The organism is Lawsonibacter asaccharolyticus (assembly GCF_022453915.1).
GTDB classification, from domain to species: domain Bacteria; phylum Bacillota; class Clostridia; order Oscillospirales; family Oscillospiraceae; genus Lawsonibacter; species Lawsonibacter asaccharolyticus.
In genome coordinates this window covers 3,009,497-3,123,060 of sequence record NZ_CP091870.1, presented here as the reverse complement: position 1 = coordinate 3,123,060, position 113,564 = coordinate 3,009,497, and the positions used below count along the sequence as shown (strand labels likewise).

Annotated in this window: 103 protein-coding genes, 1 pseudogene and 1 riboswitch (1 of these 105 cut by a window edge); of the genes and pseudogenes, 59 read left to right on the top strand and 45 right to left on the bottom strand. The window is 62.2% G+C overall.

All coding sequences use genetic code 11. The annotated features are described in order from the left end of the window. Window positions 1-32: 32 nt before the first annotated feature. The 6 genes and pseudogenes from gyrB to rnhA all read left to right on the top strand — a co-directional run bounded on the left by gyrB (window position 33) and on the right by rnhA (window position 6,782). On the top strand, window positions 33-1,976 hold the full coding sequence (gene gyrB / locus L9O85_RS15085) for a DNA topoisomerase (ATP-hydrolyzing) subunit B (RefSeq protein WP_050623047.1): 1,944 nt from the start codon (window positions 33-35) through the stop codon (window positions 1,974-1,976). Window positions 1,977-2,075: 99 nt separating this feature from the next. Beyond that, entirely contained in the window at window positions 2,076-4,640 is a 2,565-nt protein-coding gene (gene gyrA / locus L9O85_RS15080; RefSeq protein WP_301579111.1) for a DNA gyrase subunit A, read from the top strand. Between the two features lie 38 nt (window positions 4,641-4,678). Next, window positions 4,679-5,143 (top strand): SHOCT domain-containing protein, encoded by a 465-nt coding sequence (locus L9O85_RS15075; protein ID WP_301579110.1) that lies wholly within the window; start codon window positions 4,679-4,681, stop codon window positions 5,141-5,143. 21 nt (window positions 5,144-5,164) lie between these two features. After that, on the top strand, window positions 5,165-5,626 hold the full coding sequence (locus tag L9O85_RS15070; RefSeq protein ID WP_050623050.1) for a DIP1984 family protein: 462 nt from the start codon (window positions 5,165-5,167) through the stop codon (window positions 5,624-5,626). After that, window positions 5,520-6,203, top strand: a pseudogene (locus L9O85_RS15140) (endonuclease domain-containing protein); the annotation flags it as partial. The gene L9O85_RS15070 and the pseudogene L9O85_RS15140, both read left to right, overlap by 107 nt. Before the next feature lie 141 nt (window positions 6,204-6,344). Next, complete coding sequence (rnhA, locus tag L9O85_RS15060) at window positions 6,345-6,782, top strand: ribonuclease HI (RefSeq protein WP_242850381.1); 438 nt, start codon at window positions 6,345-6,347, stop codon at window positions 6,780-6,782. A 75-nt stretch (window positions 6,783-6,857) separates the two neighbouring features. On the opposite strand, the gene L9O85_RS15055 is transcribed toward rnhA, so the two are convergent. Beyond that, on the bottom strand, window positions 6,858-7,142 hold the full coding sequence (locus L9O85_RS15055; protein WP_256183191.1) for a hypothetical protein: 285 nt from the start codon (window positions 7,140-7,142) through the stop codon (window positions 6,858-6,860). Between the two features lie 90 nt (window positions 7,143-7,232). Between L9O85_RS15055 and L9O85_RS15050 the strand changes: the two genes are divergently transcribed. Continuing rightward, on the top strand, window positions 7,233-7,448 hold the full coding sequence (locus L9O85_RS15050) for a helix-turn-helix domain-containing protein (RefSeq protein WP_077138687.1): 216 nt from the start codon (window positions 7,233-7,235) through the stop codon (window positions 7,446-7,448). Window positions 7,449-9,477: 2,029 nt separating this feature from the next. Here L9O85_RS15050 and L9O85_RS15045 read toward each other — a convergent pair. Then, window positions 9,478-10,620 (bottom strand): Gfo/Idh/MocA family protein, encoded by a 1,143-nt coding sequence (locus tag L9O85_RS15045; protein WP_050623053.1) that lies wholly within the window; start codon window positions 10,618-10,620, stop codon window positions 9,478-9,480. A gap of 192 nt (window positions 10,621-10,812) precedes the next feature. After that, window positions 10,813-10,927: riboswitch (TPP riboswitch) on the top strand. A 68-nt stretch (window positions 10,928-10,995) separates the two neighbouring features. Here L9O85_RS15045 and L9O85_RS15040 point away from each other — a divergent pair. The 4 genes from L9O85_RS15040 (at window position 10,996) to L9O85_RS15025 (ending at window position 13,638) form a co-directional block, all read left to right on the top strand. After that, the gene (locus tag L9O85_RS15040) at window positions 10,996-11,556 is read left to right on the top strand and encodes an energy-coupled thiamine transporter ThiT (protein WP_050623054.1); all 561 of its coding nucleotides are present in this window, start codon (window positions 10,996-10,998) and stop codon (window positions 11,554-11,556) included. Window positions 11,557-11,566: 10 nt separating this feature from the next. Beyond that, entirely contained in the window at window positions 11,567-12,373 is an 807-nt protein-coding gene (locus tag L9O85_RS15035) for an HAD-IIB family hydrolase (RefSeq protein ID WP_276757478.1), read from the top strand. 102 nt (window positions 12,374-12,475) lie between these two features. Beyond that, window positions 12,476-12,937 (top strand): RNA polymerase sigma factor, encoded by a 462-nt coding sequence (locus L9O85_RS15030; RefSeq protein ID WP_276854188.1) that lies wholly within the window; start codon window positions 12,476-12,478, stop codon window positions 12,935-12,937. Further along, window positions 12,934-13,638 (top strand): anti-sigma factor family protein, encoded by a 705-nt coding sequence (locus L9O85_RS15025; protein ID WP_108980235.1) that lies wholly within the window; start codon window positions 12,934-12,936, stop codon window positions 13,636-13,638. The genes L9O85_RS15030 and L9O85_RS15025 overlap by 4 nt, the downstream gene beginning before the upstream one ends. 16 nt (window positions 13,639-13,654) lie before the next feature. On the opposite strand, the gene L9O85_RS15020 is transcribed toward L9O85_RS15025, so the two are convergent. The 10 genes from L9O85_RS15020 to L9O85_RS14975 all read right to left on the bottom strand — a co-directional run bounded on the left by L9O85_RS15020 (window position 13,655) and on the right by L9O85_RS14975 (window position 24,440). Beyond that, a complete protein-coding gene (locus L9O85_RS15020; protein WP_256183341.1) occupies window positions 13,655-15,370 on the bottom strand; it encodes an S-layer homology domain-containing protein in 1,716 nt (571 codons plus the stop codon). Between the two features lie 224 nt (window positions 15,371-15,594). Beyond that, the gene (locus L9O85_RS15015) at window positions 15,595-16,476 is read right to left on the bottom strand and encodes an isocitrate lyase/PEP mutase family protein (RefSeq protein ID WP_050623059.1); all 882 of its coding nucleotides are present in this window, start codon (window positions 16,474-16,476) and stop codon (window positions 15,595-15,597) included. Window positions 16,477-16,544: 68 nt separating this feature from the next. After that, window positions 16,545-17,543, bottom strand: a complete 999-nt coding sequence (gene iolC / locus L9O85_RS15010; protein ID WP_050623060.1) for a 5-dehydro-2-deoxygluconokinase — start codon at window positions 17,541-17,543, stop codon at window positions 16,545-16,547. After that, window positions 17,534-18,367, bottom strand: coding sequence for a class I fructose-bisphosphate aldolase (locus L9O85_RS15005; RefSeq protein ID WP_301579109.1), 834 nt, complete (start codon window positions 18,365-18,367; stop codon window positions 17,534-17,536). The genes iolC and L9O85_RS15005 overlap by 10 nt, the downstream gene beginning before the upstream one ends. A gap of 44 nt (window positions 18,368-18,411) precedes the next feature. Continuing rightward, entirely contained in the window at window positions 18,412-19,725 is a 1,314-nt protein-coding gene (locus L9O85_RS15000; protein ID WP_301579108.1) for a TRAP transporter large permease, read from the bottom strand. Between the two features lie 18 nt (window positions 19,726-19,743). Beyond that, entirely contained in the window at window positions 19,744-20,298 is a 555-nt protein-coding gene (locus tag L9O85_RS14995; RefSeq protein ID WP_301579107.1) for a TRAP transporter small permease, read from the bottom strand. A 111-nt stretch (window positions 20,299-20,409) separates the two neighbouring features. Beyond that, window positions 20,410-21,480 (bottom strand): TRAP transporter substrate-binding protein, encoded by a 1,071-nt coding sequence (locus L9O85_RS14990; protein ID WP_050623064.1) that lies wholly within the window; start codon window positions 21,478-21,480, stop codon window positions 20,410-20,412. Between the two features lie 75 nt (window positions 21,481-21,555). Continuing rightward, window positions 21,556-22,155: a class II aldolase/adducin family protein gene (locus L9O85_RS14985; protein WP_301579106.1), complete on the bottom strand. Its 600-nt coding sequence runs from the start codon at window positions 22,153-22,155 to the stop codon at window positions 21,556-21,558. Further along, window positions 22,152-23,387, bottom strand: a complete 1,236-nt coding sequence (locus L9O85_RS14980; RefSeq protein ID WP_301579105.1) for a four-carbon acid sugar kinase family protein — start codon at window positions 23,385-23,387, stop codon at window positions 22,152-22,154. The genes L9O85_RS14985 and L9O85_RS14980 overlap by 4 nt, the downstream gene beginning before the upstream one ends. A gap of 261 nt (window positions 23,388-23,648) precedes the next feature. Then, a complete protein-coding gene (locus L9O85_RS14975; protein WP_050623067.1) occupies window positions 23,649-24,440 on the bottom strand; it encodes a DeoR/GlpR family DNA-binding transcription regulator in 792 nt (263 codons plus the stop codon). A gap of 324 nt (window positions 24,441-24,764) precedes the next feature. Here L9O85_RS14975 and L9O85_RS14970 point away from each other — a divergent pair, with 324 nt between their 5' ends. Next, window positions 24,765-25,355, top strand: coding sequence for a hydrolase (locus L9O85_RS14970; protein WP_301580173.1), 591 nt, complete (start codon window positions 24,765-24,767; stop codon window positions 25,353-25,355). A 104-nt stretch (window positions 25,356-25,459) separates the two neighbouring features. Next, window positions 25,460-25,888 carry a CBS domain-containing protein gene (locus tag L9O85_RS14965; RefSeq protein ID WP_256183345.1) on the top strand — a complete coding sequence of 143 codons (429 nt, stop codon included), beginning with the start codon at window positions 25,460-25,462 and terminating at the stop codon, window positions 25,886-25,888. Between the two features lie 294 nt (window positions 25,889-26,182). Here L9O85_RS14965 and aspS read toward each other — a convergent pair whose 3' ends face one another. From aspS to L9O85_RS14935, 6 genes are all read right to left on the bottom strand, one after another. After that, window positions 26,183-27,982 carry an aspartate--tRNA ligase gene (gene aspS, locus L9O85_RS14960; protein ID WP_276757501.1) on the bottom strand — a complete coding sequence of 600 codons (1,800 nt, stop codon included), beginning with the start codon at window positions 27,980-27,982 and terminating at the stop codon, window positions 26,183-26,185. Between the two features lie 67 nt (window positions 27,983-28,049). Further along, entirely contained in the window at window positions 28,050-28,550 is a 501-nt protein-coding gene (locus L9O85_RS14955) for a hypothetical protein (RefSeq protein WP_108980244.1), read from the bottom strand. A 51-nt stretch (window positions 28,551-28,601) separates the two neighbouring features. Beyond that, complete coding sequence (locus tag L9O85_RS14950; protein WP_276757507.1) at window positions 28,602-29,081, bottom strand: hypothetical protein; 480 nt, start codon at window positions 29,079-29,081, stop codon at window positions 28,602-28,604. A gap of 191 nt (window positions 29,082-29,272) precedes the next feature. Beyond that, entirely contained in the window at window positions 29,273-29,548 is a 276-nt protein-coding gene (locus L9O85_RS14945) for a hypothetical protein (RefSeq protein WP_277102960.1), read from the bottom strand. A gap of 334 nt (window positions 29,549-29,882) precedes the next feature. Continuing rightward, window positions 29,883-31,241, bottom strand: coding sequence for a histidine--tRNA ligase (gene hisS / locus L9O85_RS14940; RefSeq protein WP_256183057.1), 1,359 nt, complete (start codon window positions 31,239-31,241; stop codon window positions 29,883-29,885). 57 nt (window positions 31,242-31,298) lie between these two features. Then, entirely contained in the window at window positions 31,299-31,520 is a 222-nt protein-coding gene (locus L9O85_RS14935) for a helix-turn-helix domain-containing protein (protein WP_108980247.1), read from the bottom strand. Between the two features lie 87 nt (window positions 31,521-31,607). Between L9O85_RS14935 and L9O85_RS14930 the strand changes: the two genes are divergently transcribed. Beyond that, on the top strand, window positions 31,608-31,961 hold the full coding sequence (locus L9O85_RS14930; protein ID WP_301579104.1) for a hypothetical protein: 354 nt from the start codon (window positions 31,608-31,610) through the stop codon (window positions 31,959-31,961). A gap of 204 nt (window positions 31,962-32,165) precedes the next feature. Here L9O85_RS14930 and L9O85_RS14925 read toward each other — a convergent pair whose 3' ends face one another. The 10 genes from L9O85_RS14925 to L9O85_RS14880 all read right to left on the bottom strand — a co-directional run bounded on the left by L9O85_RS14925 (window position 32,166) and on the right by L9O85_RS14880 (window position 40,199). After that, window positions 32,166-32,582, bottom strand: coding sequence for a methylglyoxal synthase (locus L9O85_RS14925; RefSeq protein ID WP_050623078.1), 417 nt, complete (start codon window positions 32,580-32,582; stop codon window positions 32,166-32,168). Between the two features lie 40 nt (window positions 32,583-32,622). Continuing rightward, window positions 32,623-33,357, bottom strand: a complete 735-nt coding sequence (gene minD / locus L9O85_RS14920) for a septum site-determining protein MinD (RefSeq protein WP_301579103.1) — start codon at window positions 33,355-33,357, stop codon at window positions 32,623-32,625. A gap of 169 nt (window positions 33,358-33,526) precedes the next feature. Further along, window positions 33,527-34,240, bottom strand: coding sequence for a 16S rRNA (guanine(527)-N(7))-methyltransferase RsmG (gene rsmG, locus L9O85_RS14915; protein ID WP_276853932.1), 714 nt, complete (start codon window positions 34,238-34,240; stop codon window positions 33,527-33,529). 18 nt (window positions 34,241-34,258) lie between these two features. Next, window positions 34,259-34,633 carry a hypothetical protein gene (locus L9O85_RS14910; protein WP_108980250.1) on the bottom strand — a complete coding sequence of 125 codons (375 nt, stop codon included), beginning with the start codon at window positions 34,631-34,633 and terminating at the stop codon, window positions 34,259-34,261. Continuing rightward, window positions 34,633-35,025, bottom strand: a complete 393-nt coding sequence (gene mscL, locus L9O85_RS14905; RefSeq protein ID WP_256183055.1) for a large conductance mechanosensitive channel protein MscL — start codon at window positions 35,023-35,025, stop codon at window positions 34,633-34,635. The genes L9O85_RS14910 and mscL overlap by 1 nt, the downstream gene beginning before the upstream one ends. Window positions 35,026-35,342: 317 nt before the next feature. After that, complete coding sequence (gene serS / locus L9O85_RS14900; RefSeq protein ID WP_108980252.1) at window positions 35,343-36,644, bottom strand: serine--tRNA ligase; 1,302 nt, start codon at window positions 36,642-36,644, stop codon at window positions 35,343-35,345. A 127-nt stretch (window positions 36,645-36,771) separates the two neighbouring features. Next, window positions 36,772-37,362: a hypothetical protein gene (locus tag L9O85_RS14895; protein ID WP_050623084.1), complete on the bottom strand. Its 591-nt coding sequence runs from the start codon at window positions 37,360-37,362 to the stop codon at window positions 36,772-36,774. Continuing rightward, window positions 37,355-38,248 (bottom strand): ParB/RepB/Spo0J family partition protein, encoded by an 894-nt coding sequence (locus tag L9O85_RS14890; RefSeq protein ID WP_050623085.1) that lies wholly within the window; start codon window positions 38,246-38,248, stop codon window positions 37,355-37,357. The genes L9O85_RS14895 and L9O85_RS14890 overlap by 8 nt, the downstream gene beginning before the upstream one ends. Window positions 38,249-38,339: 91 nt before the next feature. Continuing rightward, window positions 38,340-39,113, bottom strand: a complete 774-nt coding sequence (locus L9O85_RS14885) for a ParA family protein (protein ID WP_050623086.1) — start codon at window positions 39,111-39,113, stop codon at window positions 38,340-38,342. Between the two features lie 279 nt (window positions 39,114-39,392). Further along, window positions 39,393-40,199 (bottom strand): ParB/RepB/Spo0J family partition protein, encoded by an 807-nt coding sequence (locus L9O85_RS14880; RefSeq protein WP_050623087.1) that lies wholly within the window; start codon window positions 40,197-40,199, stop codon window positions 39,393-39,395. 297 nt (window positions 40,200-40,496) lie between these two features. On the opposite strand from L9O85_RS14880, the gene L9O85_RS14875 reads away from it, so the two are divergent. The 5 genes from L9O85_RS14875 (at window position 40,497) to L9O85_RS14855 (ending at window position 52,312) form a co-directional block, all read left to right on the top strand. After that, on the top strand, window positions 40,497-41,741 hold the full coding sequence (locus tag L9O85_RS14875) for a dicarboxylate/amino acid:cation symporter (RefSeq protein ID WP_050623088.1): 1,245 nt from the start codon (window positions 40,497-40,499) through the stop codon (window positions 41,739-41,741). A 184-nt stretch (window positions 41,742-41,925) separates the two neighbouring features. After that, window positions 41,926-42,825: an alpha/beta fold hydrolase gene (locus L9O85_RS14870; protein ID WP_202973706.1), complete on the top strand. Its 900-nt coding sequence runs from the start codon at window positions 41,926-41,928 to the stop codon at window positions 42,823-42,825. Between the two features lie 309 nt (window positions 42,826-43,134). Beyond that, window positions 43,135-49,959 carry an S-layer homology domain-containing protein gene (locus tag L9O85_RS14865; RefSeq protein WP_301579097.1) on the top strand — a complete coding sequence of 2,275 codons (6,825 nt, stop codon included), beginning with the start codon at window positions 43,135-43,137 and terminating at the stop codon, window positions 49,957-49,959. A 233-nt stretch (window positions 49,960-50,192) separates the two neighbouring features. Beyond that, on the top strand, window positions 50,193-50,576 hold the full coding sequence (locus L9O85_RS14860) for a BlaI/MecI/CopY family transcriptional regulator (RefSeq protein ID WP_108980254.1): 384 nt from the start codon (window positions 50,193-50,195) through the stop codon (window positions 50,574-50,576). Further along, entirely contained in the window at window positions 50,573-52,312 is a 1,740-nt protein-coding gene (locus L9O85_RS14855) for a M23/M56 family metallopeptidase (protein ID WP_301579095.1), read from the top strand. Before L9O85_RS14860 ends, L9O85_RS14855 begins: the two co-directional genes overlap by 4 nt. Before the next feature lie 73 nt (window positions 52,313-52,385). Here L9O85_RS14855 and L9O85_RS14850 read toward each other — a convergent pair whose 3' ends face one another. Then, the gene (locus L9O85_RS14850) at window positions 52,386-53,834 is read right to left on the bottom strand and encodes a nicotinate phosphoribosyltransferase (protein WP_301579093.1); all 1,449 of its coding nucleotides are present in this window, start codon (window positions 53,832-53,834) and stop codon (window positions 52,386-52,388) included. A gap of 281 nt (window positions 53,835-54,115) precedes the next feature. On the opposite strand from L9O85_RS14850, the gene L9O85_RS14845 reads away from it, so the two are divergent. The 10 genes from L9O85_RS14845 to L9O85_RS14800 all read left to right on the top strand — a co-directional run bounded on the left by L9O85_RS14845 (window position 54,116) and on the right by L9O85_RS14800 (window position 65,185). Continuing rightward, window positions 54,116-54,718 (top strand): rubrerythrin family protein, encoded by a 603-nt coding sequence (locus L9O85_RS14845; RefSeq protein WP_050623094.1) that lies wholly within the window; start codon window positions 54,116-54,118, stop codon window positions 54,716-54,718. Window positions 54,719-54,908: 190 nt separating this feature from the next. Continuing rightward, window positions 54,909-56,078 (top strand): UDP-galactopyranose mutase, encoded by a 1,170-nt coding sequence (gene glf / locus L9O85_RS14840; protein WP_301579090.1) that lies wholly within the window; start codon window positions 54,909-54,911, stop codon window positions 56,076-56,078. A gap of 49 nt (window positions 56,079-56,127) precedes the next feature. Then, entirely contained in the window at window positions 56,128-57,156 is a 1,029-nt protein-coding gene (locus tag L9O85_RS14835; protein WP_050623096.1) for a glycosyltransferase family 2 protein, read from the top strand. A 156-nt stretch (window positions 57,157-57,312) separates the two neighbouring features. Continuing rightward, window positions 57,313-58,425, top strand: coding sequence for a DUF3048 domain-containing protein (locus L9O85_RS14830; RefSeq protein ID WP_276757538.1), 1,113 nt, complete (start codon window positions 57,313-57,315; stop codon window positions 58,423-58,425). A gap of 433 nt (window positions 58,426-58,858) precedes the next feature. Then, the gene (gene mgtE, locus L9O85_RS14825; protein ID WP_301579087.1) at window positions 58,859-60,229 is read left to right on the top strand and encodes a magnesium transporter; all 1,371 of its coding nucleotides are present in this window, start codon (window positions 58,859-58,861) and stop codon (window positions 60,227-60,229) included. A gap of 137 nt (window positions 60,230-60,366) precedes the next feature. Next, window positions 60,367-61,359 carry a helix-turn-helix transcriptional regulator gene (locus L9O85_RS14820; RefSeq protein ID WP_050623099.1) on the top strand — a complete coding sequence of 331 codons (993 nt, stop codon included), beginning with the start codon at window positions 60,367-60,369 and terminating at the stop codon, window positions 61,357-61,359. A gap of 188 nt (window positions 61,360-61,547) precedes the next feature. After that, window positions 61,548-62,024, top strand: coding sequence for an RNA polymerase sigma factor (locus L9O85_RS14815; protein WP_301579084.1), 477 nt, complete (start codon window positions 61,548-61,550; stop codon window positions 62,022-62,024). Next, window positions 62,021-62,929 carry a hypothetical protein gene (locus L9O85_RS14810; protein ID WP_301579082.1) on the top strand — a complete coding sequence of 303 codons (909 nt, stop codon included), beginning with the start codon at window positions 62,021-62,023 and terminating at the stop codon, window positions 62,927-62,929. The genes L9O85_RS14815 and L9O85_RS14810 overlap by 4 nt, the downstream gene beginning before the upstream one ends. A 17-nt stretch (window positions 62,930-62,946) precedes the next feature. Further along, window positions 62,947-63,996, top strand: a complete 1,050-nt coding sequence (locus L9O85_RS14805) for a hypothetical protein (protein ID WP_301579080.1) — start codon at window positions 62,947-62,949, stop codon at window positions 63,994-63,996. A 202-nt stretch (window positions 63,997-64,198) separates the two neighbouring features. Beyond that, the gene (locus L9O85_RS14800; RefSeq protein WP_301579079.1) at window positions 64,199-65,185 is read left to right on the top strand and encodes an LCP family protein; all 987 of its coding nucleotides are present in this window, start codon (window positions 64,199-64,201) and stop codon (window positions 65,183-65,185) included. 66 nt (window positions 65,186-65,251) lie between these two features. Here L9O85_RS14800 and L9O85_RS14795 read toward each other — a convergent pair whose 3' ends face one another. The 3 genes from L9O85_RS14795 to lspA all read right to left on the bottom strand — a co-directional run bounded on the left by L9O85_RS14795 (window position 65,252) and on the right by lspA (window position 67,147). Next, complete coding sequence (locus L9O85_RS14795) at window positions 65,252-65,686, bottom strand: hypothetical protein (RefSeq protein WP_108980266.1); 435 nt, start codon at window positions 65,684-65,686, stop codon at window positions 65,252-65,254. A gap of 83 nt (window positions 65,687-65,769) precedes the next feature. Then, window positions 65,770-66,684, bottom strand: coding sequence for an RluA family pseudouridine synthase (locus L9O85_RS14790; RefSeq protein ID WP_050623105.1), 915 nt, complete (start codon window positions 66,682-66,684; stop codon window positions 65,770-65,772). Then, window positions 66,659-67,147, bottom strand: coding sequence for a signal peptidase II (gene lspA / locus L9O85_RS14785; RefSeq protein ID WP_050623106.1), 489 nt, complete (start codon window positions 67,145-67,147; stop codon window positions 66,659-66,661). Before lspA ends, L9O85_RS14790 begins: the two co-directional genes overlap by 26 nt. Before the next feature lie 320 nt (window positions 67,148-67,467). On the opposite strand from lspA, the gene L9O85_RS14780 reads away from it, so the two are divergent. From L9O85_RS14780 to L9O85_RS14755, 6 genes are all read left to right on the top strand, one after another. Beyond that, window positions 67,468-68,649, top strand: coding sequence for a DEAD/DEAH box helicase (locus tag L9O85_RS14780; RefSeq protein ID WP_050623108.1), 1,182 nt, complete (start codon window positions 67,468-67,470; stop codon window positions 68,647-68,649). After that, window positions 68,646-69,233 (top strand): hypothetical protein, encoded by a 588-nt coding sequence (locus L9O85_RS14775; protein WP_108980267.1) that lies wholly within the window; start codon window positions 68,646-68,648, stop codon window positions 69,231-69,233. Before L9O85_RS14780 ends, L9O85_RS14775 begins: the two co-directional genes overlap by 4 nt. Window positions 69,234-69,336: 103 nt before the next feature. Then, complete coding sequence (locus L9O85_RS14770; protein ID WP_050623109.1) at window positions 69,337-69,549, top strand: PspC domain-containing protein; 213 nt, start codon at window positions 69,337-69,339, stop codon at window positions 69,547-69,549. 74 nt (window positions 69,550-69,623) lie between these two features. Beyond that, window positions 69,624-70,493 carry a GNAT family N-acetyltransferase gene (locus L9O85_RS14765; protein ID WP_276757561.1) on the top strand — a complete coding sequence of 290 codons (870 nt, stop codon included), beginning with the start codon at window positions 69,624-69,626 and terminating at the stop codon, window positions 70,491-70,493. Window positions 70,494-70,764: 271 nt separating this feature from the next. Further along, window positions 70,765-72,123 carry an NADP-specific glutamate dehydrogenase gene (gdhA, locus tag L9O85_RS14760; protein ID WP_050623111.1) on the top strand — a complete coding sequence of 453 codons (1,359 nt, stop codon included), beginning with the start codon at window positions 70,765-70,767 and terminating at the stop codon, window positions 72,121-72,123. A 499-nt stretch (window positions 72,124-72,622) separates the two neighbouring features. Then, window positions 72,623-72,793 carry a ribbon-helix-helix domain-containing protein gene (locus L9O85_RS14755; protein ID WP_077138689.1) on the top strand — a complete coding sequence of 57 codons (171 nt, stop codon included), beginning with the start codon at window positions 72,623-72,625 and terminating at the stop codon, window positions 72,791-72,793. Between the two features lie 63 nt (window positions 72,794-72,856). Here L9O85_RS14755 and asnS read toward each other — a convergent pair whose 3' ends face one another. Further along, a complete protein-coding gene (gene asnS, locus L9O85_RS14750) occupies window positions 72,857-74,251 on the bottom strand; it encodes an asparagine--tRNA ligase (RefSeq protein ID WP_256183270.1) in 1,395 nt (464 codons plus the stop codon). A 204-nt stretch (window positions 74,252-74,455) separates the two neighbouring features. Here asnS and L9O85_RS14745 point away from each other — a divergent pair, with 204 nt between their 5' ends. The 5 genes from L9O85_RS14745 to L9O85_RS14725 are packed head-to-tail and all read left to right on the top strand — an operon-like array spanning window position 74,456 to window position 76,974. Beyond that, entirely contained in the window at window positions 74,456-74,956 is a 501-nt protein-coding gene (locus tag L9O85_RS14745; protein ID WP_276757568.1) for an RNA polymerase sigma factor, read from the top strand. Window positions 74,957-75,001: 45 nt separating this feature from the next. Further along, complete coding sequence (locus L9O85_RS14740; protein WP_301579073.1) at window positions 75,002-75,910, top strand: DUF4367 domain-containing protein; 909 nt, start codon at window positions 75,002-75,004, stop codon at window positions 75,908-75,910. A gap of 28 nt (window positions 75,911-75,938) precedes the next feature. Then, complete coding sequence (locus L9O85_RS14735; protein ID WP_301579071.1) at window positions 75,939-76,376, top strand: hypothetical protein; 438 nt, start codon at window positions 75,939-75,941, stop codon at window positions 76,374-76,376. Window positions 76,377-76,391: 15 nt separating this feature from the next. After that, window positions 76,392-76,766 carry a helix-turn-helix domain-containing protein gene (locus tag L9O85_RS14730; RefSeq protein ID WP_301579070.1) on the top strand — a complete coding sequence of 125 codons (375 nt, stop codon included), beginning with the start codon at window positions 76,392-76,394 and terminating at the stop codon, window positions 76,764-76,766. A 7-nt stretch (window positions 76,767-76,773) separates the two neighbouring features. After that, entirely contained in the window at window positions 76,774-76,974 is a 201-nt protein-coding gene (locus tag L9O85_RS14725) for a DUF6514 family protein (RefSeq protein ID WP_050623117.1), read from the top strand. 161 nt (window positions 76,975-77,135) lie between these two features. Here L9O85_RS14725 and argB read toward each other — a convergent pair whose 3' ends face one another. The 4 genes from argB to L9O85_RS14705 all read right to left on the bottom strand — a co-directional run bounded on the left by argB (window position 77,136) and on the right by L9O85_RS14705 (window position 82,697). Beyond that, entirely contained in the window at window positions 77,136-79,502 is a 2,367-nt protein-coding gene (gene argB / locus L9O85_RS14720; RefSeq protein WP_256183265.1) for an acetylglutamate kinase, read from the bottom strand. 113 nt (window positions 79,503-79,615) lie between these two features. After that, a complete protein-coding gene (locus tag L9O85_RS14715; RefSeq protein ID WP_050623118.1) occupies window positions 79,616-80,362 on the bottom strand; it encodes an aspartate/glutamate racemase family protein in 747 nt (248 codons plus the stop codon). 18 nt (window positions 80,363-80,380) lie between these two features. Next, complete coding sequence (locus L9O85_RS14710; RefSeq protein ID WP_050623119.1) at window positions 80,381-81,598, bottom strand: ATP-grasp enzyme; 1,218 nt, start codon at window positions 81,596-81,598, stop codon at window positions 80,381-80,383. 34 nt (window positions 81,599-81,632) lie between these two features. Then, the gene (locus L9O85_RS14705; protein WP_108980275.1) at window positions 81,633-82,697 is read right to left on the bottom strand and encodes an alanine racemase; all 1,065 of its coding nucleotides are present in this window, start codon (window positions 82,695-82,697) and stop codon (window positions 81,633-81,635) included. 303 nt (window positions 82,698-83,000) lie between these two features. Between L9O85_RS14705 and miaB the strand changes: the two genes are divergently transcribed. Then, window positions 83,001-84,416 carry a tRNA (N6-isopentenyl adenosine(37)-C2)-methylthiotransferase MiaB gene (gene miaB / locus L9O85_RS14700; RefSeq protein WP_256183264.1) on the top strand — a complete coding sequence of 472 codons (1,416 nt, stop codon included), beginning with the start codon at window positions 83,001-83,003 and terminating at the stop codon, window positions 84,414-84,416. Window positions 84,417-84,464: 48 nt separating this feature from the next. On the opposite strand, the gene L9O85_RS14695 is transcribed toward miaB, so the two are convergent. After that, window positions 84,465-84,740, bottom strand: a complete 276-nt coding sequence (locus tag L9O85_RS14695; protein ID WP_133248283.1) for a hypothetical protein — start codon at window positions 84,738-84,740, stop codon at window positions 84,465-84,467. 81 nt (window positions 84,741-84,821) lie between these two features. On the opposite strand from L9O85_RS14695, the gene L9O85_RS14690 reads away from it, so the two are divergent. The 8 genes from L9O85_RS14690 (at window position 84,822) to L9O85_RS14655 (ending at window position 94,427) form a co-directional block, all read left to right on the top strand. Then, window positions 84,822-85,046 carry a helix-turn-helix domain-containing protein gene (locus L9O85_RS14690; RefSeq protein ID WP_050623122.1) on the top strand — a complete coding sequence of 75 codons (225 nt, stop codon included), beginning with the start codon at window positions 84,822-84,824 and terminating at the stop codon, window positions 85,044-85,046. A 116-nt stretch (window positions 85,047-85,162) separates the two neighbouring features. Further along, window positions 85,163-87,778: a DNA mismatch repair protein MutS gene (mutS, locus tag L9O85_RS14685; protein WP_276852845.1), complete on the top strand. Its 2,616-nt coding sequence runs from the start codon at window positions 85,163-85,165 to the stop codon at window positions 87,776-87,778. A 20-nt stretch (window positions 87,779-87,798) separates the two neighbouring features. After that, window positions 87,799-88,317, top strand: a complete 519-nt coding sequence (locus tag L9O85_RS14680; RefSeq protein ID WP_108980279.1) for a DUF3592 domain-containing protein — start codon at window positions 87,799-87,801, stop codon at window positions 88,315-88,317. A gap of 100 nt (window positions 88,318-88,417) precedes the next feature. Next, window positions 88,418-90,463: a DNA mismatch repair endonuclease MutL gene (mutL, locus tag L9O85_RS14675; RefSeq protein WP_108980280.1), complete on the top strand. Its 2,046-nt coding sequence runs from the start codon at window positions 88,418-88,420 to the stop codon at window positions 90,461-90,463. Between the two features lie 31 nt (window positions 90,464-90,494). Continuing rightward, on the top strand, window positions 90,495-91,196 hold the full coding sequence (locus L9O85_RS14670) for a hypothetical protein (protein WP_301579062.1): 702 nt from the start codon (window positions 90,495-90,497) through the stop codon (window positions 91,194-91,196). 172 nt (window positions 91,197-91,368) lie between these two features. Then, window positions 91,369-92,457, top strand: a complete 1,089-nt coding sequence (locus tag L9O85_RS14665; protein WP_301579060.1) for a PTS transporter subunit IIC — start codon at window positions 91,369-91,371, stop codon at window positions 92,455-92,457. A 239-nt stretch (window positions 92,458-92,696) separates the two neighbouring features. Then, entirely contained in the window at window positions 92,697-93,131 is a 435-nt protein-coding gene (locus L9O85_RS14660) for an RrF2 family transcriptional regulator (protein ID WP_256183203.1), read from the top strand. Window positions 93,132-93,167: 36 nt separating this feature from the next. Then, window positions 93,168-94,427, top strand: coding sequence for a cytochrome c biogenesis protein CcdA (locus tag L9O85_RS14655; protein WP_301579058.1), 1,260 nt, complete (start codon window positions 93,168-93,170; stop codon window positions 94,425-94,427). A gap of 64 nt (window positions 94,428-94,491) precedes the next feature. On the opposite strand, the gene L9O85_RS14650 is transcribed toward L9O85_RS14655, so the two are convergent. Genes L9O85_RS14650 through L9O85_RS14640 form a run of 3 tightly spaced genes read right to left on the bottom strand, consistent with a single transcriptional unit; the run spans window position 94,492 to window position 97,635 of the window. Continuing rightward, window positions 94,492-96,393, bottom strand: a complete 1,902-nt coding sequence (locus L9O85_RS14650) for a hypothetical protein (protein WP_301579056.1) — start codon at window positions 96,391-96,393, stop codon at window positions 94,492-94,494. After that, window positions 96,368-97,270, bottom strand: a complete 903-nt coding sequence (locus tag L9O85_RS14645) for an ABC transporter ATP-binding protein (protein WP_050623131.1) — start codon at window positions 97,268-97,270, stop codon at window positions 96,368-96,370. The genes L9O85_RS14650 and L9O85_RS14645 overlap by 26 nt, the downstream gene beginning before the upstream one ends. Then, window positions 97,267-97,635 (bottom strand): GntR family transcriptional regulator, encoded by a 369-nt coding sequence (locus L9O85_RS14640; RefSeq protein ID WP_050623132.1) that lies wholly within the window; start codon window positions 97,633-97,635, stop codon window positions 97,267-97,269. Before L9O85_RS14640 ends, L9O85_RS14645 begins: the two co-directional genes overlap by 4 nt. A gap of 248 nt (window positions 97,636-97,883) precedes the next feature. Here L9O85_RS14640 and proC point away from each other — a divergent pair, with 248 nt between their 5' ends. The 6 genes from proC (at window position 97,884) to pth (ending at window position 103,531) form a co-directional block, all read left to right on the top strand. Further along, a complete protein-coding gene (gene proC, locus L9O85_RS14635; protein WP_050623133.1) occupies window positions 97,884-98,690 on the top strand; it encodes a pyrroline-5-carboxylate reductase in 807 nt (268 codons plus the stop codon). A gap of 77 nt (window positions 98,691-98,767) precedes the next feature. Further along, window positions 98,768-99,538, top strand: coding sequence for a glutamate 5-kinase (gene proB / locus L9O85_RS14630; protein ID WP_050623134.1), 771 nt, complete (start codon window positions 98,768-98,770; stop codon window positions 99,536-99,538). Between the two features lie 39 nt (window positions 99,539-99,577). Continuing rightward, window positions 99,578-100,834, top strand: a complete 1,257-nt coding sequence (locus L9O85_RS14625) for a glutamate-5-semialdehyde dehydrogenase (RefSeq protein WP_050623135.1) — start codon at window positions 99,578-99,580, stop codon at window positions 100,832-100,834. A gap of 195 nt (window positions 100,835-101,029) precedes the next feature. Continuing rightward, window positions 101,030-101,539 carry an HD domain-containing protein gene (locus tag L9O85_RS14620; protein ID WP_050623136.1) on the top strand — a complete coding sequence of 170 codons (510 nt, stop codon included), beginning with the start codon at window positions 101,030-101,032 and terminating at the stop codon, window positions 101,537-101,539. A gap of 330 nt (window positions 101,540-101,869) precedes the next feature. Beyond that, on the top strand, window positions 101,870-102,853 hold the full coding sequence (locus L9O85_RS14615; RefSeq protein ID WP_276757606.1) for a ribose-phosphate diphosphokinase: 984 nt from the start codon (window positions 101,870-101,872) through the stop codon (window positions 102,851-102,853). An 84-nt stretch (window positions 102,854-102,937) separates the two neighbouring features. Further along, window positions 102,938-103,531, top strand: coding sequence for an aminoacyl-tRNA hydrolase (gene pth / locus L9O85_RS14610; RefSeq protein WP_276757608.1), 594 nt, complete (start codon window positions 102,938-102,940; stop codon window positions 103,529-103,531). Here the strand turns inward: pth and L9O85_RS14605 are convergent. Then, window positions 103,521-103,775 carry a hypothetical protein gene (locus L9O85_RS14605; protein ID WP_050623139.1) on the bottom strand — a complete coding sequence of 85 codons (255 nt, stop codon included), beginning with the start codon at window positions 103,773-103,775 and terminating at the stop codon, window positions 103,521-103,523. The genes pth and L9O85_RS14605 overlap by 11 nt on opposite strands. A gap of 96 nt (window positions 103,776-103,871) precedes the next feature. Here L9O85_RS14605 and L9O85_RS14600 point away from each other — a divergent pair, with 96 nt between their 5' ends. The 3 genes from L9O85_RS14600 to L9O85_RS14590 all read left to right on the top strand — a co-directional run bounded on the left by L9O85_RS14600 (window position 103,872) and on the right by L9O85_RS14590 (window position 110,066). Beyond that, window positions 103,872-104,063 carry a helix-turn-helix domain-containing protein gene (locus L9O85_RS14600; RefSeq protein WP_301579050.1) on the top strand — a complete coding sequence of 64 codons (192 nt, stop codon included), beginning with the start codon at window positions 103,872-103,874 and terminating at the stop codon, window positions 104,061-104,063. 1,078 nt (window positions 104,064-105,141) lie between these two features. Continuing rightward, a complete protein-coding gene (gene mfd, locus L9O85_RS14595; protein ID WP_108981544.1) occupies window positions 105,142-108,639 on the top strand; it encodes a transcription-repair coupling factor in 3,498 nt (1,165 codons plus the stop codon). Between the two features lie 140 nt (window positions 108,640-108,779). After that, the gene (locus L9O85_RS14590) at window positions 108,780-110,066 is read left to right on the top strand and encodes a peptidylprolyl isomerase (RefSeq protein WP_276854355.1); all 1,287 of its coding nucleotides are present in this window, start codon (window positions 108,780-108,782) and stop codon (window positions 110,064-110,066) included. A gap of 61 nt (window positions 110,067-110,127) precedes the next feature. On the opposite strand, the gene L9O85_RS14585 is transcribed toward L9O85_RS14590, so the two are convergent. The 3 genes from L9O85_RS14585 to L9O85_RS14575 are packed head-to-tail and all read right to left on the bottom strand — an operon-like array spanning window position 110,128 to window position 113,191. Further along, the gene (locus tag L9O85_RS14585) at window positions 110,128-110,739 is read right to left on the bottom strand and encodes a hypothetical protein (RefSeq protein ID WP_301579047.1); all 612 of its coding nucleotides are present in this window, start codon (window positions 110,737-110,739) and stop codon (window positions 110,128-110,130) included. Then, complete coding sequence (locus tag L9O85_RS14580; RefSeq protein WP_301579045.1) at window positions 110,736-112,826, bottom strand: M56 family metallopeptidase; 2,091 nt, start codon at window positions 112,824-112,826, stop codon at window positions 110,736-110,738. Before L9O85_RS14580 ends, L9O85_RS14585 begins: the two co-directional genes overlap by 4 nt. Before the next feature lie 2 nt (window positions 112,827-112,828). Then, window positions 112,829-113,191 (bottom strand): BlaI/MecI/CopY family transcriptional regulator, encoded by a 363-nt coding sequence (locus L9O85_RS14575; protein ID WP_050623143.1) that lies wholly within the window; start codon window positions 113,189-113,191, stop codon window positions 112,829-112,831. Window positions 113,192-113,356: 165 nt separating this feature from the next. On the opposite strand from L9O85_RS14575, the gene L9O85_RS14570 reads away from it, so the two are divergent. Then, window positions 113,357-113,564: the start of a cation-translocating P-type ATPase gene (locus L9O85_RS14570; RefSeq protein WP_301579043.1), read on the top strand. It continues 2,453 nt past the right edge of the window; 208 of the gene's 2,661 nt are visible here — the first part of the coding sequence; its start codon is at window positions 113,357-113,359; its stop codon lies beyond the right edge, outside the window.

The window sequence follows — 113,564 nt, the reverse complement described above, 5'->3', positions numbered from 1 at the left end:
TCTGCCTTCTGCATTTCGATATGGAGGTTATTATGGCAGAAGAATTAGAACTGAACTCCACCCAGGTGGAGCACGAGTACGGCGCCTCGGAGATCCAGGTGCTGGAGGGACTGGAAGCGGTGCGCAAGCGGCCGGGCATGTATATCGGCTCCACCTCGGAGTCAGGTCTGCACCACCTGGTCTATGAAATCGTGGACAACTCCATTGACGAGGCCCTGGCGGGCTACTGCACCGACATCACGGTGACCATCAATCCCGGGAACACCATCACTGTCACTGACAACGGCCGCGGCATCCCTGTGGATATCCAGCCCCAAACCGGGCGTCCCGCGCTGGAGGTGGTGTTCTCTGTCCTCCATGCCGGCGGCAAGTTCGGCGGTGGGGGCTACAAGGTGTCCGGCGGCCTCCATGGCGTGGGCGCCAGCGTGGTCAACGCCCTGTCTGAGTGGCTGGAGGTCCAGGTACACAAGAACGGCCAGATCTATGAGATGAAGTTTTCCCGGGGAAAGATCACCCAGGAGATGAAGGTGGTGGGAAAGACCGACCATACGGGCACGACCGTCACCTTCAAGCCAGACCCGGAGATGTTCGAGACTCTGGAGTACAACTATGACACTCTCCACACCCGGATGAGGGAGGAGGCCTTCCTCAATGCTGGCCTGCGCATCCAGACCGTGGACCTGCGCCCCGGCCGGGAGCAGGAGGACGATATGTGCTACGAGGGGGGCATCCGGGAATTCGTCACCTTCATCAACCGAAGCAAGGACCCGCTGCACCCTGACGTGATCTATATGTCCGGCAACCGGGAGGACTCCATGGCTGAGGTGGCCCTCCAGTACAATGACAGCTATAACGAGGTCATCGTCTCCTTCGCCAACAACGTCCATACTCCGGAGGGCGGCATGCATGAGGAGGGCTTCAAACGTGCCCTCACCAACGTGCTCAACGCCTACGGCAAGAAGATCGGCGTGCTGAAAAACGATGACAAAGTCTCCGGCGACGACTGCCGGGAGGGTCTCACCTGCGTCATTTCTGTCAAGCTCACCGACGCCCAGTTCGAGGGACAGACCAAGGCCAAACTGGGCAACAGCGAGATCCGCACCCTGGTGAACGCCATTGTCAGTGAGAAGCTGGAGATCTATCTGGAGGAGAACCCGGCGGTGGGCCGGGCCATCTTGGACAAGGCCCTCACCGCCAACCGGGCCCGGGAGGCCGCCCGGAAGGCCCGGGAGTCCATCCGCCGCAAGACCGCTCTGGGCGGGGCCGCTATGCCGGACAAGCTGCGGGACTGCAACGAGGCCAACCCCGAGCTCACCGAGCTCTACATCGTAGAGGGCGACTCCGCAGGAGGCTCCGCCACCCAGGGCCGGGACTCCCGGTTCCAGGCCATCCTCCCCCTGTGGGGCAAGATGCTCAACGTGGAGAAGGCCCGGGCGGACAAGGTGTACGGCAACGACAAGCTCACCCCCGTCATCACCGCCCTGGGGGCGGGCATCGGAGACGAGTTCGACCTGAATAAGCTGCGCTATCACAAGGTCATCATCATGGCCGATGCGGATGTGGACGGTGCTCATATCCGCACCCTGCTGCTCACTTTCTTCTTCCGGTTCATGCGCCCCCTCATCGAGAATGGATATGTCTACTCCGCAGTGCCCCCTCTGTTCAAGCTGACCCGGGGCAAGCAGATCCGCCTGGCCTTCAGTGAAGAAGAGCGGGATAAGATCTCCGCCGAGCTGAGAGGGGACAATCCCAACGCCAAGGTGGATATCAGCCGCTTCAAGGGTCTGGGTGAGATGAACCCCCATGAGCTGTGGGAGACCACTATGGACCCGGAGAAGCGCACCCTGCGCCGCATCGAGCTGGACGACGCCGTCCGGGCAGATGAGGTGTTCACCGTCCTGATGGGCGAAAAGGTGGAGCCCCGGAAGGAGTTCATCGAGCGCAACGCCAAGTACGCAGTAAACCTGGATTACTGAGAAGAGCGGACGCCGGGCGGCCTGTCTCCACACTTTGACCGCGGCGGCTCCGCACTGATCGTACAGGTTGAATCCATGAAGGTGGAGGAAAGTTAAGATATGAGCAAAAAACCCCAATATGATCCTGAGGAGATCCGTTTCCCGGACCAGAAGATCGAGATATCCCCTCTGGTGCCCGAGATGGAGAGTTCCTATATTGAATATGCCATGTCCGTCATCGTGGGCCGGGCCCTGCCCGACGTGCGGGACGGACTGAAGCCGGTCCACCGCCGCATCCTCTACGCCATGTATGAGGACGGCCTCACCGCGGACAAGCCCTTCAAGAAGTCGGCCACCTGCGTGGGCGACGTGCTGGGACGCTACCATCCCCACGGGGATCAGAGCGTCTACGACGCCTTGGTCCGCCTGGCCCAGGACTTCTCCATGCGCTACATGCTGGTGGACGGCCACGGCAACTTCGGTTCCATCGACGGCGATCCCCCCGCGGCCTACCGTTACACCGAGGCCCGCATGTCCAAGCTGGCCGACGAGATGCTGCGGGACATTGAGAAGGACACCGTGGATTGGGACCCCAACTTTGACGAGACCCGGAAGGAGCCCAAGGTGCTTCCCTCCCGGTTCCCAAACCTGCTGGTCAACGGCTCCAGCGGCATCGCCGTGGGCATGGCCACCAACATCCCGCCCCACAATCTGCGGGAGGTCATCAATGCCGTCATCTGCGTGCTGGATGATCCGGAGGCTCAGCTCTCCGACCTGATGGAGCACATTAAGGGCCCCGATTTTCCCACCCGGGGCATCATCATGGGCCGCAGCGGCATCCGCTCTGCCTACGCCACCGGCCGGGGCCGGCTGATGGTCCGGGCCCGCCACGAATTCGAGGAGTTCGGCAAGGACCGGGTGCGCATCGTCATCACTGAGATCCCATACCAGGTGAACAAGCGGATGCTCATCAAGAACATGGCCGACCAGGTGGAGGACAAGCGCCTGGAGGGCATCTCCGACATCCGGGACGAGTCCGACCGCAACGGCATGCGCATCGTCATCGAGCTCAAGCGGGACGCCAATCCCCAGGTGGTGCTCAACCGGCTGTTCGCCCAGACCCAGCTCCAGACCACCTTTGCCATCAACATGCTGGCTCTGGTGGAGGTCAACGGGAAGCTTCAGCCCCGCATCCTCTCCCTGCGCCACATTCTGGACGAGTACATCGCCTATCAGGAGCAGGTCCTCATCCGCCGCACCCGCTTTGACCTGAAGAAGGCCCAGGAGCGGGCTCACCTGCTGGAAGGGCTGCTCATCGCGGAGGACAACATCGACGCGGTCATCAAGACCATCCGGGAGAGCTACGACGACGCCAGGGAGAACCTGATGGCCCGCTTCGGCTTGGACGAGGTGCAGGCCCAGGCCATCCTGGACATGCAGCTCAAGCGGCTCCAGGGCCTGGAGAAAGAGAAGCTGGAGGCGGAGTACGCTGAACTGGAGAAGCGCATTGCCTACTATAACCAGCTTCTGGCTGACGAGTCCATGCTCCGGGGCGTGCTGAAGGACGAGCTCTCCGCCATCCGGGACAAGTATGGGGACGAGCGCTTCACCGAGATCCAGGATGTGGAGGACGAAATCGACATCGAGGATCTGATCGAGGAGGAGCAGTGCGTCTTCACCCTGACCCAGGCGGGCTACATCAAGCGCACCCCGGTCAGTGAGTATGCCGCCCAGTCCAAGGGGGGAATGGGCAAGAAGGGGATCACCACCCGGGAGGAGGACTACGTGGTGGACGTGTTCACCGCCTCCACCCACGACTATATCCTCTTCTTTACCGACACGGGCAAGGTCTACCGGAAGAAGGGCTATCAGATCCCGGAATCTGGCAAGACGGCCAAGGGCACCAATATCATCAATATCCTCCAGGTGGAGTCGGGAGAGCGGGTCCAGACCATGATCCACACCCGGTCCATCGAGGACGACGGCCGCTTCCTCTTCATGGTCACCCGAAGCGGCACCGTGAAGCGCCTGCCCGCCAACACCCTGAAAAACCTGCGGAACAACGGAATCCGCGCCCTGCGCATGGATGAGGGGGACCAGCTGATCGCCGTGCGGGAGACCGATGGACAGCAGCGCATCCTCATCGCCACCCACGACGGCATGGCGGTGTGCTTTGACGAGAACGACGTGCGGCCTATGGGCCGGGAGGCCGTGGGCGTCCGGGGCATCCGCCTGCGGGAGGGCGACTACGTGGTGGGCGCCGCCCGGGCCAAGGCGGACCATGAGGTGCTGTCCATCACCGAGAAGGGCTATGGGAAGCGCACCCCCGTGGAGGAGTACCGGGTCACCAACCGTGGCGGCATCGGCATCAAGAACTATATGGTCACTGAGAAGACAGGGAGCGTGGTGGGCATCAAGGTGGTGGACGGCAGCGAGGACCTGCTGCTGGTCACCCAGAGCGGCATCCTGATCCGCACCCCTGTGGACAACATCCGCACCGCCGGCCGGGCTACCCAGGGCGTCATCGTCATGCGCTTCAAGGAGGAGGGGGACCAGGTCATCTCCCTTGCCCTCACCGACCGGGAGGAGACCGCCGGCACCCAGGAGACGGAGGAGGGAGACCCCGCCGGGGAGAGGGCGGAGGAGGCCCCCATTTTGGAAGAAAACCAGTCCGAAGAGGAATAACCAGAATATAAAATACAATTAGGATAGGAGGAGAGGGCATGAGCCGGAGAAGACGGGGACGGATCACCATCCAGAGCCAGCCTACCGGGGCCACCCGGGCAGTCCGCCGCATGGCAGGAGTGGTACAGGTCATTTTTGGCCTTGTCTTTGTGGTAGTGGCGGTCACCCAGATCATGCCGCTGTCGCCCCTCTTTTCCCTGCCTTTCCTGGCCATGGGCGCTCTGGCTGTGGTGATGGGGGTCCTGAGCGCCGTTGGGAAAAACGGACTGCCCCACCGGGTGGGCTATGACGTGGAGACCGGGATCGAAGAGGAGACCATCGCCGGTCTGATGGAGGATGTGGACAAAACGGACCGCCCCTCCGCCGGGACCCACGACCACATCCCTTCCACCGCCCTGGATGCGGGAGAGCGGCTGAAGCAGCTGGAGGATCTGAAAAAGGCCGGGCTCATCACCCAGGAGGAGTATCAGGAAAAGCGGCATGAGATTTTGAGCCGCCTGTGACGGAAAAAGGAGGACAATGCCATGAAACTGGCCAACGCGCTGTCCCTGCGCTCGGAGCTCCAGACCCGCATCCGGCAGCTGGAGAGCCGGCTGGACAACAACGCCCTGGTCCAGGAGGGGGAGTCTCCCGCAGAGGACCCCATGGAGCTGCTGAGAGAGCTGGAGGAGGACTATGCCCAGCTGGAGGAGCTCATTGCCCGGATCAACCGGACCAACAGCACCACAGAGGCGGGGGAGGGGAGGACCCTCTCTGACCTGCTGGCCCGCCGGGAGTGCATGACAGGCCGGCTGCGCATCCTGCGGGACTTCCTGAACAGCGCCAGCGCCGTGGTCAACCGCCGGACGGTGGGTGAGATCCGCATCAGGAGCGCGGTCAATGTGCGAGAGCTGCAGAAGCAGGTGGACCGGGACGCCAAGGCACTCCGGGAGCTGGACGAGACCATTCAGGAGAAAAACTGGACCACCGAGCTGGTGGAGCTGTAAAAAAGAGCTGCCGGGAGGGGGAAGAGCGCCCTCTCCCGGCACTTTGGCAGCGCGGAAGGCGGGCGTCAAGCTCTCAGTGCCGGAGCCATTGGGCACACAGATTTGGCAACGAGCGGGGCCATTCGTTGGGTTCGACTCCCAATTTATGATAATGCCCGGTACAGTTACAGGGGTATTATTACGATTTGTATTGATGACCGGACGCCGATTCCACGCGGGTGGGTTAGGGGATCAAAAAACCTTCTCCCCACAGGGGGGAAGATGGCACGGAAAAGCCGTGATGGATGAGAGGGAGAAGCGTAAGATGCACCCAGAGATCAAAGCCTTTTCCCAAAAACTCCGCAGAGAAGCCACGCCGGAGGAACGGCGGCTGTGGTATGAATTTTTAAAGCAGCATCCAGTCCAATTTCGCAGACAGGTCCCATTTGGACCATATATTTTGGACTTTTACTGTGCTCAGGCAAGGCTGGGGATCGAATTAGATGGAGCACAGCATTACGAAAAGGATGCACTTGAGTATGACCAGATGCGGTCCCATTTTTTGCAGACAAATTTTCAAATCGAAGTGCTGCGTTTTACGAATTTGGATGTAAAACAGAATTTTGAGGGGGTCTGCCTCACGATCCGCCGGGCGGTGGAACGGAGGTCCCCCTCATCCGCCCCCTCCGGGGGCACCTTCCCCCCTGTGGGGGGAAGGCTACACGGACAGGAGGCGAACATGAAAACAGTCACCATCTACACCGACGGGGCCTGCTCCGGCAATCCGGGCCCCGGCGGCTGGGGGGCCATCCTGATGTATGGCCCCCACAAAAAAGAGATGTCCGGGGGAGAGCCCCAGACCACCAACAACCGTATGGAGCTCACCGGCGTCATCACCGCGCTGGAGGCCCTCAATGAGCCCTGTGTGGTGGAGCTGTACTCCGACTCCAAGTACGTCATCGATGCCCTGGAAAAGGGCTGGGCCAAGGGATGGCGGGCCCGGGGCTGGGTGAAGGGGGACAAAAAGCCCGCCCTGAATCCGGACCTGTGGGCCCGCCTGCTGGACCTGTGCGACCGGCACCAGGTGAAGCTCCACTGGGTAAAGGGCCACGCCAGCAACCCATACAACAACCGCTGTGACGAGCTGGCGGTGGCGGAGAGCCGGAAATACAAATAAGACGGCCCCGTGCCGCCCCTTAGAACAGTTCAAAAACAGCCCTCTGGGATAAATTTTTATCCCAGAGGGCTGTTTTTATGGTTCCGGAATGGAGGGGTCTGCTTCATCCCACTCTTTTGATGCCTCCTTCTGCCCGGAGGCCCGGCATATCACGTTTTCCAGACCAGCCTGCGCCCGGAGCTGAAAAATTTCATCAGACAGGGCATGCATCTTCTGGATCATGGCGTTCTGGATCTGGACGATCTCCCCGAAGCGGATCAGACAGGTCTGCATGGAGGCGGTGATCTCTGTCTCCAGCTCATCCGCAAGGACGTCTATTTTTTTGATTTTTTCAAAATAATCTTCGTCTGTGATTGGCATAAAGCGACCTCCAAATTTCTTTTATACCAATTTAGTATAAATTTCAAAATACGCTTTTTGCATAATCTATGATAATGGCGAGGTGAGACCATGCCATTACGGATTCGGGATTTGCGGGAGGACAGCGACCTTTCACAGAAAGAGATTGCGAAGTTTTTACATGTCAGTCAAGCGACCTATTCCCGCTATGAAAATGGTGAACTTGAAATCTCCATTCCTACGTTGACCGCATTGGCGGATTTCTATCATACAAGTGTGGATTATTTACTGGGGCGGACGAATTGCAGAGATCCACACCCCAGATGAAAGGGCTCTGGTTTATTGTACAATATTGTGGTGTGTAAAATATTAGAATATACTGTTTCGGAATATAGTGTGTAAAAATCAACGTCTGCCCTCTTTTAGGCAGGCGTTATGATTTTATTTTTTCATCGTGATGGGCTCTACAAAATATGCGGTGGGCCAACATAAAGCCTTCCCCCCACAGGGGGGAAGGTGTCGCGGCGTATGCCGCGACGGATGAGGGGTCTTCTTACCCCTGTCTCCGTCTCAGTCATAGGATTTGTCGGGGGGATTCCGCCCTGCGGGGCGGCCTACTTTGCCCCCGGCGGCAAAGCAGGCAAAGCGCCGCCGGGTGACGCTCCCGGCGGGACCACGGCTCCACATGCGTTCCGCCTGAGTCCCGCAGTCCGCTTTCCCCCGGACCCCCGATACGGGAGACGCGGGCCTTTGGCATGGCGCCCGTGTCCGGCGCGGGTGGAGGACGACACCTATCCCCCCGTTTGTGCTGCCGCCGCGGGTGTGTTGAATTGGCGGGCATACCCCACGAGGGTATCGCGCCTGCCCTGGCAGAATAGGGGCGGCCGGTGGGAGACCAGCGGGCGCGCAAAGCGCGCCCGTCGTTTTCCACGAGCGGCCCTGGTCTTTACGTAGGGGCGGGTCTTGCCCCCGCCCGTTTTCATCCGAAGGATGCCCAAAAGGGGTTCCGCCCCGCAGGACAGAACCCCTCTGGGACAGGGACGGGGGTAGAAAGACCCCTCATCTGTCACGGCATATGCCGTGACACCTTCCCCCCTGTGGGGGGAAGGCTTTTCGGGCGGCTGGAAGCCGCCCCCTACGGGGTCCCCTTCGGTCTTTGCGTAGGGGTGCGCATTGTGCGCCCGCCGTTTTCCACGAGCGGCCCTGGTCTTTACGTAGGGACGGGTCTTGCCCCCGCCCGTTTTCATCCGAAGGATGCCCGAAAGGGGTTCCGCCCCGCAGGACAGAACCTCTCTGGGACAGGGACAGGGGTAGAAAGACCCCTCATCCGTCACGGCATATGCCGTGACACCTTCCCCCCTGTGGGGGGAAGGCTTTTCGGGCGGCTGGAAGCCGCCCCCTACGGGGTCCCCTTCGGTCTTTGCGTAGGGGTGCGCATTGTGCGCCCGCCGTTTTCCACGAGCGGCCCTGGTCTTTACGTAGGGGCGGGTCTTGCCCCCGCCTGTTTTCATCCGAAGGATGCCCGAAAGGGGTTCCGCCCCGCAGGACAGAACCCCTCTGGGACAGGGACGGGGGTAGAAAGACCCCTCATCCGTCACGGCATATGCCGTGACACCTTCCCCCCTGTGGGGGGAAGGCTTTTCGGGCGGCTGGAAGCCGCCCCTACGGGGACCCCTTCAGTCTTTGCGTAGGGGTGCGCATTGTGTGCCCGCCGTTTTCCACGAGCGGCCCTGGTCTTTACGTAGGGGCGGGGCAAGCCCCGCCCGTTTTCATCCGAAGGATGCCCGAAAGGGGTTCCGCCCCGCAGGACAGAACCCCTCTGGGACAGGGACGGGGGTAGAAAGACCCCTCATCTGTCACGGCATATGCCGTGACACCTTCCCCCCTGTGGGGGGAAGGCTTTTCGGGCGGCTGGAAGCCGCCCCTACGGGGTCCCCTTCAGTCTTTGCGTAGGGGCGCGCATTGTGCGCCCGCCGTTTTCCACGAGCGGCCCTGGTCTTTACGTAGGGACGGGTCTTGCCCCTGCCCGTTTTCATCCGAAGGATGCCCGAAAGGGGTTCCGCCCCGCAGGACAGAACCCCTCTGGGACAGGGACGGGGGTAGAAAGACCCCTCATCCGTCACGGCATATGCCGTGACACCTTCCCCCCTGTGGGGGGAAGGCTTTTCGGGCGGCTGGAAGCCGCCCCTACGGGGTCCCCTTCGGTCTTTGCGTAGGGGCGCGCAAAGCGCGCCCGCCGTTTCACATCGACCATTCCACAGGGCCCACCGGCCTCCTGTGGAAAATTTTCTAGGGTCAGAAGAGAGCCCGGAAAAACCCTGTGGTTTTCCCGGGCCCTGTTTTTGATATCCTTTGCTCACACCTGGGTCCAGACGTTCCCGTCCTCCTGGCTCTTCAGGCAGGCCTCGATAAATTTCAGCCCCTGGATGCCGTCATCGATATCGGAGTAGGGGAAGGGCCGCTCATCTTTGCCCTCCTTCCGGGACAGCAGATGGGAACAGTAACCCCGGTAGAAGTTGGCGAACAGGGAGTGGAAGGCCTCCGGCATCCCCTTGGGGAGGCGGCAGGACTTCCGGGCCTGGGGATCACAGTAGTCATAATTGGCCGACCAGATCTGGGTGGGCTGTCCGGCGATGTCCACCCGGAGCTCCATGAAATCGTGGGCGTTCCACTCCATGCCCCCTTTGTCGCCGTAGATGCGCACCTTCATGCAGCAGCTCTTGCCCACCATGGCGAAGGAGGTCCAAAAGATGCCCGCTGCCCCGTTGTCGTAGTCGATGAGCACCTGGGCATCGCTCTCCACCGGCACATAATCCGGGATGGAGCGCAGGCGGGCCAGCACCCGCACGGGCTTGAGGCCGGTGACCTTGCTGATGAGATACTCCACATGGGTGCCGATGTCCGCGATCACTCCAGAGGGGCCGCAGATGGCCGGATCGACCCGCCAGGTCAGGCCGTCCTTTCCCCGGAGGGCAGTGTTCAGCCCCACCCATTCCTGGGGATACTCGGCGGCGATGGTGTGGATCTTTCCCAGCACCCCGTCAGCGATCATCTTTTTGGCCTGCTCCAGAATGGCGTAGTGGGCATAACTGTAAGACACGCCGAACAGAAGATCTTTTTCCTGGGCCAGGGCCTTCAGCTCCTCCGACTCCCGGCTGGTGAAGGTGACGGGTTTGTCGCAGACAATGTGGAAGCCGTGGGCAATGATGTCCTTGACGATCTCGTAGTGGGTGTTGTTGGGGGTGGCCACCACCACAAAGTCCAGCCGGTCCTCCCCGGTGCGCTTGGCTTCCTCCTCCAGCATGGTGTGGTAGTCGGGATAGATGCGGCCGGGCTCCACCCCCCATTTCTCTCCGGCCTCCAGATTTTTATCCCAGTGGCGGGAGAAACAGCCCGCCTTCAGTTCGGCCAGGTCGTCGAACTGGGCCCCGATGCGGTGGATATCTCCGATCAGGGCGCCGTTCCCGCCCCCGACCATTGCGAATTGCAGCTTTTTCATAGAGAGACCTCCTGACGGATTGTGTAAAGTGTACAAGAAATCGTCTTCAGGATACCACGCAGGGCGGCAGGTGTCTAATAGTATCCAGTCATGGACCCATTCAAAGGGCACATACAAGAGGGGAGTGGATAGAGAAAAGAGCACGCTTGACAAGGCCCGTCCCTTTGGGATACAATAACTTTGACCGCAGACAATCGAACACAGGGGCGCTGGGAGCTATTCCCGGCTGAGATGGAAGCGAATCGCAGCTCCAGTCCCTTGACCTGATCCGGGTAATGCCGGCGTAGGGAGTGAACGATCCATATGTCGTCCTCTTCATACCGCACGCACCCGTTCGGATGTGCTGCGGTATCTTGATTTCAGGAGGAAACGACGATGAACCGACATTCCCGCTCTACCCGCGCCCTTGTGGAGGCCGCGCTGATGATCGCGCTGGCCACCATCCTGGGCTACTTCCGGCTGTACCGCTTTCCCCAGGGGGGGTCTGTGGACTTTGCCATGGTGCCCATCCTGATCTACTGCCTGCGCTGGGGCCCGGCCTGGAGCCTGAGCTGCTGCTTTGTCAACGGTGTGCTCCAGTTCTTCCTGGGCGGAGGAATCGCTCTATCCTGGCAGTCCATGCTGCTGGACTATGTGGTGGCTTATACGCTGGTGTTCCTCTGCGGCTTTGCCGCGGGGAAGAAGCTGGGCTGGCTGTGGGGCACCATCCTGGCCGGGCTGGGACGGTGGGTATCTCTCACCCTGTCCGGCGGCCTGCTGTGGTATATGTATATGCCGGAGGAATTTTTGGGACTGCCCATGGTGGACCCCTGGGTCTACTCCATGATCTTTAACGGCGTGCTGATCGTTCTCGTGACTGTGGTCAACCTGATCGTTCTGGGGATCTTTCAGTCCGTCCCCGCTCTGCGGCAGAAGCTGCTGACGAAACAGAATTGAGGTTTTTTCTTTGGGAAAATTCGACGGTGTCCTGCTGGTCAGTGATTTTGACGACACGCTGTATGACAGCCACTGTCAGGTGCCCCGGCGGAATTTGGAGGCCCTGGACCGCTTCCTCGCCCAGGGGGGGCGTTTTACCGTGGCCACCGGCCGCGCCCACCGGACCTTCGCTCCCTATGTCCATCTGGCCCCCGTCAATGCCCCGGTGGTCCTCTCCAACGGGTCGGCCATCTATGACTTCCAAAAAGACGAATTTCTGGTGCAGACCTATCTGTCTCCCAGTGCGCCTCAGGACTTGGATGGGGTGATGGAGGCATTTCCACAGCTGGGGATGGAGGCCTACCACGGGGAGGATATCTATGTGTTCCGACCCAACTGGATCACAGACCTGCACATGAAAAAGGTGGGCACCGACTACACCGTCTGTCCCATTCGGGAGATGCCTACGCCCTGGACCAAAGCCATCCTCCAGCAGGACCACGGGGTGCTGAAGGAGGTGCAGAGCTGGCTTCTGGACCACTTCCCCCGCCGGTATGAGGCTATTTTTTCCAACCACGTGTACCTGGAGATCACCGACCATGGGTGCAACAAGGGGGGAATGGTGGCCCGGCTGGCCCAGATGCTGGGGATCGCCCGAGAAAATATCTACTGCGTGGGAGACAACCAGAACGACATCCCCATGATGGCACTGTCCGCCGTCCCCTTTGCCCCTGCCAACTGTGCCCAGGAGGTGAAGGACTGGGGAGCCCATATCCTGTGTCACTGCGACGACGGCGTGATCGGGGATATCGTGGAGATCCTGGAGCAGCGATATTAAAAATATTGGAAAGAGAAAGATCCACCGCCAAAAAATGGCGGTGGATCTTTTGTAACGAAATGGGGGAGATGCCGTCTTATCTGTGGAAAGGGAGGTGAGGGCGTGATCGATTTTGAAGAAGTTTACCGGGACTATCTGGAGGACGTCTACCGATTTTCTCTGGCCCTGTGCCGGGACCCGGTACTGGCGGAGGAGCTGACCCAGGAGACCTTTTTCCGGGCGCTGGAGCATATCGGCCAGTTCCGGGGGGAGTGTACCCTGCGGGTCTGGCTGTGCCAGATCGCCAAGCACGCCTGGCTGACCCACTGCCGCAGGCAGAGAAGGCGGGAGCCGGAGCCGGAGCTCCGGGAGGAGGGGCCGGAGGAGCGGCTGGCGGAGAAGGAGACTGCCATGGAAGTCCACCAGGTACTCCACAGCCTGCCCGAGCCCTATCGGGAGGTCTTTGCCCTGCGGGTGCTGGGGGAGCTGTCCTTCCGGGAGATAGGAGCACTGTTCCATAAGACGGAGAGCTGGGCCCGGGTCACTTTTCACCGGGCCAGACTAAAAATCAAGGAGGCATTATGATGAATCAGCCCTGTCCCATGATCCAGGATCTGCTGCCCCTGTACGTGGACCAAATCTGCAGCCAGGAGAGCCGCCGGGCGGTGGAGGAGCATGTGGAGAACTGTCCCCTCTGCCGTGCCCGGCTGGAGGAGCTGCGCCGGGAAGACCCGCTGCCCCCGCCAGAGCAGGACCGGGAGCAGTCGAAGGCCCGGGTGCTGGCCGGGGTAAAAAGGCAGCTGAGAAGGAAAAAGCTGTGTTTCTCCGCTCGGGTGCTGGCCGGTGCGGCAGCCCTGGGCGTGGCGGTCTGGCTGTTGGTCTTTCGCTTCCAGACACCCATCCCCTATTCACAGGATATCCGCATCCAAGAGGTGGAGCCGGCTTTCCACATGAAATATCTGGGCCGGGATTACGCCGGCCTGGAGGTCCTGTTCCGGGTGACGGAGGAGGGCGGGGAGACCATCCGAAGGGTCTATCTCTGCTATACCGGCAGCCTGTGGACCCGGTATCTCTCTCCCGGCTCCCCATACCACGAAAGTGTGGGGATCAACAACGGCATCGTTCTGGACACCAGACACGGGACGGTGATCCCCCTCCCCTTCGACGGCGGGGCGGATCAGGTCTGGTATCTGGCCGGGGACCTGGAGGAACTGGAGGATCTGGACGAGGCCTCCTTCCAGGCGCAGGCCGGAGACGCGGTGCTGCTCTGGGAGAGGCAGGGGTGACACAAGAGGGCCGGGGTCAGGGGAGAAGAGAGAGAAGGGCCTCCCCCTCCGCCCGGGTCAGGGTATCCTGGGGATGAAAGGCGCCGTTTTGAGTGTCCAGGCCGCCGGCGGATACCGCCCATTGGGCGGCGTCCAGCGCCCAGGAGGCGATGGAGCCGGCGTCCGTCAGCTCGGCGGTGCCGGAGGGGGCCATCCCCAGGAGCCGGGCGGTCTGCCAGACCATGGCAGCTCCCTCCTGGCGGGTGACCGGACGGGAGGCTTGGAACATGGCCTCCCCGGTGCCGGAGGCCACCCCCGAGGAGAGAGCCCAGCAGACGCCCGGGGCATACCAGGCACAGGGGAGCAGATCAGACAGACTCTGCATGGGGGCCTGAGTGTCCAGGCCGGCCTGTTCCGCAGCCTGCCGGAGCAGCTCGGTCAGCCGGCCCCGGCTGAGCGGGGCATCGGGCCGCTCCTGGGGCTGGAAGGGCTCTGTGCGGGCGCACAGGGCGTCCACCAAGGTATCCTGGCCCGCCAGGTAGTCTTCCAGAGTCTGATAGACGGTCACGTCGGGCTGGATGGGCTCCACTCCCAGCCCGGCGGCGCACTCCAGAAGGGTGCCTGTGTCAATAAATTTGGTGGACATGGACACCCGGACCCCCGTGTTGGGGAGGGTGAAGGAGCCGGTGGAGCCGAAGTGGTCCACGCTGCCGCTGGTGGGCTCACCGGCCAGCCCGCCGCCCATCTCCCGGATCTCCAGGGCGTTGATGCTGGCGGAGGAGAAGGTGGCCTCCCCCACCAGCCCCCACAGCTCCAGCTCCCCGCTGCGGACCAGGGGGGCCAGCTCCATCAGCAGGGGGATGATGACCCCGTCGGAGCCGCCGCCGTTGTTCCGCAGATCCAAAAGAAGGACGGAATAGCTCCCCTGCTCCAGGTCGGCCATGACCTGAGCAGTGAAGGTCTCCATGGGCAGCTCCGGGTCCTCCATGCACTGGTTGTATTGGATATAGTAGGTGCGGCTGTCCAGGGGCAGAGAGAAATAGTAGGTCCCCTTCTGGTAATCAGTGGGGGCGCTGCCCTGGCGCTGCTGGGACAGGCCATTGATCTCCGGCCAGCCGGACTGGTCCTGCATGGAGAGAGGGGAGAGGGTGATAGACGTGCCGTTTTCCAAGGTGAGGGTCAGATCCTCCTCGGGCTTGAGCAGTCCGCAGTAGACCATGATTTCCTGATGGCCGAACACCTGGGAGAGCTGCCGGCGCAGCTTGATCTCGTTGTCCGCGGAGATCAGAGGGGCCATCTTCTCCTGTACCTGATCCATGGAGAAGCCGTTGACGGAGGTCACCTGCTGGCCAAGAGCACCCTGGTGGGAGGCGTCCACCTGGTAGAGCACCCAGTCCCCGTCCATCCACTTCACAGACACGGGAAACATATGTCCGCTGCTGAGAATAGAGTTAAGATTTGTGGTGGTGTGGGAATCCCCAATGAGGGCTGCCAGGGACTGGAGATCCAGCCCAAAACTCATGCTGTCCTCTGTGTCTATCCGGGCCTCGATCTGAGCGATGCGGGCAAGGAACTCCTGCTCCGGCGTATTGGTGAAGGGGCCGGGGTGGCGATCCCGGATGGTCTGATAGAGCAGCTCCAGGTCTTCCTGCCTGCCAGCCTGCTCCTCCGCCGCAGGGGCGGCAAAAGTGGGAATGGCCAGGGCCAGAGAACAGGCCAGAGCGAGAGCGGTAACGGTCTTGGCAAAGCGCATGGTGATTCCTCCCAATTCTTGATGGTACTATCCTATCAGGGGCATTTTAAAGGAAATAAAAAATTTCCTTAAGATTATATGAAATTTGGGACAGCTTCAATCCGGGAATCCCTCTGTCATGGCCCAGGCGGCTGGAACTATCATATCTGGTTCGAATGGCAGGAACAAGAAAAAAACACCAGGTCAGCGCCAAATACGGCGCTGGCCTGGTGTCTGAGGAGAAATCAAAACATACCGGACGGGTTCCAGTCCCGAATCCCCAGCAGCTGATTGCACTGGTCAATAGGCATGAGCTGATCAAAAAAGGTTTTGCAGTCCCCTGTCTCCTTAAACTGCTGAATCAGGTCGGAGGCGGCTTTGCACCAGCGCATCAGAAGACCATTTGGCCATATGACGGCCCGAACCCCTGCCTGACGCAGCTCTTCCAGAGTAAAACAGACCTCAGGGCAAAATTCCATCAGGCAGTACAGAATGGGAACCTTTATTTGATCGCAGGCCCGTTTGACAGAATCCAGAGTCTCAAAGACCCCCTTTGAGGAGAAAAGAAAACCCATGTCTGCTCCGGCCTCTGCTGCCAGATTGAGACGCCGGATAGCCTCATCCTCTCCTTCCACCTCGGCGGCATCGGAGCGGGCAATAACTAAAAAGTTGGGGTCTCTCCGAAAGGTCAGAGCGGTCTCTATTTTTCGAATAAAGACTTGGGCAGTTTCAATTTGGACGCCCTTCATGCCGCCGCATCGCTTTGGCGTGACCTGGTCCTCGAAATGCGCGCCGCAGATTCCGGCGGCCTCCAGGTCCCGCATAGTGCGGCGGACATTCAGCTCATTCCCATAGCCTGTGTCCGCGTCGATAAGAAAGGGCAGATCCACACAGGAGGCAAGGTCCTGGGCGTGCTTTGTCTGTTCACATCCGCAGACAAGACCCAGATCTGGCACACCCAGCAGGCTGGCTGCTGCTGCCTGACCGCCCATGTAACAGCCGTCAAAAAAGTCAGCCGCCTGGGCGGCCCGGGCTGTAATGCCGTCGAAGGCTCCGCAGAGCACCTTCATCCGGGAGGAATCCATCATCTGGGACTTAAAATTGGCTCGTTTCTCCTGAACTGTCATAATATCAGGCTCCTTTTTTCTGAAAAGCCGTCCGGCAGGGCACTGTGGCTCTGGTTTATAGCCGGACTTTAAGGTGTATCCGGCAGGACATATTCGTGGTGGGCAATATAGTCCTCTACCTGTTCCAAAGTAGGCATGGAGTCAGAACAGCTGTGGCCTGAGATGGTGATGGAGGAAGCGGCGGCGGCGTAGCGCAGAGAATCCTTCAACTCCATATTGTGAAGCAGACCAAATAAGAAGGCGGAGGAATAGGAGTCACCGGCGCCAAAGGTTTTCAACACCTGTGCTGGATAGATGCCACCCACGGTTTTTCCTTCCTTCGTAAAAACATGGGAACCTTTTTTTCCTTTTTTAATGGAGACCACAGACACGCCTTTTTCCAGAAGCCAAGCAGCGCTTTTGGCGTCGTCCTGATTTCCGGTGTGGAGAAGATGCTCCATTACATCAAATTCATCCCGGGTTCCCAGGACCAGATCGGCTTTTTCTGCGGCAAGGGAGAGATAGAGGCTGGCTTCCTCAACGGTGTCCCAGGTATCCTCCCGGTAATCCAGATCAAAGGCTACTGCCACATGATTGCGCCGTGCCAAAGAGATGGCGTGAAACACTGCCTCCCGTGCCGGGGAATGGGAGAGAGATGTGCCAGAGATCAGAAGCAGCTTGTGGCTGGCGAGATAGGACTCGTCCAGTTGGGCGCAGTCGATGTGCAGATCCGCGCAGTTTGTTCGGTACATCAGGTAGCTGCACCGGTCAGGCAGAATTTCACCCATGGTCACCCCGGAACGAATGCCGGGGCCAGCCAGCGCGATATGGGAGACATCCACCCCCTGTTTTGCCAGATAGCGGGTAATAAATCGTCCAAACTGGTCGTCAGAAACTTTACCGATGTATCCGACAGAAAGGCCGAGCCTGGACATGGCCACAGCGGTATTGGCCGGAGAGCCGCCCACATATTTATGGAAAGTGACCGCGTCCTCCATGGGCCCAATCTCATTGGCGTAGAGGTCGATGGTGGCACGCCCAAATGCGACCACATCCCGCAACTTTCCGGAATCAATGTTCAGGTACATGGTTCCCCACCCTTCTGATGTTCCCGCTCCAAATATTCCAGCAGCTCCAGCCCCTCTTGAACAGAGATGCCGTTATGAATTACCTGGCTCAAGGTCTTGACCAACGCGGTTATGTCCCGGTAGCGGAAGACAAACCGGCCATATGTAACCCCTGCAGCCCCTGCGTCCATAACATTTCGGGTCATCTGCAAATATTCCTTTACGGTTTCACACTTCAATCCGCCTGCAATGGCGACGCGGGCCGGAACCGCCTGGACCACTTTGGCAAAACTGTCCAAGTCACCGGTATAGTTGGTCTTGATCAGATCTACTCCGAGTTCCGCGGCAGCCCGGGCCGCATAGGTGACATTTTCCACACTGTACTGGTCAGCCCCAGTGATATGATTTCCTCTGGGATAGATATGACAGATCAGAGGCATTTCCGCTCTCAGGGCCTCTTTGCTGATGCGGCCGAGCATTCTGAGCTGCTGGTCCTGATTGCCACCGCCCACAATGCAGCCGGCAGAGACCGCATCGGCCCCCATAAGAAGTCCCTCCTCCACATCGGCTACCTGGACATCTTCGTCAAAGTGATACACGCCGAAGGTGGTGAGCTTCAGCACGAGGGCGACCTTGCCCGCATAGGGCGCAAAGCATTTTTCTGCAATGCCCTTATGCATAGTGATGGCATTGGGACCTCCGGCGACCATCTTGCTCAGGGTGTCATCTATCGTATCAAGGCCAGGCATGACACCGCGGGCAATGGCGTGGTCCACAGTTAAACCAAAATATTTTCCATCCGTGCCTGGAATCAGGCGCTTCAGGCGTATTTCCTTTCCAATCATAAAGAATTTCCTCTTTTCTTTTGACTACAGAGCTTAACGAACAGTTATGAAAATAGGTTGACAAAGAAATTTATATATTCAGGACAGAAGGTGGTAATAACAATGGCAATTAAGCCGACACCGATGAAAGGAACTGCCTCCCGCACAGTATCTCCAAATGTAGAATGAGCAATTTTAGTGCTGACAAAGATTCCAACAGCAAAGGGAGGAGTCAGAAAGCCGACGCACATATTCACCAGCATGATGGCACCAAAGTGGATGGGGTCAATTCCATAGGTCTGTGCCACTGGCAGCAGAAGAGGGGTCATAATCAGGATGGTGGCATTGATATCCATAAAGGTTCCCATGAACAGGAAGATGACATTGATCATCAAAAGAAAACCAACGCGGCTGCTGATATTTTCGGTAATCAGGTTGGAGAGAAAGTTGGAAATGCCCGCCAAAGTCATTACTTTGCCTGCGACAGCAGAGAATGCGTTCAGCAGACCGATCACGGCAGTGGAGGCGCCGGCAATGGCACAGCAGCGCCAGAAGGTAATTTGGATTTTCTTTTTATCGATAATCTTCAGAATAAAGAAATATAAGATTCCATAGACGCAGCTGACAGCACCAGCTTCGGTAACCGTGCACAGCCCGCCGTAAATACAGCCGTAGATGATAATGGGCATCAGCAGAGCGGGGATGGCGTAAATAGTGGACTTTCCAATCTCCAGCAGTTTGGCTGTGGGATGAAATTCAACTTTTTCCGGCCTGGCTTGGTGGCGGCCGATTCGGAAATAGTTGATGATAAAATAGCCAATGGCAAAAATAAAAGCAGGGCCGATGGTGGACATCCATACGGGGGTGATCTTGGCTCCGGAGGCCAGCGCATACATGATTCCGGGGACACTGGGGGGAATCAGGATCCCAAGAAAACAGGTAGCGGCCAGCAGAGCAGAGGAATAGCCGTGGGGATACCCCTCTTTCTCCAGTTCAGGCACCATCATTTTTCCAATGGCGCTGATGGTGGCCATAGCTGAGCCAGTAAGAACGCCAAAGGCCATGCAGGCACAGGTCGTAATAATGCCAGTGGCACCCCGGACCCGGCCTACAAAGGACTTTACCCAGTCGATCAGCATTTTGGAGATGCCACTGTATTCCATGATAACACCGGCAAAAATGTAGAAGGGAATCGCCAGAAGCGCGAAGCTGTCGAGACCGGAGAAAGCAAACTGGGGGACCGTGACCAGCTGGAAGCCGGCATAGGCCAGAACCAGCAGGGAAGAGGTGCCCAGAGCAAAGGATACCGGCATTCGGAACAACACCGCGACCAATGCGAAAGAAATCAGAAAGACGAGAAGTGCGGTAAGGGCAGACATAATTTCACCTCTTTCAAGTCATTGTGCGGTGGCCTGGGGCTCACCGCCCTTACGGCCCCGGACCATCCACTCCATAAACAGATAGACCTCATGAAGAGCACAAAGCACTACGCCGATAAATACAGGCAGATAGACCAGGCCCATGGGGATCCTCATGGTGGGGGAGGTCTGGGTCGTGGCCCAAATGGTCATCATGTAATCAAAAAACAGCTTGCCAAACACCAAAAGGAAAAGAAAGGTGGACAAAATGGCAAACAACTCCAGCAGCCTGAGCCCCTGCCTTCGAGCGGGTTCTTTGAAATTTGCAACTACCTGCTTGAGGACATCAATTTCTGTATGGCTGCCCTCATAGACCGCATAGGCAGAGCCAATATAGGTGAGCCAGATAAACAGATACCGGGTGAGTTCCTCAGCCCAAGCAGCGGAGATAAACAGAAAGTAACGGCAGATTACCTCAATAAAAATTGCCGCCACCAATGCGATGGTGATGAGGGCCATAAAAAAGGTCTCAATCCCCAGCAGAACATTGTTGAGCCGCTTGGCTCCCTGAAACAGGGTGCTTTGTGATTTCATGGGGAAACTCCCTCCTTTGCAGTTGAAAAGTTATTGGAAGAGGGAGCCTGAAGCTCTCCCGCAGAAAACCTCAGGCTCCGTTTTAGTGTATCAATCCAGGATTATAGAAAATCAACTTTCAGACAGTGTTCTATACTCGCCGCTGATGATGACATCCATGATTTCATCACCATATTTCTCCCGGCTCTCCTCCCAGATTTCCTCGGAAATCTCCTGCATGGCAGCCTTCATATCGTCAGAAGGCTGATCCACGGTCCATTGACCGCTTTCCAGGCCCTCCTGAGTCATGGACTCCGTCTTTTCCCGGAAGAAGGTGGTAAACTCATCAGAAGCGAGTTGAGCACATTCCGCAAAAATGGCCTTGTCCTCATCGCTGAGCTTGTCCCAGAAGGGGGAACCGGCGATAAAGCAGCCGCCGGAATAGCAGTAATTCAGCTCAGTGATGTGGGTGATCACATCAGTGATGCCTTGGTTGGTGTAGTTAAACACGGCGTTATCCAGCCCGTCCACTGTACCGGTCTGCAGGGCATTCAGCACCTCAGAGCCGGAGATCATCACAGGCAGGGCACCGCACTTCTCGTAAAATTCCACCACAGATTCTACGGAGGGGGTGCGGATTTTCAGTCCCGCCAGATCGGACATTTCAGTGACCGGGCGGACAATGTTGCCTACCTGGCGGAAGCCGTTGCAGAAGGAGGAGATTCGAATCAGGCCGTTCTCCGCCATAATCTCCGCTACCTTGTCCGCAATCCAGCCATTATTATAGTAGGCGTCAGCTTCCTCATAATCCGCCACCAGTCCGGGGAGCCAAGCAAAGCCCAGCGCACCGTCCAGCACACCGTCCATGGTCATGTCGTCGCTCATCAGCACATCCAGCGTGCCCATCTGAAGCATCTGGGCCATATCAGAGCCAGTGCCCAGAGAACCAGCTGCAATAATGGAAGCAGTGTAACGGCCTTCCGTTTTTTCTTCAACCAGCTGAGCAAAGCGCTCCACATAGGGAGCCCGGTCCCCGGTGACATCTGCCGTAACAGTAAAGGTTACAGCGTCTGCAGAAGGGGAGGAGGAGTCAGGCGAAGATGTGCCTGCGGAAGATGTGGCGCCTCCACCGCCGCAGGCGGCGGTACCCATCAGAAGGGCGGCGGCAAGCAGAGGAGCGGCAAGTTTTTTGAATTGTTTCATTTCTGGTTCTCCTTTCAGTGTGTTCATTTTACTCTTCTTATCTGACCCGCTCTGCCTGTGAGCGGTGAACAGCGCTTAGGGGTGGAGTAGTTTCTGAAAGACGGCAATTTTGGCGCTGTCCTCCAGCAGTTCAGCCTGATAAAAGCAGTTCTCCATAGTTTCTCCAAGGATCAGAACGCCATGAGCTTCCATCAGAAAAGCTGTGGTATCTTCCGAGGTGTGAGAGACCGCTGTGAGCACCTTCTCCGCCAGATCAGCAGACCCCGGTTGTCCATCTGGGATTAGGGGGACATGGACAAGTTTTAATTTGGCGGATTCTGTGTAGAGGGGAAGCTCCTGATTTTGCATGGACCAAATCGTGGAAAACACAGGGTGAGCATGCAGAACATATTGTGCAGAGGGGCGGATTCGGTAGATGCCAAGATGAAAAGCAGACTCCTTGGAGGGACGCAGATGAGGGGGGGCATCCAGAACAGTGCCGTTTTCATCACAGAGCACCAGCCCCTCCGGCGTAACAGCACGCAGAGGGATATTGCTTCCCGTGATCAGCACATGTCGGCCGCACCGGGCGCTGATGTTTCCGCCGGCAGCGCTGACCAGTCCGCGCTGATAGATCAGTTTGGAGTAGGAGATCAGATTTTCTATTTGATCGGAGTAAGATTCCTTCCAGTTCATTGGACGTCCTCCCAGCGGCACATCATTTTTTCAAGAACCGGAACACTGCCCATGCTGCCGCCCTTCAGGGCAAATTCTCTGCCAGTGAGAGCGCCGTCCAGAATCCTGCCTTGAGCAACGCCGGGCTCCAAGGCCCGACCTAGTTCCAGATGATTTACATGCAGGTGGCGAAAGATGGCCTGGGAGGTCTCACCGCCTACAATGATGAGCCGGTCAAATACAGCCGATTCGCAGACAAGGGGGGCGAGAGTTCCGAAACACTCCATGATCCTGACACTGGTACCAGGCTGATAGGAGTACCGCTCAACCGCAGGGGCAAGGATCACGTTGCCGTGCGCCAAAGCATCCAGAGCCGCTGCCGCCGCCCGATGGGGGACAGTTTGATCTCCCTCTATATAGGCGTCTATTTCCACAGGAACCACTGTAAGCCCCCGGGACTGAGAATACGCAAGCTGTTTTTTCGCAATTTCATATGCGGAGGCACAGAAGCCGAGGCAGCGCACTTGGCGGACTGCGGCCGGAGGGAGGGGCTGTTCCGGCCCATAGAGATATTCGGCCAGACCATCCGCAAGCCCGAGAGAACCGGTCCAAAAGACCTTTGGATAGAGAGGCTGTAGCGTACGAATAATATGCAGCGTGTCCCGTTTGGTAATGGCGTCAAAGACCAAGATCCGGCAGCCCCTACTTATCTGCTGCTGAACAGCGCCCGCAAGATCGCCGCCTTTCACAGTATCAATGTCCACAAGCCCAATGTGGAGCTTTGTCCCGTGGGAAAGAATATCTGGAATATAGGATTCCTTGGGAGGGAAAATGGGATCCTTAGCATACAGGGATTTGGGGAGGATCTCTCCCTCGCAGTACTGATGCCCATAGAGGGTAAAGGTACCCAGATCCGGCGCGTTGTCAATGAGAAAGACGAGGTAGTCGGGCCAGGCCTGCAGAAGTCCTTCCAGCTCATAGGAATCGTTGCCTCGAAAACCAGTGCCGATTTTTTTCATATAAATATGGCCAGTCTCTTTTGAAAGTCTTTTCAACAGCGCACTGTGGACTCTGCGGGCCACTTCGCCTTCCACGTTTCGAGAACACAGATTGACAGATAGAAGTTCATTATCTGATCTGTTTAAACTGCTTTCTCCTGAGGTACAGATTTTCAGCTGCTGCCCCCGGGCAGTGAAGTAGCTGCCGGAGTCGGCCGCACCTGTCAGATCATCTGTGATTTCTGTAAAGCGCATGGTGTTCCTTCTCCCTTTAAAACGTTTATTTGAACATAAATAAGAAGAAATAATCTTTGTTTTTGTTTGATAATACTACCTAAAATGTGCGAAGTCAATATATTAAACACTTTTTTGGCGTATTATCTAGTTCAATTTAGCTATTTTTGTTCATTTAGCAAAATAATTTCACAAAATATATGTTTGATCAAACAAAAAATCTCCGAGCAAAATACCAACTCATGTGGTACTTTGCCGGAGATCTTCTTTCACAATATGTAACTACACCAATTTTAAGTTTATTTGGGCGTTGTTTAAGAAATCCCGCCAATCCAGAGAGAGTTTATTATCTGTAATCAGCATATCCATATCATGAAGTTCAGCAAAATGATTGGCTTTTACCAAATCAAATTTACTGGAATCTGCCAGCATGATATTTTGTGCGGAAGAATCGATCAATGCTCTTTTACTATCCACAATATGAGCATTGATACAGGTAATGCCCAGACTGCGATGGATCCCTGAGACAGAAATAAAGGATTTGTTGGCACGGTGCCGGCGAATAAAATCCACAGCTTCCGGAGAGGTAAAATTGTAATCCTCCGGATGGTAATAGCCGCCGGGAAAAATGATTTTGATATTTGGACGCTTAAGCAGTTCCGCGAGGATCGTAAAATTATAACATAAGACTGTAAATTCAAAATCTGTGGGGAGATATGAGGTAATGCGCCCCACAGTGGTGCCATTATCCAAAAAAATCCAGTCTCCTGGCTCAATCAGCGTGGCGGCGTATTTGGCAATACGGTCTTTTTCGCTGAGGTTTTGAATTCGGGCCAGACGAAGGTCATAAACTTCTCCATCATAGGCATAGCCATCGCCGCCTTTGGCGAGAGTCGCATAGCCATAGCTCCGTTCCAATACATGGTTTTTCCGCAGGAGATCCAGATCCCGTCGGATGGTCATCTCAGAGACTTCGAGTGTAGCGGCCAAATCTTTTACAGAGACCCGTTGATATTGCTTTAGAAGTTCCAGTTCTTGAGCGATACGGCGCTCTTTTGCATTTCCATTCTCCATAATGTCCTTCTTTTCCTATGCCCCGCTAAGAACCCTCATACAGGTGCCCGGGGGAACTGGTTGAGTTCCTATGGGCCTATTATGTGCGATCAATCCGTTCAATGCAACATATTTTCAAAAATTCCTCAGAATTCACAAATAGACGGCAGATTTTTTGTGGATTTTTTGGATTTAATTACATTTATTGGATGATAAAAATTTTTGTAAGTAGAGATAGAGATCTATCTACTATGGCTTTTTTTTCACCTCTATGCTACAATGTGCTTTACTGTTAAAAATGTGCTGGGCTGCCGGGCAGTTCAGTTAGGCAGATGGAGGGATATGATGTCAGGCAAAGAGGAATTTATCGAGATCTTTCGAGAGAAGATCACTCGCCCAGGGGCAGACGCCCTGCTGGACTATCTGGAGAACAAGAGCGACTTTTTTACCGCCCCCGCCTCCGCCCGATACCACGGGGCCTATGCGGGCGGGCTGTGTGACCACAGCCTGAATGTCTACCACTGTCTGGTGGACTATCTGGCCCGGGAACGGGTCCAGGAGCTGTATGGCCTGGAGTACAGTGAGGAGAGTGTGGCAGTGGTGGCCCTGCTCCATGATCTGTGCAAGGTGGGCTGCTATAAAAAGAGCTTTCGGAACGTGAAGAACGATGCCACTGGACAGTGGGAGCGGGTACCCACCTTTACTTTTGATGACCCTCTGCCCTATGGACACGGGGAAAAGAGCGTGTACATCGTCAACGGCTTCATCCGGCTGACCCGGGAGGAGGCCATGGCGATCCGCTGGCACATGGGCTTCTCCGGCCCGGAGGACGCCCGCACTGTGGGGCAGGCGTTTCAAAAATATCCGCTCGCCTTCGCCTTGGCCACAGCGGACATGGAGGCGTCTTATTTCCTGGAAAATGAAGAAAACCCGTAAAAAAGCCCCGGAGTGCGCTCTGCGCTCCGGGCTTTCGAATAAAACCGCCTGTTTTGGGGAAAACTGGAGCATACAAGAGCTTTGACAGAAAGGCGGTTTTTGGTGTGCAAGTGCGTGAATTGATGAACCCGGCTGTGGTGACAGTGGAGCCCAGCTCCTCGGCGGCCCTGGCAGCCCGGCTGATCAGCCGGCACAATGTGGGAGCTCTTCCTGTGTGCGGCGGGGACGGACGTCTGCGGGGGATCGTGACGGACCGGGATATCGTGCTGCGGTGTGTAGCGGCGGAGGAGGACCCGGCCCAGGTGCCGGTGCGGGATATCATGACCCGCAACTGCGCCACGGTCTCCCCGGGGGATGACTGCAGAGAAGCCACCCGTCTGATGGCGGCCCAGCAGGTCCGGCGTCTGCCAGTCACAGAGGGCGGGAAGATTGTGGGGATCGTGTCCCTGGGCGACCTGGCGAAGTGTCAGGCTTTTGACATGGAGGCGGCCAAGGCTCTGAGTGAGATCTCAGAGAATATCATCCGTCCGTGATCGGCAACGCAGAGAGGCACCCGCTTCAGCGGGTGCCTCTCTGTTTGTCAAAAAAGCCTCGCAGAGTTCGCGCCCGCAGGCGCGAATCCAGTTCTGATCCGTTTTCCCCGGCGGCATGCGCGTCGGGGAAAACACTTCTCAGGCTGTAAGTGTGGGTTTTGTCCGCCGCAGGCGGACAAAACCCGCGCGCGGCAGACTGCAGCTTTCTCGAAAAAGTGGAAAAGCCACTTTTTCGACCGTCTCAGGCACCCGCTTCAGCGGGTGCCTCTGTATTTCTGTCTCAACGGCGTGGGATCAGGCGTTCTCTTCGGGCGCTTCTTTTCTGGTGACATTGATGGAGAGCTCGTCCAACTGTTTATCGTCCACGAAGTCCGGGCACTGGGTCATGGGCTCGCTGGCGTTCTGAACCTTGGGGAAAGCGATGACGTCCCGGATGGAGTCGGCCCCGGCCATGAGCATGACCAGCCGGTCCAGGCCGTAGGCCAAGCCGCCGTGAGGGGGAGCGCCGAACTTGAAAGCGTTGATGAGGTGGCCGAAGCGCTCCATGGCATCCTCGTCGGAGAAGCCCAGGGCCCGGAACATGGCCTCCTGGGTCTCAGGGACGGAGATGCGGATGGAGCCGCCGCCCAGCTCAGTGCCGTTGAGCACGATGTCGTAGGCCTTGGCCCGACAGTTTTTCTTGTCGGTCTCCAGCTTGTCGAAGTCCTCGTCCATAGGCGCGGTGAAGGGGTGGTGCATGGCCACATAGCGACCCTCCTCCTCGCTGTACTCGAACATGGGGAACTCCGTCACCCACAGGAACTTGAAGTCCATGGGGTCCAGGATGCCCAGCTGCTTGGCGCACTCACACCGCAGGGCGCCCAGGGCGGCAAAGACCACCTCGTCCTTGGCATCACCCACGATGAGGACCAGGTCGCCGTCCTTTGCCCCGGCCCGCTCCAGGATGGCCCGGTTCTCCTCCTCGGTGAGGAACTTCTGATAGGAACTGGTGACCTCCCCGCCGTGCAGGCGGGTCCAGGCCAGCCCCTTGGCCTTGTAGGTCTTGACGAACTCGGCCAGCTTATCGATTTTCTTCCGGGGGAAGTGCTCGCCGCCGCCCTCCACGTTGATGAGGCGCACGGAGCCCCCCGCCGCCACAGGAGCGGAGAAGACCTGGAAGGAGCAGTCCTTCACAATGTCGCTGATATCCTTCAGTTCAAAGCCGAAGCGCATGTCCGGCTTGTCGGAGCCGAAGCGGTCCATAGCCTCCCGCCAGGGCAGGCGGAGGAAGGGGGTCTGGACGTCCACATCCAGCACCTCTTTGAACACCCGCTTCAGGAAGCCCTCCTGTATGTCCATCACGTCGTCCTCGTTGACAAAGGACATCTCCAGGTCGATCTGGGTGAACTCGGGCTGGCGGTCTGCCCGCAGGTCCTCATCCCGGAAGCAGCGGGCGATCTGCATATAGCGGTCAAAGCCGGAGAGCATCAGCAGCTGCTTATACTGCTGAGGGGACTGGGGCAGGGCGTAGAACTTGCCGGGGTGGACCCGGGAGGGGACCAGATAGTCCCGGGCGCCCTCGGGGGTGGACTTGGTGAGCATGGGGGTCTCGATCTCGTAGAAGCCCTGCTCGTCGAAGTAGTCCCGGGCGATTTTCGTGACCTTGTGGCGGGTGGCGATCATCTTCTGCATGTCGGGGCGGCGCAGGTCCAGATAGCGGTACTTCAGGCGCAGCATATCGTTGGCCTTGGAGTGCTCCACGATCTCGAAGGGGGGGGTCTCCGCCTTGGCCAGCAGGCGCAGCTCGGTGACATATACCTCGATGGCGCCGGTGGCGATCTTGTCCGTCTTGGACTCCCGCTCCCGCACGGTGCCGGTGGCAGCAATGACGTATTCCGAGCGGAGAGAGGACGCCTTTTCAAAGACGGCCTGGTCGGTGCCGTCGTCGAAGGAGAGCTGGACGAGGCCGGTACGGTCCCGCAAGTCCACGAAGATCAGACCGCCCAGGTCACGCTGGCGCTGGACCCAGCCGCACAGAGAGACCGTCTTGCCCGTGTCGCCCAGACGCAGGTCACCGCAGTAGTTGGTGCGGCGGAAATTTTTCAGATTGTCCATAAAATCAACTCCATTTTGTACTATTTTATCTAATTATAGTGATTAGTATTAAAAACTTGGGCTGTTGTCATTCCCGAAAGGTCCCATACTCCTTCAAATATTCCGCCAGCGCCTGATAGGTCGATCCATCAGCGGCGGTAAACAGAAGGGAGTGGGGGGAGCTGGGGAGGGAGAGACGGAGCTGCCCTGTGTCCACAGCGGTGAAAAAGACCCCCTCGTTCCCCTCCAGTCCCAGGACGCCCTGAAGGCTGCTGGAGAAGCCGCTGAAAGAACCGGCATCCAGCCCCAACAGGTTTTTCAGACTGGCCCGCCAGCGGCTTTTCTCCAGGAGGGGAAGGAGGGCATCAAAGGCGGGGGTGCCGGGGGAAAGGTCCTGAAGCTCCCAGATATCCTGTCCTGCTTGGCCGTCATCCACCCAGGACTCTAACAGAAGCAGGGCGGCGGAGCAGACGGCGTTCTCTGAGGTCCCAGTGATCGCCAAAAAGCTCCGGGGCCGGGTGTACCACAGGTATAGAGCGGCCAGAAGGGCTAAAATCAAGACCAGGGAGAGCAGGGCTCTTTTTTTCATGGGGCGCACCTCCTTGCTTTTTACCGGCAGGGCGGGTCAAAGGACCTGCGCCTAAGAGGAAGGGTAGTAAATGTTTTCCTCCGGCTCGTCCATAAAAATGAGCTCCAGCTTCTCCCCCAGGCGGCCGGGGGGAAGGGGGAGAAAGCGGCGCCAATGAGAGGAGTTCGAGGCCAGCCAGAGAAAGGTGCCGTCCCAGTAGGCCATGCACTCGGGGGTACAGCCGGATGCGGTATAGAAGGCGGTCCCGCCGTCGGGGGCCCCCAGCAGGGCGGGGAGGCGGAGATACCTCTGCCCCCGGAGGGCGGCCAGCAGCTCACGGTAAGTCCGCCCCTCATCAAAGGTGACAGGAGCGTCACTGAGGCCGGGATAGGTGCCCTCGCGCAGCACCTTAAAAGAACCCCCGGGTTTTGCGGGCGGACCTATGCCGTTGCACTGGAAGGCATGGTCGAAGGTGGGGGCCGCCCAATAGTGCAGCACCCCGACGGCCAGGAGCACCAAAACGACCAGACAAAAGCTCAATTTTTTCTTCACAAGGATCCCTCCCGCTCCAGCCGCCGGGCGGGATTGCCCAGGATGTACCCGGCGGTCTCGTCAAGGTCCTGTTGGTTGCGGATGACATGGTCATAGTAGCCGCGCGGTCAAAGGGAAAGCCGCTTTGCGTGTTGTCAAATTTTTAGAGGCTTATTATTCTGGGAAGGACAGGCGGACCAGATGTGCCGTCCCTACGAGGTGACGATTGCAGTTCCGTCGTATTCCAGGGCCAGCCGTTGGATGGCTGCCTCAAATCCGGCGGGATCGGTGGGCCGATAACCCAGGTAGTGGCCGCCCAGCCAGTTCACCCACAGGGTTGTACCATCCCACAGCAGGGTGGTCTGGCAGTCGCCAGTGGAAGAACAGCCCTCCTGGAAGTAATCGATTTTCACCTTGACCGGCTCCCGGGGCTGGTGGAGGAAAGGCAGGAGGGTGAGGGGATCGGCCAGGAACCGGACGCCTTCCATCTCACTATGGAGATCATAAAAGGCATCCAAGACTTCTTGGTCAATGCCAAAGCTGAGAGAAGCGGTGAATTCTGTCTCGGCGCAGATTTCCGGTCTTTCTCCTGAGACATTTACCATCCGCTGAGGAATGATCCAGGCAAAGGGCCGGGGAAATACCGTCCACACCAAAAGACAAACGATTAAAAGCAGTAAAAAGCGTTTGGAATTTTTCTTCATGAGCTTTTCTCTTTCTATATCAGAGACAGCTGGCCCGGGAATTCCATCTATACGGCGTGGGACGGCCTGGTGGGGATATCGGCTCCTGCACAGCCAAAGCATGGATGGGAAATCGGACTTACACCCTGTCCAGGATCGGCGTCCCCTGGTTCAGCCTGTCCAGCCCGGCCAGGATGTGGGCGGCAGCCTGGCCGGGAGCAAGCTTCACCTGCTCCCCGGTGGCCAGGTCCTTGACGGCGGCGAGGCCCTCCCGGATCTCGTCCTCTCCCAGGATAACGGCGTAGGGGATGCGGAGCTTGTCCGCATAGGAGAGCTTCTGCTTGAACTTCTTCCGCTCCGCCTGGATCTGGGTGCGGATGCCTGCCTGGCGCAGCTGGGTGGCCAGGGAGATGGCAGGGGACAGGTCCTCGGTCATGGGGAGGATAAGGGCGTCGGCGGGGGCGGTGTTCAGGGCGTCGTTGAGATAGCCCTGGTCCTCCAGAACGAAGAACAGGCGGGTCAAACCGATGGAAATGCCCACTCCAGGGAGTTGTTTATTCGTGTAATATTCCGCTAAGTTGTCATAGCGGCCGCCGGAACAGATGGAGCCGATCTCCGGATGGTCCAGCATGGTGGTCTCATAGACGGTGCCGGTGTAGTAGTCCAGTCCCCGGGCGATGGTCAGGTCCACGGCGAAGTGAGTCTCAGGCACGCCGAAGGCAGCCAGATATTTTGTCACCGCGTTCAGCTCATCCAGGCCCAGGTCAAAGACCTCGTTCCGGCCCCGGTAGCCCTCCAGGGCGGTCAGGACCTCCTCGTTGGTGCCGGTGATGGAGGTAAAGCTGAGGATCTCCCGGGCCTGCTCCGGAGAGAGGCCGGACTGCACCAGCAGCTCGGCCACCTTGTCCGGGCCGATCTTGTCCAGCTTGTCCACCGTGCGCATGATCTCGCCGGACTGCTGGGAAAGACCCAGCATGGCGTAAAAGCCGTTGAGGATCTTCCGGTTGTTCACCCGGATCTGGAAGCGCTTCAGCCCCAGGGCGGTGAAGGCCCGATAGATGATGGAGGGGATCTCCGCCTCGTTGCTGATGTCCAGGGCGCCGTCTCCGATGACGTCGATGTCCGCCTGATAGAACTCCCGGAAGCGGCCCCGCTGGGCCCGCTCCCCCCGGTAGACCTTGCCGATCTGGAAGCGACGGAAGGGGAAGGTGAGCTGGCCGTAGTTCAGCGCCACATACTTGGCCAGGGGGACGGTGAGGTCAAAGCGGAGGGACAGGTCGGTGTCTCCCTTGAGAAAGCGGTAGATCTGCTTCTCCGTCTCGCCGCCGCCCTTGGCCAGCAGGACCTCGCTGGCCTCGATGAGGGGGGTGTCCAGGGGGGTGAAGCCGTAGAGGGAGTAGGTCTCCCGCAGGATGGAGACCATCCGGTCGAACTGGACCTGCCGGGCGGGGAGCAGCTCCATAAAGCCGGACAGGGTGCGGGGTTGTACGTTTGCCATATCGATTCTCCTTTTTGGAATGGTTGGGGGAGTCAAACAACAGATCAGGGTGCGGGGTCAGCGGTTGATGTCGGGGTTGTCGGTGCGGCCGGCCAGGTAGTCCATGGAGACGTTGAAGTAGTCCGCCAGGGCGATGAGGCCCCGCATATCGGGACAGGCCCGGCCCTTTTCATAGGAGTAGACCGCATATTTTTTCAGCCCGATGACGCTGCCGACCTCTTCCTGAGAGAGTCCTTTTTCTTTGCGGAGGGCTCGGATCCGCTCTGCGAAATTGGCCATAGTTCCTCCCAATTTTTGCTTGACAGTAGCAAATGAAACCACTATACTAAAAGTAGTTTGAAATGCTACTTTTAGGGGGTTGACATAATGGAGCAGATATATGAAAAACTGTATGAAGCCTTTGTCCCGCCCTGGGCCACGCCGGTGGAGACCGCAGCCGGTGAGGCCGGTGAGCCCTATTTTGACCGGCTCTGCCAGCGTTTCCCGCCTCAGGAGGCGGAGGACATCTGGGACGCGGCGCTGTCAGCGGGGGCCGCTGGCAGGGAGGAATGCTTCCTCCGGGGCTTCCGCCTGGGGGCCCTGCTGATGCTGGACCTCCTCTCCGGCGGGGAAGGGGAGCGGGGGACAAAAACGCGCTCCCGTCCCCTGCGATTGGGACGAGAGCGTTTCAAACACTTCGTGGTGCCACCCAAATTCAGGCGTGCGGACACGCCCCTTTGACCCTGTGTTGCGGCAGGGGGACCGCGCCCGTCTCCGGGCCCGCTGGTGGCGCTGTCTTCTCCGGGGCCGTCTCCGTAAGGTCCTTTCAGCCGAGGGACCTCTCTCTGTCCGGCGGTGTCCCGGATACTCATGCGCCGTCTTGGCGGTGGACGCTGTCCGCAGCCCGCGCGGGGGCGGGCCGGGGGAATGGGGAGAACGTCTCCCTCAGATGGCGAAGGGGATGCGGTTGGGGTTCATCACCTCGCGCCAGTCCAAGTCTCCCCGGGCCAGACCATGGATCAGCAGCTCAGCGGTGGCCACGTTGGTGGCCATGGGGACGGAGTGCTGGTCACACAGCTTGGAGATGGACAGCACGCTGTCGTCCAGCTCTCCGGAGCGGGGGTCGTTGAAGAACAGCACCATGTCGATCTCGTTGTAGATGATGCGCTGACCGATCTGCTCGATGCCGCCGTGGGCGTGGGACAGGAACAGATTGACAGGAAGACCGGTGGCCTCCGCGACCATGCGGCCGGTGGTGTTGGTGGCGCATACGGTGTGCTTGGACAGGACGCCGCAGTAAGCAGTGCAGAATTGGACCATCAGTTCCTTCTTATGGTCGTGGCTCATCAGTGCGATGTTCATGGTGTGGCAAACCTCCTTTATACAGATGCCGGAAGGGAGTTCAGCGGATCCGCATGATAGGGACCCGGCGCCCCTCCAGACGCTTGGCAATGTTCAGGCAGGCGTTGGCCGCCCCCTGCCGTCCGCCCAGGATCAGGGGCCGCCCCAGGTTGGCGGACAGCATCACCTGGGGGTCCTCCGGCACTACGCCCAGCAGTGGCAGGCCGGCGGTGTCCATGGCGTCGTCAATGGTGGTGCGCAGCTGACGCAGCAGCTTGGGCTGGATGCGGTTCATCACCAGATGAATCTGCCGCAGAAAGTCCAGCTCACCCACGGTGCGCTGGGCGTCCCGAAGGGAAGAAGCGTCGTTGGTGGAGACGACGATGGCCCGGTCGGCCCCGCAGCAAGCCATCCGGAAGCCGGTGCCCAGGCCCGCGGGGGAGTCGATGAGGATATAGTCATACAGGGATCGGGCGGTATCCAGCATGCGGCGGACAGCCTCCTCCGTCAGGGCAGAGGAGAGGGTCATGGGCGCGGTGAGCAGGGCCAGACCCGGCAGATCGGGGTGGTTCACCGCCGCGCGGACCAGAGGGCAGCGGCCCTCCGCCACATCGGAGAAGTCCATCAGGGCCCGGTCGCTGAGGCCCAGGGAGATGTCCAGGTTGCGCAGGCCGATGTCCATGTCGATGCACAGCACGCTGTGCCCCAGGCGGGCCAGACTGCCGGCCACACCCCCGGTAATGGAGGTTTTTCCGGTGCCGCCCTTCCCGGAGGTGACGACGATTGCGGTTCCCATGTGTGCGCAGACCTCCCATCACACCATTTTAAGTGTATCACAAATCCCACCCACGTCAATGGGTTTATGAGAAATTTTGAAAAATGGAGCCGAAAATCCAGGTAAAGCCCTACCCTCTGTACACTGAGGGTATCGATCCTGGAGGGCTGGCGGAGACATCGCTCCGGTCTCACAGCGGGGCTTTCTGGATCTTGGCCCACCGCCGGGGATAGCCCTTCAGGGTTGGGGCCACCTTCCGCAGGACTACCAGACGGTGAATGACGTCGGTGCCGGGAATGGTGTAGTCCCGGCACTCCTCCAGACGGGCACCCAGCAGCTTGATGCAGTGGGCGGCCTCCTCCAGCTCCCGGCCGCAGTCCACCGACTTCATGGCCAGAAAAGCGCCCCCTACCTTGACATAGGGCAGGCACAGCTCACACAGCAGGCGGAGCTCGGCCACCGCCCGGGCAGTGACCAGCTCAAAGCTGTCCCGGAAGCCCTTCTCCAGAGCCTGCTCCTCCGCACGGGCATGGATGACCCGGATGCCGGTGAGGGAGAGCTGGGCGCTGACCTGAGCCAGCCAGTCCACCCGCTTGTTCAAACTGTCCAGCAGAGTGACCTGGAGGGAGGGGACCAGGATCTTCAGGGGCAGACCCGGAAAGCCGGCCCCGGTGCCCACGTCCAGGAGGGCCCTGTTCTGAAAGTCGGCGCAGGTGAGCAGGGCAGCGCAGTCCAGCATATGGAGCTGGGCCACCTTTACCGGGTCGGTGATAGCAGTCAGGTTCATCACCTGGTTCTTCTCCAGCAGGAGATGACCGTATTCCGCCAGCTGGCTGGGGGCCTGCTCCGGCACCCGGTCCAGCAGGCCCAGATCCGCCAGACCGGCGGCAATGATGTCACGCATGGCTCGTTCCTCCAAAAATCAGGGCGCCCCGGTGACGAAGACGCCCACCAGGCTGAAATTGGACAGCAGGCCCACGATGCCCAGGGGGAGGGTGGCCAGCGCCGCCAGGAAGCACACCGCAGCCAGGGCGATGGCGGGCCATTTGCCGGGGCGGCCGGTGGTGCGCCAGCTGACCAAAGCCAGGATACCCAGGCCAATCAGGCCGGGGACGGCCAGGAGAGGGGCCATGTTCACCAGCATGGAGCCGGTAAAGTAGTAATAGGTCATCATGGCCACCAGGATCACCATATAGACCACACCGATCCAGGCCATGGTCCGCTTCACCGGGGAGGCGGGGGTATAGGGTGCCGGGGCGTCTTGCTCCTCCTGCGGGGGGATTTTTTTTTCTTCCATCAGGTCCTCTCTTTCAGCAGGTCCCGGATCTCTGTGAGCAACAGCTCTTCCTGGGAGGGCGCCGGGGGAGGTGCGGGGGTCTCCTCCTTTTTCCGGTGGAGGCGGTTGAGGGCTTTCACGAGGCAGAACACCGCAAAGGCCATGATGAGAAAGTTCAAGATGGCGTTGATGAAATTGCCGACCATCAGGGCACCGCCCCCGGGCAGTTCTACGGCCATGGCGGCCAGGGCGGTGTTGTTTCCGGCGATGATGCCCAGGATGGGGTTGAGAATATCGTTGACCAGGGAGGTGGTGATGTTGCTGAAGGCGCCGCCGATGATGACGCCTACGGCCAGGTCCATCACATTGCCCCGGGCGATAAAGGACTTGAACTCTTGGATGAAGGCTCTCATAAGCAAAAAGCTTCCTTTCTATTTCTTGAGGCTCTGAGATAGGGAGCAGCCGGAGAGGGCGGGGGAGAGGGGGAAAGCCTCTGCCTCTTTGCACCCGGAAACCCTTGCGCCGCAAGGGTTTCCGGGTGCAGACCGTTCTGGAGCGATTTCCAGGGGCGAAAATGATCCAAAGCCAGGGGCGGGGATGCGCTGTCCGCTGGAGACGGGTAAAACAAATCGTTATATTCCTTAAAAAAATTACAAAACAAAATTTTAAAGGCAGTCATCGGCCCCATTGGGGCACGGACACGCGATATAGCCGGAGAGAAGAGCTGGGGTCACTGCTTGGGGGTCAGCATCTGGGTGCCGCCCATGTAGGGCTGGAGGACGGCGGGGATCTTCACAGTGCCGTCCGCCTGGAGGTTATTCTCCAGGAAAGCAATGAGCATCCGGGGCGGGGCGACCACAGTGTTGTTCAGGGTGTGGGGCAGGTAGGTGCCCTTCTCCCCCTTGACCCGCATCTTCAGGCGGCGGGCCTGAGCATCGCCCAGGTTGGAGCAGGAGCAGACCTCGAAATACTTCTGCTGGCGGGGGGACCAGGCCTCGATGTCACAGGACTTTACCTTCAGGTCAGCCAGGTCGCCGGAGCAGCACTCCAGCTGGCGGACCGGAATATCCAGGGAGCGGAACAGCTCTACCGAGTAGCGCCACATCTGCTCGTACCACTTCATGGAGTCCTCCGGCTTGCACACCACCACCATTTCCTGCTTCTCAAACTGGTGGATGCGGTAGACGCCCCGCTCCTCGATGCCGTGGGCCCCCTTCTCCTTGCGGAAGCAGGGGGAGTAGGAGGTAAGGGTCTGGGGCAGAGACTCCTCGGGGATGATCTGGTCGATGAACTTGCCGATCATGGAGTGCTCGCTGGTGCCGATAAGATAGAGGTCCTCGCCCTCGATCTTGTACATCATGGCGTCCATCTCGGTCTGGGACATGACGCCCTCCACCACGTTGCCGTGGATCATGAAGGGGGGAATACAGAAGGTGAAGCCCTTGTTGATCATAAAGTCTCGCGCATAGGCCAGCACCGCTTCATGGAGCCGGGCAATATCCCCCATGAGGTAGTAGAAGCCGTTGCCGGAGACCCGGCCGGCAGCGTCCATGTCGATGCCGTTGAAGGACTCCATGATCTGGGTGTGGTAGGGGATCTCAAAGTCGGGGACCACAGGCTCACCGAAGCGCTGGACTTCCACATTGCAGCTGTCGTCAGGGCCGATGGGGACGGAGGGATCAATGATATTGGGGATCTGTAGCATGATGTGACGGATCTGCTGCGCCAGTTCAGTCTCTTTGGACTCCAGCTCAGCCAGCCGGTCGGCGTTGGCCTTGACCTGGGCCTTGACGGCCTCGGCCTCCTCCAGCTTGGAGGGGTCCTTTTTGGCCTGGCCCATCAGCATACCTACCTGCTTGGACAGGGCGTTCCGGTTGGCTCTCAGCTCATTGGCTTCGCTGACAGCGGCCCGGTTCTCCTCGTCCAATGCCAGTACCTGGTCCACCAGGGGCAGTTTGGCATCCTGAAACTTTTTCTTGATATTTTCCCGCACTGCATCGGGGTTTTCACGAATAAATTTGATATCCAGCATGGGGATCGCACTCCTTTTTTATCTTAACAGAATGGGATGAGCTCCTGTGGGGAAATTGGGCGAAAATAAAAATGTTTCACGTGAAACCTGGCCGGCGGAGATGTCCTGCCATCCGGCCTAAAGCCGGTCAGTACAGGGCGTCCCAGATCTCCTGATACCGGTCAGCAGGGGAGAAGCGGCCGTTATCGGTGTAGCTCTCCTGGGGAAGATAGCTCTTCAGGGGGGCCTCTCCGGAGGAGGTGTCCTCCAGTACCGCGATCAGATCACGGCAGAGGGAGTAGCGGCCCCGCACATAGGCCTCATCGATCTGCCAGAAGTAGTCCATGGCCTCCTTGGTACGCTCCAGGACCTGTCCCTGCTGCTCCCCGGCGGCGGTCAGGCTGTCGATGGTCCCCAGCAGGGTGTCGATCTGTTCCTGGAGGTCTTGGATCTCATTTTTCAGGGCGCCGTTCTCCTCCAGGGCGCTCTGGGCGGTCTGCATCCCGGAGAGGGAGTCCTTCAGATCAGAGACTGAGGAGGTCAGGTCCCCCAGCGTCTCATTGCTACGGCGCTGGTCCATGGCGTAGGTCATCAGCAGCAGGGCAAAGGCCGCTGCAAAGAGGATAGTGATGTAGAGCACCACCGACTGCCTGCGCCGCCGCTGCTGGCCAGGGCGCTCCTCCTTGGGAGGACCGCCTGCCTGGGGGGCGTTCTGCGCCGGCTTCTGGGGATCAGCCATGGCCCTGCACCTCCCCGGCGTTCAGCCGCTCCAGAGCCTCCAGCAGAAGCTCCAGATCCTGGCTGTTGTAGTATTCCAACTCGATCCTGCCTTTTTTGCCTCGGTGGGCGATGTGGACCTTCCGGCCCAACCGGCCGGAGAGATTCTTTTCCGCCTCCCCGAGGTAGAGGGCCAGGCTGTCCCCCGCCTGCTTAGGCGGGGCCTTCTTTTCCCGCTGGAGGGCCTTGACCAGTGCCTCCGTCTGGCGGACGGAGAGCCCGTCGGCAATGACCTTCTTGGCGGCCTGCCGCTGGAGCTCCGCCGTGGGGGCGCCCAGCAGGGCACGGGCGTGGCCGGCGGAGAGCTGTTCCTCCTCCACCAGCTTCAAGAGGTCCTCCGGGAGGGCCAGCAGCCGCAGGGTATTGGTGATGGCAGGCCGGGATTTTCCCATCCGATCCGCCACCTGTTCCTGGGTGAGGCCGTATTCCTCCATCAGCACCTGATAGCCCCGGGCCTCTTCGGCCGGGTTCAGGTCCTCTCGCTGGAGGTTCTCGATCAGGCCCAGCTCCATCACTTTGCGGTCATCCGCCTCGATGATGACTGCCGGCACCTCCGCCAGGCCGGCCAGCTTGGCGGCCCGCCAGCGGCGCTCACCGGCGATGATCTGGTAGTAGCCGGAGGACAGACGGCGCACTGTCAGCGGCTGGATGATGCCGTGGACCCGGATAGACTCTGCCAGATCGGCCAGGGCATCCTGGTCAAAGCGCTTCCGGGGCTGATTCAGGCCGGGCTGTACCTGGGAAATGGGGAGGGAGACGGAGCCCTCTCCCTGCGCTTGCAGGTCCGGGTCGCCCAGCAGGGCGTTCAGCCCCCGGCCCAGGCCCAGCTCTTTGGTTCGCTTTGCCATAGTAGCTCCTTCCTTATAAAAATAACAGTGGAGATCAAAATTCAGCCGTCGGGGCCAGGCTTACGGCCCCGGCGAAAAAGCGGGGGAGAACTCAGACAGGGGCCGCCGTGGGGTGCTTGGCTGCGATCTCCTCCGCCAGCAGCCGGTAGGCCTCCGCCCCCCGGGAGTAGGGGTCGTAGGCGGTAACGGGCTTCCCGTGGCTGGGGGCCTCGGATAAGCGCACATTGCGGGGGATGACCGTGGCGTAGACCTGACCGGGAAAGTGACGTTTAACTTCCTCCGCCACTTGAAGAGAGAGATTGGTGCGGCTGTCAAACATGGTGAGCAGCACGCCCTCTAACACCAGCCGGGGATTCAGTGAGCGTTTGACCAAGCGGACGGTAGAGAGCAGATCGCTCAGTCCCTCCAGGGCGTAGTACTCACACTGGACCGGGACCAGCAGGGAGTCAGCGGCGCACAGGGCGTTCACTGTCAGCAGCTCCAGAGAGGGGGGGCAGTCCACAAAGATGAAGTCGTAGCCGGGAGAGAGGACCTCCAGGGCCTTTCGGAGCAGATGCTCCCGGTCCGGCAGGGCGATCATCTCCACGCCCGCTCCGGCCAGCGCCTTGTTGGAGGGAAGCACGTCCCCGTAGTGTGTGGTGACTACGCCGCGGCGGGGATCGGCCCCATTGATGAGCACGTCGTAGACATTTGGGGAGGCGGTGTTCTTGTCCACTCCCATACCGGAGGTGGCGTTGGCTTGGGGGTCGAAGTCGCACAGCAGTACCCGCTTTCCCAGCGCGGCCAGGGCGGCGGTGAGGTTGACGGTGGTAGTGGTCTTGCCCACGCCTCCCTTTTGATTGACGATAGCGATGATCTTGGCCATGGGGCGCCTCCTGAGTCGAAATGGCGGACGGGTGTACAGCAGACTTCCGCAGAGCTTTATTATATCAACCGGGGGAACGCATTTCAACTCTTTTTCCCGTTTTTCCGGCCTGGTAGCGAGAAAAGGCGGCGGACCGCACAGGGGCGGCCCGCCGCAAGGGGAGAGGTGCAGACAGAGGGAGAGAGCCGAGACCGGGCCTGCCTCCAGGTGATCTGGCTTCGGCAGGCGATGGGGAGGGAAGGGGAGATAGGAAAAGAGAATGTTTCACGTGAAACATTTTTACCGAATGGCCTGGGGAATACGGATGGTGAGCAGGATCTCTCCGTCCTTATCCTGGCGGTCACAGCGGGCATCCACCCCGGCGGACCGCATTAGGGCCATACTCCGAGTCAGAGTGTTAAGAAAAAGGCGGACATCCTTCACCACAAAGGTGCGTTTGGTTCTGGTGCGGGGAGGAGGGGAGAGAAGCTGATCTACCAAGGCGTCTGTCTGGGCCACGGTGAGCTGCCGGGACAGGATCTGCTCCAGGGCCTTCTGGCGCAGGCTGGGGTCCTCCAGCCGAAGCAGGGCCCGGGCATGGCGCTCAGTGCAGCCGCCGTCCCGCAGGGCCCGGAGAGTGTCCTCCGGCAGCTTCAGCAGGCGCAGCTTGTTGGCCACGGCGGACTGGCTCTTGCCGATGCGCCGGGCAGCCTCCTCCTGGGAGAGATGGTAGACAGAGATTAACCGGTCCAGGGCCAGGGCCTCCTCCCAGAAGTCCAGGTCCTTGCGCTGCAAGTTCTCTACCAGAGCCAGCAGGGAGGAGCGCTGGTCGTCGATCTGGAGAGAGATGCAGGGGACCTCTTCCAGTCCTGCCAGCTTGGCGGCCCGGAGCCGCCGTTCCCCGGCTACCAGCTCCCAGCCGTCTGCCCGACGGCGCACAGTCAGGGGCTGGAGCAGCCCCAGAGCCTGGATGGAACCAGCCAGCTCCTCCAGTTCCTGGGTGCCAAAAACCCGGCGGGGCTGATTGGGATTGGGTGAGATGGCGTCTACAGGGAGGAACAGCACCCGGGGACTGTCCAGCAATCCCTTCTTTCGCAGCAGCTGCATTCTGGATACCCCCTTTGATCCTTCCGCTGTTATAAAACAGCTTGTCTTGATATCCATATTTTACCATAAAAAAATAAAAAGAAAGTTGGATTCTGTCGCAGTTGTGGAAAATCCAGTGGAAAAGTTGAAAAAAGAAGGGCTCGGCCCGGGAAATTGCAGGGGGAGAAAAAGGAAAGAAAGACCTTGTAAGTTTCCTCCATATCATATATACTGAAAGAGAACAGTCAGAGAGGGAGCTGTAAACAGATGCGGCCCAAAGTGAGGAAAGGGCTGCATGGACGGAAAGGAGAGCTGTCAATGAACAAGAAGAAACTTCCCCTTGCATTTTGGATCTTCATCGGGCTGGTGGTCGGCATCGCAGTGGGCCTGGCCCTGATGATGGTGCCCAACGGACTGGACATCGCGAAAAACTACATTCTGCCCTGGGGCACGATCTTCCTGAACCTGCTGAAATTCATCGTGGTGCCCATCGTGCTGTTTTCCATCGCCTCCGGTGTCATCTCTATGCAGGACATCGGCCGGGTGGGCTCGGTGGGAGGCAAGACGATCGTGTATTACATGTGCACCACCGCTTTTGCCGTGGTGTTGGCCCTGGTGCTGGCCAGCGCGGCCAAGGGGATGCACATCTTTGCGGCCATGGAGACCTCCGGCCTGGCCTATGAACCCCCGGCGGGCCAGTCGCTGATGCAGACCATCATCGACATCTTCCCCTCCAACCCCATCACGCCGCTGGCCAATGCCTCCATGCTCCAGGTCATCGTCATCTCTCTCCTGGTGGGCTTCGGCATCCTGCTGGCGGGGGAAAAGGGGCTGGTGGCCGCCCAGGTGGTGGACAGCTTCAATGAGGTGTCCATGAAGATCATGGACCTGATCATCAAGCTCTCGCCCATCGGCGTGGCCTGCCTGATCTGCCCGGTGATCGTGGAAAACGGGCCCAAGATCCTGGCTCAGCTGGTGGCGGTGCTGGCGGTGGCCTATGTGGGCTATATCGTCCACGCCGTGGTGGTGTACTCCAGCACGGTGAAGGCCCTGGGCGGCGTATCCCCCATCGCCTTCTTCAAGGGGATGGCCCCTGCCATGATGATGGCCTTCTCCTCCGCATCCTCGGTGGGCACCCTGCCCTTCACCCTGGAGTGCTCCGAGCGGCTGGGGGCCCGGAAGGAGGTCGCCTCCTTCGTGCTGCCCCTGGGCGCCACCATCAACATGGACGGAACTGCCATCTACCAGGGGGTGTGCGCCGTTTTCATCGCATCCTGCTATGGGATCGACCTGACCATCGGCCAGATGGCCACCATCGTGCTCACCGCCACCTTGGCTTCTATCGGCACTGCGGGCGTCCCCGGCGCCGGCATGGTGATGCTGGCCATGGTGCTCCAGAGCGTAAATATCCCGGTGGAGGGCATCGCGCTGGTGGCCGGCATCGACCGGATCTTTGACATGGGCCGCACCACCATCAACATCACGGGCGATGCGGCCTGCGCAGTGGTGGTCTCCAAGATGGAGGACCGCAAGGTGGCCCGCACCAAGAGTGTTTTGGGCTGATCAAAGAACAGAGAGCGGGCCCCGGACCAAATGGTCCGGGGCCCGCTGCTTTGTTTGAAGGGCCGGTATGCATGGAGGCCATAGGTCGATGAAAAAAGCAAAATAGTCCAACGTGGGGACATCTGCTAAAATAGGGGGCAGAAGAAACTTAAAATTGGGCAGAGTGCTCAATATAGAGGAAAGGGTGAAGAGACCGATGCGGATGCAGGGAGAGGAATTCAACATCCAGGCCAACGGTGTGGAAATCCACGGGGTCAGGATGGGGCAGGGGGAGCCGCTCCTCCTCCTCCACGGGCACCCGGAGACCTGTCTGATGTGGCACAAGGTGGCGCCCCAGCTGGCGGAGCGCTTCACAGTGGTGGCCACCGACCTGCGGGGCTACGGGGACAGCGGAAAGCCGGAGGGGCTGCCTGACCACAGCAACTACTCCAAGCGGACTATGGCGGAGGACCAAATCGAGGTGATGCGGGCCCTGGGCTTTGAACGCTTCCACGTCATGGGGCATGACCGGGGGGCCCGGGTGGCCTACCGTATGGCGCTGGACCATCCGGAGGCGGTAAATAAACTGGTGCTGCTGGATATCGTGTCCACCTATGACATGTACAGCCTCTCCACCCGGGAGTTTGCCAAGGCGCTGTTCCAGTGGTATTTCTTTACCCAGGAGGCCCCGCTGCCGGAGGACATGATCCTGTCCAGCCGGAAGCAGTTTTTCCGCTATTCCCTGCACATTGCCCGGTATCACTCGGAGAACGACACCTCAGCCGAGGCATTTCCCCAGGACGTCTACGACGAGTATCTGAGGCACTACAACGTGGAAACCATCCACGCCATCTGTGAGGAGTACCGGGCGGGGGAGACGGTGGATCTGGCGCTGGACGAGGAGGATTTACGGGCCGGGCGGAAGATCCGGGCCGAGACCCTGGTGCTGTGGGGGGCAAACGGACTGGTGGAGCGGTTCTTCCGCCCCCTGGAGTGCTGGGCCAAATTTGGAGACCACATTCAGGGACACAACCTGCCCTGCGGCCATTTTATCCCTGAGGAGGCCCCTCTCCCCATGCTGGAGGCGGTGGAAAACTTCCTTTGACAACAGACGCAAGAGAAAGACAGCGCCCCGCCGTGGAGAGAGTCCGCGGCGGGGCGCTGTCTGGTTAAAAGAAAACATGAAAATGTCACATGAATACATGAGAAAGTCGTATTGGAAGTTAAAATTGTTTAATATTACAATTTGAGTTAACTTCAAAAGAAAAAAGTGGTCAAAAGAAACAAATTTTCTTTTGGGAAAATTTTGCACAAAATTTTCAGACCTGCTGAGGCCTGAACGTGCAGTGGAAGGGAGCGGATGAGAGAGGCACAGTTGAAGCAGAGGAAAACGGTGAAAGGAGAAATGTAAAAAATGAAGCGATTGTCAAAGCGGATCATTTCTTCCGTGCTGACCGGCACCATGCTGTTGTCGCTGCTGGGTGGTAGCGCGCTGGCGGTGGAGCCGGAGGGGGGCCCGGAAGAGGAAGTAAGATCTGGGCAGCCGGTCATGAGCGACGTGGTGAGCATCCAGGCTTACACAGAGGAGACCGAGACCGGAAATGAACTGAAGCAGATCGAGATCGTCTATAAAGAGGGGACAGATCTCAGCGGACTGAATGGGGAGAGCTACCTGTTGGAAGGGCGCGGTCCCCAGGACGAGGAATTTACAGAGATCCAGATCCAGGAAGTGACAGTCGACGAGGAGAGCGCTCTCCTCGTGGTTGGTGGCTTCACCACCAACCACGAGGAGAGCGCTCTCCTCGTGGTTGGTGGCTTCACCACCAACCACGATATCTCTGAGGGCACAGAGGAAGGGATGGACCTCCGCCTGCGCCATACTTGGGAGGAAGAGGATTCCGCCCTGTCGATGAGCAGGGGGGAACCCTGGCTGGAGATGAAAAAGGAGCAGCCGACCTCTGAGGACGAGCAGCCTGAGGACGAAGAAGAGCCATCTGGACCGCCTCAAGACGGGGAAGAACTTATCCAAGACGGAGAGAAGCTGACTCAAGAGGGCAGTCAGCCGCCGGTAAGCAATGGTCTGGAGCCGCTGGTGAATTCGGAAGAATTGACCGTGGATGATATTACGAGCATCCAGGCCTTTACCAAGCTGAACTTCTATGGACAGCGGCTGTATCAGATTGAGGTCACCTTTGCGGAAGGCACTGATATGGAGGCGGCCGAGGAATTGGACTATAAGGTCTGGGACCGGGCCTTCCAAAACGGTGAGTTTGAGGAAGGCACTGCCTATATTGACGATGTTTCAGTGAGAGGCAATACCGTTACCCTGTCCTTTGACCAAGGGCCTGCGGATAACAAGCCCTTTGGGATGCTCTGTACTGCCAGCTGGGCGATTGCAGAGGAGTTCGATGAGAACGGGGACCCGGATGGATATGAAGTATATGCCGGAAGAAGTGGAAAGCCCTTCAATTACTTTACCCGGCAGGAGCTGGATCTGATCCTGGCCATCGGCGCGGACGCTGAAATGGAAGACGGACTCAGCCTGACAGACGGATATGGTCATTACACGGGCGGAGACGGCGTGTGGGAAAAAACAGTAAACGACGTCTATGATGACTATAAGCTGGCCTATGTGGAGGCTGTGGATGACAGCTACTACACGGCCTTTCAGGGGAAGGTGCCCGTCCACTATCAGGTGCCTGACAGCTACGACGAGGATGAAGGGATGCCCCTGGTCCTCTATGTGACTGGAAACGGAACCTCTTACTGGGAAGGCTTCGATGATCAGGGCAATCTTCAGGCCAACAACCTGGGGACTAATGTGACCTACGACAATGCTACCGAGGCATGGCTGGAGCTGGACAGTGCGATCGTGGGTAGCCCTGATGTGCACTCCCAGAATAATAAGGCAGCTGGGGAGGAAGTAGCACACGCCATTGGGTGGTTCCAGGAGAACTACAACATTACCAAAGTGATCCTGATTGGCAATTCCAACGGCACTGGAATCTGTTCCCAGACCATGCGGGACTTTCCGGAGCTGGTGGATGTGTTCATCTGCAACAATGGCTGGATTGGAGATGGTCCGAATCGGACCATTTTTACAGAGACCTGGCCTGAGGAGAGCCTCCAGAAGATTGCGGAAGAGGGCATTGCAATCTGGGTCATCCAGGGTGAGACTGACCCGCTGGCAAATCCGATCAACTCTCTGAAATCCTATCAGGGATTGATTCCCTATTATCAGGAGGCAGGATGGTCTGACGAGTGGATCGCGGATAATCTTCGGATTTCTGCCTTCAAACACTACAAGTTTGAAGAGTGGGGTGTTAATGACCACTCCTGTGTCAAAATGAGTTCTTGGTACTACATCGATGAGCCTTATCTGGATGTGTACAAGGACGAAGATCCTCTGGAAGTGGGCGAGACCTACCACATGGAGGATGCAAGAAATGAAGAGGTCCAGCAGTTCGAGTACGTGACCTATGCGGAGAGTATCAGTGATTGGGCGCTGAATGTGGCAGGCAGTGGAGACAAGCCGGCTTCCGAAGAGCCCACCCCCATTGAAGACACTGAGAAAGCGGACGCCAGCATCGGCTCCTATCAGCGGATCAATGGATACTTTACCTACCAGATCAGCGTAAACGACAGCGCCCGCGGGGCGGACAGCCGGGAGATCGAGGTCTACATCCCTGAGGGAGCCCGTCAGCGGGAGTACTGGATCAGCATGGCGCTTCCCTCCGGCGTGGACAGCACGGAATTCCTGGAGAAGTCCGGCTGGTTTGACATCGCGGACGAGACGCTGGCCTGCCTGCTGATCATGAAGCCCGAGAACGGGACCTGGGGCAGTGCGGAAGACGAGCTGGCCTATGTGGACGCGGCTATGGGCACCCTGGTCAGCAGCGGGACCTATTACTCCGCCTTCACCTACCACTATCTGGTGGGCTACGGAGACGGCGCCCCCGCCCTGCAGCTGTGGGCCGCCCAGAACCCCCTGAAGATGATCAGCCAGGTCTATGTGGATGCTCAGGCGGATGCGGCTTATGATGCTCTGCTGAAAGCGGCCGGTGAGACCCAGGTGGGAAAGACGCCCCAGCCCAACCATATGGATTTCGAGGGGTACACCGACAAGGATGGCAATCAAATTACCCAGAAACGGACCTTTGAGGCCCAGCACTACAACGATATCCCCATCCCCACCTGGTTCGTAGGCAATACCAGCGAATCCCTGATCGCCTATTGGAAGGATGTCAATGACTGCCTGCCGACCGCAGACCCCGACAGCGATTACGGCCAGGTCTACTGGCAGGACAAGGCAAACTCTGATGCCATCGCCACCTCCTTCAGCGATGTAAAGACCCAGGTGGCGGTGCAGAATGAGTCTGTCTCCGACATGGCCGACCCCGCGCTGACGGAGAACATCAACTCCTTCCTGACCTACTACAGCGGCTATGACAACAACTCGGTGTACGGCCACTTCATCACCCAGCGCCTGCCCTACACCAACCAGGACACCGACAGGGTGCTCTACCGGGACCACATGTGGGAGGGCACCAACCGGACCTACATCATCTATATCCCCAACAGCGTGAAGTCCAGCGGTTCTCCCGCGCCCCTGGTGGTGACCACCCACGGCGCCGGTCAGACCGCCATGGTATTCCTGGAGGCCACCGACATCAAGGAGGCCGCCGACAAGTACGGATTTATCGCGGTCACCTACGACCTGACCGGCAACGCCGACTATATGCTGGACCTGCTGGAGCTGGTCAAGGACGACTGTAAAAAGGCGGGCGTGACGGTGGATGAGGACCAGATCTATGGCTACGGTCAGTCCGCCGGCGGCGGAGCCACCGCCAACACTCTAGCCCAGGACCCCAGAACTGTGGAGCTGTTTGCCGCATTCGGCATTACCTCCGGCGTTCGGACTACGGCCCAGAAGAACGGCTCACAGCTGGTGGTGCCCTTCTACGCCATTTACGGCGAGTACGACTACTGGCCCATGAAGCTGGGCGCATTGGAGGCCGGGGAGTGGACCGGTTCTCAGGGAGCCAAACAGTGCACCTGGACGACCGACACCCAGACCTATTGGGCGCAGAGGCTGCTGGGAAAGACCCTGGACGAGCTGGTAGCTACGCCCAAAGTGGAGAGCGGCATCACAGAGGAACAGATCGGCTCCCAGCAGGCCCCCATCAGCCTGATCGTCAATCCAACTGAGGCGGCAAACCGCTATAAAAACTACATCTGGTCCAGGGACTTCGGCGGCGGCGAGGTGCCCATCTTTGTATGGAGCCAGTGCTACGGCCGGGGCCACAACCTGGTCCCCAGTGACCTGAACGAGCTGTGGGAAAACTGGTTCAGCAAGTGGGAGAGAGGCTCCGACGATCATACCCTGCTGTACTATGCAGATGGCGTAGGAAGCGGTCAAGCATTGGAAGTTGATCAGACGCCTGACTTTGACAGCATCACCAACCTGGAGAAAGACTGGTCCCAGGCGGCTCAGCTGCCCCTGACCGGCTGGTACACCAAGAACATCGACGTGGATGGCGACAATGACTTTGCCGATGACGCCCGCACCGTAAAGGTGTACATCGCCCCTGAGGCATCCATCCGCTCCTACTTCACTGTGGTGGCTGTGCCGGAGGGTGTCGATACCTATGACTTCCTGAAGGAACAGGGCTGGATCGACTTGGCCAACGAGAAGGGCGAGGGCCTGTTCGTGCTGGAGCCCGGCGCGGGGGGCTGGGGCTCTGCCCAGGATGAGAGCGCCTATGTGGAGGCCGCTATCGCCTTCCTGAAGAGCGGCAACAACATCCATAAGCAGAACGTGTTCTCCACCTTCGGTGAGTTCTACCTGGCAGGCTACGGCAAGGGCGCCGCGGCGCTGGAGCTGTGGGCGGCCGCCAACCCCATCTTTGTCATCAGCCAGGCCTATGTGAACGGGACCAGTGCCGGTGCGGATGCCCTCACCGCTGTGGCTGGTGCGCTTTATGACGGAAAGAGCTCCAACGGCGATATTACCGATGTGCTGGATGAGACTCTGAATCAGGTGGGCATCGGCGGACAGATCGCCCCCAAGGACGTGCCCGTTCCCACCTATCTGGCGGGTTACACAGGGAGCGAGAACTATTGGCAGTCCGCCAACGACTGCGCGGCCACGGGGACCGGTGCCGGTGTGTACTGGCAGGATATTGCTTCCAAGGCCTATGCCACCGAATACGCCAACGGCCAGCTGAAGGAGGAAGGCGCGGGGCACGGCATCTCCAAGGTGGAGATCGCGGGCATAGGTGCAGACGCGCGGGCGATCTATGAGTGGCTGTCCGACTATACCCGCTATGACAACACCTTCCCCTATTCCAACGCCATTGCCCAGCGTCTGGACTACACCTCCGCCCGGGTAGCTGCCCAGCAGGATGCCAAGGACGGCCAGGTGAAATCCACTTTGTCCGACGGCACCCAGATCTGGGGCCAGGAGGATATAAAGATCGCCGGTCACGGCACCGTTCAGGCAGGCGTGATCGCGTTCAGCGACAACAGCGGCGACGGGAAATGGGACCCCCGGGAGTATATCCTGTATATCCCTGAGGGCTTTGAGGGCAAGGAACTGCCTATCCTGATGCTCTATCCCGGCAACAGCCAGACTGACTCCATCTTTATGGACTCCACCCTGTGGTGGCAGCTCGCGGAGAAAGAGGGCATTGCTCTGGCCTTTGTGTGCGAGACATACAGTTCCAGTCCCAGCAGCGTGTCCCACGCCGACTCCGACAAGTTCTATCAGTCTCTTGTCACCTTGATGGAGGAGAAGATCGACGGCAGCTATGCCGACCTGGACTTCAACCGGATCTATGGTTCCGGCCAGTCTGCCGGTTCGGCGGCAACCCAGGGCTTTGCAGTGACCAATCCTGAGTTCTTTGCGGCAGTTGGCTCTACCTCAGCGGCAGCTGCAGAAAAAGAAAATTCTGCCTTTGAGACCATTCCGACCATGCTCATTGCAGGTCAGATGGACCTGGGGGATATGACCAAGGGCTTTGAATCCACCTCTCTGCAGAACTGGGCTAAGTATATGCTGAAGGCCAATGGGATCGATAAGGAGTTCACGGCCGAAGATGCAGACCAGCACTTCAGCGCTGACAGCCGTCATCCGGATGTGTACAGCTGGACGAAGACTATCGACGGTGTGGATGTACCGTTGGTCCAGTGGGCTCTGTGCCTGCTGCGTCCCCACAACTGCTATCCCAGTGATATGCCCGTCCTGTGGGACTTCATGGAGCACTTCAGCTTTGTGAAGGGCAGCGATGGCTCTCTCACCCGGTATTACAGCCCCTCCGCCTTTGAGAAAAATGACGCGGTGAAGATCGACTATATCCCCGGCGCAGTGACCCCGGATGACGATGACGATGATGACGACAGCAGTTCCTCCAGCTCCAGCAGATACACCGTTTCTGTCGGCGCCGGCAGCGGAAAGGGGACCGTGTCCGTCAGTCCCCAAAATGCATCCGAGGGCACCAGAGTGACCATCACCGTGACTCCCGCCTCCGGCTATGAGGTGGACGACGTCACCGTGACCGACCGGGACGGAGACGATGTACGTGTCACCAAACAGAGCGACACCCGCTATACCTTTACCATGCCTGACTCCAAGGTAGAGGTGGAGGTCAGCTTTGTGAAGACAGGGGAGACGACACAGGAGCCTGATACCATGACCTTCTCCGATGTCAAGGCCGGAGACTGGTTCTATGATGCGGTTCTCTATGCCTATGAGAACGGACTGATGTCCGGCACTGGCGCCGCTGCCTTCAGCCCCAACCAGACCCTGACCAGAGCCATGGTGGCGCAGGTCCTGTACAGCATGGAGGGAGCTCCGGCTGGTGGAACATCCACCTTTACCGATGTGGCTGCGGGCACCTGGTATGCCAGTGCGGTCAACTGGGCCGCTGCCAACGGTGTGGTCAGCGGCTACGGAGACGGGACCTTTGGCCCCAACGACAACGTTACCCGGGAACAAGTAGCGATGATCCTGTACAGCTTTGCCAAGTCCAAGGGATACGATGTGTCCGAGAAGGCCAGCCTGTCTTCCTTTGCCGACATGTCCAGTGTCAGCACCTATGCACAGGAGGCTATGAGCTGGGCTGCCGGCGCCGGATTGATCTCCGGCATGGGCAACAACACGATCGTGCCCCAGGGCAGTGCCACACGGGCTCAGTTTGCAGTTATGCTGATGCAGTTCTGCGAGGAGATCGCAAAATAACAGAAAATAGCATACTTATTGTAATTGAAAGGCTATTAAAGTACAAAGAGGATTATTGAAATAGCAGCACGGCGGCCGGCGTCAGGCATCTCTGGATGAGATGTGTTGACTGCCGGCCGCCGTGCTTTAAAATAAAATTGTTTGCAAATGCAAAAATGCCTTGACAAATATTTTCTGCAAATGTAAAATATAGACACAGAATATTCTGCATTTGCAAAAAAGGAGGGGACCAGATGGGGGAGAACCGTCATCTGCCGGAGTCGGAGCTGGACATTATGCTGGTGGTATGGGGGGCGGGGGGCCCAGTGTCCGCCCCAGCCATTCTGGAGGGGCTGGAGCGCCCGCTCACGGCCAGTGCCCTGCACAGTTATCTGAAGCGGCTGGAGGAGAAGGGCTTTCTATCCTGCAAAAAAACTGGTAAGGTAAACACCTATACAGCAATGGTGGCCCGGGAGGACTATCAACGCAGCGAGGGAGAGAGCTTTCTGAAAAAGCTCTACGGCAGTTCCATCTCCCGGTTCGCGGCGGCGCTCTACGACGGAAAGAGGGTGGAACCGGCGGAGCTGGAGGAGCTCCAGGCACTGCTGGACCGCCTGAGCGGGGGAGAGGAGACATGACGGCGCTGGTGGAGCGGGTGGTCTGGGTCTCCCTCGCCACCTCCCTGCTCCTGCTCCCGCTGCTGGGGCTGAGCGGCGCCATCCGCAGGCGCTACCGGGCAGGGAGCTGCTACCTGCTGTGGCTGGTGCTGGCCCTGCGCCTGCTGATCCCCCTGCCCGTCCCGGTCCCGGTGGGGACCGCTTTGTCCCAGGTGGTCCCTGCGCCGGCGGCGGAGGAAACACTCGTCCCCCTTCCGGGGATCTCGGGTCCCGCGTCCGTCCGGGGACCGCAGGCAGGCGGAGCGGGAGGCGCCGCCGAACTGACCGAGGCGCTCTCCTGGCTCTGGGCGGCGGGGGCGGTCCTCTTCCTCGGCGTGGAGGGCGGGGGCTACCTGCGGGCCCGAAGAAAGATCCTAGAGGGCAGCCAGGCGCGGGCGGGAGACCAGGCGGCGCTGGAGGCCCTGGGTGGGACCGTGCCGGTGTTGCGAGCCGGGGTGGACACCCCCATGACCCTGGGCCTGCTGCGCCCGGTGATCGTGCTGCCGCCGGAGGTGCCGGAGGCGGACCTGCCCCTGATCCTGCGCCATGAGCTCTGCCATATCCGGCGGAGGGACCTGTGGTACAAGGGAGTCATGCTGCTGGCAAACGCGGTCCACTGGTTCAACCCCCTGGTGTGGCGGATGGCCGGACAAGCGGGCCGGGATCTGGAATTGTACTGTGACGAGGCGGTGGTGGAGGGACAGGACAGCGGCTTCCGCCGCCGCTATGGACAGGTGCTCCTGCAGGCATCGTCAGGGGGCGTGACCGCGGCCCTAACTACCCGGCTGGGGGGCACGGAGATGAAAGGAAGGATCATGAACCTGTTTTTACAAAAAAAGAAGGGGACCGCTCTAGTGGCGGCTGTGGTGTGCGCCGCACTGCTCTGCGGCGGCGCGGTGGCCTGGGGGCCCTCTTCCGCCGCCGGGGCCCAGGACCTTCCCCAGGAGGCGGCGGCACGGCTCCAGCAGGTGACGGAGAGCGTGGCCCTCAACGAAGAAGGGAGCCAGGTGCGCTTCACTCTGCCCGAGCTGGAGGAGGGAGAGGACTGGAGGGTGCAGATCTCCGGCCGCTACGTGGCGGCGGACCAGGTCTCCATGAGCGTCCACCTGGACACGCCGGGCGTCTGGGAACCGCGGCGCTCCTATGAGATCCCAATAAAGCCTAGGCTGCGGCAGGCGGAGGGAGAGGGATATTACACCCAACTGACCCTCCACATATCTCTGGTCCGAGGGGAGGACAGTTGGGACGGGGAGGCGGACCTGCTGGCCCTGGCGTCACAGCCCCAGGGCGCCGGGAGCGGCTGGCTCTGGCCGGTGGAGGGGTATCATACCCTGTCCGCCCTGTTCGGCGGCCGGGTCCACCCTGTGACCGGACAGAGGACAGACCATACCGGCATCGACATCCCGGCTCCGGAGGGGACGCCGGTGCTGGCCGCCGCCTCCGGCACGGTGGAAGCGGCGGGCTGGGACGGGGAGGGCAGACTGGGTGACCGGGTGATCCTGGCCCACGGGGGCGGCTGGACCACCACCTACGGCCAGCTCTCCCAAATCACGGCAGTGACGGGGGAGACGGTGGAGCAGGGGGAGGTCATCGGCTATGTGGGCGCCACCGGGAGGGCCACCGGCCCCCACCTGCACCTGGAGCTGGCGGAGAACGGCGTCCCCACGGACCCGGCGGCCGCCTATCCGGGCCTGGAGCTGTCTGTGACCGGCAGGTGACAGGGGGCTCCTCATTCCCCAAAAGGCGCAAAAAACCCCCGGCGGCGGGAAGCTCCCGCCGCCGGGGGTCCTCTTATGCCATCTCGTGGCTGGTGAGCAGGGACTGCTTGATGTCCCACAGCTTCTGGGACAGGTCCACGTAGTAATTGTGAGGGTTCTCAAAGCGCTTGACCTCATCCCACAGGGCGTCCACCTGCCGCTGGCAGTAGGCCCGGCTGGTCTGGAGCTCCGGCACCTGATAGACCAGCTCGCCTCCCCGGAAGATAGGGACCAGCAGCTCCCGGGCCTCGATGTTGGTGTACACCTTCCGCTTCCAGGTGGCGGCCGGGTCAAAGAGCTCCAGGGGATGGGTGAAGTCGATCTCCTCGTCGTGGACGCAGATCAGGTCGGCCTCCGCCTTGCCGGTGTCCCGGGAGAAGATGCGGTACACCTTCTTGAAATGGGGGGTGGTGATCTTGGCGGGGTTTTCGCTGATCTTGATCTTGGGGAGGATGTGCCCCTGGTCATCCTCGATGGCGGACAGCTTATACACGCCGCCGAAGACGGGCTCGGAGCGGGAGGTGATGAGCCGCTCGCCCACCCCGAAGGAATCGATGCGGGCTCCCTGGCGGATCAGATCCCGGATAATGTACTCGTCCAGGGCGTTGGAGGCCACGATCTTGCAGCCAGTGAGGCCGGCCTCGTCCAGCATCTCCCGTGCTTTCCGGGACAGATAGGTCAGGTCGCCGGAGTCCAGCCGGATGCCGCACTTGGTGACGCCCAGGGGCTCCAGCACCTCCTTGAAGGCACGGATGGCGTTGGGCACGCCGGAGCGCAGTACATTGTAGGTGTCCACCAGCAGGGTGGCATTGTTGGGGTAGAGCTGGCAGTAGGTCTTGAAGGCGGTGTACTCGTCGGGGAACATCTGCACCCAGGAGTGGGCCATGGTGCCGGTGGCGGGGGAGCCGTAGTGCTGATCGGCCATGGTGCAGGCGGTGGCGGAGCAGCCAGCGATGTAGGAGGCCCGGGCGCCCAGGATGGCTCCCTCCGCCCCCTGGGCCCGGCGGGAGCCGAACTCGGCCACCGGACGGCCCTCCGCCGCCCGGACGATGCGGTTGGACTTGGTAGCGATGAGGCTCTGGTGGTTCAGGCACAGCAGCACGAAGGTCTCGATGAACTGGGCCTGGATGGCCGGGGCCCGCACGGTGAGGATGGGCTCCCCGGGGAAGATGGGGGTGCCCTCCGGCACGGCCCAGATGTCGCCGGTGAAACGGAACTGGCGCAGATAGTCCAGGAAGGGCTCGGCAAAGCAGCCCTTGGAGCGGAGGTAGGCGATGTCCTCCTCGTCAAAGCGCAGCTTCTGGATATACTCGATGACCTGGGCCAGCCCCGCCGCTATAGCAAAGCCTCCCCGGTCCGGGACCGAGCGGAAGAACACGTCAAAGTAGCAGATGCGCTCGCCCAGTCCGGTCTGGAAGTACCCGTTGCCCATGGTGAGCTCATAGAAGTCGCACAGCATGGTCAGATTTGTCTTTTCTTTCATCCCTGGGGATGCCTCCTCTTCGGGGAGGGGATGCTCCGCTCCCGCCCCCGCGGGTGTCAACACCCGTGTGTATTTTCATTATTATACCTGGAAAAGAGGGAAAAGGCAAGGGAAAAGGGCGCGGGGCCCGGCTTCAGCGGGGGGATATCTCTCCAAACCTCCCCCGGAAGGTGGTGCGGCAGATGCCATGTCGGACAGGGAGGCTCTTCCTGATACTGGAATAAGGAGTTTCCCCCGCGGGCATACTGAACGGGAACCAGTTCAGAAAAGGAGGTAATCTCATGCCAAACAAAGCAGAGACCTTCGCCCGCAGTGAGACCCACATCAACCTGATGCGGGCCTTCGCGGGGGAGAGCCAGGCCCGGAACCGCTATACCATCGCCGCCGGTATGGCCAGAGAGAAAAACCTGTACGTGGTCCAGCAGGTCTTTCTGTTCACCGCAGACCAGGAGCTGACCCACGCCAAGCAGTTTTACCGGCAGCTGGCGGACCTGTCCGGCCAGACCATCCGGGCGGACGGTACCTATCCGGTGGACCTGTATCCCGACCTGCTCTCCCACCTGCGGGCGGCCCAGCACAATGAGTTCCAGGAGTGGGAGCACGACTACGCCCACTTCGCCAAGACAGCCAGCGAGGAGGGCTTCCCCCTGGTGGCTAAGCTGTTCGACTCCATTGCAGGCATCGAGCGCATCCACGGCGAGCGGTTCGGCCGCTTCGCCGATCTGCTGGAGCGGGAGGAGCTGTTCGTCTCCTCCGTGACCTGTCAGTGGATGTGTCTGAACTGCGGCTATGTGGTGGAGTCCACCATGGCCCCTGCCAGCTGCCCCGTGTGCCACCACCCTCAGGGCTATTTCGTGCGCATGGAGATGGTGCCCTTCCACTAAAACGGCAGGGTGGACATGACAAGAAGAGGAGCTCCGCGGTCTGTTGGGACCGCGGAGCTCCTTTTTGAAGGCGGAGGACCGGGAAAGCGGGAGATTTAATCGATTCTTTATTTCCTTTCAGGGAAATTTATGATATACTGTCCCGGCATGGGGCGTTGTCCCCAAAAAACAGAAAAAGGTGGGAGACCCCTTGGAATTGAATTTTGACGCCCTGGTGGTGGGTGCGGGCTATGCCGGCGCGGTGTGTGCCCGGGAGCTGGCTGAGCGGGGCGGAAAGCGGGTCCTGGTGCTGGAGCGCCGGGACCACATCGGCGGCAACGCCTATGACCGGCTGGATGAGGCGGGCGTGCTGATCCACCAGTACGGCCCCCATATTTTCCACACCAATGACGAGGCGGTATTCCGCTATCTGTGCCGCTTCACCCGGTGGCGGGACTACCAGCACCGGGTGGTGGCCGACCTGCCGGCCCCGGACGGCGGCCGGATGCAGATGCCGGTGCCCTTCAACCTGACCTCCCTGCGGAAGGCTTTCGGGCGCGAGGAGGGGAAGCGTCTGGGGGAGAAGCTGATCGCCGCCTACGGCGCAGAGAAGAAGGTCACCATCCTGGAGCTGCGCCAGAATCAGGACCCGGAGCTGGCCAAGGTGGCCGACTACGTCTATGAGCACGTGTTCGTCCACTACACCATGAAGCAGTGGGGCCAGACCCCGGATCAGATCGATCCCAACACTACTGCCCGGGTGCCTGTCTTCCTGTCGGAGGACGACCGCTATTTCCAGGACGAGTATCAGGGCATGCCCCTGAAGGGCTACACCCCCCTCTTTGAGGCCATGCTGGACCACCCCAACATTACTGTCCGGCTGGGGGAGGACGCCATCCCCCGCCTGGGACTGGACGGGGACGTGCTGACGGTGGACGGCGTCCCGTTCCAGGGGCCGGTGGTCTACACCGGCGCGGCGGATGAGCTGTTCGGCCGCCGCTTCGGCCCCCTGCCCTACCGCACCCTGGACTTCCGGTTCGAGACCCTGGACCAGACCTGGTTCCAGAGCCGGGGCACAGTGAACTACACCGTGGACCAGCCCTACACCCGCATCACCGAATTCAAGCACATGACGGGCCAGGAGCTGGAGGGCAGGACCACTATCGTGAAGGAGTTCTCCCGGGCCTACACCGGCGCGCCGGAGGAGACGCCCTATTACGCCATCATCAATGGGGAGAACAACGCACTGTATGCCCGATATCGGGCGCTGGCAGAACGGTTCCCCAACCTGCACCTGCTGGGCCGCCTGGCGGAATATAAATACTACAACATGGACGCCATCGTGGCCCGGGCGCTGGAGCTGGCCGGACAGCTGATCTGACCCTGCGGCCCGGACCGCGCCCAAAACCTGACAGACAGGAGAAAGAAGTATGGATAAGCTGATCACCTTTGCCGTCCCCTGCTACAACTCGGCGGCCTATATGGACCACTGTGTGGAGACGCTGCTCCAGGGGGGCGACGACATCGAGATCATTCTGGTGGACGACGGCTCCACCAAAGACGACACCCCCGCCATCTGCGACCGCTATGCCCAGCAGTACCCCGATATCGTCCGGGCCATCCACCAGGAGAACGGCGGCCACGGCGAGGGAGTCAATCAGGGTATCCGGAACGCCCGGGGCGTCTACTACAAGGTGGTGGACTCCGATGACTGGGTGGACGTGCCCGCTCTGAAGAAGGCCCTGGACAAGCTGCGTCAGTTCGTGCGGGACGGCAAGCTGGTGGATATGCTGGTGTGCAACTACGTCTATGAGCATGTGGAGGACAACACCCAGCGGGTGATGCACTACCGCAATGTGTTTCCCCGCAACCGGGTATTCGGCTGGGAGCAGATCGGGCGCTTCCGCCCCTCCCAGTATCTGCTGATGCATTCGGTGATCTACCGCACCCAGCTGCTGCGGGACTGCGGGCTGGAGCTGCCCAAGCACACCTTCTATGTGGACAACATCTTCGTGTATCAGCCCCTGCCCTCGGTGCGGAACATCTACTATCTGGATGTGGACCTGTACCGCTACTTCATCGGCCGGGCGGACCAGTCCGTCAACGAGACGGTGATGGTGGGCCGGGTGGACCAGCAGCTGCGGGTCACCTATCAGATGATCGACTCCCACGACCTGCGGGTCCTCACTGCAGAGCAGCCCAAGCTGGGGCGGTACATGTTCAATTATCTGGCTATGATGATGGCCATCTCCTCCATCTTCCTCACCATCGCCGACACCCCCGAGTGCCTGGGGAAGAAGACCCAGCTGTGGGAATATCTGCGGACGGTGGACACCGGGATCTATCACAAGATGAAGTACCGGGCCGTCTCCGCCTTTACCAATTTCCCGGGTTATCAGGGCCGGCGGCTTTCGGTGGGCCTCTACCGGCTGGCTCGGAAGATCTATAAGTTCAACTGAACGCCCAGTTTGACAGCGGGCCGCCCTTTTGGCGGCCCGCTGTGTATTTTTGGCCCCCGCCGGCAAGTTTTCCCCCTCCATCGACACGCATGAGATTGACACCCGCCCCTGGGGCGGGTATGATAAAGGAAAGAAAGCAAGAGGGGGAGATCTGAGATGCCCACCAAACGTCTGGCCTGCCTGCTGACCTGCCTGCTCCTGGTCCTGACGCTGCCCGCCTGCGGCGGGAAGGGGGCTGCCAGCGAGCCCGAGGGCCCCAACGAGCCCGCGGTGTCGGTCCTGGCGCCCCAGCCGGAGCCCGAACCGGAGCCCGTCCTGCCCTACACCAACCCCCTCACCGGCGAGGGCTGCGAGGTGGATGTGGGCGCCCGGCGGCCCATCGCTGTCATGCTCAATAACCTGAAGAAGGCACTGCCCCAGGTGGGGGTATCCCAGGCGGATGTGATCTATGAGATCCTGGCGGAGGGGGGCATCACCCGAATGATGGCCGTGTTCCAGGATGTGGCGGGGGCGGGAGAGATCGGAACGGTCCGCTCCGCCCGGGACTACTATGCCTCCCTGGCCTATGGACACGATGCGGTCTACCTCCACGCCGGGGGCAGCCCCCAGGCATATGAGTTCATCAAGAGCCGGGGCGTCACTGCCCTGGACTGCGTCAACGGCCCCTATGAGGGCACCCTGTTCTGGCGGGACCAGGAGCGCCGGCGGAGCGCCGGCCTGGAGCACTCAGTGCTCACCTCCAGCGAGACCATCCAGGAGCTGCTGCCCACCTACCAGCGGGTGCGTCTGGACCACGAGGAGGGGTTCCAGGTGGGCTGGACCTTCCAGGAGGGTCCGGAGGCCGGAGGAGAGGCGGCGGAGATCCTCACCGTCCCCTTCTCCACCTATAAGACCGGCGTGTTTGAATACGACCCGGACAGCGGGCTGTATCTGGTGGAGGAGTACGGCGAGCCCTATGTGGACGGGAACACCGGAGAGCAGGTGGCGGTGAAAAACGTGCTGGTGCTCTATACCGATGTGTCCCAGCTCTCAGGGGACAGCGCGGGCCGGCTGAAGGTGCGCACTACCGGCAGCGGAGGCGGACTGCTGGTGCGGGACGGCCTGGCCTGGCCCATCACTTGGGAGCGGGAGGGAGAGAGCGACCGGCTCTCCTTCTATCGGGAGGACGGCCAGCCAGCGGCTCTGGGCGTGGGCCACAGCTACATCAACATCGTCAAGACCGGCACGGAGGTGACTTGGGCGGCAAAAAGCCCGGAGGAGGCCGGATGAGCAAAGATTTTACTTGAAAAAATGCGGATGGGAATGCTATACTGAGAGATAGATACAGGTCACCGCCCGGAGCGGACGGGGACCCATACAGGCAGAAGGGGGAGCCCCCTGAGCATATGCCGGGAGAGGATGTGGGAACGCATGGAAGGCCGAAGTCGCCATCGGGATCGGGACGACCGCTGTCACGAACGGGGGGCGGCGCAGAACAGGGGCCTGCTGCGGTCCCGCCGCGCCGCCGGTATCTGAACAGATCGGGGGATGGGAAGCCCCCGCCCCTTTCGTGTGCGGCCACAGGGTCGAAGTGCATCTGAAAGACGGCAGGAGCCGAAAGCGGGGCTCCGCCCAGCCTGCCGTTTTCCAGATGTCCGTCGCCCTTGTGGCCTTTTTGCGTCCCGAATTGTTCCAAGCGATGAACAAAAGGGGGAAATAACGCATGCACGAAAACTATGACCTGGACCTGCTGCTGGAGCTGGTGGAACAGCGGAAGTTCCGCAGCCTGAAGGAGCTGCTGTCCCAGATGAACGAGGTGGACATCGCCGAGTTCCTGGACGAGCTGGACGTGGAGCAGGAGATCCTGGTCTTCCGCCTGCTGCCCAAGGACACGGCGGCGGAGGTGTTCACCTACCTGGAGAACACCGAGGACCAGGAGAAGCTGATCGGGGCCCTCAGCGACAGGGAGCTGCGGGAGGTGCTGGACGAGCTGTACCTGGATGACACGGTGGACATCATCGAGGACATGCCTGCCAACGTGGTCTCCAGGATCCTGCGCAACACCGACGCCTCCACCCGCAGCCAGATCAACCAGCTGCTGAACTATCCCAAGGACTCCGCCGGCTCCATCATGACCACGGAGTTCGTCTTTCTCCATCCAGACGCCACGGTGGAGGAGTCCTTTGCCCGCATCCGCAGCGTGGGCATTGACAAGGAGACCATCTACACCTGCTATGTCACCCAGAACCGGGTGCTGCTGGGGGTGGTCACGGTGCGGCGGATGCTGCTGTCCTCCTATGAGACCTGCATCCGGGACATCATGGAGACTAACGTCCTCTCGGTCAACACCCATGAGGACAAGGAGGACGTGGCCCAGCTGCTGAACAAGTACGACCTGTCCGCCATCCCGGTGGTGGACGGCGACAACCGGCTGGTGGGTATCGTCACCTTTGACGACGCCATGGACGTCATTGAGGAGGAGACCACCGAGGACTTCGAGAAGATGGCGGCCATCCTGCCCTCAGATAAGCCCTACCTGAAGACCAGCGTGCTGGAGACCTGGCGCTCCCGCATCCCCTGGCTGATGCTGCTGATGCTCTCCGCCACCTTCACCGGCATCATCATCACCAGCTTTGAGAGCGCCCTGGCGGCCTGTGTGGTGCTCACCTCCTTCATCCCCATGCTCTCGGGCACCGGCGGGAACTCCGGCTCCCAGTCGTCGGTGGCGGTGATCCGCGCCCTGTCCCTGGATGAGATCGACTTCTCCGACCTGGTGGCCGTGGTGTGGAAAGAGATCCGTGTGGCGGTGCTGTGCGGCGTGTGCCTGGCTGCCGCCAACTTCGTCAAGATGATGGTGGTAGACCGGTGGCTGATGCACAACCCGGAGGTCACCCCCCTGGTGGCCCTGGTGGTCTGCCTGACCCTGGTCTTTACCGTGCTGTGCGCCAAGGTAGTGGGCTGCACTCTGCCCATGGCGGCGGAGAAGCTGGGCATCGACCCGGCGGTGATGGCCTCCCCCTTCATCACCACCATTGTGGACGCACTCTCCCTGCTGATCTATTTCTTCTTCGCCACCTGGATCCTGCCCCTGTAAGTGCGCTCCCTGCCGGCCTTCTGACCGGCGGGGATTTTTATATCTGGGAAGGGGAACTGAGCAGCTGGGATCAAGCGGCGGCGGAGGAAATGGGGTATCATAAGGGGGAAGACACATTAATGGAAGGAGCGGTGGAAATGTATCAGTGGGAGCGGCAGATCCAGAGCATCGTGGACGAGATAGACCGGTGTATCCGGCAGCAGGACAGCGAGGCGCTGACCCTGCAGGCCCTGTCCCGCAGGCTGGGCTACTCAGAATCTTATACCACCAGAAAGTTCGGGGAGATCTCGGGCATGCGGCTTCGGGATTATCTGCGGGGCAGGAGGCTGGCCTTTGCCCTGAAGGAGGTGCGGGACAGCGAGAAAAGCCTGCTGGACATTGCGCTGGCGTATGGCTTTTCCTCCCAAGAGGCGTTCACCCGGGCCTTCCGGCGAGCCTATGGCGTGCCCCCGGGGGAGTACCGGCGCAACCCCAGGCCCGTGGTGCTGCGTACCAAGCTGCGCCCCATTGACCGGTACTTTTTCGGTACGGAGGAGATAGGCATGATCGGCTCCTGCCAGGGGGTGAAGATCTACTTTGTCACCATCCCTGCCCACAAATTCCTGTATCTGGAGGACCGGGAGAGCAACGGCTACTGGGACTTCTGGCAGAGACAGGCCGAGATCCCGGGGCAGGACTACGACACCGTCTGCGGCCTGCTGGACAGCATCAAGGGAAAGCTGGACGACAGCGGCGGGAGCGAGGCCAACTGCGGGAGTGGCCAGATCATGGCCTACCGGAACGACCCGAAAGGCCGTTTGTGCGGCTGGGGGATCCCCCGGACCGAGTGCTGGGGGGTGAGGCTCCCCTCGGATTACGGGGGCGGGGTGCCGCCCCAGCTGCGGCTGATGGACGTGCCGGAGGGGGAGTACGTGGTGTTCGAGCATGGGCCCTTTGACTACGAGGGAGAGAACCGTGTCGTGGAAGAGCGGATCGAGGCCGCCATGGCCGGCTTCGACTACACCGGGGCTGGCTGCCGCCTGGATCTCACCCCCGGGCGGCTGATGTATTTTTACTATGACCCCGGGCGGTGCTTCAAATACGTCAGGCCGGTGGAGCGCCTGGAGGGCGGGGCGTCCGGACAGGGGTGAGGAGAGCGGAACAGGGACGGGGGGCCGGGAGACCGGGCCCCCGTTTTTTTGCCCCCGGCAGGGGGGGCGGAACTTTTTGGGAGCGCGGACGTCTAAAGGAGCAGAGACAGCAGGCAGAAAATTTTCCGTTCCGTGCAGCAAAAGGGCGGGCTCATCCGTCTGAAGGGATAGAAAGGGGGGAGCAGGGGATGTCTCAGATATCCAACCGGCCGGTGGATTGGGAGACGCTGGTGAAAGAGAATGAGGACCGCCTGTACCGGGCGGCGCTGGCCATCCTTGGGGACGCCCAGGAGGCGGAGGACGCGGTGCAGGACACCTTTTTAAAATTTCTGGAAAAGGCTCCGGCGGAGTTGGACAGTCCTCCCGCCTGGCTGATGCGGGTGCTGGTGAACGGGTGCCGGGACCGGCTGCGGGCCGCCTGGCGGCGGCGAAGCGTCCCCCTGTGGGAGTCCCTCCCCGCCCCAGAGCCGGAGGAGCGGCAGGAGCTGGAGGAGATCTTTTCCCTCCCGCCGGCTGACCGGGCTGTCATCCATCTGTTTTACTACGAGGGACTCTCCACCGGAGAGATCGCCCGGCTCACAGGACAGGCGGAGGGGACCGTCCGGTCCCGGCTCTCCCGGGCCCGGTCCCGGCTCAGGCGATTGCTAAAAGGAGAAACAAAATGAATCAATACAAAAAGTATATGGACCGGCAGGGGGTATCCCCGTCGCTCCACGCCCAGCTGACAGCGCTGGCGGAGGGTGACGGGCCCGCCCCTGCGGGGCGGGCTCCCCACCGGTACCGGTGGGGAATACTGGCTGCCTGCTGTGTGCTGGCAGCAGGACTGGCCTGGGTCGGCGGCGTCCGGCAGCCGGATGGGGCCGCCCAGGCTTACAGCATGGACAGTGCCGGGATGCAGTCCGCCCAGAGCGGGGCCGCGCACCAGGGGAGCTCCGAGGCCCTGGAGGAGGATGAAAAGCAGCTCTCGCCCCCTGTGTGGGCGGTGAACTACCCGGACATTGGGACGCTGTACCGGGGGGAGGAGGGCCTGGGGGCAGCCTTGACAGACCAGGCCCCGGCAGCGGAGACACGGAGCCGGGCGCTGACTCCAGAGGAGCTGACCGCCCTCTTTCGGGAGGATCTGCTTCGGGAGCTGGGCTGGGACTGCGGCCAGCTGGGGGGAGAGGCCCTGTATGACGCTTCGGGGGCCCTGCTCCGGGTCACGGTACGGGGGGGCGGAGTCGGGGAGGAGGCGCAGACCTCTTTTGCCCTCACCCTGGCTCCGGGAGACCTGCCCTCCCCAGGGGAGGCCGTCCCCGGCGGGACAGTGACGGAGGTGAACGGGACAGAGGTCACTGCCTGGCGACTGACAGGGGACCTGGACGGAGACGGCAGGGCAGAGGGGCTGTGTCACAGCCAGTTTCTGACCGGAGACATGTGGGTCGTCCTGGAGACTGAGGGCCGGGCGTCTGCCGGGGCGGAGGAGCCCTGGGAGGAGGCCGCGCGATGGAGTGACAGCTTCCTCTCCGCCGTTCTGCAGGGGGAAGGAGACGCCCTGACGCTGGACCATCTGCTGGAGGCGGAGCCGTAAGAAAGGAGCGGAGAGAGATGAAAAAATGGATCGTTCCGGCGGCGCTGGTGTTGATGCTGGCGCTGGCTGCCTGCGCTCCGGCCTGCGTTTCAGAGCAGGCCCCGGCGGGGGGAGAGAGCAGCGGAGCGGGGGAGACCACCGGGACCCAGGTCCTCTCCGATGGGGAGAAGGCCCTGGAAGAGCTGGCGGAGCCGCCGGCGCTCACCGTATCCTGCGGCTGGGACCAGATCACCCTGTCCTGGTCGGGGAACGCCAGCTGGAGCAAAGCGGGACCGGATGGGGAGGGGGAGACCTGGATCGCCTGCGGCCTCCACCCCCTGGACAGTCAGGAATACCCGGTCCTCTATACCGGCATCCCCGCGGGGGCGGAACAGACAGAGGGGGGAGGGGTGGCCTCCCTCGCCCCGGCGCTGACGCTGGCCTTCGAGGTCCAGCCCACACAGGTGACCCTCCGCCGCTGGCCCGCTGAATATGTGGGGCGGACCCAGGAGGGGGAGGACCAGGCGGAGACCCTGGAGGCAGAGAACGGGACCGTTCTGCTCCCGGGGGACGGGGACTGCGTGTATGAGATCTGCGCCCAGTGGGGTGATGTGGGCTCAGCCAGCTATGTGTTCCGCACCCGACCCCAGACCCGGCCGGAGCCCCTGACTGGCCTGGCGGAGCTGTACTGCCGGGCCTTGAGGGACCTGTGGGAGACTGATCCGGGCCTGAACAGCGGCGCGGAGCTGCTGGCCTTTGACTGGACCGGCTGCACCGGCCTGACGGAGCGGGAGCAGGAGGGGGTCATGGAGACCTTAGGTGCCGAACTTGGGCTGGACACCCGCCGGGGCACCCTGGAGGAGCTGGCGGAGGAGGGTCTGATCCGGGCGGACCCGGACAGCGGCTTTGAGGAGTTCCCCGCCGGGCTGCTGCTCACCGTGGAGGACAGCATCGAGGCGGACGGGAGACACACCTTTTCGCTCCAGAAATACCGCTCCAGCCTGGGGGCCTACTGTTTCTATGACTGCACCGCCCGGCAGGAGGGGGACGGCTGGAGCTATGCCGTGGGGGCGGAGATGATCTCCTGAAGGAAGGAACCAATTTTTAAAATTTTTAAAAGAGAAAAAGTCCCTCTTGCCGAATCGAGGCGAACTGGTTATACTGGACAGGTATATTGCCGAAACAGGAAAGAGGGGAACAGCTCTGGCACGCATACAGACACAGCGGGGAGGAAAGCGCCGAAAGCGCAGCCCGCTTTTTCGGATCGGAATGGTGCTCTACGGAATACTGGTGGCTTTATCCGCCGTGATCGTGGGGGTGTACGCGGTGTGGAACCTGACGGTCCGGCCGCCTGAGATCCCCCAGGAGCCCGACCCGGCCCCCCCCGCCGGCAGCGGGAGCCAGGCGGCGGAGCCGGTGGAACAGGAGCAGCCCGCAGGACGGCAGAGGCGGGAGGATGTGTACAATTTCGTCCTTCTGGGCCGGGACAGGGAGAGCGCCAACACCGACACCATCATCGTGGTCAGCTACGATGTAGCCAACCAGAAGGTGGGGATGATCTCCATACCCCGGGATACGGCGGTAAACCGGGACTGGAGAAAGGACCCCAAGATCAACGGAGCCTACGCGGGGGCGGGGGTGGACGTGCTGAAGGAGGAGATCGAGCAGACCTTCGGCATCCCCATCGACTACTACATCTATGTGGACCTGAAGGGATTCGTGGCCCTGGTGGACGAGCTGGAGGGGGTGGACGTCTATATCCCGGAGGAGATGAACTATGACGACCCCTATCAGGACCTGCACATCCACTACACCAAGGGCCAGCACCACCTGAACGGTCAGCAGGCCATGGAGGTGGTCCGCTTCCGCCACAACAACGACGGGAGCGGTTACACCGACGTGGGCCGGGCGGAGATGCAGCGCCAGGTGCTGGTGGCCCTGGCCAAGAAAGTGGTCTCCTGGAACTCCCTGACCAAGGTGCAGGAGTTCGTGGAGATCTTCCAGGAGTATGTCAAGACAGACCTGTCCACCACCGACATGCTCTACTTCGCCAGCCAGGCAGTGGGAGTGGACCTGGATACCGGCATCACCCAGGGCACTCTGGAGGGCCGGGGCGAGGGCGTGGTCCGGGGATACAAATACTGCTTTGTCTTCCAGGCGGAGGACATCCTGCCCACCCTGAACGAGCTGGTCAACCCCTACGACCAGCCGCTGACCGAGGAGGATCTGGATCTGCCCCAGGCGGAGTACTACTGGAACGGCACTGTCATCGACTGAAACGAGAACACCGCGCCCTCCGGCCCAGAGCCGAGGAGGCGCGGTGTTTTCTATTGCGGCGGTCCGCTAGGCAGGGAGCTCTTCTGACTCCAGGGCGGGAGCGGTGCATCGGAGGATGTTGAGGTCATACAGCCGGATCAGAGCAGCCGCCAGCACCAGCAGGGAGGCACGGGCATTGCGCCCGGCCGAGGCACAGGCTGCCGCCCCCTGGGATCGAGCGGTGCAGAGAGTCTCCAGGGACAGCAGAAAAAAGTAGCTCAGGGAGCCAACCACCAGGGCGGAGACGGCCAGCCGGGCCGGAATCAGGTCCGGCTCCGGGATGTCCTCTCCAGAGAGGAGGGAGAGAAGGGCTCCGCGCTGCCGGGAGAGGATGGCCCAGGAGAGGGCGGTAGCCCCGGTGAGGAGAGCCAGGAACAGCAGAGAGGTGTCCAGGGTGTTCAGCTGGCCCCGCAGGGCGTCCCATCCCGTCTGCTCCAAGCCCGGCACCCCCGTTTCCACCATGTTTTACAGCCCTCTATCCTATGCCGCCTATGGGGAGCAGGTGAAAAAAACGCCTCCCTGGCTGAAGGACCGGGGAGGCGCAGTCAATTCAGGCGGGAGAGCCGGTCCAGCACATCCTGGAACCAGCCGGGGAGGGGACACTCCAGCTCCACAAGCTGTCCAGTGGAGGGATGGGTGAACCGCAGCCGCCGGGCGTGCAGGCACTGGCCGGCCAGGCCGGGCACCGGCTTTTTGCTGCCGTAGACCACATCGCCCAGCAGAGGGTGGCCGATGGAGGCCAGGTGGACCCGGATCTGGTGGGTCCGTCCCGTCTCCAGGCGGCACTCCACATGGGTGAAGCCCGGGTAGCGCGCCAGCACCCGCCAGTGGGTCACCGCCTCCCGGCCGTTCTGCCGGTCGACGGCCATCCTCTTCCGGTCCACAGGGTGTCGGCCGATGGGGGCGTCCACGGTGCCGCGATCCTCCCGCAGCCCGCCCACCGCCACCGCCTCATAGACCCGGGACAGGCTGTGGTCCTGGAGCTGGGCGGCCAGGGACAGGTGGGCCCGGTCGTTCTTCGCGGCGATGATCAGGCCGCTGGTGTCCCGGTCGATGCGGTGGACGATGCCGGGGCGCAGGGTACCGTTGATCCCAGAGAGGGTATTTCCACAGTGATATAGCAGGGCATTGACCAGCGTGCCGTCCGAATGGCCGGGGGCGGGGTGTACCACCATCCCCACCGGCTTGTTGACCACGATCACGTCCCCGTCCTCGTACACGATGTCCAGGGGGATATCCTGGGGGACCAGGTCTACCGGCTGGGGGGCGGGGATGTCCACCTCCAGCACGTCTCCGGGGGCGGTGCGGTAGTTTTTCCGCACCGGCCTGCCTGCCAGCCGAACCGCGCCGGCCTCCAGCAGCCGCTGGGCGGCGGAACGGGTCAGGTCAGGCACCACCCGGGCCAGGAAGGCGTCCGCCCGCTCGCCGGGACGGTCAGCGGTCCGCGTCAGCGTGCTCATGGAGGGTCCCCTTTCCTTCCAGCTTCTCATAGAAAAAGACGTAATAGACGCAGGCGGCGATCCCGCCCACCACCACGCAGATATCGGCCACATTGAAGATGGCGAAGTCCATAAAAAGGACGTTGAACATGTCCACTACATAGCCCTGGAGCGCCCGGTCGATCAGATTGCCCACCGCGCCTGCCAGGACCAGGGTGAGGGCGCAGCGGCCGAAGGGGTGGGCAAAGAACTTCTTCCACACCGCCACGCCCAGCACCACGGACATGACGGCGGAGATCAGGGTGAGCAGCCAGGTGTGCTCCTCCAGCATGGAGAAAGCGGCGCCGGTATTTTGAAAGTAAGTCAGCTCCACCAGGTGGGGGAGGAAGGGGACATGGCCCCCCAGGGGGATGTTGTGGCTGACCAGATATTTCACCAGCTGGTCCAAGGCGACAAGGGCGGCGGCGAGCACGGCGTAGGGCATGGTGGTCCTCCTTTGGACAGCTCCCGAAAAGCGGGAGTTTTTGTTTTATTTTAGCACCTCGCGGCCGGGAGCACAACAGCGAAATGGGGAAAATCGGCTGGAAAGGGCCGCAGGGGCGGCGCTTCGCTTGCTTCTTGGGGCAGACTATGATAAAATGATACAAATTCCCGCACAGGAGCGGGCTTTTGGGGGGAGGGCAGACCTCCCCAGCTGATTTGAGGCCGCGCCGGGGAAAGGGCGTGTCTGGTCCGCGGAGCACCGCGGGCGGTGAGAGGGGGCCTTGGATCGGACCAGACATGCGGAAAAGGATGAACAGAGATATGGAAATCAACGGCGAGATCGTCAACGACAAGGTCCGGTACGCGGACCTGAACCTGTCCCCGGAGCTGATGCGGGCCATCGACAAAAAGGGCTATGTCCAGGCAACCCCGGTCCAGGCGGGGGCCATCCCCTACTTCATGGAGTGGAAGGACGTGATCGCGAAGGCCCCCACCGGAACGGGCAAGACCTTTGCCTTCGGCATCCCTATGGTCGAGCACGCCGATCCCCAGGGGACCCAGGTCACCGGCCTGGTGCTGGCCCCCACCCGGGAGCTGGCCATCCAGATCCGGGACGAGCTGCGGGACCTGTGCGCGTTCAAGGAGGGGGTGCGCACCGTGTGTCTCTACGGCGGGCAGCCCATCGACAAACAGATCCTCCAGCTGAAAAAGGCCCCCCAGATCGTGGTGGCCACCCCAGGGCGCCTGATGGACCATGTGAAGCGGCGCACCGTCCGGCTGGACAAGGTGGAGACGGTGGTGCTGGACGAGGCCGACCGCATGCTGGACATGGGCTTTGTCCGGGATGTGACCCGCATCCTGGACCTGATGCCCAAACGGAAGAACCTGGGCATGTTCTCCGCCACCATTTCCCGGGAAGTGATGGATATCTCCTGGGTGTACCAGCGGGACCCGGTAGAGATCACGGTGCGCGCTGACCAGGAGAACAAGCCGGATATCCTCCAGTACCGCCTGGAGGTGGAACGGAACCGGAAGGTGGACACCATGGTACGCCTGATGGAGCTGGGGGGGTATGACCGGGTCATCGCCTTCTGCAATACCAAGAACATGACCGACCGCCTCACCGGTCTGCTGAAGATGCGGGACATCTCCTGCGAGGGCATCCACGGGGACATCCAGCAGCGAGTGCGGGAGAAGACCCTCCAGCGCTTCCGAAACGGGGAGCTGCGGGTGCTGGTGGCCACCGATGTGGCCGCCCGGGGACTGGATATCGACGATGTGGACGCGGTGTTCAACTACGACGTGCCCGACGAGAACGAGTATTATATCCACCGCATCGGCCGGACGGGCCGGGCCCGCCGCCGCGGGGCGGCCTATACCCTGGTGTCCACCATCACTGAGAGCATCCGGCTGGACGACATCCGCAAGAACACCGGCAACGAGATCCGGGCCGTCCGCTTCAACGAGGCGGGGGAGCTGGAGGAAGTGGGAGGGAACGGGTGAGAAAGTGGCTGCGGCCGGACTGGCGGGCGCGTCTGCTGGATCTGTTCGCCTGTTTTCTGATCCCGCTCTACACCCTGCTCTTTACCCATGACACCCGCTGGTTCACTACGAATTTTTCCGTGATCGCCGCCGCCCGGGACCAGCGGCACGGCTTTTTCCTGTGGGGGATGCTGGTGGGGGTCTATCTGCTGTGCGTCCTGCTGCCGGTGATGGCCGCGCTGCCCAGGCCGCTGTGGCCCCGGCTCTGCCTGTTGGGAGGCTTCCTGCTGCTGCTGTCGGCAGTGGTGCTGCCCTATACCCCGGATGAGCTGCCGAAGATCGCGGATCTGCATGTGATATGCGCCTTTACGGCCAGCTGCCTGCTGGTGCTGTCCCTGTTTCTGCTCCTGCTCCAGAAAGCGCGGCAGGACCGGCAGCGCTATTGGGACTGTATGAAGTGGCTGGGAGTGACGGTGCTGCTCTCCCTGGTGCTGTTCGCGATGGTGGGGATCATCAGCAGCGCGCTGGAGATCTTTTTCGTCCTCTCCACTACCCTGCTGGCCCGGCGGCTGTGGTATCTGGAGCGGGGCGGTGGAAAAAATTAAAGCATTTTTAATCCGTTCCCTATGATTTTTTCAGGTTCTGTGTAGTATCCTATCCACAGAAAGAACGTTTCGGCGATCTCATGGAAATGGAGTGAAGCATGTCATGGAGAAAAAGAAGCTGTATAAGACAGAGGGGCCCTATAAGATGGTGTGCGGCGTGTGCGGCGGCATCGCGGAGTACTTTGACATCGACCCCACTCTGGTGCGGGTAGGCTGGGTGATCGCCACCTTTGTCACCTTCTCCACTGCCTTCTGGGTCTATCTGGCCTGTGCCGTCATCATGCCTCGTAAAAGCGACGTGTACCCCGGATACTGAGGAGCACAGGGCCGCCTGCCCCTCACTGAGAGAGGGCAGGCGGTATGTCTGTCTGAAAAAGAGGAGGATACGGCATGACGCAGATACGTCTTGGGACCCCAGGCGATGCCGCCCGGGAGCGTGAGCTCTGGCAGTTGGCCTTCGGGGATGACGGGGCCTATGTGGACAACTTTTACCAGACCTATTACAAGCCGGAGCGGATGCTCCTGCTGGAGGAGGACGGCGTGGTCCAGTCCATGACCGCCTGGTTCGATACTCAGCTGGTCCTCCCCGGGGAGGGCCGCTTCCGGGCGGCGTACCTCTATGCCGTGGCCACCGACCCGGCGGCCCGGGGCCGGGGGCTGGCGGGCCGGTTGCTGGCGGGGGCGGACGAATACTTCCGCGGTCTGGCCATCCCTGCGGTGACCACCGTCCCGGCGGAGCCCTCCCTCCACAACTTCTTCGGGGCCAACGGCTTCCGAGAGTGCTTTACCCTGTTCCAGGAGGACCTGGACCCAGGTGAGCTCCCTGCCCCCGCCTGGGACAACCCCCTGCGCCCCGTCTCTCCGGCGGAATACGGGGCCGTGCGGGAGAAGATCCTGGCAGACTGCCCCCACATCGCCTATCCGGAGGAGGCGCTGGCCTATCAGGCCGGATGCTGCGCCCTGTCCGGCGGAGGCCTGTTTGCGGGGGAGACGGAGGACGGCCCTGTCTGCGCCTGCGCCGAAGGGGACGGGGCGGGTCTGGTGGTGTATAAGGAGCTGCTGGGCACGAAGCTGCGGACCGTTCTGCCCCATCTGCCCCGGATGGTCCCGGGGGAGCGCTTTCTGGTGCGGGGCCCTTTGGCCCAGCGTCCGGCAGCGTCCGGCGGCTGGCAGTTTGGGATGCTCAAGTGGCTCTCCCCGGATCGGGAGGAGGCCTGGGACTGGTCCCGCACCGCCTATCTTGGACTGGCATTTGACTAAAATCCTGCATTTTCTCCGCTGCCGCGGCCATCTTATGAGGCCGCGGCCTTTTTTGGGAAAATCGATCGATTTTTTAAATGGGATGTTTTGTTTTTCTCATGCCACAGTTTTTTTGTTGTGGTAACATCCACAAAAAACGTGCTTGCGCTCTGCTGGAATTGTGTTATGCTATACATGAAGAGGGCAAAACGGAGCCCCTTCCCTGAAATGAAGGGAATCCGTCAGATTTTGACCAAACACACACATATATCAATTAGGAGGAATGAGTGCAATGAGCAAGTATATCGACCGAGTTCTGGAAGAGTGCCGTCAGAAGAATGCCGGCGAGCCTGAGTTCCTGCAGACCGTGGAGGAGGTCCTGACCTCCCTGGCCCCCGTGATCGACGCCCATCCCGAGTATGAGAAGGCATCCCTTCTGGAGCGGATGATCGAGCCCGAGCGGACCATCGAGTTCCGTGTCACCTGGCTGGATGACCAGGGCCACTATCAGGTCAACCGCGGCTACCGCGTCCAGTTCAACGGCGCCCTGGGCCCCTACAAGGGCGGCCTGCGGTTCCATCCCTCCGTCAACCTGTCCATCATCAAGTTCCTGGGCTTTGAGCAGGTGTACAAGGATGCCTTGACCGGCCTGCCCATCGGCGGCGCCAAGGGCGGCTCTGACTTTGATCCCCGCGGCAAGAGCGACGCCGAGGTCATGCGTTTCTGCCAGGCCTACATGACCGAGCTGTACCGCCACATCGGCCAGGACATCGACTGCCCCGCCGGCGACCTGGGCTGCGGCGGCCGTGAGATCGGCTATATGTATGGCCAGTACCGCCGTCTGGTGGGCGCCTCCGAATTCGGCGCTCTGTCCGGCAAGGCCGTGACCACCGGCGGCTCCATCATGCGCGCGGAGGCCACCGGCTTTGGTGCCGTGTACTATCTGGTGGAGGTCCTCAAGCACGAGGGCGAGTCTATCGAGGGCAAGCGGCTGGCCATCTCCGGCTTCGGCAACGTAGGCTGGGGCGTGGTGAAGAAGACTGCCGAGCTGGGCGGCAAGGTGGTCGCGATCGCTGGCCCCGACGGCTACATCTACGATCCCGATGGCGCTGTCACCGACGAAAAGATCAACTATCTGCTGGAGATGCGCGCCTCTGGCCGCGACAAGGTCCAGGATTACGCCGACAAGTTCGGCTGTGAGTTCCATGCCGGGGAGAAGCCCTGGGGCCTGGGCGCCGACAAGGTGGACATCATGATGCCCTGCGCCACCCAGAACGATGTCAACATGGACTCCGCCAAGAAGATCGCCGCCAGCGGCATCAAGTACTACATCGAAGTTGCCAACATGCCTACCACCAACGACGCTCTGGAGTTCCTGAAGGAGCAGAAGCACATGGTGATCGCCCCCTCCAAGGCCGTCAACGCCTGCGGCGTGGCCGTGTCCGCCCTGGAGATGGCCCAGAACGCCGAGCGGCTGTACTGGACCGCCGAGGAAGTGGACGCCAAGATGCATCAGATCATGGCGAACATCTATCACTCCTCTGTGGCGGCCGCCGAGCGCTACGGCCTGGGCTATGACCTGGTGGCCGGCGCCAATATCGTGGGCTTCCAGCGCGTGGCCGACGCCATGATGGCTCAGGGCATCTTCTGATCCCGATTTCCTCATCCTGATCCCCCTTCCAACTGTGCAGGGCGCCGCGGTCTCCCGTCAGGGAGACCGCGGCGCCTCAGCTTATGGAAAAAGCCTCCCAGAGTCCGCACCCGCAGGCGCGGATCAAGACCTGATCTGTTTTCCCCGGCGGCATGTGCGCTGGGGAAAACATTTCTCAGGCTGTAAGTGTGGGGTTTGTCCGCCGCAGGCGCACAAACCCTGCGCACGGCAGACTGGTGCTTTTTCGAAAAAGCGGCACAGTCACTCTTTTGACAGTACCGATGCCTTTTTCCGCCGGCCCCTGTTGATAAAGAGTTATTTTGTGTCGCTAATTGGTGATTTCAGTCCTTGTTTTTTCCCTCCGCTGTCTATATACTATAAGGCAGAGAGAACCCCGCCCCTTTGAGGCCCCTGCCAAGGGGGACCGGCAGAGGGAGACTTCGCCCCGGGAGCGCAGAGCGGAATGGGGCGCAGAATAAAATGGTGCAGGAGGCGCAGCATGGCTGAGGCAATTTTGGTGAACCGGACCCGGTTCACCTCTTCCCTGAAAAATGAGCTGATGAAGGATTTTGATATCCTTGCTCAAAAGACCCGGATCCCCAAATCCAGACTGCTCGATGAGGCCATCGAGGACCTGCTCAAGAAATACGAAAAGCGGCTGGCGGAGTAAAAGGCTCCAGACAAAAAGGACAGGACCGCCCCTGCGGGGGCGGTCCCGGTCAAAACGGGCCGATCAGAATTCCGCGTTGCCCACCGTTCTCGGGTGCAGCTCCACGTCCCGGATATTGCTGATGCCGGTGAGGTACATGACCATCCGCTCGAAGCCCAGGCCGAAGCCGGCGTGCCGGCAGGAGCCGTACCGCCGCAGATCACAGTACCACCAGTAGTCCTCCGGATTCATGCCCAGCTCCTGGATGCGGGCCTCCAGCACATCCAGCCGCTCCTCACGCTGGGAGCCGCCGATGATCTCACCAATGCCGGGGACCAGGCAGTCCGCCGCAGCCACGGTCTTTCCGTCGTCGTTCTGGCGCATATAGAAGGCCTTGATCTCCTTGGGGTAATCGGTGACAAAGACGGGGCGCTGGTACACCTGCTCCGTCAGATAGCGCTCGTGCTCGGTCTGGAGGTCGGCGCCCCACTCCACCTTGTAGTCGAATTTGTCATTGTTCTGCTTCAGAAGCTCCACTGCCTCGGTGTAACTCACCCGGGCGAAGTCAGAGGAGGCTACGTGCTCCAGCCGCTCCTTGAGGCCCTTGTCCACAAAGGAGTTGAAGAAGTTCATCTCATCGGGGCACTTCTCCATCACAGTGCGGATGATATACTTGATCATGGCTTCTGCGGTGTCCATGTAGTCGTTCAGATCGGCAAAGGCCATCTCCGGCTCGATCATCCAGAACTCGGCGGCGTGGCGCTGGGTGTTGGAGTTTTCCGCCCGGAAGGTGGGGCCGAAGGTGTACACGTTGCCGAAGGCCATGGCGAAGTTCTCGCAGTTGAGCTGGCCGGAGACGGTGAGGCTGGCCCGCTTGCCGAAGAAGTCCTGGGTATAGTCCACGGTGCCGTCGGGATTTTTGGGCACGTTGTTCAGGTCCAGGGTGGTCACCTGGAACATCTCGCCCGCCCCTTCGCAGTCGCTGGCGGTGATGATGGGGGTGTGGACATAGACGAAGCCCCGGTCCTGGAAGAAGCAGTGGATGGCGTGAGCGGCCACGGAGCGCACCCGGAAGGCGGCGGAGAACAGGTTGGTCCTGGGCCGCAGGTGCTGGATGGTGCGCAGATACTCCACAGTGTGGCGCTTTTTCTGAAGGGGGTAGTCGGGGGTGGAGGCTCCCTCCACAGCGATGGTCTGGGCCTTAACCTCCAGAGGCTGCTTGGCCTGGGGGGTCAGGACCACGGTGCCGGTGATGATGAGGGCGGCCCCCACGTTCTGGCCGGCGATGTCCTTGTAGTTGTCCAGCATGTTGGCGTCCATGACGACCTGAAGATTTTTGAAGCAGGAGCCGTCATTCAGTTCGATAAAGCCGAAGGTCTTCATGTCCCGGATGGTCCGGGCCCAGCCGCAGACGGTGACCGTCTTTCCGCCCAGCTTGTCCTGGTCGGCGAAGATGGCGGCGATGGTGGTGCGGTTCATAGGTGATCCTCTCCATTTTCTGTGACTCCAGGGCGCCGCGGGCGTCCCGGGTATTCTTTTGTCCATTATAGATGCTTTTCCGCTAATTTACAAGGGAAAACGGCGATTTTATGTGGATGGGGCTGTTTCCGGCCCGAGTCATTGAAAAGCGCGGGGAGGTATGATATGATGGACCCCGCCAATTGTGTGAAGGGAGGGTAAAAAGTGTCGGATTTTGACTGTGATCCGCTGTTTTCCAGGATTTACCTGGAGATGTTGGAGCAAATGACGGCCTACTCCGCGCGCAGGCTGGGCGATATCGGCCTGGCGGAGGACGTGGCGCAGGACACATTCGCGGAATGTTGGAAGAACTGGGAGCAGGGACAGCGGGTGAAGCACCATCCAAATCCCAGGGGCTGGCTCTGGGAGGCCCTGAAGATCAAACTCAAGAAGATGCGGGAGGACATGGAGAAGGTCCGCACGGTGCCGCTGGACGAGCTGGCCCACCCGCCTGCGGCACCTGTGGAGCGGAGGCTGTATCTGAGTGACTACCTTCCGCCCGACACATCCCGGGCGGACCGGCGGATCGTGCGCCTCCGGCTGGAGGGCTACCGCTATCAGGAGATCGCGGAAAAGATGGGCATGACGGAGATCCAGTGCCGGGTGCGCCTGTTTCGTCTGAGGGAGAAGCTGAAAAAATTTGAAGAAACTTTGGGGAACCTGTAACGAAATGAAGTTTTTTAAGGATATAAAAAGTAAGGAGGTGTCGAGATGTCGGAAAAGCGAGTCGCCCCGCCGGACGGGGGGAGTGGGGACTTGGTTTTAATCCAGCGGCATCTGGAAAATTTATCTGCCGGCGAGATCCTGGAGGAATTGGACGCGCGGATGGAGGAGATGACGGATCAGAGCTGTGACCCGGAGCTGATCCGCCTCTATCTGGACGTCCTGGAGGAGAAGGAGCCCCTGGGCCTGGAACTGGACCCGGAGGCATCCCTCCAGCGGTTCCTGGAGGAGCGCGCCGGCGAGGAAAGCAGGTCCACGCCGCCGGAGGAGCCGGCGGCCCAAGCGGCAGTGTCCCGTCCTGCCGGCCTCCGCCGTTTCCGCCATTTTCCGCGCACACTGATCGCTGCCGCCGTGGTCGCCGTCCTCTTTGGCCTGGGGAGCATGGCCGGCAGTTCCAGGCTGTGGGAGTCCGTGGTCCATCTGACCCAGGGCACGCTTCAGATCGTCCCCCCCGGGGCCAGCCAGTCCGGCCAGACCTCTGCCCAGCCGCCCCTGGAGGAGCTGGAGTTCACCTCTCTGCAGGAGGCGCTGGATGCGTATGGCATCACCGAGCCGCTGGCGCCCAAGTGGGTGCCGGAGGGGTTTGAAAGTCGGGATGTTATTATCAGCGTTGATCCTGATTTTATAAGGATTATTGCAGTGTATCAGTATGGAGAAAAAGAAATCAAAGTTACCGTAAGACGCTACAATTCAGAGGATGCACTTGAGAGGTTTTCCCTTGAGAAGCAGGAGGGACAGCAAGATACAAAATACACTAAAGATGGTGTGGTGCACTCAATTGCGCAAAATAATGCGGCTTGCACGGCATCGTGGACTAATGGGCTTAATATGGCATCTATTATGGGAGATGTGACGGAGGAGGAACTGGAGCAGATGATCGACTCCATCTATACTTAGAAAAGAGAACAGAGAGGAAAGAGAACCAATGAAAAAGACGATTTCCCGCGGCTGCGCCGTGCTGCTGGCCTGTGCTATGCTGGCTGGTCTATTGACGACAACTGCTTTTGCCCGTGCGAGTGACTACCTGGGAGGCTATGGCGTGTGGGCCACCGCAAAGAGCGACGGCGTGGTCCGCATCCACGCGGATGTGGAGGCGGTCCGCACCTCCGACGAGGTGGGGGTCAGCTATATCACCGTGCAGGAGTCCAGGGACGGGGGAGACACTTGGACTACTTTGGAGACCTTCACTAAAGAGGATCTGGGGATGTACGACGAGGATACTCCGGCATACTATGGGACCTTCGATTTTGAGGATACGGTCATCGGACGGGACTACCGTGCCCTGGTTGGTGTGTACGCCGAGCGGAACGGCGGCGGGGACCTCCGCTCCGTCTACACCAACGAGGTGACGGCCAAAAGATGACGGATGGTACACCATATGGAGCGGACTCGCCCCGCTGGTGACGCGGAGGTGGAGCGGACGGACCGTTCTGGTCCTGTCTGTGCTGCTTCTGTGGCAGACGGGTGCGGGCCGGAGGACGGGCTGATCCTTCAGACCGGCGGGGAGCTGATGGCGCTGAAATGGCGCTTTTCCAGGCTCCTGTACACCTGGAGGAGGGAGAACGAGCTGACCCAGGAGGAAGCGGCCGAACGGTGCGGGGTGTCTCCCCGGCACTATCTGGACATGGAGGCCGGCCGGGTCAACCCCAAGCTGTCCACGGTGATCCATATCGCCAGAGAATCAAATATCAGTTTAGATGTGTTGAAAAGCGAGGTGAGAGGGACTCATGCAGTATCTCTACCGCCCGAATGAGTGCCAGATGACCTTTCAGGAGGCAGGGGCACGGCAGGTGTACGGGATCGACTGCTACCGGCGGGACAGGAAAGACGCGCCGCCGGTGGCGCAGTACCGGGACGTCTCCATTGACCGGGGAGAGATGGACCGGCTGGCCGATCGGTGCAACCGGGGCCAGCTGGACCCCCTCCAGCTGGAAGACGTGATCCTGGACGCGATCCTGTAAAGAGAGCACAGAGCCAATGAAAACCGGCCCGGCCGGCGGACCTCCACCCGCCAGCCGGACCTTGAAAATTGAAATAGACGGCGCCCCCGCCACAGGCGGGGGCGCCGTTTCAGCTTGTGGAAAAAGCGGAAAAGACAGCCCCGTTTTCTTTTGAACGGGGGTCAGCCGGTGATGGTGGTCCCCTGGACCCGCTGGTTGAGCATCTCCAGCAGCAGGGCGTGCTCCACCCGGCCGTCCAGGATGGACACCTCGCCCACCCCGGCGCGGATGGCCTGGATACAGCCCCGCACCTTGGGCACCATGCCCCCGGCAATGAGCCCGGTGTCGATCAGCTCCTCCGCCCGCTTCACATCCATGTGGGGGACGGCAGTCTTGCTGTTGTGGCTGTCGATAAGCACCCCGGCGGTGTCGGTGAGGAAGATCAGCTTGTCCGCCCCCAGAGCCGCCGCCACCGCCCGGGCCGCGTCGTCGGCATTGCAGTTGAAGCCGCCGCCGTCCTCCCCCGCGGCGATGGGGGAGACCACCGGCAGGAAGTCCCCGTCCAGCAGGGTCTGAAGGATACGGGGCTCCACCCGGGTGATGGACCCCACCCGGCCCAGGGCCGGGTCCTTCTCCACAGCGGTGAGCAGGCCGCCGTCCTTGCCGGACAGGCCTACGGCAGACACCTCCAGCTGGCTCAGACGGGAGACGATGGCCTTGTTTACCTGGGCGGAGAGGGCCATTTCCGCCGTCTCCAGCACCGCCTGGTCGGTATAGCGGTAGCCGTTCTCGAAACGGGTGGGCACCTGGAGCTTGTCCAGCAGGGCGGTGATGTGCTTGCCGCCGCCGTGGACCAGCACCACCCGGACACCCACCATGCGCAGGGCGGCCACGTCCTGGAGGGTGGTGTCGGTGGCCGCCTCCGCCCCCAGGGCGGAGCCGCCGTATTTCACCACAACGGTCCGGCCCTCGTCCCGCTTGAGGATGGGCAGAATGGACAGCAGGGAGCGCACCTTCTCCATGCCGTCCAGGCCGTGGCGCACGTCGTACTCCTGAAGAAAGGACTGGACATAGTCCACGTCAGAGGGGGTGTCGATATACTCGGTGCCCCGCTTCTGGCGGGTCTCCGCCCCCTTGCCGGTGATGAGGAGGACGGAGGGCTCCCGGCAGCCCAGCACCGCCTGACGGATGGCCTCCCCCCGGTTGGGCTCGATGGAGTAGTCGCAGCCCTGGGCCTCCACATAGGAGGCGATCTCCCGGCAGATGGAGAGGGTGTCCTCCTCCCCGGAGTCCTCCTCCGTCAGCACCACCAGGTCGGAGCAGCGGCCGGAGATCTCCCCCAGGTCCCGCCGGCGGTCCAGGGCCTTTTTCCCCGGACAGCCGAACACGGTGACCACCCGGCGGCCGGGGTACTCCGTCTGAACGGAGCGGAACAGGGTCTCGAAGGACATGCGGTTGTGGGCGTAGTCCACGATGGCCACGATGTGGCTGTCCGCATTGGTGTACACCTCCATGCGGCCGGGGACCCGGGCCTTCATCAGCCCCACATAGACGGCCCGCTCCGGGATGTTCAGCCCCTCGCACACCGCGATGGCGGCCAGGGCGTTCTCCACGTTGAACAGGCCGGGCATGGTCAGCCGGAACTCCCGGGAAAAGCGGCGGGAACGCACCCGGAACAGGATGTCGTTGCCCCGCTTGCGTACCTGGGAGGCATAGATGTCCGCCTCCGGGTCCTTCTGGGAGAAGGTGATGACCTGGCGGCTGCCCGCCTGGGCGGCGGCCAGCACCCGGCCGGCGTGTTCGCAGTCCAGATTGACGCACCCCACCTCCGCCTGGGCGAAGATCCGCAGCTTGGAGGAGAAGTAGTCCTCAAAGTCGGGGTGCTCGATGGGGGAGATGTGGTCCAGGCCGATGTTCAGGAAGCAGGCGGCGGCGAAGCGGGTGCACAGGGTGCGGTGGTACTTCAGCGCCTGGCTGGACACCTCCATGGTGAGGTAGGGGATGCCGGCCGCCACCGCGTGGGCAAAGTGCCGCTGGAGATCCAGGGGCTCCGGCGTGGTGAGGTGGGACTCGAAGCGCTCCGAGCCGTCGTAGGTGTCGATGGAGGAGATGATGCCGCTCTCCGGCCCGCCCTGCTCCGCCAGATACTCATCCAGGATATACTTCAGATAATAGGCGGTGGAGGACTTGCCCTTGGTGCCGGTGATGCCGATGACCGACAGGGGCCCGGAGGGATGGCCGTAGTACCGGTCGGCCAGGGGGGCCATCACCTGGCGCATGTCGGACACCAGGATGCAGGGCAGATCCACGGCAGGGTAGGGGGTCTGGCTCACATAGGCCACCGCGCCCCGCTGGGCGGCCTGGGACAGATAGGCCTCCTTGAAGTGGGCGCCCTTGCACAGAAAGAGAGTGCCGGGGACCACCTCCTGGCTGTCGCAGGAGACCAGGGCGACGGACTGGGACAGGTCCAGCCCCTCGGGCAGAGGAGCGGCCAGCTGGGGTTCCAGCAGGGCGCAGTATTCGCCCAGGGTGTGGGGCGTGAGATCCATAGAGCAAACCTCCTGGTGTTGTCATGTGTGGATGGGGGCGCCACCCCCATTTTCAATTTGCGGAGTACGTTCCAACGGCGGGCGTGGGCAGGCACCGCCCCGGAGATGTTTTCTTAGATGGTGCGCAGCTGTTTGCCGCAGCGGACGACGGCCAGCTCGGCCAGCACCTCCATGGCGTCCACGTAGAAGGGGGGCAGGCTGTGGTAGCTGCGGAAGACGGACAGCTCGGTGCAGCCCAGAATGGCGCAGTCACAGCCCATGGAGGCCAGAGCGCGGTCGATCTGGGCAAATTTCTCCCGGCTGCCCCGCTCCCCCCGTTTGATCTCCTCGTAGATGATGGACATGACCAGACGCTGGACAGCGGGCTCCGGAGGGGCGGCCTCCAGGCCGAAGGCGGCGCACTCCTTCTGATACAGGCCGGTGCGGATGGTGCCGTCGGTGGCAAGGATGGCGGGGCGGCGCTTCCCCTGGGCCACCAAGGTCCGGGCGGTCTCCCGGATCATGTGGAGGATGGGGATGCCGATCTCCTGCTGGATGCGGTCCACGAAGTAGTGGGAGGTGTTGCAGGGGATGGCGATGACGGTGCAGCCGCACTCCTCCAGCAGGCGGGCGTCGGCCAGCAGGCGCTGGTACATAGGCTCGGTGTTCCCGGTGAGGATGGAGGCGGTCCGGTCCGGGACCCCGGTGTCAGACAGGATCAGGGCGGGCAGATGCTCCTGGTCGCAGGAGGCCTCTGTCCGGTCCAGCACGTACTGATAGAACACCTGGGTGGCCTGGGGCCCCATCCCCCCCAGCACGCCCAGCTTGGGCTCCCGGGGCTCTCTGGCGCCCTTGGCGCCGCGGGTCTTGACAGTTGACATGGCTTCCCTCCAGTCTGCTCAGTTCTCCGGGACCTTGTTGTGGCGGTCAAAGCGGACCATGTTGCCGATGTGGGTCTTCCATACCCGCCAGATGCGGGCCGGGGTATAGTCCCGGTGGTACTCCAGGCTGTGGGTGGACGCCCCCGCCCGGATCAGGGCCTTCATCTGGGGGTGATATGCCTTGGGGATGAATTTGAAGGCCACCTTTTTGGGCACCATCCGCCACAGGGCGTGGTTTTTGGTGATGACGAAGGGCAGCTCCCGGTGTTCGATCCGGTCCTCCACCAGCAGCTTGGCGATGTTGTATCCCGCACCAGTGACGTAGTAATTGCTGCGCCCCTGGCGGCAGTTGATCTCGAAGAGCTTGTACTTGCCGTCCCGGCTGTCGTACTTGATGTCAAAGTTGGAGAAGCCGGTGTAATGCAGCTCCTCCAGCAGCTGTTTGATCTTCAGGGAAAGGGCCTCGTCGTACTCGGTGATGATGACGGCGTGGTTGCCGATGCCGTGGGGGGAGTGCTCCTCCAGAAGCACATGGCCCAGGCACATCAGCTTCACCTGGCCGCTGCGGTCGGAGTAGTTGGTCATTACCCGCATGTAGGTGTCGTCTCCGGGGATGAACTCCTGGATCACCATATGGTCGGGGTAGCCGGAGGCGTACACCAGGTCCAGAGCATGGAGCAGCTCCTCCCAGGTCTGACAGATGAAGACCTTCTTCACCCCCTCGAATTCGTGCTCCCAGTAGGCCACGCTGTCGGCCGGCTTGGCCACATAGGGGGGGCCGAAGGGCAGGGTGAAGTCGTGGCCCATGGAGCCGTCGTAGATAAAGGTGGCCGGGTGGTCGATGCCGTGCTGGTCGCACAGCTCGTAGAAGTGCTCCTTGTTGATGAGGCGGTCCAGCAGGGCGCCGTCGATGTAGGGGGCCACCACGTTTCGGGGAAACTGGTCCTTCAGGTGGGCGCACAGCTGCACATAGCTGTCCCCGCAGCCCAGGACGATGACGGTCTTGTGGGAGAACTCCAGGGCCACCTTCTCTACATTGGAGAGGAAGACGGCGGGGTCCTCGTTGTCGGGGCAGGTGCGGTAGTCGATGATGGAGCTGAAGGCACAGGGGAAGGTGTGGAACTTGCCGAAGGCCACGCTCTTCACCCCATAGGCCTCGTGAAAGGCACGGGCCACACTGTAAACATTGATATCGCCGCCGAAGAGCAGCGGCTGAAAAGACACGGTTCTGGACATAGCAAACACCTTTTTCTTGAAATCGCAGGGAGGATCACCGGTACTGGCGGACACAGCCCCGGGCGTACATGGGGTCCAGGTCGAAGGAGACCACATCTCCGGCGGAGCACTTCAGATCGGTGACATCCACCAGGGTCTCGCTCACGCCCACAGAGCCGATGACCCGGGCCCGCTGGCCGTTCACCCGGACATAAAGCCGCCTGCCCCGCCGCCAGCGGCCCAGGGTGCCCAGCAGGCCGGCGGGACGGGGCCGCTCCACCCCGAAGCCGTGCTGATAGCCCACAGGGACCACCGCTACCCGGGTGGGCGCTTTCAAAACGGCGGTCTTTTCCGCACCCACGGTGTGCCCCTTGGGCAGCCAGCGCATCTCGGCGATGCCGGCCTCCCCGTGGCCCACGGTGGAGAGCCCGTCGTCTTTGGTGCGGCGGCAGCGGCCCAGCAGGACCGAGCCCGCCCGCACCGCGTCCATGCGGGCAAGATCGCAGTGCATCAGGGCGTAGGACCCCGCGGCGTGGACGGTGCCGGTCTCAAAGCCGGCGGCGTGGATGGCGTCCAGCACCCGCTGGAACTGCTGGAGCTGGTGCTCCGCCTCCTGGCCGGCTGGGGCGGCGTGGATCTGGGTGTAAATGCCGGACAGGGCCACGTTGGGCAGGGAGCGGTAGGCCAGCAGGATCTTCTCCGGCTCCCCCACCAGGAAGCCGCCGAAGCCCATGCCGGTGTCCACCTGGATGTGGGCCTCGGCCACGGTGGAGCGGTTCTCCGCCAGGGCGTTGAGGGCCAGGCCCGTGTCCACGGAGGAGATGGTGCACACCACGTTCAGGTCCACCAGCCGCTCCAGCACCTCCCGGTCGGTGGTGGAGCGGAGCATGAGGATCTCCTCGTCCACAAAGCCGGCCTTCCGCAGCGCCTCGGCCTCCTCCGCCTCGCTGACGGCGAAGCGGCCGATGCCCTCGGCCCGGAGCAGCTCGGCCATCTCGGCGATGCCGGCGCCCCCGGCGTCTCCCGAGAGGACGCCGTAGACGGCGGCCCCTCCGGCACGGCGCTTCACCACCCTGATGTTCTGCTTTACGGCCGCCTTCTCAATGACCAGCACCCGCATGGCACAGCCCCCTTTTTCTCTCTGTTGGGAAGGAGAGAGATACGTCTCCCTCCAGTGTAACCATTTAACGATTCATTCTATCACCCTTTTGAGAGAAACGCAACGGAAAACCGCGAGGGGGCCCGCATTTTTCCAGGGAGGGGCGGAGAGCCGCGCCCTGCGGGGACCGGGTGGAAAAGCGGCGAAAAGCAAAAGTCCGGCCTTGTGCTTTTTCGGGAAAAATGGTATGATTATTTGATCGGTGTCTCCATGCAGCAGGAGGGGCCGGACGACCATCAAATCCCCCTCAGGAGGTTGCGATCTATGAGACAGCAGACCACCCGAATTTCCCCGGAGGACATCTCCCGCCAGCTCCAGTACTGCCGGGAGGTCGCGGCCCTCAGCGCCGCCCGGCCCGCCCAGCCCCTGGCCTTTGTGGACACCTACGGCTGCCAGCAGAACGAGGCGGACTCCGAGCGCATCCGGGGCTATCTCCGGGAGATGGGCTACGGCTTCACCCAGGACGAGGAGCAGGCCCAGATCATCGTGCTCAACACCTGCGCCATCCGGGAGCACGCAGAGCAGCGGGTGCTGGGCAACCTGGGCGCCCTGGTCCACGTGAAGCGCCGCCACCCGGAGCAGATCATCTGCGTGTGCGGCTGCATGGCCCAGGAGGCCCATGTGGCGGAGAAGATCAAGCAGTCCTTCCGCCACGTGGACCTGGTGTTCGGGCCCCACGCCCTCTGGCGCTTTCCCGAGTTCATCCACACCCTGCTCACCCAGCGGGGGCGGGTGTTCCAGGTGGCGGAGGAGGCGGGCTCCATCTCCGAGGGCATCCCGGTGGTGCGGCAGGACCGGGTAAAGGCCTGGGTGTCCATCATGTACGGGTGCAACAACTTCTGCTCCTACTGCATCGTGCCCTATGTCCGGGGCCGGGAGCGCTCCCGCAGGCCGGAGGACATCCTGGCCGAGGTGGAGCAGCTGGCGGCGGAGGGGTACCGGGACATCACCCTGCTGGGCCAGAACGTGAACTCCTACGGCAAGGACCTGGAGGAGCCCCTGGACTTCGCAGACCTGCTGGAGCGGGTGAACGCCGTGCCCGGGGACTTCCTGATCCGCTTTATGACCTCCCACCCCAAGGACGCCACCCAGAAGCTGTTCGAGACCATGGCCCGGTGCGGGAAGGTGGCCCCGGTGCTCCACCTGCCCTTCCAGGCGGGCAATGACCGGGTGCTCCGGGCCATGAACCGCCACTATGACCGGGCGCAGTACCTGGACGAGGTGCGGCGGCTGAAGGAGCTCATCCCGGACATCGTGCTCACCTCCGACGTGATCGTGGGCTTTCCCGGGGAGACCACGGAGGAGTTTGAGGAGACCCTGTCCCTGCTGGAGCAGGTGCGGTTCGACGCCCTGTTCACCTTTATCTTCTCCCCCCGGGTGGGGACCCCCGCCGCCCAGATGGACGACCCCATGCCCCACCAGCAGAAGCAGGCCAACTTCCAGCGCCTGGTGGACCTCCAGAACCAGATCTCCGCGGAGAAGCACGCGGCCTATGTGGGGAAGACCCTGCGCTGCCTGATCGACGGGGACAGCGGGGACGCCCGGTATCCCCTGGCCGCCCGCACGCCGGGCAACCGGCTGGTGCGGCTGGACGGCCCGGCGGAGCTGATCGGCCAGTTCCGGCAGGTGCGGATCACCGACGCCAACACCTGGTCCCTGTTCGGGGAGCTGGCGGAGTGAGGGGGGAGCCCCCGCCCCAAGGGCCCCGCAGAGGGACGGGAGGCGGGGCTACTCCAAGTCCCGGACCCGGCCGCCCAGGGCCAGGCCCATGGACAGCCCGGCCCGGAAGAGGGCCTGCTCCTCCAGGCTGTGCAGCTCCTGCTGCTCCTCCCAGAGGCGGCGGAAGGAGCGGGCGGCGGGGCCCCGCAGCAGGTCCTCCAGCCCCCGCCGGCGGGCGTCCGTCTGGATGGAGAGCCGGCCGTAGCCGGTGGGCTCCTCCTGGAGATAGCGGACGACCAGATGTTCCTGGGCGTATTGATATAAGTGGTCCCAAAAAGAAGTCATAAACAATAGCGCTCCCTTCTGCGGGTTATCGTATTTTGATTATAACATGCCAAAAATGGCATGTCAATACGAGGTGTGTAAATGGCGACGTTTTCAACGCGGCTTCAGGAACTGAAAGAGACCAAGAAACTGTTGCAGAAAGATGCGGCAAAGGCGCTGGATGTGCCCCTCCGCACCTATCAGAGGTATGAACACGGTCAGCAGGAACCCCAACTGTCCACCCTGATCCGGATGGCGGATTTTTACGGGGTCACCCTGGACTACCTGGCGGGACGGAGCGACCAGGGGGGGCCGGAGGAGAGCTGACCCCCGGGAGGCGCGCTGGCGGTTAGTGCGCCTCCTGTCTGTTTCGTTGTACTTTTCCACACTTTCCACAGGATTTTGCACTTTTTACTTTTATTTTACCGAAAGGCGGTGCCGATATGGCTGAGATCACCCCCATGATGCGCCAATACCTGGAGATGAAGGAGCGGTATCCCGACTCCATCCTCTTTTTCCGGCTGGGGGATTTTTATGAGATGTTCAACGAGGACGCCAAGCTGGTCTCCCGGGAGCTGGACCTGACTCTCACCACCCGGGACCGGAACAAGCCCCCGGAGGAGCGCACCCCCATGTGCGGCGTGCCCTACCACTCCTGCGAGAGCTACATCGCCCGCCTCATCGCCAAGGGCTACAAGGTGGCCATCTGCGAGCAGACCGAGGACCCGGCCCTGGCCAAGGGGCTGGTGGACCGGGACATCATCCGCATCATCACCCCCGGCACCCTCATCGACTCCTCCATGCTGGAGGAGGGGAAAAACAACTACATCGGCGGGGTGTACGCCGACTCCCGGGCGCTGGGGCTGTGCCTGTGCGACATCTCTACCGGCGAGTTCTATGTCACCTCCTTTCCGGCGGGGGCGGAGGCCATGGACCACCTGAAAAACGAGCTGGGCCGCTTCTCTCCCCGGGAGGCGGTGCTCTCCGACGGGGCCTGGAGCCTGGAGGGCCTGCCCCAGTTCCTGCGGGAGCGGCTGGACTGCCGCTGTGAGAACGGGGGGGAGGCCCGCTTCCGCTATGAGGCCGCCCTGCCCCTGGTGCAAAAGCAGTTCCGCACCGGGCTGGACAGCCTGCCCCCGGAGGACCAGGCCTGTGTGCAGTGCGCCGGGGGGCTGCTCTCCTACCTGTACGAGACCCAGAAGACCGACCTGAGCCACATCGCCGCCCTCACCTGCTACACCGCGGGCCAGTTCATGGAGCTGGACCTGAACGCCCGGCAGACCCTGGAGCTCACCGAGACCCTGCGGGGCAAGGAGAAGAAGGGCTCCCTGCTGTGGGTGCTGGACAAGACACGCACCGCCATGGGGCGGCGGCTGATCCGGGGATGGATGGAGCGCCCCCTCCTCTCCCCGGTGCAGATCAACCGCCGGCAGCAGGCGGTGAGCGATCTGGTGGAGGACATCATCACCCGGGAGGAGGTGGTGCTCTGCCTGAAGGAGATCACCGACCTGGAGCGCCTGATCGGCAGGGTGGTGTACGGAACCGCCGGGGGCCGGGACCTGGCCGCCCTGTCCGCCGGACTGGGCAGGCTGCCCCGGCTGCGGGAGCTGCTGGAGGGCTGCCCCTCCGCCCTGATCCAGTCCCTGCGCCGGGAGATGGACGACCTGCCCCAGCTGCGGGCGCTGCTCAGCTCCGCCCTGGTGGACGAGCCCCCCTTCTCCGTGCGGGAGGGCAAGTTCATCCGTCCGGGGTACAGCGAGGAGGTGGACCGCCTGCGCAACGTGATCGACCACGGGGCAGAGATGCTGGCCGACCTGGAGACCCGGACCAAGGAGCAGACCGGCATCAAGAACATGAAGGTGAGCTACAACAAGGTGTTCGGCTACTACATCGAGGTGGCCAAGTCCCAGACCGGGCTGGTGCCCCCCGACTGGGCCCGGAAGCAGACCACCGTCAACGCCGAGCGGTACATCAGCCAGGAGCTGAAGGACCTGGAGCACACCATCCTCTCCGCCCAGGACAAGGTGGTGGCCCTGGAGTACCAGCTCTTCTGCCAGCTGAAGGAGCAGACCTGCGCCCACGTGGCCCAGATCCAGAAGGCTGCCGCCGCCGTGGCCCAGGTGGATGTGCTCACCTCCTTCGCGGTGGTGGCCGCCGTCAACGGCTACTGCATGCCCCAGGTGGACGGCTCCGACTCCCTGAGCATCTCCGAGGGGCGCCACCCGGTGGTGGAGAAGGTGCTCCCCGCCGGCACCCCCTTTGTCCCCAACGACACCCACATGGACAGCGGAGAGGACCTGTGCGCCATCATCACCGGCCCCAACATGGCGGGCAAGTCCACCTACATGCGCCAGGTGGCCCTCATCGTCCTCATGGCCCAGATGGGCTCCTTCGTCCCCGCCCGCTCCGCCCGCATCGGCGTGGTGGACCGGGTGTTCACCCGCATCGGGGCCAGCGACGACCTCTCCTCCGGACAGTCCACCTTCATGGTGGAGATGAACGAGGTGGCCGGACTGCTGAAGAACGCCACCGCCCGCTCCCTGCTCATCCTGGACGAGATCGGCCGGGGGACCTCCACCTATGACGGCATGGCCATCGCCCGGGCGGTGCTGGAGTACTGCGCCGACCGGAAGCGGCTGGGGGCCAAGACCCTGTTCGCCACCCACTACCACGAGCTCACCGCCCTGGAGGGGGAGATCCCCGGGGTGAAGAACTACAACATCGCCGCCAAGAAGCGGGGGAACGACCTGATCTTCCTGCGGAAGATCGTCCGGGGGGGCGCGGACCAGAGCTACGGCATCGAGGTGGCCAAGCTGGCCGGGGTGCCCGACCGGGTCATTCGGCGGGCCCGGACCATCCTGGAGGAGCTGGAGTCGGGGAGCGGCGTCCTCCCCGCCGGGGGACCGGCCCTTCCGGCGGACGGGGAGCAGGTCTCCCTGATGGACCTGGGCAGTCAGACGGTGCTGAAAAAGCTCCGGATGACCGATGTGAACATCCTGTCCCCCATCGAGGCCCTCAACCTGCTGGCGGAGCTGAAGCAGGACCTGCAGGAGAGCTGAGGCGGGGCGGAGAGGCCCGGATGAAAGAGGAGGTGAGCGGCATGGGGCGTCCAAATTCTCGGGCGGAGCTGTGCGCCTGGGTGCTGGGACTGATGGGGGCGTTTTTCCTCCTGTTCGGCGGGGCCGTCCTGCTGTGGGACATCCCGGTGGGGGGCGCGGGGCCCGACTGGGCCTTCCTGCCCATAGGGGCCGCCCTGCTGGCGGCGGGGGGCGGGTGCGCCCTGGCCTGCCTGGCCCGGCGGCGGAGTCAGGCGCGGCTGCGGCGGGAGGGCACGGCGGTCTCCGGCACCGTCCGCTCGGTCCGCCACCACATCTTCGTGACCTGGAACACCCAGTCCTTTGTCAATGTCCCGGGCCGGAACTCGCCCTGGAGCGCGGTGTGCGGGTACACCTGGGGCGGCCGGGACTATACCGTGTCCACCGGCCTGCTGTGGGGGGAGCCCCAGGAGGGGGCGGAGGTCCTCGTTTGGCTGGACCCGGACCGGCCGGGGCGGGCCTTTGTGGACCCGGATTCTGTCCGGCTGGACCTTATGGGATAAGGGGCGGGGGAGGCCCGGCCCCGTCCCGGGATCTGTATTCTGACTATTATGACCAAAAACGGCCCGCAGGAGCGGAGCTTTGAATTTCTGGAGGTGCTCTATGCCTGAGATCCAAGTGTTAGATCCCCACGTTGCCGACCTGATCGCCGCCGGCGAGGTGGTGGAGCGGCCGGCCAGCGTGGCCAAGGAGCTGATGGAAAACGCCATAGACGCGGGGGCGAGATCGGTGACCGTGGAGATCGCCCACGGCGGCCTCACTTTCCTCCGGGTCACCGATGACGGCTGCGGCATCCCGGCCCCCCAGATGAAGACCGCCTTCCTCCGCCACGCCACCAGCAAGCTGCGCACGGAGTATGACCTGGAGGCCATCGGCACCCTGGGGTTCCGGGGGGAGGCACTGGCCGCCATTTCCGCCGTCTCCCGCATCGACGTGATGAGCCGCACCCAGGATGCCCCGCTGGGGGCCTCCCTGTCCCTGGAGGGGGGCGTGGCCGGGCCGGTGGAGCAGGCGGGCTGCCCCCTGGGCACCACCATGGTGGTGCGGGACCTGTTCTACAACACCCCCGCCCGGCTGAAGTTCATGAAAAAGGACGCCGCCGAGGGGGCCGCCGTATTCGGCGTGGTCCAGCGGGTGGCCCTGTCCCACCCGGAGGTGGCAGTGAAATTCCTCCGGGACGGAAAGCAGGAGCTGGCCACCCCCGGGGACGGACAGCTGCGCTCCGCCGTCTACGCGGTGCTGGGCCGGGATCTGGCCCTGGGCTTCACCCAGGTGGACAGCTCGGACGAGGGCATGTCCGTGTCCGGCTTCGTCTCCCAGCCCTCCTGCTGCCGGGCCAGCCGGAACTGGCAGTTCTTCTTCGTCAATGGGCGGCAGGTGAAGTCCCGGCTGATGATGGCCGCCCTGGAGGAGGCCTACCAGAATCAGAAGATGGTGGGCAAATTTCCCGGCTGTGTCCTCCATCTGACCACCAGGCTCAGCGCGGTGGACGTGAATGTGCACCCGGCCAAGACGGAGGTGAAGTTCGGCAGCGAGCGGGGGGTGTTCAGCGCGGTGTACCACGCGGTCCTCTCCGCCCTGGAGCGGGACCATGTCCGCCCCGCCGTGGCGCTGGAGAAGCCCCGGGCCCACGACACCGTGACCCCCAACCAGACCAGGCTGTCCGCCGGGGAGCTGCCCCTCCACGACGTGACCTACAGCCGTCGGGAGGTGCCCGGCCTGTCCCGGATGCCCTCCGCCGCCTCTTTCCTCTCGCCCCAGCAGCGGGAGCGCACACCCCAGCCCGCCCCGGCGGAGCCTCCCCGCCCCAGGGGCCCGATCTCTGGAGAAATGACCGCCCCCGGGGAGCGGAAGACCGGGGAGGCCCCGGCCCCCGCCTGCCCCGGTGAAGCCCAGGGCGGGATGACCTGCCACGACCGGATGGCGCCGGAGGACTTCGACCTCCTGGCCGGGACCCGGACGGAGCGCCCCGCCCCCGCGCCGGCGGAGACGCCCGCACCAGACCCGGGCCCGGCTCCGGCCCTGGAGGAAGGGCCCGCGCCCCAGATCTCCGCCCCGGCGGAGCCTGAGCCTGAGGGAGAGGCAGCCCCCTGGCGCATCGCCGGGGAGGTGCTGAACACCTACATCATCGTGGAACAGGGGGACACCATCCTGTTTATCGACAAGCACGCCGCCCACGAGCGGATGAACTTCGACCGCATGAAGGCGGAGGGCTACACCCCCATGGTGCAGACCCTGCTCACCCCGGTCACCCTTCATCCCCCGGCGGAGGAGGGGGCCGCCCTGCTGGCCAACCTGCCGCTGCTGGAGGAGTTCGGCTTCTACGCTGAGGACTTCGGCGGGGGGGCGCTGGTGGTGCGGCAGGCCCCCTTTGACGTGGACCCGGGGGACATCGAGGACACCCTGCTGGAGATCGGGGGCAGGCTGCTCACCACCGGGCGGGCGGACCCCTCCGCCGCCCGGGACGAGCTGTTCCACACCATGGCCTGCAAGGCGGCCATCAAGGGGGGCTGGCGCACCAGTCCCCAGGAGCTGGAGAAGGTGGCGGGAGCCGTCATGCGGGGAGAGGTCAAATACTGCCCCCACGGCCGGCCGGTGGCCATCGAGCTGACCCGAAAGGACCTGGAGAAGCAGTTCCGGCGGGCATGAGACCCGGCGGGAGCGGGAAAGGAGCGGACTTATGAGCTGGAACGAGATGCTTTACGCCTATCAAAAGGAGAAGGGGGGCGTATTTATGGGCAGCCGGGCAGCAGACTGGGACGGGGAGCTGGTGCTGAGCTGCCGGGACGAACCGCTCATCATCCGGACGGTGGGGGAGAGCAATGGCCGGTACACTACGACCTCCATCCGCGTCCGGCTGGCGATCCATCTGGAGCGGGACTATGAGCTGCGCATCCGCCCCAAAAGTGCCATGTCCACCGGCCTCAACACGGTGCTGGGCGTCCTGGACCGGGGACTGGAGAAGCTGCCCTCCGGACCGGACCTCCACGAGGACTATGGCTGCCCGGAGGTGACCCGGGGCCGGACCATCACCACCACGGACCGGTCCTTTACCAAGCTGGTGCTGCGGGACCTGGAACTGCGCAATGCCCTGCTTGCCTCCCCCAAGGACGGCCTGCTCATCCTGCCCGGGCCGGGGAGGGAGGGGCTGCACCTGGTGGAGAGTTACTCCTATCCGGACTCCATGTACACAGATTGGTACTCGGAGCCGATGAATACCGGGCCGGACTGGACGGATACAGAGGAGGAGCGCGCCGAGAAGGAAGAGAAGCTGGCGGAGCTGGCCCAGGATACCTTTTTTCCCCGGCTGGAAAAGGTGATCGGCCTGACCAAGGCCGCCCGGGGGGCGGCCCTGACCTGGAGGATGGGGACGCCGGGATGATTCGAAGGAGCGGCTGTGGTGAGCTGCGGCCGGGCGGGGCTTGACTGTCGGAGGGAAAAGTTTTCGTTGACAAACAGGACAGAGCCGCTATAATAGGCCATACAAGTGTCTTGACACCTGCATGGCCTTTTTGCCGGCAGGTGCGGGACCATCACGAAAAAAGGTGAGAGAAATGGAAAAGCTCCGCGCGTTTTTAAAGCGCAAAAACATTGAGATCTCAGCCAAGCGGTATGGCATCGACGCCCTGGGGGCCATGGCCCAGGGCCTGTTCTGCTCCCTGCTCATCGGCACCATCGTCAAGACGCTGGGCCAGCAGCTGGGGATGGAGTTCCTCATCGAAGTGGGGGGATACGCCTCGGCCATGAGCGGGGCGGCTATGGCGGTGGCCATCGGCTACGCCCTGAAGGCCCCCCCGCTGGTCCTCTTTTCCCTGGTCACGGTGGGCTATGCGGCCAATGCCCTGGGCAGCGTCACCCTGTCCGGGGGCAGCGGCGCCGGAGGCCCTCTGGCGGTGCTGTTTATCGCGGTCATCGCCGCGGAGCTGGGCAAGGCGGTGTCTAAGGAGACCAAGATCGACATCCTGGTCACCCCTCTGGTGACCATCCTGGCGGGGGTGGCCCTGTCGGCCTGGTGGGCCCCGGCCATCGGCACGGCGGCCTCCACGGTGGGGGACTTCGTCAAGTGGGCCACTGTGCTCCAGCCCTTCTGGATGGGCATCCTGGTGTCGGTGGTCATCGGCGTGGCCCTGACCCTGCCCATCTCCTCTGCCGCCATCTGCGCCGCCATCGGGCTGACCGGCCTGGCCGGCGGGGCCGCAGTGGCGGGGTGCTGCGCCAACATGGTGGGCTTCGCCGTCCTGTCCTTCCGGGAGAACCGCTGGAGCGGCCTGATCTCCCAGGGCCTGGGCACCTCCATGCTCCAGATGGGCAACATCGTCCGCAATCCCCGGATCTGGCTCCCCGCCATCCTCGCCTCCGCGGTCACCGGCCCCCTGGCCACCTGTGTGTTCCAGTTTGAGATGAATGACCCCGCCGGGGGTGTGGCGGCTGGAATGGGGACCTGCGGTATGGTGGGCCCCATCGGAGTCTATGCCGGCTGGGTGAACGATGTGGCCACGGGGGCCAAGGCTGCCATCACCGGCATGGACTGGCTGGCCATGGCGCTGATCTGCTTTGTACTGCCCGCCGTCCTCGCTTGGCTGTTCGGGCTGTTTTTCCGTCGGATCGGCTGGATCCGGGAGGGGGACCTGACCTTGGAGTGAGCCGGGAGGATTCGCAGGACCGTTTGGGCGGCCGGCACGCTTGCGTGCCGGCCGCCTGTCCGTCCCTGGCGACCGCCTGCTCCGCAGGTCCCTGGCCAGTTTCCTGGTGATGGGCCGGGTGTGCTGCTGGCGGCAGGATTGGCAGGGCCTGTCCCTGATGGTGGGACGAACACCCTCTTGACAGCCTCTTCTGTATCTGATAAAGTTACAGAAAACAGCTCCCTGGGAGGAGAACCGTTATGAACAGCGATTTCTGCGTGGCGGTCCACGCTCTGGTCTATCTCAACCGAAGAGGGTGCGTCCTGTCCAGCGAGGAGCTGGCCCGGAACATCTGCACTAACCCCGCCCGGGTGCGGAAGGTGCTCGCCCGTATGAAAAAGGACGGCCTGGTGGAGACCAAGGAGGGCAGCTCCGGCGGAGGCTACCGCTTTGCCAAGGGGGCGGGGGAGGTGTCCCTGGCCCAGGTGGCCCGGGCGCTGGAGGTGCGCTTCGTCTCCACCTCCTGGCACAGCGGCAGCCAGGAGGTGAAGTGTCTGGTGGCCACCGGCATGGCTCAGGTGATGGATGCCCTTTTTGATGACCTGGACGACCGGTGCATGGCCCGGCTGGAGGAGATCACAGTGGAACAGGTGGACCGGAAGCTCTCCGGCGGACCCTGCCCCGGCGGCGGATGATCCCGCCGCAGAGAACAGTGCGAATGGAGGTTTTTTATGGGGTTTGATCTGGAGATCAGCGTTCCGGCGCTGACGGTTTTCATACAGGGCATCCTCAGCTTCTTCTCCCCCTGCGTCCTGCCTCTGGTCCCCTTATATGTGGGCTATCTGGCAGGCGGGGCCAAGACGGTGGAGGTGGACGGCACCATCCGCTACCCCAGGGGGCGGGTGATGTGGAACACCCTGTTTTTTGTGCTGGGGATCAGCGCCACCTTTTTCCTGCTGGGCTTCGGCTTCACCGCTTTGGGGCAGTTTTTCAGCGATAACCGGCTGTGGTTTGCCCGGATCAGCGGCATTATCATGGTGCTGTTCGGGCTGTACCAGCTGGGGGTGTTTGGACATTCCATGGCGCTGGAGCGGGAGCACAGGCTGCCCTTCCGGCTGGGCGGCCGGACCATGGGGCCGCTGGTGGCCCTGGTCCTGGGCTTTACCTTCAGTTTCGCCTGGACCCCCTGTGTAGGGCCGGTGCTGGGGAGCGTGCTCCTGATGGCCTCATCCTCGGCTTCGGCCCCGGCAGCGGCGCTGCTCATCGGGGTGTACACCCTGGGCTTTGTGCTGCCCTTCCTAGCGGTGGGGCTGTTCACCGGCGGGGTGCTGTCCTTCTTCAAGCGGCACCAGCAGGTGGTGCGCTGGACGGGGAAGGCGGGGGCGGCTCTGCTGATCCTGATGGGGGTGATGACCTTTACCGGCTTTATGAACGGCTTCACCGAATATCTGTCCCAGACCGGCTCCGCCGTGCCTCAGAGTCAGAGCGTCGGCAGCGGGGAGGAGCCGTCCGCCTCCACAGATGCAGACAACGGTGCGTCGGAGCCGCCGGTGGTCCCTGCCCCTGACTTTACCCTGGTGGACCAGTACGGGGAGGAGCACAGTCTGTCCGATTACAAGGGCAAGACCATTTTTCTCAATTTCTGGGCCACTTGGTGCGGCCCCTGCCGGGGGGAAATGCCGGATGTCCAGGCGCTGTATGAGGAGTATGGCGGGAACCAGGGTGACCTGGTGGTATTGGGAGTGGCCGCCCCTGGGCTGGGGCAGGAGGGGACCCAGGAGGAGATCGCCATCTTCCTGGAAGAGAACGGCTATACCTTCCCCACAGTGATGGACACGGAGTACCAGCTCACCTATCAGTACGGCATCCGGGCCTACCCCACCACCTGGATGATCGACGGGGAAGGCAATCTCTACGGCTATGTGGAGAGCGCCATGACAGGGGAGATCATGAGGGATATCGTGGAACAGACCATGGAGGCCCAGCCATAAAAAAGAAACATGCCCCGCCCGCTCCAATGGGAGCGGGCGGGGCATGTTTGACTGTGTGGGTCCATCAGGGGGAGGCGGTGTAGAGGGAAGAAGTATCCTCAGCTCCATCCGTCATGGCGTACCAGCGATCGGCTTGGGCATGGGTGCGGGCGATGCGGGTGTCGGTGAGAACGCCCAGCTCCTCCAGAACGGCCAGGGTGTGGGAGGCCTGGGGGGTGAGGGTGATGGTCACAGAGCCGCCCCGGTGCGCCATGCTGTCCTGCTCCGTCAGGTAGAAGCTGAAGTCCAGGTCAGCCTCACAGGTGTTCTCCCGGCGGTCCTGGTCCTCAAAAAGGTAGCGGGTGCCGATGGTGCCCGCGTCGAAATCGGTCAGCACGGCCTGCCACAGCTGCTCCGCCTGGGCGGCGGAGAGGGAGGCGGACTCGTGGCTCTGGGTCTGGATGTCCCAGAGATCGTAGACGTACGCCTCCGTCAGGCTCCAGTCCGCGGACTGGTCAAGTCCATAGCCGGCCCGGACGAAGCTCCGGTCAGAGACCAGCTGATCCAGAGCCCATGTGACGGTGCCCTCCATCCCCTGCTCCGCCCGGTACAGCGGAACGCCGTGGTAGTAGCGGCGGATGCTCTGTCCGTTGGACAGGGTGTAGGAGAGGGAGATGTAGAAGGAGTCGTCATAGATGCTATCCTCCCTGGAGCGGGCAGCTACGATGGCCTGGTGGAGGGCGGTGATCTGGGCGACCTGCTCCGGGTCGGTGATCTGGACGCTCCCGCCGAAGCCGTCGCTGGGATAGGTGCTGCCCTCCAGATCCACAGTCACCTGGCTCACCTCGCCGGAGGCGGGGATGTAGTCCTGATAGCCAGTGAGATCCAGCCGGATGCACAGGAACAGGGCGGAGAGCAGCGCCAGCAGGACCAGGCAGCCCGGCCAGGCGGAGAAGACGCGGAAGGACTTGCGCAGCAGCATCTCCGCCAGAAAATAGCCCACTGCAGCCCAGAAGAGGATGGACAGCACCAGGGAGAGCTGGCCGTCTCCGAACAGCACATAGTAGGTAAAGGTGCCGCCGGAGAGACCGGCGCAGACGGCCACCCCGTACTTGAAGATGGGGCGGACCACCCGCACGGAGACCACGTCTCCCGCCGACTCCATCTGGCGGGCGCGGTAGATCAACAGGGCGGCCGCAGACAGGGCCACCCCCACACCGGCGTAGACCGCCACCACGGCGGGCTGGGCAAGCTGATAGGCCCCGCTGTCCGCAGCCTGGGTCCAGGATACAGCACCGCCCAGTTTCTCCAGAGGGGTGAGCCAGGCCACAGCCTGCTGGGTGGTGCCGCTCAGGCCGTTGTAGCCGTAGAGAAACAGGTAGAGTACCGAGTCCATCAGCGCGCTGATGATAGCCGCCAGGCAGTTCAGCACCCCGTAGAAGACAGGCAGAGCCAGCAGATGGCCGGTGAACATGGCACAGAAGACGGCAAAGGAGTAGAAGAAGAGGCAGGAGGCGGACTGGACCAGCAGCCAGATGGCCAGCGCCTTCAGATCCAGACAGTTCCCCACAGCCTCGCCGGCCAGGGTGAGGCCAAAGATGGCGGCGTTGGGCAGCAGCAGGAAGCTGAGCCCGGACAGATAGTTGGTGAAAAACAGAGCCTCCCGCCGCAGGGGCAGGGCGTGCATCATGCAGGCGGAGCGGCTGGCATCCAGATAGCTGAACACCGCCATAGCGGCCAGCAGGCCAAAGATGACGGCCAGCACCGTGCCCAAGTTCAGGGAGTAGCCCACCGAGACCCGGGAAAAATAGTCCAGGCTGTGCGCAAGGTCCTCCAGAGCCCAGTTCTGCCCCCGCTGGATCGTGGTGAGCAGATTGAGGGGCAGGGCAAACAGCCAGATCACCGAGTACAGGGCCCAGATGGGCCAGAAGCGGCTGAGGTTTTTGCGGTAGAGGGTGGAATTAAAGCATGATGTCACGGACCGCATAGTCCTCACCTCCCAGTTCATAGATAAAGATCTCCTCCAGCGTCAGAGGCAGGGCCTCCATCAGGATGGGCTGGAACGCGGCGAGCCGGCTTTTGATGACGTCGGAGCTGCCCCGGACGATCAGGGTGTGGATGCGGCCCACCTGGGTGACATGGAGCAGGTCCAGGTCCTCCGGCAGCTTGGGCATCTCCGGCTCCTGAAATACGATCTGCATCTTGACCACGTTGTCCTGAAGATCGGTGAGGGAGCGCTGCAGGAGCACCTTGCCCCGGCTGAGGATGCCCACGTGGTCGCACACGTCTTCCAGTTCCCGCAGATTGTGGGAGGAGACCAGCACCGTGGTCCCCCGCTGGGCCACGTCCCCCATGAGCAGGGACCAGACCTGACGCCGCATCACCGGGTCCAGGCCGTCTACCGGCTCGTCCAAGACCAGCAGGTCGGGGTTGCAGCACAGAGCCAGCCAAAAGGCGGACTGCTTCTGCATCCCCTTGGACAGGCGGCGGATGGGCTGTTTCTCGTCTACTGCCGGGAAGGCCTCCTTCAGCACCTGATAGCGCTTGTCATCAAAGGCGGGATACAGCCCCCGGTAAAACTTCATCATGTCCCGGGTGGAGGCGGACAGAAAGTAGTACAGGTCGTCGGGGATAAAGGCCACCCGGGACTTCACCGCCGGATTTTCGTACACCGGCGCCCCGTCCACCGTGATGGTGCCCGAGTCGGGGCGGTAGATGCCGGTGATGTGCCGCAGGATGGTGGACTTTCCCGCGCCGTTAGGGCCCACCAGCCCATAGATGGAGCCCTTCTCCACCTCCATGGTGAGCCCATCCAGGGCGCGGAAGCCGTCGAAGGTCTTGACGACGTTGTTTACCTTGATCATTGGACCTCTCCCCCTTTTTCCCGGATGCGGGCGATCAGCCGATCCCGCGTGACCCCCAGGTACAGCAGCTCGGCTGTCAGACTGTCGAACTGCCCTAGCAGCCGGTCCCGCCGCTCCTCATCCACCCCGGTGCGGGGGGCCGCGAAGCTGCCCTTCCCAGGGATAGAATAGACATAGCCCTCCGCCTCCAGGGACTCATAGGCCCGCTGGATGGTGTTGGGGTTGATGGCAAGATTGCTGGCCAGGGACCGCACAGAGGGGAGCTTTTCCCCCTCCTGGATGGCGCCGCTCACCATCAGCCGGCGCAGATTGTCCCGCACCTGCTCGTAGATGGGCCGGGCATCCCGGTAGTCCAGATTCAGCATACTGCCGCCTCCCTTCAAACTGTATTCACTGTATTAGTACAGTTAGTCTATGCGGACGGGACCGAAAAATCAAGCAAGAAATCCTTAAGATTTTCTTAGGATTTATCTCAGGGGGAGAGAGGACCGTCAGATCTCCACGCAAAAAGGGAGAAGATTTACCATTTCTTAATCTGTTTCCGTTTGAAAAAGGCGAGCGGCCGTGATATAGTATAGGCGAAAAGAGCATCAGAAGAAGGAGGCTCCCACACATGACTGCGACTGTCGGATTTATCGGAACGGGGAACATGGGCGCTGCTCTGGCCCGGGCCGTCTGTAAAACTGTGCCCCCCCAGCAGGTGCTGCTGGCCAACCGCACCCCCGCCAAGGCGGAAGCCCTGGCCGAAGAGCTGGGCTGCGCCGCAGGTACCAATGAAGAGGTTGCCCGCGCCTGCCGGCTGATTTTTCTGGGAGTGAAGCCCCAGGTGATGGGGGAGATGCTGGCCTCTCTTACCCCTGTGCTGAAGGAGCGGGAGGACTGCTTTGTGCTGGTGACCATGGCCGCCGGCCTGACCTGCGCCCGGATCCGGGAGATGGCGGGGGTGGACTGCCCGGTGATCCGGGTGATGCCCAACACCCCCGCGGCCATCGGCGAGGGGGTGCTCCAGTTCTGCGGCCTGGGGACCACGGAGGAGGATATGGCCTCCTTCCGAAACCTGATGGCCCCCGCCGGGCTGGTGGATCAGGTGCCTGAGGGGCTGATAGACGCAGCCAGCTGCGTGTCCGGCTGCGGCCCCGCTTTTGCCTACCTGTTCCTGGAGGCCCTGGCGGACGGCGGGGTGGCCTGCGGCCTGCCCCGGGACAAGGCGCTGGCCTACGCCGCCCAGATGCTGGCCGGGTCGGCCCGGATGGTGCTGGAGACCGGCGCTCACCCCGGTGCCCTGAAGGACGCGGTGTGCTCCCCCGGGGGCAGCACCATCCAAGGGGTGCGGGCGCTGGAAAAGGGGGGGCTGCGGGCCGCCGCCATGGACGCGGTGCTGGCCGCCTATGAAAAGACGCAGGAATTGGGGAAAAAATAAGGGGCAGGCGGAGCCAGGGAGGACAGGGGAACGGCCCTGTCCTCCGGTTCCCGAGCTGAATAAAGGGGTTTGATGCTATGAAGATCGTGGTCAAGGTGGGCACCTCCACTCTGGCGCATGCCACGGGGCGGCTGAACATCCGCCATGTGGAGGAGCTGGTCAAGGTGCTCTCCGACCTGAAGAATGCAGGACACCAGATCATCCTGGTGTCCTCCGGCGCCATCGGCATGGGGGTGGGCAAGCTGAATCTGCCCTGCCGGCCCACTGACATGCCCGGCAAGCAGGCGGCCGCCGCCGTGGGACAGTGCGAGCTGATGTACACCTACGACCGGCTGTTCACCCAATACAACCACACTGTGGCCCAGATCCTCCTCACTGGGGAGGACATCGACCACAGCGACCGGAGGGAGAACTTCCAGAACACCATCTTCCGCCTGCTGGAGCTGGGCGCCCTGCCGATCATCAACGAGAACGACACCGTGGCCACCGCTGAGATCAAGGTAGGGGACAACGATACCCTGGGGGCCGTGGTGGCCTGCACGGTGAAAGCGGACCTTCTGGTCCTGCTCAGTGATATCCAGGGGCTCTACACCGCAGATCCCCGCAAGGACCCGGGTGCCCGGCTGATCCCGGTGGTGGAGGAGATCACTGCCGACATCGAGGCGCTGGCCGGCGGGGCTGGCTCCGGCCTGGGCACGGGGGGCATGGCCACCAAGCTGCGGGCCGCCCGCATGGTGACCGGCCAGGGCTGCGACATGATCATCACCAACGGGGACCAGCCCCAGCTGCTCTATGATATCGTGGAGGGGAAGCAGGTGGGGACCCGGTTCCTGGGCCGGCGGGCCTGACGGGGCTCAAAGGCGAAGGACCACAAGGAGGCGGAAGGGATGACCACACAAGAACTGCTTGCGCGTGCCAGACAGGCCAGAGGGGCCATGGCTCTGGCGGATACACAGACCAAGGACCGGGCCCTGCTGGCCATGGCGGAGGAGCTGGAGGCGGACACGGCCCCCATTCTGGCGGCCAACGCCCTGGATCTGGAGGGGGCCCGGGGCCGCATCTCCGAGGTGATGCTGGACCGGCTGGCCCTCAGCCCGGACCGGATCGCCGGCATGGCGAAGGGGATCCGGGAGGTGGCGGCCCTCCCTGACCCGGTGGGGGCTGTCCTCAGCCGGGTGGAGCGGCCCAACGGGCTGGTGATCGAGAAGACCGCCGTCCCAATGGGGGTCATCGCCATCATCTATGAGAGCCGGCCCAATGTCACCAGCGACGCCGCAGCCCTGGCCCTGAAGGCGGGCTCCGCCTGTGTGCTCCGCTGCGGGAAGGAGGCCCACCGCTCCGCCGCGGCCATCGTCTCCGCCCTGTGCCGGGGCCTCTCCCGGGCCGGACTGCCCCAGGAGGCCCTGTGTCTGGTGGAGGACACCACCCGGGCCTCCGCACACGAGCTGATGACCGCCAGCGGATACGTGGACCTGCTCATCCCCCGGGGGGGCGCGGGGCTGATCCGGGCCTGTGTGGACAATGCCACCGTCCCCGTCATCGAGACGGGCACCGGCATCTGCCACGTCTATGTGGACCGGGCGGCGGACCTGGACATGGCGCTGGACATCCTGGAGAACGCCAAGTGCAGCCGGCCCAGCGTGTGCAACGCCGCCGAGGTGTGCCTGGTCCACCGGGAGGCGGCCCCGGTCTTTCTGCCCCGGATGCGGGAGCGGCTGACGGATGCCAGGGCAGCCCGGGGGGAGCGGCCGGTGGAGTTGCGCCTGGACGGGACGGCGGCCGGGATCATCCCCGGCACGCCCGCGGGTCCGGAGGACTTCGACACTGAGTTTTTGGACTATATCCTGGCTGTCCGGGTGGTGGACGGGACGGAGGAGGCCATCCGCCACATCGCAGCCCACTCCACCGGCCACTCGGAGGCCATCGTGACAGAGGACGGGGAGGCGGCCCGGCGCTTCCTGGCGGCGGTGGACTCAGCGGCGGTGTACTGGAACGCCTCCACCCGCTTCACCGACGGGGGGGAGTTTGGCCTGGGCTGCGAGATGGGCATCTCCACCCAGAAGCTCCACGCCCGGGGCCCCCTGGGGCTGGCCGAGCTGTGCAGCTTCAAGTTCGTGATCCGGGGCGGGGGACAGATCCGCTGAGGCGCCCCCTCTCTTTTCCAGATGACAAATGCGCGGTCTCCGGGTATGATGGGAGCAGAGCGACACTCTCATCAGAGCCGTGAGCCAGATATCGCGGGGACGGCCCAGAACCGCCCGCCGCGGCATCCCATTTCCGCCCCCCTTTTCCCAACTGGGTGAAAGGGAGGAAAATACCCATGAAAGGACTGATATCCGATGCACAAGCATCTGCTGGAGTTCTGCCGCCTGACGGGAGAGCTCCTGGAAAGCGAGCCGGTGCGGATGATGGGCCGCTGGCAGCACCACGGCCGGATCACCACCCTGGACCACTCCCTGTTCGTGGCCTACCTGTCCTTCCGGGCAGCCCGGTGGCTGCGTCTGGATGAACGGGCCGCCGCCCGCGGGGGCCTGCTCCACGACCTGTACCTCTATGACCCCCGGGACAAGTCCGCCCACCCCGGCAGCCAGTGCTTCGACCACCCCAGGGCCGCAGCCCGGAATGCCGAGCAGGTGACCAAGCTCTCCGATAAGGAGCGCAACATTATCCTGTCCCACATGTGGCCCCTGGGCGGGGCACTGCCCCGGTCCCTGGAGGCCCTGCTGGTGGACCTGGTGGATACCTTCTGCGCGGGGCTGGAGCTCTCCCACATCTATCACCCAGGCCGCCTGCGGGAGAAGCTGGGCGTGGTCCCCCTGGCGGGTTCCCCCCAGGCCGACGCGGCCTGATCTGCTCCGCACCTCCTCATGCCCCGGCAGCGTCTGCTGCCGGGGCATTTTTAGACATTTTCAGGAAAAGAGAGACTGGAATAAAAAATTTCGGAAAAATTTCGAAAATTTCTCGAAAAATTCTCTTGAACCCAGGAAACTTTCTTGCTATTATGCTATAATGGTTGGGGGTATCCGCATAACGTGCCGGATCTGTGCAGTTTGATGGAGAAGCCCCACGCATATCCGTGCTGATCGGCACTGCCGTCACAATAGAGGAACAGAGAGCAAGCAGATTTGGTGACCGACCCGGCCAGGTACCGGCGGTCCGCGTAAGGAAGGAAGTTGTTTATGATCGCACACGGGAAGGATATCAAGGTATTCACCGGAAACTCCAACCCCAAGCTGGCCCAGAACATCTGTCAGGAGCTGGGCATCCCTCTGGGCGACTCCGAGGTGGGAGCCTTCTCCGACGGGGAGAATTTCGCCTCTATCTATGAGACCGTCCGCGGCTCCGACGTCTTTGTGGTGCAGTCCACCTGCTCCTTCCGCAAGGACGACAAGAGCGGTTCCGTCAACGATGCGCTGATGGAGCTGCTCATTATGATCGATGCCCTGCGCCGGGCCTCCGCCGGCCGGATCACCGCTGTGATCCCCTACTTCGGCTACGCCCGCCAGGACCGCAAGACCAAGCCCCGAGACCCCATCTCAGCCAAGCTGGTGGCCAACCTGATCGCGGAGGCCGGCGCAGACCGGGTGCTGACCATGGACCTGCACGCCAACCAGATCCAGGGCTTCTTCGACATCCCGGTGGACAACCTGCTGGGCTCCCCCATCTTTGTGGACCACTTCACCAAGAAGTACGCGGACTGCCATGACGACACCATGGTGGTCTCCCCCGATGTGGGGTCGGTGTCCCGGGCCCGGGCCTTTGCCCAGAAGCTGAACATGCCCCTGGCCATCGTGGACAAGCGCCGCCAGAAGGCCAACTCCTCCGAGGTCATGAACATCATCGGCGACGTGCGGGGCAAGCACGTCATCCTGCTGGACGATATGGTGGATACGGGCGGCTCCCTGTGCCACGCGGCTCAGGCCCTGATGGAGATCGGCGGCGCCCAGGATGTGACCGCCTGCGCCAGCCACGGCGTCCTCTCCGGTCCGGCCATCGACCGCATCAACAGCAGCGTGCTGGACGAGGTCATCTTCCTGGATACCATCCCGGCCAAGCCCGGCGTCAAGTGCGAGAAGATCAAGTACATCTCGGTGGCCCACATGTTCGCGGAGGCCATCAGCCACATCTATATGGAGACCTCCGTCTCCCCGCTGTTCCTGTAAGAGAGAGCGGGGACCGGAAGGGCGCGAAAACAGGGGGCGGGTAGCCAATACCCGCCCCTCTTCAGACTGTTTGAGGAGACCGATATGCTGTTTGGAAATGGAACCGGCGGGGTGGACTGGGTCCTGGTCTGCCTGGGCAACCCGGGGGAGAAATACGAAAACACCCGGCACAATGTGGGCTTCATGGTAGCTGACGAGCTGGGCGAGCGCCAGCACGCCCCCATCCAGAGGCTGAAATATAAGGCGCTGACCAACGTGTTCACCATCTCCGGCCAGAAGGTGCTGGTGATGAAGCCCGTCACCTTCATGAACCTGTCCGGGGAGGCGGTGCGCCAGGCGGTGGACTTCTATAAGGTGGCGCCGGACCACGTGCTGGTGGTCTCTGACGACACCGCCCTGGCTGTGGGCCGTCTGCGTATCCGCAGGGGAGGCTCGGCCGGGGGTCATAACGGCCTGAAAAACATCATCCTCCACTTGGGGACAGACCAGTTTCCCCGGCTGCGGGTGGGGGTGGGGGAGAAGCCCCACCCGGATTATGATATGGCGGACTGGGTGCTGGGCAAGTTCCAGGGGGAGGACAAAAAGGCCATCGACCAGGCGGTGAAGCGGGCCGCCGACGCGGTGGAGTGCATCCTGGCCGAGGGCATCGACCGGGGGATGAGCCGGTTCAACGGCTGAGGGAGAGCTGGTCCAGCTCCTGTCCCAGCTCCAGGCCCAGGGCCAGCCCGGTGAGGAGCATCTGCCGGCCCTCGGAGGCGCCCACCTCCATGGCCGCGCCCCAGATGCGGTCCGCCTCGTCCTCGCCTGTCAGCTGATACAGCCGCTGCAGGAAGGGAAAGCTCTCTTCGGATACCCGGTCCATGTCCGGGGTGGGGGGAAGGGCCTCCACATAGTCCAGAAGGATGGAGATCAGGTCATACATAGGAACCACTCCTTTACGCCCATTATTATAACATGTTTTTTTATTGCGTGTCAAGAGGTGACCAGCTTGAAATCACTGGGAGAAAGACTAAAGGTTTTGAGAAATGAACGGGGACTGGTCCAGCAGGATATGGCAGATTTTCTAAAATGCAGGGTGCGCAACTATCAGGCAATCGAGGCGGGAGAAGTAAACCCTAGGCTTCCAAAGCTGATAGAATTGGCGGACTATTTCGGCGTGTCGGTGGACTATCTTCTGGGGCGGACGGAGAACCGGGAGATCAACCGCTGACCCGGGCGGGGGAGACAGAGGTCTTCCCCGCTGTTTTGGTTCCGGCCTTTACACAGGAGGCGGGCCCTGCCTGCCATTCCCGGACCTGTGACGTGCCGCAGGGGCGTGCAAAGGCCGAAGGGCATCCCATAGGGGCGGCTTCCAGCGCCGCCCCCAAAGCCTTCCCCCCACCGGGGGGAAGGTGTCACGGCGTATGCCGTGACGGATGAGGGGTCTTCCTCCCCCATCCCAGCCGCAGGATGGCCCCCAAAGGGTTCCGCCCTGCGGGGCGGCTGGCGGGCGCGCAAAGCGCGCCCCTACGCAAAGGCCGAAGGGCATCCCGTAGGGGCGGCTTCCAGAGCCGCCCCCAAAGCCTTCCCCCCGCCGGGGGGAAGGTGTCACGGCGCATGCCGTGACGGATGAGGGGTCTTCCTCCCCCCATCCCAGCCGCAGGATGGCCCCCAAAGGGTTCCGCCCTGCGGGGCGGCTGGTGGGCGCGCAAAGTGCGCCCCTACGCAGAGACCGAAGGCATCCCATAGGGGCGGCTTCCAGCGCCGCCCCCAAAGCCTTCCCCCCCGTCGGGGGGAAGGTGTCACGGCGCATGCCGTGACGGATGAGGGGTCTTCCTCCCCCCATCCCAGCCGCAGGATGACCCCCAAAGGGTTCCGCCCCGCAGGGCGGCCGGCGGGCGCGCAAAGCGCGCCCCTACGCAGAGACCGAAGGCATCCCATAGGGGCGGCTTCCAGCGCCGCCCCCAAAGCCTTCCCCCCCGCCGGGGGGAAGGTGTCACGGCGCATGCCGTGACGGATGAGGGGTCTTCCTTCCCCCATCCCAGCCGCAGGATGGCCCCCAAAGGGTTCCGCCCCGCAGGGCGGCCGGCGGGCGCGCAAAGTGCGCCCCTACGCAGAGACCGAAGGGCATCCCGTAGGGGGCCCGGACCCGCCCCTGAATGGAGACCGGGGGCGGAAATCCCCGGGAATTTCCTTGACGGACCGGAGAAAAGGCGATATACTGTTGGAAAATGACCCCCTCCCTAAAGTCGGGAACGGGGGGCTTTGTCGCGCTTGTAATTTCCATATTTTTCTATTTGGTGGCCGCTATGAAACTTTTGAACGACATCTTGAACAATGTGCCGGAGTTCGGCCAGCTGCTGGCCGCCATGGACAGCGGCCGCTGTCCTGTGGCCCTGTCCGGGCTGTCGGCGGTCCACCGGGCCCACTTTGCTGCCGGGGTCTACGCCCGCACCGGCCGGCCGGTGGTGCTGGTGTGCGCCGACGAGGGGGAAGGGGAGCGGCTGGCCCGGGATCTGGAGTCCCTGACGGGGCAGCGGGTGCCGGTGCTCGCCCCCCGGTCCTACATCTTTCACAACGCGGCCACTGTCTCCCGCCAGTGGGAGCACCGGCGGCTGGCCCTGATGCGGGCCATGGCGGCGGGGGAGGTGCCCCTGCTGGTGGCGGCGGTGGAGGGACTGCTTCAGCGGACCCTGCCCCCGGAGGAGCTGGACCGGGCCTGGGCGGAGCTGCGGACCGGGGGGAGCTATGACCTGAACCAGCTGGCTGAGACACTGACCGCCGCCGGGTACAGCCGGTGCGACCAGGTGGAAGGCGTGGGACAGTTTGCCCTGCGGGGCGGGATCTTGGATGTCTACTCCCCAGGGATGGAGCAGCCCGTGCGGGCGGAGTTTTTCGGAGACGAGCTGGATGCTATGGGGCTGTTCGACCCCGCCACCCAGCGCCGGACGGAGAACGTGGAGCGGGCGGTGCTGCTGCCGGCGGCGGAGGCGCTGCCCCATCTGGCGCCCGGAGGGACGGCGGGGCTGGCAGCCCGGCTGGAGAAGCTGGCCGCAGGGGCGGAGAAGGCGGGGCGGCATGAGCTGGCCCAGACTCTGCGGCAGGACCGGGAGGCGCTGGAGCAGGGGCGGAGCTTCCCCGCCACGGACCGCTATCTGGCGCTGATCTATCCCCAGCTGGCCACGGCGGCCGACTACCTGCCGCCGGACGCCTGTGTGCTCTTTTCTGAGAGCAGCCGGGTGGGGGAGCGGGCCAAGACCTACCAGTGGCAGCTGGAGGAGGATGCCAAGTCCCTGATGGAGCGGGGGGAGCTGGACGGCTCCTGCGCCGTACTGTCCCGCACCTTCCCGGAGCTCAACGCCCGGCTGTCCGACTGGCCGACGGCCTATCTGGACTCCTTCACTCTGTCGGCTTATCCGGTGCCCCCCGGCTGCCTGCTGTCGGTGACGGCCAAGCAGCTGCCCTCCTTTGGCGCCAGCCTGGAGACGGCGGTCTCCGACCTGGACCACTACCAGCGCTCCGGCCTGGGCACCCTGGTGCTGGTGTCCAGCGAACAGCGGGCCCTGAATCTCCAGACGCTGCTGCGGGAGCAGGGCCTCCGGGCGGCGGTGGAGTTCCAGCCCCAGACCCTCCCTGGGCCGGGGGAGACCCTGGTCTCGGTGGGCGGCCTGTCCGCCGGGATGGAGTACCCGGAGGCCCGTCTGGCGGTACTCACCGAGGGACAGGGGGCGGCACTGAAAAAGCCCCGGCCCCGGAAGGCGGCCACCAACCGGGAGAAGCTGAAGTCCTATGCCGACCTGTCCCCCGGGGACCTGGTGGTCCACGAGCATCACGGTGTGGGCCGCTACATGGGGATGGTGAAACTGCCTGCCGACGGGGTGGAGAAGGACTATGTGAAGATCGCCTACGCCGGCTCCGATGTGCTCTACGTCCCCGCCACCCAGCTGGACCTGGTGAGCAAGTACATCGGCGGGGGCGAGGACGCGGCGGAGACCAAAAAGCTCTCCCGTCTGGGGGGCACCGACTGGGAGAAGGCCAAGAGCAAGGCCAAAAAGGCGGTGAAGGATCTGGCCAAGGGCCTGATCCAGCTCTATGCCCAGCGGCAGCGGCAGCCCGGCTTCGCCTTCTCTCCCGACTCCCCCTGGCAGCGGGAATTCGAGGAGGAGTTCGAGTACGCGGAGACGGAGGACCAGCTGCGCTGCGTGGAGGAGATCAAGCGGGACATGGAGCGCCCGGTGCCCATGGACCGGCTGCTGTGCGGCGACGTGGGCTACGGAAAGACGGAGGTGGCCTTCCGGGCCGTCATGAAATGTGTGCTGGACGGCAAGCAGGCCGCTGTGCTGGTGCCCACCACGGTGCTCGCCCGGCAGCATTTTCTCAACGCCCTGCGGCGCTTTGCCAAATATCCGGTGACCATCGATGTGGTCTCCCGCTTCCGCACCAGCGCCCAGATGAAGGAGACCCTGCGGCGGGTGGAGAGCGGTGAGGTGGACATCCTCATCGGCACCCACCGCCTGTTCAACCGGGACGTGCGCTTCAAGGACCTGGGTCTGCTGGTGGTGGACGAGGAGCAGCGCTTCGGCGTCCAGCACAAGGAGAAGCTGAAGGAGAACTTCCGTCAGGTGGATGTGCTGACCCTGTCCGCCACCCCCATCCCCCGGACGCTGAACATGGCCCTCAGCGGCATCCGGGACATGTCCACCCTGGAGGAGCCCCCCGCCGACCGCCAGCCGGTGCAGACCTATGTGCTGGAGCACGACTGGGGGGTGCTGGGGGACGCCATGCGCCGGGAGCTGGAGCGGGGCGGGCAGGTGTACTACCTCCACAACCGGGTGGAGACCATCGACCGCACCGCCAGCCGCATCCAGGCCATGCTGGGGGAGGATGCGGCGGTGGGGGTGGCCCACGGCAAGATGACCCAGGAGGCCATCGACGAGGTGATGAGCCGGATGACCGACGGGGAGCTGAACGTGCTGGTGTGCACCACCATCATCGAGACGGGCATCGACCTGCCCAACGCCAACACCCTCATCATCGAGGACGCCGACCGCCTGGGCCTGGCCCAGCTCCACCAGATCCGGGGCCGGGTGGGGCGGTCCAGCCGCCGGGCCTACGCCTACCTCACCTACCGCCGGGGCAAGGTGCTCACCGAGGTGGCCGCCAAGCGGCTGAGCGCCATCCGGGAGTTCGCCGAGTTCGGCTCCGGCTTCAAGATCGCCATGCGGGACCTGGAGATCCGGGGTGCGGGCAACGTGCTGGGGCCGGAGCAGAGCGGCTTCCTGTTGTCGGTAGGCTACGACATGTACTTGAAGCTGCTGGAGGAAGCGGTGCTTCAGGAGCAGGGCCAGCCGGTGCCTCCCAAGACCGAATGTGCCGCCGACCTGAGCGTGGCGGCGTCGGTGCCCGACCGGTACGTCCCCTCCCCGGAGCAGCGGATGGACCTGTACCGCCGCATCGCCGCCATCCGCAGCGAGGCGGAGGCGGACGACCTGGTGGATGAGCTCATCGACCGGTATGGGGAGCCCCCCCGCACGGTGAACAACCTGATCTCCGTGGCCCTGCTCCGCGCCGCGGCGGCGGAGGCCGGGATCACCGACATCGCCCAGAAGCAGGGGCAGCTGGTCTTTACCCTGGCCCGGTTCAGTCTGGAGCAGTTTTCCGCCCTGTGCGCCATGGACCGGTATCAGAACCGGCTGCTGCTCACTCCGGGGGAGGTGCCCCGCTTTACCTTCCGGCTGAAAAAGGGGGAGGACGCCCTGCGGGCCGCACGGCAGGTGGTGGACGACTTCGCGGGGGCAGAGGGCTGAAGCCGCCCCGCATTTCAGAGTGGGGAGTTTTTCCCTTCTCCATTGAAACCGGAAGACAGATGTGGTATGATATCAAACTGTATCCGGCCCTGCGGACCGGAACAGATCTGAATTGGATGAAACAGAAAGGAACTGCTCTTATGAGATCGATGAAACGGGCGGGGGCCCTGACCCTCGCGGCCCTGATCCTGGCCTTTTCCCTGACCGCCTGCGGTAAGGACGGCGGGAGCTCCGGGAGCGGCGCTTCTTCCAGTGCCGCCGGGAGCACCTCCAGCAGTGAACCGATCACCGTGGACCTGGACGCCGTCACGGATGTGTTCCTCACCACCGCCGGCATCCCGGGTGACACTGTGGTGGCCCAGGTGGGAGATGTGGACATCACCGCCGCTGAGCTGCTGTACTGGGTGGCGTACAGCGCCGACAGCATGCTCAGTTATTACAGCACCTATTTCGGCATCACCGAGCTGCCCTGGGATACGGAGGACGCCTCCGGCGTCACCCTGACCCAGGGGACTTTGGACAACGCGCTGAGGACTGCGGCCCTGTACGCCCTGATCCCCGGGATAGCGGAGGAGGAGGGCGTGACCCTGTCCCAGGACTTCCAGGACACCTTTGCCGATCAGCTGGCCACTATGACTGAGGCCATGGGGGGCGAGGACGTGATGGCCATGTACCTGTGGCAGTATCCCCTGACTCCTGAGCTCTACACCCAGCTGTGTGAGAGCGAGGACCTGAACGGCCAGCTCCAGGATAAGTATTTTGGAGAGAACGGCACCATGAAGCCCACCGACGCCGACCTGCTCTCCTACATCCAGAACGACCGGAAGCTGTACTCCGTCAAGCACATCCTGCTGCTGACCCAGGACCCGGAGACCGGAGAGCCCCTGGACGAGGCTGCCGCGGCGGAGAAGAAGGCTCAGGCGGAGGATCTGCTCCGCCAGCTGCGGGAGAGCAGCGACCCCGCCGCCCTGTTCGACCAGCTGATGAACGATTACAGCGAGGACACCGGACTGGCCACCAACCCGGACGGCTATCAGGCCGTGGAGGCAGGTCAGATGGTCCCCGAGTTCGAGGAGGCGTCCCTGGCCCTGGAGCCCGGCGAGATCAGTGACATCGTGGAGAGCGATTACGGCTACCACATCATCCTGCGCCTTCCCCTGGAGGTGGAGCCGGCCGACTATCAGGCGGACTTTGTGCAGGAGAAGATGACCCAGCTCCAGCAGGGCTGGCTGGATGAGCATGAGATCGTTACCAACGATGCCTTTGACCAGCTGGACGTGCCCGCTTTCTATGAGACGGTCACCGCCCTGCGGCAGGCGGTGAGCACCCGGATGGAGGAGCTGAGCGCCCAGGAGGACGCCTCCGCATCCGCCGGGACCTCCGCCTCCGCCAGCGCCCCCGCCGCCAGCGGCAGCGCCCAGAACTGAGGCCCTTCACAGCGTAGAAAAACCTCCGCCCTGCCCCCATGTGGGGGCAGGGCGGAGGTTTTTATATACCGGGGCCCTCCGGCAAAACGGAGCCGGCCCGCCGGAGAGCGGAGGAAAAGCGAAACAGGAGAACGGTGGTGCATAGGATCTGGACCACCAGCACCACCAGCAGGAACAGGGTCAGCGCGATGGAGAAGGAACTCAGGGGGCCGGAGCTGTCCACCCCCAGGTAAAACAGGACGGAGGCGGCGGTGGAGAGGACGGTGACCACCGTGCGGGCCCGGAGCAGGGCGGGGGAGAAGTCACGGCCCGTCTCTCCGGCGTGGCGGGCGGCGATGTCCGCCAGGTCTGTGAGGAACTGGAAGTGGAAATACAGGGTGGTGAGCTCCACCGCCAGCGCCAGCCAGCTCAGCAGCCAGGAGAACTGGGACAGGTCCCAGGCTGGGAGGAGGAAGGCATACTGCTTCAGCGCCCAGAGACCCAGGGGGAAGGTGAGGGGGCCCAGGAGCCGCAGGTCTGGATGTTCCTCCTCCAGGGCGGTGACGGCCCGGCTCAGCAGATACCACCCCACCGCATTGGGGAGGAGGGAGAAGCGGTTAAGGTTGATGTCCAGATAGAGGAAGAAGTAGGCCCAGGCGGCGTACTGGACCCCGCGGATCAGTTTTGAGTTCAATCCAGATGCACCTCCCGCTCCAGTGGGATGGGGACCTCGTTCCCCTGGCTGTCCGTATAGACGGCCTCCAGCCAGTCCGCCATGACGCAGTCCGCGGCGGGGATGCGGTTGGCATACCCCTTGCCGCGGCTGCCCCAGTACAGAACCCGGCTTTCCCCGGGGGCCAGCTCCACCTCCAGACCGGACACATCATAGCCGGTATCACAGCTGTTCTGGACTTGAGACAGCAGACCGAACACCGGGTCCTCCTGCTGGCCGTCCTCCGGGGCATCCGTTCCGGTCAGGACGGAGACCCCCTCGTCCCAGTACTGAGTGACGTCCAGGGTCATGGTTTTGGGCTGGTCGGTATGATTGGTGAGTCGAAGCACCATTCCGCCCACAACACTGGTAAACCGGGCATCCAGATCTGGGGCATCGGTATGGATCGAGCTGCCGAAGCCATTCAGATCCAGCTTTTTGACAGCAGAGCCCTCTATATAGGCGTCTTGGACCCGGAGCTCTGCCTCGGGCCATAGCTCCAATTCCACCCCATCCGCCTCTCCGTGCCAGGTGAAAACGGGGGGCTCCTGGCTGGGGAAGGGAAGGTTGTCGTAAGAAGTGAGCCGTATCTGTTCCCACTCAAAGGGGGAGGCCAGCCGGCCGGTTTGTACCGACAGGGGCGAGACCGTCCAGGTGCCGTCCTCCCGGCGCTGGAGGTGGAGGGTGTGGCGGCGGTAGCCGATGGAGCGCTCAGTGCCCTCCCGCGGCCCGCCCTCGTCCCGGAAGAAGTACATCTGGGTCCAGTAACCCCCCTCCCCATCATAGGAGAGTCCCCGGAAGATGGGGCCGGTGCGGTAGGACGCCGATCGGGGATCGGTCCCCGGGAGCACGCTCCAGCCCGCCCGGTCCGTCTGCCACCACTCCTCCACCAGGTCGGGGAGCTGCTCCTGGGGGAGGGCCATGGCCTGGTAGGCGTAACAGTCCTGAACGTCGTGATACTGGGCGTAGATGCCCTTGCTGTATGCGTCCAGGGCGCCCCCTACGGTGGCGGGCCGGTGGGACAGGGCGTAGGAGAGACTGCCCACGGGGCCCAGCAGGCGGACAGCGCCGGGGAGGGGATCGGCAGCGGAGACCGGCAGGCCCACTACCAGGGAGAGGGTCAGCGTCACCACCATGCAGACGGAGACCAGTCCCATTCCCCGGGGAAAGGCCTTGAACCGGGTGATGGCCTGGATGCGTGCCTTGATGTTCTGTCCTCCGTTGGCCATGGTGGTGGCGCCGGGGAAGCGGCGCCGGCCGTCATCCGCCATGGACAGCAGGACCCGGCCGTAGTCCCGGCGGTCCTCCCCCTCCAGCCGCTCCAGCACCAGCTGGTCACAGCGCTGCTCCCGCTGGTTGTCGATGCGGTCAAAGATGCGCCACAGGAAGGGGTTGCACCAGTGGACGCACCGGAACAGGGCGGTGACCCACCCGGCGGCCACGTCCCGCTGTTTCAAATGGATCAGCTCGTGGAGGATCACCTTGCGGTCCGGGGCCCAGCCCATGGGGAGCACCAGCACCGGACGGACCACCCCCACCAGGAAGGGGGTAGAGGCTGCGCGGCTCTCCACCACCCGCCGGGGCATGGACAGACCGAAGCGCTCCGCCAGGGCGGCGACGGCCTCCAGCCGGGCTCCGGCCACCGGCACGGCCTCCCCCAGGGAGCGGCGCAGCCGCAGCCCGCCCGCCGCCAGCCACAGGGCGGACAGGAGGACCCCCGCCAGATAGAGGAGGAACAGCCAGTCAGTGACAGAGCGGGGCAGTCCGCCCGCCGGGGGGATGGGGATGCCCGCCAGGGGCAGGGAGGGGGTCCAGGGGGAGGACCAGGCGGAGTCCAGCCCCAGCTCGACCCAAGTCCGCAGGGCCTCGCCCAGCCCGGTCAGGTCGGCTATGGCAGAGCGGCCCAGCCAGCCCACCGGCAGGATCAGCCGGAGCACCACCACCATCCAGACCGCGTACTGCCACTGGGGGGAGAGCTTGTCCCGGAAGATGTGCTGGAGCACGAGCACGAAGAGGGCGGCCATGCTGGCCGCCGCCGTCTGATGGAGGAAGGACCAGAGATCGAACACGGCTACACCTCCATCTCGTCCAGCAGGCGGCGCAGCTCCTCCCGCTCCTGGGGGGAGAGGCTGCCGTCCTTCACAAAGGCGGCCACCAGCTGGCCCGCCGAGCCGTCATAGACCCGGTCCACCAGATCCCGCCGCTCCCGGGCGGCGCACGTCTCCCGGCTGGGGATAGCGGCGTACCGCCGGGGGGAGGACTGGTCCATGGATACCAGCCCCTTGGCGGCCATCCGGGTGAGGTAGGTGTGCACGGTGGTGCGGCTCCAGCCGGTCTCCGGCGCCAGGGCGCCCAGGATCTGCCCCAGATGCTGGGGCCCGCCGGCCCAGAGGGCCTCCAGCACCTTCCACTCGCTGTCCGTCAGCTTCCACATAAAGACCCCTCCTACACATGTAGAATTTCTGAGATAATTCTACATGTGTAGGAGGAACTTGTCAAGCCTTGTCGGGAAAAAGCCTGTCCCAGCCCCCTGGATTCTGCAAAAAATGGACAGGCCGGGGTCTATACTGAGCGGTACAAAGGAAGGGAGCGTGAGGTCATGGACAGCTGGCACAGCCGGCCGCAGGCCGATCTTTTTCAGGAACTGGACGCGCGGCCCGGGGGACTGACCCGGCGGCAGGCGGAGGAGCGGCTGGCCCGGTACGGGCCGAATCAGCTGGAGCCCCCCAGGCGGCCGGGGCTGCTCTCCCGGGTGATGGCCCAGATGAAGGACCCCATGATCTTGGTGCTGCTGGGGGCGGCGGGGC

Excerpts from the sequence above, each read along its gene's own strand:
- gyrB (WP_050623047.1), top strand. The coding sequence starts at position 33 with ATGGCAGAAGAATTAGAACTGAACTCCACCCAGGTGGAGCACGAGTAC.
- gyrA (WP_301579111.1), top strand. The coding sequence starts at position 2,076 with ATGAGCAAAAAACCCCAATATGATCCTGAGGAGATCCGTTTCCCGGAC.
- L9O85_RS15075 (WP_301579110.1), top strand. The coding sequence starts at position 4,679 with ATGAGCCGGAGAAGACGGGGACGGATCACCATCCAGAGCCAGCCTACC.
- L9O85_RS15070 (WP_050623050.1), top strand. The coding sequence starts at position 5,165 with ATGAAACTGGCCAACGCGCTGTCCCTGCGCTCGGAGCTCCAGACCCGC.
- rnhA (WP_242850381.1), top strand. The coding sequence starts at position 6,345 with ATGAAAACAGTCACCATCTACACCGACGGGGCCTGCTCCGGCAATCCG.
- L9O85_RS15055 (WP_256183191.1), bottom strand. The coding sequence starts at position 7,142 with ATGCCAATCACAGACGAAGATTATTTTGAAAAAATCAAAAAAATAGAC.
- L9O85_RS15050 (WP_077138687.1), top strand. The coding sequence starts at position 7,233 with ATGCCATTACGGATTCGGGATTTGCGGGAGGACAGCGACCTTTCACAG.
- L9O85_RS15045 (WP_050623053.1), bottom strand. The coding sequence starts at position 10,620 with ATGAAAAAGCTGCAATTCGCAATGGTCGGGGGCGGGAACGGCGCCCTG.
- L9O85_RS15040 (WP_050623054.1), top strand. The coding sequence starts at position 10,996 with ATGAACCGACATTCCCGCTCTACCCGCGCCCTTGTGGAGGCCGCGCTG.
- L9O85_RS15025 (WP_108980235.1), top strand. The coding sequence starts at position 12,934 with ATGATGAATCAGCCCTGTCCCATGATCCAGGATCTGCTGCCCCTGTAC.
- L9O85_RS15020 (WP_256183341.1), bottom strand. The coding sequence starts at position 15,370 with ATGCGCTTTGCCAAGACCGTTACCGCTCTCGCTCTGGCCTGTTCTCTG.
- L9O85_RS15015 (WP_050623059.1), bottom strand. The coding sequence starts at position 16,476 with ATGACAGTTCAGGAGAAACGAGCCAATTTTAAGTCCCAGATGATGGAT.
- iolC (WP_050623060.1), bottom strand. The coding sequence starts at position 17,543 with ATGTACCTGAACATTGATTCCGGAAAGTTGCGGGATGTGGTCGCATTT.
- L9O85_RS15005 (WP_301579109.1), bottom strand. The coding sequence starts at position 18,367 with ATGATTGGAAAGGAAATACGCCTGAAGCGCCTGATTCCAGGCACGGAT.
- L9O85_RS15000 (WP_301579108.1), bottom strand. The coding sequence starts at position 19,725 with ATGTCTGCCCTTACCGCACTTCTCGTCTTTCTGATTTCTTTCGCATTG.
- L9O85_RS14995 (WP_301579107.1), bottom strand. The coding sequence starts at position 20,298 with ATGAAATCACAAAGCACCCTGTTTCAGGGAGCCAAGCGGCTCAACAAT.
- L9O85_RS14990 (WP_050623064.1), bottom strand. The coding sequence starts at position 21,480 with ATGAAACAATTCAAAAAACTTGCCGCTCCTCTGCTTGCCGCCGCCCTT.
- L9O85_RS14985 (WP_301579106.1), bottom strand. The coding sequence starts at position 22,155 with ATGAACTGGAAGGAATCTTACTCCGATCAAATAGAAAATCTGATCTCC.
- L9O85_RS14980 (WP_301579105.1), bottom strand. The coding sequence starts at position 23,387 with ATGCGCTTTACAGAAATCACAGATGATCTGACAGGTGCGGCCGACTCC.
- L9O85_RS14975 (WP_050623067.1), bottom strand. The coding sequence starts at position 24,440 with ATGGAGAATGGAAATGCAAAAGAGCGCCGTATCGCTCAAGAACTGGAA.
- L9O85_RS14970 (WP_301580173.1), top strand. The coding sequence starts at position 24,765 with ATGTCAGGCAAAGAGGAATTTATCGAGATCTTTCGAGAGAAGATCACT.
- aspS (WP_276757501.1), bottom strand. The coding sequence starts at position 27,982 with ATGGACAATCTGAAAAATTTCCGCCGCACCAACTACTGCGGTGACCTG.
- L9O85_RS14955 (WP_108980244.1), bottom strand. The coding sequence starts at position 28,550 with ATGAAAAAAAGAGCCCTGCTCTCCCTGGTCTTGATTTTAGCCCTTCTG.
- L9O85_RS14945 (WP_277102960.1), bottom strand. The coding sequence starts at position 29,548 with ATGGAAGGCGTCCGGTTCCTGGCCGATCCCCTCACCCTCCTGCCTTTC.
- hisS (WP_256183057.1), bottom strand. The coding sequence starts at position 31,241 with ATGGCAAACGTACAACCCCGCACCCTGTCCGGCTTTATGGAGCTGCTC.
- L9O85_RS14935 (WP_108980247.1), bottom strand. The coding sequence starts at position 31,520 with ATGGCCAATTTCGCAGAGCGGATCCGAGCCCTCCGCAAAGAAAAAGGA.
- L9O85_RS14930 (WP_301579104.1), top strand. The coding sequence starts at position 31,608 with ATGGAGCAGATATATGAAAAACTGTATGAAGCCTTTGTCCCGCCCTGG.
- L9O85_RS14925 (WP_050623078.1), bottom strand. The coding sequence starts at position 32,582 with ATGAACATCGCACTGATGAGCCACGACCATAAGAAGGAACTGATGGTC.
- minD (WP_301579103.1), bottom strand. The coding sequence starts at position 33,357 with ATGGGAACCGCAATCGTCGTCACCTCCGGGAAGGGCGGCACCGGAAAA.
- rsmG (WP_276853932.1), bottom strand. The coding sequence starts at position 34,240 with ATGCGTGACATCATTGCCGCCGGTCTGGCGGATCTGGGCCTGCTGGAC.
- L9O85_RS14910 (WP_108980250.1), bottom strand. The coding sequence starts at position 34,633 with ATGGAAGAAAAAAAAATCCCCCCGCAGGAGGAGCAAGACGCCCCGGCA.
- mscL (WP_256183055.1), bottom strand. The coding sequence starts at position 35,025 with ATGAGAGCCTTCATCCAAGAGTTCAAGTCCTTTATCGCCCGGGGCAAT.
- serS (WP_108980252.1), bottom strand. The coding sequence starts at position 36,644 with ATGCTGGATATCAAATTTATTCGTGAAAACCCCGATGCAGTGCGGGAA.
- L9O85_RS14895 (WP_050623084.1), bottom strand. The coding sequence starts at position 37,362 with ATGGCTGATCCCCAGAAGCCGGCGCAGAACGCCCCCCAGGCAGGCGGT.
- L9O85_RS14890 (WP_050623085.1), bottom strand. The coding sequence starts at position 38,248 with ATGGCAAAGCGAACCAAAGAGCTGGGCCTGGGCCGGGGGCTGAACGCC.
- L9O85_RS14885 (WP_050623086.1), bottom strand. The coding sequence starts at position 39,113 with ATGGCCAAGATCATCGCTATCGTCAATCAAAAGGGAGGCGTGGGCAAG.
- L9O85_RS14880 (WP_050623087.1), bottom strand. The coding sequence starts at position 40,199 with ATGCAGCTGCTGCGAAAGAAGGGATTGCTGGACAGTCCCCGGGTGCTG.
- L9O85_RS14875 (WP_050623088.1), top strand. The coding sequence starts at position 40,497 with ATGAACAAGAAGAAACTTCCCCTTGCATTTTGGATCTTCATCGGGCTG.
- L9O85_RS14865 (WP_301579097.1), top strand. The coding sequence starts at position 43,135 with ATGAAGCGATTGTCAAAGCGGATCATTTCTTCCGTGCTGACCGGCACC.
- L9O85_RS14860 (WP_108980254.1), top strand. The coding sequence starts at position 50,193 with ATGGGGGAGAACCGTCATCTGCCGGAGTCGGAGCTGGACATTATGCTG.
- L9O85_RS14855 (WP_301579095.1), top strand. The coding sequence starts at position 50,573 with ATGACGGCGCTGGTGGAGCGGGTGGTCTGGGTCTCCCTCGCCACCTCC.
- L9O85_RS14850 (WP_301579093.1), bottom strand. The coding sequence starts at position 53,834 with ATGAAAGAAAAGACAAATCTGACCATGCTGTGCGACTTCTATGAGCTC.
- L9O85_RS14845 (WP_050623094.1), top strand. The coding sequence starts at position 54,116 with ATGCCAAACAAAGCAGAGACCTTCGCCCGCAGTGAGACCCACATCAAC.
- L9O85_RS14835 (WP_050623096.1), top strand. The coding sequence starts at position 56,128 with ATGGATAAGCTGATCACCTTTGCCGTCCCCTGCTACAACTCGGCGGCC.
- L9O85_RS14830 (WP_276757538.1), top strand. The coding sequence starts at position 57,313 with ATGCCCACCAAACGTCTGGCCTGCCTGCTGACCTGCCTGCTCCTGGTC.
- mgtE (WP_301579087.1), top strand. The coding sequence starts at position 58,859 with ATGCACGAAAACTATGACCTGGACCTGCTGCTGGAGCTGGTGGAACAG.
- L9O85_RS14820 (WP_050623099.1), top strand. The coding sequence starts at position 60,367 with ATGTATCAGTGGGAGCGGCAGATCCAGAGCATCGTGGACGAGATAGAC.
- L9O85_RS14815 (WP_301579084.1), top strand. The coding sequence starts at position 61,548 with ATGTCTCAGATATCCAACCGGCCGGTGGATTGGGAGACGCTGGTGAAA.
- L9O85_RS14810 (WP_301579082.1), top strand. The coding sequence starts at position 62,021 with ATGAATCAATACAAAAAGTATATGGACCGGCAGGGGGTATCCCCGTCG.
- L9O85_RS14805 (WP_301579080.1), top strand. The coding sequence starts at position 62,947 with ATGAAAAAATGGATCGTTCCGGCGGCGCTGGTGTTGATGCTGGCGCTG.
- L9O85_RS14795 (WP_108980266.1), bottom strand. The coding sequence starts at position 65,686 with ATGGTGGAAACGGGGGTGCCGGGCTTGGAGCAGACGGGATGGGACGCC.
- L9O85_RS14790 (WP_050623105.1), bottom strand. The coding sequence starts at position 66,684 with ATGAGCACGCTGACGCGGACCGCTGACCGTCCCGGCGAGCGGGCGGAC.
- lspA (WP_050623106.1), bottom strand. The coding sequence starts at position 67,147 with ATGCCCTACGCCGTGCTCGCCGCCGCCCTTGTCGCCTTGGACCAGCTG.
- L9O85_RS14780 (WP_050623108.1), top strand. The coding sequence starts at position 67,468 with ATGGAAATCAACGGCGAGATCGTCAACGACAAGGTCCGGTACGCGGAC.
- L9O85_RS14770 (WP_050623109.1), top strand. The coding sequence starts at position 69,337 with ATGGAGAAAAAGAAGCTGTATAAGACAGAGGGGCCCTATAAGATGGTG.
- L9O85_RS14765 (WP_276757561.1), top strand. The coding sequence starts at position 69,624 with ATGACGCAGATACGTCTTGGGACCCCAGGCGATGCCGCCCGGGAGCGT.
- gdhA (WP_050623111.1), top strand. The coding sequence starts at position 70,765 with ATGAGCAAGTATATCGACCGAGTTCTGGAAGAGTGCCGTCAGAAGAAT.
- L9O85_RS14755 (WP_077138689.1), top strand. The coding sequence starts at position 72,623 with ATGGCTGAGGCAATTTTGGTGAACCGGACCCGGTTCACCTCTTCCCTG.
- asnS (WP_256183270.1), bottom strand. The coding sequence starts at position 74,251 with ATGAACCGCACCACCATCGCCGCCATCTTCGCCGACCAGGACAAGCTG.
- L9O85_RS14740 (WP_301579073.1), top strand. The coding sequence starts at position 75,002 with ATGTCGGAAAAGCGAGTCGCCCCGCCGGACGGGGGGAGTGGGGACTTG.
- L9O85_RS14735 (WP_301579071.1), top strand. The coding sequence starts at position 75,939 with ATGAAAAAGACGATTTCCCGCGGCTGCGCCGTGCTGCTGGCCTGTGCT.
- L9O85_RS14730 (WP_301579070.1), top strand. The coding sequence starts at position 76,392 with ATGGAGCGGACTCGCCCCGCTGGTGACGCGGAGGTGGAGCGGACGGAC.
- L9O85_RS14725 (WP_050623117.1), top strand. The coding sequence starts at position 76,774 with ATGACCTTTCAGGAGGCAGGGGCACGGCAGGTGTACGGGATCGACTGC.
- argB (WP_256183265.1), bottom strand. The coding sequence starts at position 79,502 with ATGGATCTCACGCCCCACACCCTGGGCGAATACTGCGCCCTGCTGGAA.
- L9O85_RS14715 (WP_050623118.1), bottom strand. The coding sequence starts at position 80,362 with ATGTCAACTGTCAAGACCCGCGGCGCCAAGGGCGCCAGAGAGCCCCGG.
- L9O85_RS14710 (WP_050623119.1), bottom strand. The coding sequence starts at position 81,598 with ATGTCCAGAACCGTGTCTTTTCAGCCGCTGCTCTTCGGCGGCGATATC.
- L9O85_RS14705 (WP_108980275.1), bottom strand. The coding sequence starts at position 82,697 with ATGCGGGTGCTGGTCATTGAGAAGGCGGCCGTAAAGCAGAACATCAGG.
- miaB (WP_256183264.1), top strand. The coding sequence starts at position 83,001 with ATGAGACAGCAGACCACCCGAATTTCCCCGGAGGACATCTCCCGCCAG.
- L9O85_RS14695 (WP_133248283.1), bottom strand. The coding sequence starts at position 84,740 with ATGACTTCTTTTTGGGACCACTTATATCAATACGCCCAGGAACATCTG.
- L9O85_RS14690 (WP_050623122.1), top strand. The coding sequence starts at position 84,822 with ATGGCGACGTTTTCAACGCGGCTTCAGGAACTGAAAGAGACCAAGAAA.
- mutS (WP_276852845.1), top strand. The coding sequence starts at position 85,163 with ATGGCTGAGATCACCCCCATGATGCGCCAATACCTGGAGATGAAGGAG.
- L9O85_RS14680 (WP_108980279.1), top strand. The coding sequence starts at position 87,799 with ATGAAAGAGGAGGTGAGCGGCATGGGGCGTCCAAATTCTCGGGCGGAG.
- mutL (WP_108980280.1), top strand. The coding sequence starts at position 88,418 with ATGCCTGAGATCCAAGTGTTAGATCCCCACGTTGCCGACCTGATCGCC.
- L9O85_RS14670 (WP_301579062.1), top strand. The coding sequence starts at position 90,495 with ATGAGCTGGAACGAGATGCTTTACGCCTATCAAAAGGAGAAGGGGGGC.
- L9O85_RS14665 (WP_301579060.1), top strand. The coding sequence starts at position 91,369 with ATGGAAAAGCTCCGCGCGTTTTTAAAGCGCAAAAACATTGAGATCTCA.
- L9O85_RS14660 (WP_256183203.1), top strand. The coding sequence starts at position 92,697 with ATGAACAGCGATTTCTGCGTGGCGGTCCACGCTCTGGTCTATCTCAAC.
- L9O85_RS14655 (WP_301579058.1), top strand. The coding sequence starts at position 93,168 with ATGGGGTTTGATCTGGAGATCAGCGTTCCGGCGCTGACGGTTTTCATA.
- L9O85_RS14650 (WP_301579056.1), bottom strand. The coding sequence starts at position 96,393 with ATGCGGTCCGTGACATCATGCTTTAATTCCACCCTCTACCGCAAAAAC.
- L9O85_RS14645 (WP_050623131.1), bottom strand. The coding sequence starts at position 97,270 with ATGATCAAGGTAAACAACGTCGTCAAGACCTTCGACGGCTTCCGCGCC.
- L9O85_RS14640 (WP_050623132.1), bottom strand. The coding sequence starts at position 97,635 with ATGCTGAATCTGGACTACCGGGATGCCCGGCCCATCTACGAGCAGGTG.
- proC (WP_050623133.1), top strand. The coding sequence starts at position 97,884 with ATGACTGCGACTGTCGGATTTATCGGAACGGGGAACATGGGCGCTGCT.
- proB (WP_050623134.1), top strand. The coding sequence starts at position 98,768 with ATGAAGATCGTGGTCAAGGTGGGCACCTCCACTCTGGCGCATGCCACG.
- L9O85_RS14625 (WP_050623135.1), top strand. The coding sequence starts at position 99,578 with ATGACCACACAAGAACTGCTTGCGCGTGCCAGACAGGCCAGAGGGGCC.
- L9O85_RS14620 (WP_050623136.1), top strand. The coding sequence starts at position 101,030 with ATGCACAAGCATCTGCTGGAGTTCTGCCGCCTGACGGGAGAGCTCCTG.
- L9O85_RS14615 (WP_276757606.1), top strand. The coding sequence starts at position 101,870 with ATGATCGCACACGGGAAGGATATCAAGGTATTCACCGGAAACTCCAAC.
- pth (WP_276757608.1), top strand. The coding sequence starts at position 102,938 with ATGCTGTTTGGAAATGGAACCGGCGGGGTGGACTGGGTCCTGGTCTGC.
- L9O85_RS14605 (WP_050623139.1), bottom strand. The coding sequence starts at position 103,775 with ATGTATGACCTGATCTCCATCCTTCTGGACTATGTGGAGGCCCTTCCC.
- mfd (WP_108981544.1), top strand. The coding sequence starts at position 105,142 with ATGAAACTTTTGAACGACATCTTGAACAATGTGCCGGAGTTCGGCCAG.
- L9O85_RS14590 (WP_276854355.1), top strand. The coding sequence starts at position 108,780 with ATGAGATCGATGAAACGGGCGGGGGCCCTGACCCTCGCGGCCCTGATC.
- L9O85_RS14575 (WP_050623143.1), bottom strand. The coding sequence starts at position 113,191 with ATGTGGAAGCTGACGGACAGCGAGTGGAAGGTGCTGGAGGCCCTCTGG.